Source organism: Hymenobacter sp. APR13, from assembly GCF_000737515.1.
Lineage (GTDB): Bacteria > Bacteroidota > Bacteroidia > Cytophagales > Hymenobacteraceae > Hymenobacter.
The window spans coordinates 2,450,809-2,566,151 of record NZ_CP006587.1; the positions used below are offsets into that span (position 1 = coordinate 2,450,809).

92 protein-coding genes, 3 tRNA genes and 1 pseudogene (1 of these 96 running past the window's edge) are annotated in these 115,343 nt (G+C 61.7%); 50 read left to right on the plus strand and 46 right to left on the minus strand.

The window, feature by feature from the left end; all coding sequences use genetic code 11:
- Positions 1-215: 215 nt before the first annotated feature.
- The 3 genes from N008_RS10225 to N008_RS22680 form a co-directional block, all read right to left on the minus strand.
- Positions 216-1,484: a M43 family zinc metalloprotease gene (locus N008_RS10225; RefSeq protein WP_071884515.1), complete on the minus strand. Its 1,269-nt coding sequence runs from the start codon at positions 1,482-1,484 to the stop codon at positions 216-218.
- A 217-nt stretch (positions 1,485-1,701) separates the two neighbouring features.
- Positions 1,702-3,030, minus strand: coding sequence for a GTPase HflX (gene hflX / locus N008_RS10230; protein WP_081910730.1), 1,329 nt, complete (start codon positions 3,028-3,030; stop codon positions 1,702-1,704).
- A 63-nt stretch (positions 3,031-3,093) separates the two neighbouring features.
- Entirely contained in the window at positions 3,094-3,906 is an 813-nt protein-coding gene (locus tag N008_RS22680) for a c-type cytochrome (RefSeq protein ID WP_052381417.1), read from the minus strand.
- A gap of 217 nt (positions 3,907-4,123) precedes the next feature.
- Between N008_RS22680 and N008_RS10240 the strand changes: the two genes are divergently transcribed.
- The gene (locus N008_RS10240; RefSeq protein ID WP_044015751.1) at positions 4,124-5,239 is read left to right on the plus strand and encodes a glycosyltransferase family 4 protein; all 1,116 of its coding nucleotides are present in this window, start codon (positions 4,124-4,126) and stop codon (positions 5,237-5,239) included.
- 81 nt (positions 5,240-5,320) lie between these two features.
- Positions 5,321-5,863 (plus strand): dTDP-4-dehydrorhamnose 3,5-epimerase, encoded by a 543-nt coding sequence (gene rfbC / locus N008_RS10245; RefSeq protein ID WP_044015752.1) that lies wholly within the window; start codon positions 5,321-5,323, stop codon positions 5,861-5,863.
- Between the two features lie 187 nt (positions 5,864-6,050).
- Here the strand turns inward: rfbC and N008_RS10250 are convergent, their stop codons facing one another.
- Complete coding sequence (locus N008_RS10250) at positions 6,051-7,355, minus strand: UDP-N-acetylmuramoyl-tripeptide--D-alanyl-D-alanine ligase (RefSeq protein WP_044015754.1); 1,305 nt, start codon at positions 7,353-7,355, stop codon at positions 6,051-6,053.
- Positions 7,356-7,413: 58 nt separating this feature from the next.
- On the opposite strand from N008_RS10250, the gene N008_RS10255 reads away from it, so the two are divergent.
- The gene (locus tag N008_RS10255; RefSeq protein WP_197062832.1) at positions 7,414-9,711 is read left to right on the plus strand and encodes a T9SS type A sorting domain-containing protein; all 2,298 of its coding nucleotides are present in this window, start codon (positions 7,414-7,416) and stop codon (positions 9,709-9,711) included.
- A gap of 132 nt (positions 9,712-9,843) precedes the next feature.
- Here the strand turns inward: N008_RS10255 and N008_RS10260 are convergent, their stop codons facing one another.
- From N008_RS10260 to msrA, 4 genes are all read right to left on the minus strand, one after another.
- On the minus strand, positions 9,844-10,653 hold the full coding sequence (locus N008_RS10260; RefSeq protein ID WP_044015758.1) for an amidohydrolase: 810 nt from the start codon (positions 10,651-10,653) through the stop codon (positions 9,844-9,846).
- 229 nt (positions 10,654-10,882) lie between these two features.
- Positions 10,883-12,043, minus strand: coding sequence for a methionine aminotransferase (locus N008_RS10265; protein ID WP_044015760.1), 1,161 nt, complete (start codon positions 12,041-12,043; stop codon positions 10,883-10,885).
- Positions 12,044-12,118: 75 nt separating this feature from the next.
- Complete coding sequence (locus N008_RS10270; protein ID WP_081910732.1) at positions 12,119-12,925, minus strand: PAS domain-containing protein; 807 nt, start codon at positions 12,923-12,925, stop codon at positions 12,119-12,121.
- A gap of 156 nt (positions 12,926-13,081) precedes the next feature.
- Positions 13,082-13,765, minus strand: a complete 684-nt coding sequence (gene msrA / locus N008_RS10275; RefSeq protein ID WP_044015764.1) for a peptide-methionine (S)-S-oxide reductase MsrA — start codon at positions 13,763-13,765, stop codon at positions 13,082-13,084.
- A gap of 370 nt (positions 13,766-14,135) precedes the next feature.
- Here msrA and N008_RS10280 point away from each other — a divergent pair, with 370 nt between their 5' ends.
- Positions 14,136-14,318, plus strand: coding sequence for a hypothetical protein (locus N008_RS10280; RefSeq protein WP_156109202.1), 183 nt, complete (start codon positions 14,136-14,138; stop codon positions 14,316-14,318).
- A gap of 5 nt (positions 14,319-14,323) precedes the next feature.
- Here the strand turns inward: N008_RS10280 and N008_RS10285 are convergent, their stop codons facing one another.
- The gene (locus N008_RS10285) at positions 14,324-15,037 is read right to left on the minus strand and encodes a hypothetical protein (RefSeq protein WP_044015768.1); all 714 of its coding nucleotides are present in this window, start codon (positions 15,035-15,037) and stop codon (positions 14,324-14,326) included.
- A gap of 121 nt (positions 15,038-15,158) precedes the next feature.
- Here N008_RS10285 and N008_RS23555 point away from each other — a divergent pair, with 121 nt between their 5' ends.
- From N008_RS23555 to N008_RS24140, 5 genes are all read left to right on the plus strand, one after another.
- A complete protein-coding gene (locus N008_RS23555; RefSeq protein WP_044015770.1) occupies positions 15,159-15,638 on the plus strand; it encodes a Clp protease N-terminal domain-containing protein in 480 nt (159 codons plus the stop codon).
- A 135-nt stretch (positions 15,639-15,773) separates the two neighbouring features.
- The gene (locus tag N008_RS21580; RefSeq protein WP_081910733.1) at positions 15,774-16,220 is read left to right on the plus strand and encodes a DUF2141 domain-containing protein; all 447 of its coding nucleotides are present in this window, start codon (positions 15,774-15,776) and stop codon (positions 16,218-16,220) included.
- A 128-nt stretch (positions 16,221-16,348) separates the two neighbouring features.
- The gene (locus tag N008_RS10300; protein WP_044015772.1) at positions 16,349-19,243 is read left to right on the plus strand and encodes a TolB family protein; all 2,895 of its coding nucleotides are present in this window, start codon (positions 16,349-16,351) and stop codon (positions 19,241-19,243) included.
- 179 nt (positions 19,244-19,422) lie between these two features.
- On the plus strand, positions 19,423-21,972 hold the full coding sequence (locus N008_RS10305; RefSeq protein WP_081910734.1) for a TonB-dependent receptor plug domain-containing protein: 2,550 nt from the start codon (positions 19,423-19,425) through the stop codon (positions 21,970-21,972).
- 272 nt (positions 21,973-22,244) lie between these two features.
- Positions 22,245-24,728, plus strand: a complete 2,484-nt coding sequence (locus tag N008_RS24140) for a TonB-dependent receptor plug domain-containing protein (RefSeq protein WP_197062833.1) — start codon at positions 22,245-22,247, stop codon at positions 24,726-24,728.
- 13 nt (positions 24,729-24,741) lie between these two features.
- Here the strand turns inward: N008_RS24140 and N008_RS21585 are convergent, their stop codons facing one another.
- On the minus strand, positions 24,742-25,224 hold the full coding sequence (locus N008_RS21585; RefSeq protein ID WP_052381419.1) for a YdeI/OmpD-associated family protein: 483 nt from the start codon (positions 25,222-25,224) through the stop codon (positions 24,742-24,744).
- A gap of 162 nt (positions 25,225-25,386) precedes the next feature.
- Between N008_RS21585 and N008_RS10320 the strand changes: the two genes are divergently transcribed.
- The 7 genes from N008_RS10320 (at position 25,387) to N008_RS10350 (ending at position 39,369) form a co-directional block, all read left to right on the plus strand.
- Entirely contained in the window at positions 25,387-25,986 is a 600-nt protein-coding gene (locus tag N008_RS10320; RefSeq protein ID WP_044015778.1) for a hypothetical protein, read from the plus strand.
- 174 nt (positions 25,987-26,160) lie between these two features.
- The gene (locus N008_RS10325; RefSeq protein WP_044015780.1) at positions 26,161-28,440 is read left to right on the plus strand and encodes an NADP-dependent malic enzyme; all 2,280 of its coding nucleotides are present in this window, start codon (positions 26,161-26,163) and stop codon (positions 28,438-28,440) included.
- 271 nt (positions 28,441-28,711) lie between these two features.
- On the plus strand, positions 28,712-29,317 hold the full coding sequence (gene ruvA / locus N008_RS10330) for a Holliday junction branch migration protein RuvA (protein ID WP_044015781.1): 606 nt from the start codon (positions 28,712-28,714) through the stop codon (positions 29,315-29,317).
- A gap of 167 nt (positions 29,318-29,484) precedes the next feature.
- Entirely contained in the window at positions 29,485-37,008 is a 7,524-nt protein-coding gene (gene sprA / locus N008_RS10335) for a cell surface protein SprA (RefSeq protein ID WP_231569673.1), read from the plus strand.
- Positions 37,009-37,169: 161 nt separating this feature from the next.
- Positions 37,170-37,550 (plus strand): glycine cleavage system protein GcvH, encoded by a 381-nt coding sequence (gcvH, locus tag N008_RS10340; RefSeq protein WP_044015783.1) that lies wholly within the window; start codon positions 37,170-37,172, stop codon positions 37,548-37,550.
- On the plus strand, positions 37,543-37,971 hold the full coding sequence (locus tag N008_RS21590; protein WP_156109204.1) for a VanZ family protein: 429 nt from the start codon (positions 37,543-37,545) through the stop codon (positions 37,969-37,971). The genes gcvH and N008_RS21590 overlap by 8 nt, the downstream gene beginning before the upstream one ends.
- A gap of 24 nt (positions 37,972-37,995) precedes the next feature.
- Positions 37,996-39,369 carry a M28 family metallopeptidase gene (locus N008_RS10350; protein WP_071884517.1) on the plus strand — a complete coding sequence of 458 codons (1,374 nt, stop codon included), beginning with the start codon at positions 37,996-37,998 and terminating at the stop codon, positions 39,367-39,369.
- Positions 39,370-39,499: 130 nt separating this feature from the next.
- Here N008_RS10350 and N008_RS10355 read toward each other — a convergent pair whose 3' ends face one another.
- Together N008_RS10355 and N008_RS10360 are read right to left on the minus strand one after the other, a co-directional pair.
- Positions 39,500-40,045 (minus strand): DcrB-related protein, encoded by a 546-nt coding sequence (locus N008_RS10355; RefSeq protein ID WP_156109206.1) that lies wholly within the window; start codon positions 40,043-40,045, stop codon positions 39,500-39,502.
- A gap of 325 nt (positions 40,046-40,370) precedes the next feature.
- Positions 40,371-41,270 (minus strand): YicC/YloC family endoribonuclease, encoded by a 900-nt coding sequence (locus N008_RS10360; RefSeq protein WP_044015787.1) that lies wholly within the window; start codon positions 41,268-41,270, stop codon positions 40,371-40,373.
- A gap of 147 nt (positions 41,271-41,417) precedes the next feature.
- On the opposite strand from N008_RS10360, the gene N008_RS10365 reads away from it, so the two are divergent.
- From N008_RS10365 to N008_RS10380, 4 genes are all read left to right on the plus strand, one after another.
- The gene (locus tag N008_RS10365) at positions 41,418-44,237 is read left to right on the plus strand and encodes a TonB-dependent receptor (protein WP_071884518.1); all 2,820 of its coding nucleotides are present in this window, start codon (positions 41,418-41,420) and stop codon (positions 44,235-44,237) included.
- A gap of 120 nt (positions 44,238-44,357) precedes the next feature.
- Positions 44,358-46,001 carry a T9SS type A sorting domain-containing protein gene (locus tag N008_RS10370; protein ID WP_044015789.1) on the plus strand — a complete coding sequence of 548 codons (1,644 nt, stop codon included), beginning with the start codon at positions 44,358-44,360 and terminating at the stop codon, positions 45,999-46,001.
- Between the two features lie 124 nt (positions 46,002-46,125).
- Positions 46,126-47,319 carry a glycosyltransferase gene (locus tag N008_RS10375; RefSeq protein WP_044015791.1) on the plus strand — a complete coding sequence of 398 codons (1,194 nt, stop codon included), beginning with the start codon at positions 46,126-46,128 and terminating at the stop codon, positions 47,317-47,319.
- A gap of 273 nt (positions 47,320-47,592) precedes the next feature.
- Positions 47,593-48,852: a lipopolysaccharide biosynthesis protein gene (locus N008_RS10380; RefSeq protein WP_156109208.1), complete on the plus strand. Its 1,260-nt coding sequence runs from the start codon at positions 47,593-47,595 to the stop codon at positions 48,850-48,852.
- Here N008_RS10380 and N008_RS10385 read toward each other — a convergent pair.
- Positions 48,849-49,673, minus strand: coding sequence for a class I SAM-dependent methyltransferase (locus tag N008_RS10385; RefSeq protein WP_044015796.1), 825 nt, complete (start codon positions 49,671-49,673; stop codon positions 48,849-48,851). The two genes, N008_RS10380 and N008_RS10385, sit on opposite strands and share 4 nt — an antisense overlap.
- Before the next feature lie 277 nt (positions 49,674-49,950).
- Here N008_RS10385 and N008_RS10390 point away from each other — a divergent pair, with 277 nt between their 5' ends.
- Both N008_RS10390 and N008_RS10395 read left to right on the plus strand, forming a co-directional pair.
- Positions 49,951-50,505, plus strand: a complete 555-nt coding sequence (locus tag N008_RS10390; protein WP_044015798.1) for an RNA polymerase sigma factor — start codon at positions 49,951-49,953, stop codon at positions 50,503-50,505.
- Positions 50,502-51,248, plus strand: a complete 747-nt coding sequence (locus N008_RS10395; protein WP_044015800.1) for a hypothetical protein — start codon at positions 50,502-50,504, stop codon at positions 51,246-51,248. Before N008_RS10390 ends, N008_RS10395 begins: the two co-directional genes overlap by 4 nt.
- A gap of 459 nt (positions 51,249-51,707) precedes the next feature.
- Here the strand turns inward: N008_RS10395 and N008_RS10400 are convergent, their stop codons facing one another.
- Positions 51,708-52,700, minus strand: coding sequence for an AAA family ATPase (locus N008_RS10400; RefSeq protein WP_231569675.1), 993 nt, complete (start codon positions 52,698-52,700; stop codon positions 51,708-51,710).
- Positions 52,701-52,954: 254 nt separating this feature from the next.
- Between N008_RS10400 and xrtX the strand changes: the two genes are divergently transcribed.
- Positions 52,955-53,512 carry an exosortase X gene (gene xrtX / locus N008_RS10405; protein ID WP_071884519.1) on the plus strand — a complete coding sequence of 186 codons (558 nt, stop codon included), beginning with the start codon at positions 52,955-52,957 and terminating at the stop codon, positions 53,510-53,512.
- 2 nt (positions 53,513-53,514) lie between these two features.
- The gene (locus tag N008_RS10410) at positions 53,515-54,051 is read left to right on the plus strand and encodes an XrtX-associated membrane protein (RefSeq protein WP_044015804.1); all 537 of its coding nucleotides are present in this window, start codon (positions 53,515-53,517) and stop codon (positions 54,049-54,051) included.
- Between the two features lie 50 nt (positions 54,052-54,101).
- Here N008_RS10410 and N008_RS10415 read toward each other — a convergent pair.
- From N008_RS10415 to mutS, 4 genes are all read right to left on the minus strand, one after another.
- Positions 54,102-54,185 (minus strand) — tRNA-Leu (locus N008_RS10415).
- Positions 54,186-54,192: 7 nt separating this feature from the next.
- On the minus strand, positions 54,193-54,666 hold the full coding sequence (locus tag N008_RS10420) for an HNH endonuclease signature motif containing protein (RefSeq protein WP_044015806.1): 474 nt from the start codon (positions 54,664-54,666) through the stop codon (positions 54,193-54,195).
- A gap of 106 nt (positions 54,667-54,772) precedes the next feature.
- A tRNA-Gly gene (locus tag N008_RS10425) sits at positions 54,773-54,845 on the minus strand.
- A 276-nt stretch (positions 54,846-55,121) separates the two neighbouring features.
- Complete coding sequence (gene mutS / locus N008_RS10430; protein WP_044018607.1) at positions 55,122-57,839, minus strand: DNA mismatch repair protein MutS; 2,718 nt, start codon at positions 57,837-57,839, stop codon at positions 55,122-55,124.
- Positions 57,840-58,170: 331 nt separating this feature from the next.
- Between mutS and N008_RS10435 the strand changes: the two genes are divergently transcribed.
- The 3 genes from N008_RS10435 to N008_RS10445 all read left to right on the plus strand — a co-directional run bounded on the left by N008_RS10435 (position 58,171) and on the right by N008_RS10445 (position 62,138).
- Positions 58,171-58,713: an RNA methyltransferase gene (locus N008_RS10435; protein ID WP_044015808.1), complete on the plus strand. Its 543-nt coding sequence runs from the start codon at positions 58,171-58,173 to the stop codon at positions 58,711-58,713.
- 180 nt (positions 58,714-58,893) lie between these two features.
- A complete protein-coding gene (locus N008_RS10440; protein WP_081910739.1) occupies positions 58,894-61,581 on the plus strand; it encodes a T9SS-dependent M36 family metallopeptidase in 2,688 nt (895 codons plus the stop codon).
- A gap of 125 nt (positions 61,582-61,706) precedes the next feature.
- Complete coding sequence (locus tag N008_RS10445) at positions 61,707-62,138, plus strand: hypothetical protein (protein WP_044015810.1); 432 nt, start codon at positions 61,707-61,709, stop codon at positions 62,136-62,138.
- Between the two features lie 89 nt (positions 62,139-62,227).
- On the opposite strand, the gene N008_RS10450 is transcribed toward N008_RS10445, so the two are convergent.
- Positions 62,228-62,998, minus strand: a complete 771-nt coding sequence (locus N008_RS10450; protein WP_044015811.1) for a TerC family protein — start codon at positions 62,996-62,998, stop codon at positions 62,228-62,230.
- A 137-nt stretch (positions 62,999-63,135) separates the two neighbouring features.
- Positions 63,136-63,633 (minus strand): YajQ family cyclic di-GMP-binding protein, encoded by a 498-nt coding sequence (locus N008_RS10455; RefSeq protein WP_044015813.1) that lies wholly within the window; start codon positions 63,631-63,633, stop codon positions 63,136-63,138.
- Positions 63,634-63,780: 147 nt separating this feature from the next.
- On the opposite strand from N008_RS10455, the gene N008_RS10460 reads away from it, so the two are divergent.
- Positions 63,781-64,233, plus strand: coding sequence for a GNAT family N-acetyltransferase (locus N008_RS10460; protein ID WP_044015815.1), 453 nt, complete (start codon positions 63,781-63,783; stop codon positions 64,231-64,233).
- 108 nt (positions 64,234-64,341) lie between these two features.
- Positions 64,342-64,824, plus strand: coding sequence for a PaaI family thioesterase (locus tag N008_RS10465; protein WP_044015817.1), 483 nt, complete (start codon positions 64,342-64,344; stop codon positions 64,822-64,824).
- Between the two features lie 303 nt (positions 64,825-65,127).
- Here the strand turns inward: N008_RS10465 and N008_RS10470 are convergent, their stop codons facing one another.
- Positions 65,128-66,138, minus strand: a complete 1,011-nt coding sequence (locus N008_RS10470) for an NYN domain-containing protein (protein ID WP_044015820.1) — start codon at positions 66,136-66,138, stop codon at positions 65,128-65,130.
- Between the two features lie 712 nt (positions 66,139-66,850).
- The gene (locus N008_RS10475; protein WP_052381425.1) at positions 66,851-67,591 is read right to left on the minus strand and encodes a metal-dependent hydrolase; all 741 of its coding nucleotides are present in this window, start codon (positions 67,589-67,591) and stop codon (positions 66,851-66,853) included.
- Between the two features lie 110 nt (positions 67,592-67,701).
- Here N008_RS10475 and N008_RS24275 point away from each other — a divergent pair.
- A pseudogene (locus tag N008_RS24275) lies at positions 67,702-67,875 on the plus strand (transposase); the annotation flags it as partial.
- Positions 67,875-68,477 carry a transposase gene (locus N008_RS10480; protein WP_231569681.1) on the plus strand — a complete coding sequence of 201 codons (603 nt, stop codon included), beginning with the start codon at positions 67,875-67,877 and terminating at the stop codon, positions 68,475-68,477. The pseudogene N008_RS24275 and the gene N008_RS10480, both read left to right, overlap by 1 nt.
- 159 nt (positions 68,478-68,636) lie before the next feature.
- On the opposite strand, the gene N008_RS10485 is transcribed toward N008_RS10480, so the two are convergent.
- Positions 68,637-68,849 (minus strand): hypothetical protein, encoded by a 213-nt coding sequence (locus tag N008_RS10485; RefSeq protein WP_044015822.1) that lies wholly within the window; start codon positions 68,847-68,849, stop codon positions 68,637-68,639.
- A gap of 203 nt (positions 68,850-69,052) precedes the next feature.
- Between N008_RS10485 and mfd the strand changes: the two genes are divergently transcribed.
- Positions 69,053-72,583 carry a transcription-repair coupling factor gene (gene mfd / locus N008_RS10490; protein WP_044015824.1) on the plus strand — a complete coding sequence of 1,177 codons (3,531 nt, stop codon included), beginning with the start codon at positions 69,053-69,055 and terminating at the stop codon, positions 72,581-72,583.
- A 165-nt stretch (positions 72,584-72,748) separates the two neighbouring features.
- On the opposite strand, the gene N008_RS23150 is transcribed toward mfd, so the two are convergent.
- From N008_RS23150 to N008_RS10500, 4 genes are all read right to left on the minus strand, one after another.
- On the minus strand, positions 72,749-73,192 hold the full coding sequence (locus tag N008_RS23150; RefSeq protein ID WP_156109213.1) for a hypothetical protein: 444 nt from the start codon (positions 73,190-73,192) through the stop codon (positions 72,749-72,751).
- A 4-nt stretch (positions 73,193-73,196) separates the two neighbouring features.
- Positions 73,197-73,694 carry an AAA family ATPase gene (locus N008_RS22365; RefSeq protein WP_071884520.1) on the minus strand — a complete coding sequence of 166 codons (498 nt, stop codon included), beginning with the start codon at positions 73,692-73,694 and terminating at the stop codon, positions 73,197-73,199.
- A gap of 4 nt (positions 73,695-73,698) precedes the next feature.
- Positions 73,699-74,688: an AAA family ATPase gene (locus N008_RS22370; RefSeq protein ID WP_071884521.1), complete on the minus strand. Its 990-nt coding sequence runs from the start codon at positions 74,686-74,688 to the stop codon at positions 73,699-73,701.
- A gap of 265 nt (positions 74,689-74,953) precedes the next feature.
- A complete protein-coding gene (locus N008_RS10500; RefSeq protein ID WP_044015827.1) occupies positions 74,954-75,175 on the minus strand; it encodes a DUF433 domain-containing protein in 222 nt (73 codons plus the stop codon).
- A gap of 450 nt (positions 75,176-75,625) precedes the next feature.
- On the opposite strand from N008_RS10500, the gene N008_RS24045 reads away from it, so the two are divergent.
- Positions 75,626-76,312: a hypothetical protein gene (locus N008_RS24045; protein ID WP_044015829.1), complete on the plus strand. Its 687-nt coding sequence runs from the start codon at positions 75,626-75,628 to the stop codon at positions 76,310-76,312.
- A gap of 402 nt (positions 76,313-76,714) precedes the next feature.
- On the opposite strand, the gene N008_RS10510 is transcribed toward N008_RS24045, so the two are convergent.
- From N008_RS10510 to N008_RS23560, 3 genes are all read right to left on the minus strand, one after another.
- Positions 76,715-77,692, minus strand: coding sequence for an ABC transporter ATP-binding protein (locus N008_RS10510; RefSeq protein WP_044015832.1), 978 nt, complete (start codon positions 77,690-77,692; stop codon positions 76,715-76,717).
- 342 nt (positions 77,693-78,034) lie between these two features.
- Positions 78,035-78,637: a DUF4136 domain-containing protein gene (locus N008_RS10515; RefSeq protein WP_044015834.1), complete on the minus strand. Its 603-nt coding sequence runs from the start codon at positions 78,635-78,637 to the stop codon at positions 78,035-78,037.
- 127 nt (positions 78,638-78,764) lie between these two features.
- Positions 78,765-79,265 carry a DUF1905 domain-containing protein gene (locus tag N008_RS23560; protein ID WP_044018610.1) on the minus strand — a complete coding sequence of 167 codons (501 nt, stop codon included), beginning with the start codon at positions 79,263-79,265 and terminating at the stop codon, positions 78,765-78,767.
- Positions 79,266-79,380: 115 nt separating this feature from the next.
- On the opposite strand from N008_RS23560, the gene N008_RS10525 reads away from it, so the two are divergent.
- On the plus strand, positions 79,381-80,079 hold the full coding sequence (locus N008_RS10525) for an SGNH/GDSL hydrolase family protein (protein ID WP_197062835.1): 699 nt from the start codon (positions 79,381-79,383) through the stop codon (positions 80,077-80,079).
- A gap of 6 nt (positions 80,080-80,085) precedes the next feature.
- Here N008_RS10525 and N008_RS10530 read toward each other — a convergent pair whose 3' ends face one another.
- The gene (locus N008_RS10530; protein WP_044015839.1) at positions 80,086-81,057 is read right to left on the minus strand and encodes a hypothetical protein; all 972 of its coding nucleotides are present in this window, start codon (positions 81,055-81,057) and stop codon (positions 80,086-80,088) included.
- Between the two features lie 163 nt (positions 81,058-81,220).
- Here N008_RS10530 and uvrA point away from each other — a divergent pair, with 163 nt between their 5' ends.
- The 5 genes from uvrA to N008_RS10555 all read left to right on the plus strand — a co-directional run bounded on the left by uvrA (position 81,221) and on the right by N008_RS10555 (position 87,047).
- A complete protein-coding gene (gene uvrA, locus N008_RS10535; protein WP_044015841.1) occupies positions 81,221-84,109 on the plus strand; it encodes an excinuclease ABC subunit UvrA in 2,889 nt (962 codons plus the stop codon).
- 247 nt (positions 84,110-84,356) lie between these two features.
- A complete protein-coding gene (locus tag N008_RS10540; RefSeq protein ID WP_044015843.1) occupies positions 84,357-84,830 on the plus strand; it encodes a hypothetical protein in 474 nt (157 codons plus the stop codon).
- Positions 84,831-84,911: 81 nt separating this feature from the next.
- Positions 84,912-85,697: a tryptophan-rich sensory protein gene (locus N008_RS10545; protein WP_052381428.1), complete on the plus strand. Its 786-nt coding sequence runs from the start codon at positions 84,912-84,914 to the stop codon at positions 85,695-85,697.
- 53 nt (positions 85,698-85,750) lie between these two features.
- Positions 85,751-86,515 (plus strand): triose-phosphate isomerase, encoded by a 765-nt coding sequence (tpiA, locus tag N008_RS10550; protein ID WP_044015844.1) that lies wholly within the window; start codon positions 85,751-85,753, stop codon positions 86,513-86,515.
- Between the two features lie 145 nt (positions 86,516-86,660).
- Positions 86,661-87,047, plus strand: a complete 387-nt coding sequence (locus tag N008_RS10555; RefSeq protein ID WP_044015846.1) for a DUF6150 family protein — start codon at positions 86,661-86,663, stop codon at positions 87,045-87,047.
- A 67-nt stretch (positions 87,048-87,114) separates the two neighbouring features.
- Here N008_RS10555 and N008_RS10560 read toward each other — a convergent pair whose 3' ends face one another.
- A complete protein-coding gene (locus N008_RS10560; RefSeq protein ID WP_052381429.1) occupies positions 87,115-87,378 on the minus strand; it encodes an OmpA family protein in 264 nt (87 codons plus the stop codon).
- Positions 87,379-87,409: 31 nt separating this feature from the next.
- Complete coding sequence (locus N008_RS10565) at positions 87,410-88,153, minus strand: hypothetical protein (RefSeq protein ID WP_044015848.1); 744 nt, start codon at positions 88,151-88,153, stop codon at positions 87,410-87,412.
- 174 nt (positions 88,154-88,327) lie between these two features.
- Here N008_RS10565 and prmA point away from each other — a divergent pair, with 174 nt between their 5' ends.
- A complete protein-coding gene (gene prmA / locus N008_RS10570; protein WP_044018614.1) occupies positions 88,328-89,161 on the plus strand; it encodes a 50S ribosomal protein L11 methyltransferase in 834 nt (277 codons plus the stop codon).
- 79 nt (positions 89,162-89,240) lie between these two features.
- Here the strand turns inward: prmA and N008_RS10575 are convergent, their stop codons facing one another.
- Positions 89,241-89,582: a hypothetical protein gene (locus N008_RS10575; protein ID WP_044015850.1), complete on the minus strand. Its 342-nt coding sequence runs from the start codon at positions 89,580-89,582 to the stop codon at positions 89,241-89,243.
- A 293-nt stretch (positions 89,583-89,875) separates the two neighbouring features.
- Between N008_RS10575 and N008_RS10580 the strand changes: the two genes are divergently transcribed.
- From N008_RS10580 to N008_RS10600, 5 genes are all read left to right on the plus strand, one after another.
- Positions 89,876-95,251 carry a hypothetical protein gene (locus N008_RS10580; protein WP_044015851.1) on the plus strand — a complete coding sequence of 1,792 codons (5,376 nt, stop codon included), beginning with the start codon at positions 89,876-89,878 and terminating at the stop codon, positions 95,249-95,251.
- A gap of 181 nt (positions 95,252-95,432) precedes the next feature.
- The gene (plsY, locus tag N008_RS10585) at positions 95,433-96,071 is read left to right on the plus strand and encodes a glycerol-3-phosphate 1-O-acyltransferase PlsY (RefSeq protein WP_044015853.1); all 639 of its coding nucleotides are present in this window, start codon (positions 95,433-95,435) and stop codon (positions 96,069-96,071) included.
- Between the two features lie 566 nt (positions 96,072-96,637).
- Positions 96,638-97,069, plus strand: a complete 432-nt coding sequence (locus N008_RS10590) for a hypothetical protein (RefSeq protein WP_044015854.1) — start codon at positions 96,638-96,640, stop codon at positions 97,067-97,069.
- Positions 97,070-97,141: 72 nt separating this feature from the next.
- Positions 97,142-97,558 carry a hypothetical protein gene (locus N008_RS10595; protein WP_044015856.1) on the plus strand — a complete coding sequence of 139 codons (417 nt, stop codon included), beginning with the start codon at positions 97,142-97,144 and terminating at the stop codon, positions 97,556-97,558.
- A gap of 67 nt (positions 97,559-97,625) precedes the next feature.
- Positions 97,626-98,990, plus strand: coding sequence for a dipeptidase (locus tag N008_RS10600; protein ID WP_044015858.1), 1,365 nt, complete (start codon positions 97,626-97,628; stop codon positions 98,988-98,990).
- Positions 98,991-99,104: 114 nt separating this feature from the next.
- Here N008_RS10600 and N008_RS10605 read toward each other — a convergent pair whose 3' ends face one another.
- Complete coding sequence (locus tag N008_RS10605; RefSeq protein ID WP_052381430.1) at positions 99,105-99,770, minus strand: porin family protein; 666 nt, start codon at positions 99,768-99,770, stop codon at positions 99,105-99,107.
- Between the two features lie 130 nt (positions 99,771-99,900).
- A complete protein-coding gene (locus N008_RS10610; protein ID WP_044015860.1) occupies positions 99,901-100,611 on the minus strand; it encodes a porin family protein in 711 nt (236 codons plus the stop codon).
- 331 nt (positions 100,612-100,942) lie between these two features.
- Here N008_RS10610 and N008_RS21595 point away from each other — a divergent pair, with 331 nt between their 5' ends.
- Entirely contained in the window at positions 100,943-101,920 is a 978-nt protein-coding gene (locus N008_RS21595; RefSeq protein WP_197062836.1) for an acyloxyacyl hydrolase, read from the plus strand.
- Positions 101,921-102,129: 209 nt separating this feature from the next.
- Here the strand turns inward: N008_RS21595 and N008_RS10620 are convergent, their stop codons facing one another.
- A complete protein-coding gene (locus N008_RS10620) occupies positions 102,130-103,161 on the minus strand; it encodes a quinone-dependent dihydroorotate dehydrogenase (RefSeq protein ID WP_044015862.1) in 1,032 nt (343 codons plus the stop codon).
- 238 nt (positions 103,162-103,399) lie between these two features.
- Between N008_RS10620 and N008_RS10625 the strand changes: the two genes are divergently transcribed.
- Positions 103,400-103,475 (plus strand) — tRNA-Lys (locus N008_RS10625).
- A 163-nt stretch (positions 103,476-103,638) separates the two neighbouring features.
- On the opposite strand, the gene N008_RS10630 is transcribed toward N008_RS10625, so the two are convergent.
- From N008_RS10630 to N008_RS10665, 8 genes are all read right to left on the minus strand, one after another.
- Positions 103,639-105,177 (minus strand): YifB family Mg chelatase-like AAA ATPase, encoded by a 1,539-nt coding sequence (locus tag N008_RS10630; RefSeq protein WP_044015864.1) that lies wholly within the window; start codon positions 105,175-105,177, stop codon positions 103,639-103,641.
- A 178-nt stretch (positions 105,178-105,355) separates the two neighbouring features.
- Positions 105,356-105,958 carry a D-sedoheptulose 7-phosphate isomerase gene (gene lpcA, locus N008_RS10635; RefSeq protein WP_044015866.1) on the minus strand — a complete coding sequence of 201 codons (603 nt, stop codon included), beginning with the start codon at positions 105,956-105,958 and terminating at the stop codon, positions 105,356-105,358.
- Positions 105,959-105,976: 18 nt separating this feature from the next.
- Positions 105,977-106,387 (minus strand): hypothetical protein, encoded by a 411-nt coding sequence (locus N008_RS10640; protein WP_044015868.1) that lies wholly within the window; start codon positions 106,385-106,387, stop codon positions 105,977-105,979.
- A gap of 79 nt (positions 106,388-106,466) precedes the next feature.
- Positions 106,467-106,856 carry a hypothetical protein gene (locus tag N008_RS10645; protein ID WP_156109219.1) on the minus strand — a complete coding sequence of 130 codons (390 nt, stop codon included), beginning with the start codon at positions 106,854-106,856 and terminating at the stop codon, positions 106,467-106,469.
- Positions 106,857-106,871: 15 nt separating this feature from the next.
- A complete protein-coding gene (locus N008_RS10650; protein WP_156109221.1) occupies positions 106,872-107,126 on the minus strand; it encodes a hypothetical protein in 255 nt (84 codons plus the stop codon).
- Positions 107,127-107,603: 477 nt separating this feature from the next.
- Positions 107,604-109,445 (minus strand): ABC transporter ATP-binding protein, encoded by a 1,842-nt coding sequence (locus N008_RS10655; protein WP_044015873.1) that lies wholly within the window; start codon positions 109,443-109,445, stop codon positions 107,604-107,606.
- 70 nt (positions 109,446-109,515) lie between these two features.
- Positions 109,516-109,875, minus strand: a complete 360-nt coding sequence (locus tag N008_RS10660) for a hypothetical protein (RefSeq protein WP_044015875.1) — start codon at positions 109,873-109,875, stop codon at positions 109,516-109,518.
- Between the two features lie 107 nt (positions 109,876-109,982).
- Entirely contained in the window at positions 109,983-111,836 is a 1,854-nt protein-coding gene (locus N008_RS10665) for a hypothetical protein (RefSeq protein WP_052381432.1), read from the minus strand.
- 142 nt (positions 111,837-111,978) lie between these two features.
- Between N008_RS10665 and N008_RS10670 the strand changes: the two genes are divergently transcribed.
- The 3 genes from N008_RS10670 to N008_RS10680 all read left to right on the plus strand — a co-directional run bounded on the left by N008_RS10670 (position 111,979) and on the right by N008_RS10680 (position 114,216).
- The gene (locus tag N008_RS10670) at positions 111,979-112,959 is read left to right on the plus strand and encodes a GNAT family N-acetyltransferase (protein ID WP_044015876.1); all 981 of its coding nucleotides are present in this window, start codon (positions 111,979-111,981) and stop codon (positions 112,957-112,959) included.
- A complete protein-coding gene (gene upp / locus N008_RS10675) occupies positions 112,947-113,639 on the plus strand; it encodes a uracil phosphoribosyltransferase (protein ID WP_081910743.1) in 693 nt (230 codons plus the stop codon). The genes N008_RS10670 and upp overlap by 13 nt, the downstream gene beginning before the upstream one ends.
- Positions 113,640-113,742: 103 nt before the next feature.
- Entirely contained in the window at positions 113,743-114,216 is a 474-nt protein-coding gene (locus N008_RS10680) for a hypothetical protein (RefSeq protein WP_156109223.1), read from the plus strand.
- 154 nt (positions 114,217-114,370) lie between these two features.
- Here the strand turns inward: N008_RS10680 and N008_RS10685 are convergent, their stop codons facing one another.
- Positions 114,371-115,343 carry the 3' portion of a DEAD/DEAH box helicase gene (locus tag N008_RS10685; protein WP_044015878.1) on the minus strand. 455 nt of this gene lie beyond the right edge of the window, so 973 of the gene's 1,428 nt are visible here — the last part of the coding sequence; the start codon falls outside the window, past its right edge; it ends in the stop codon at positions 114,371-114,373.

Consider the following 115,343-nt stretch of genomic DNA (forward strand, 5'->3'; position numbering starts at 1 on the left):
TGCTATTCAGGCTAAGAGAAATGCCGAAGCACAAACGCCGAACAAGCGTTTGTTTTTGCATTATGGGCATGTAGTTGCTACAGAGTCCGGTGCGCGAGCCATACAAAGGAAAAGCCCGCCATATGGCGGGCCTTTCGGGGTGGTGAGTAAATGAAAATCGGAAGGGCTATGCTGCCGGGGCGCTGCAACACCGGGCGGAAGCAGCGCTAATTACGCTATTCTTTCTCAAACCGCTGGCGGATCGTTTGCGTGCCGTCGGTCAGGACGGCCTGATACAAGCCCTGGGGCAGGCCTGCCACGCCTATGTGGCCCTGGTTGTCGTAGCTCACCTGCTGCATTTCGTGGCCGCGCAGGTCGTACACCTTCACGCTCCAGCCGGCAAACTGCTCGGCCGGCACCGATACGTTCAGCGTCTGGGTGGCGGGGTTCGGGAACAGGCGCACCTTGCTCTGGGCTTCAGCCGTAGCGGCTGACTGGCGCAGGGCCGTGCCGCCCAGCGAGGTAACCAGCGAGGCGCGGGCACCGCCGGCCGCAAACAGGGCGTTCATGCGGGTGCTCTGGCCAGTGGAGAACATGTACATGCAGGCGTCGTCGGTGTAGTCCATGTAGTTCATGCTCATGTCGCCTTGGTTGGAGCACGATACCTTCGGGAAGGTAGGGCAGCCGTAGTTGGCTGCCTGCTGGGTGGGCGTGTCGCTCACGAGGTCGTTGCCGCAGCTGGCATCACCCCAGATGTGGCGCAGGTTCAGCCAGTGGCCCACCTCGTGGGTGGCCGTGCGGCCTTTGTCGTAGGGTCGGGCCGTGCCGCCGGGCAGCGTCGAGTAGAGCACTACCACGCCGTCGGTGCTGGCCGTGCCGCCCGGAAACTGGGCGTAGCCGAGCAGGCCCTGGCCCAGGTTGCACACCCACAGGTTGAGGTACTGGCCGGCGGGCCAGGCGGCGGAGCCGCCACGCTTGCCGTTCTTCACGGCGTCGTTGCTGCTGAAGGAAGTGGTTTTGGTGAGCTTGCGGATGATGCCGTCGGTGGGGTTGCCGTTGGGGTCGCGCTTGGCCAGCACAAACTGGATGTTGGTGTTGGCGGCCAGGCCGGCGAAGGCGGCCGGCACCAGGCTGGCGTCGGCGTTCAGCTTGGCAAAGTCCTTATTGAGTACATCAATCTGCGCCTGAATCTGCGAGGTCGGCACGTTCTCGGCCGCCGTGCGGTACACCACGTGCACTACTACCGGAATGGTCACCACGCCTGCCGTAGCGCGGCTGAACACCGGCGACTTCTCATAGGCTTGGGTCTGGGCTTCCACAGCGGCCATGCGCTGGGCCAGGCTGGGGTCGGCCTGCATCTGAGCGGCCAGCACTTCCATGGCGCCACAGGTGCGGCCGGGCAGCGTAGGCGCCAGTTCGAAGTTGCCCTGGCGCAGCTCCTGCCCGAAGGCAGCGGAAGTCAGACCCAGGAAAGCAAGTGCGAGCGAGTATACAGTTTTCTTCATGTTGGTTGTTTTGATGGGTGTTCGTGCAATGAGGGCTCTAATTTATTGAAAAATACGCAATAATAAAGGTGTTGTATTGCGACGATGCTCGTTTTTTTATGCAAAGTGCGTGAGGCTCTTTGCATGGCAGTCCGGGCCGGACACGCAAACGCCCTTCCGGCCACGAGGGCGGAAGGGCGTTGGCAGCGCCGGCCAGCGGCCGCGTACAGGAAGGCGGCTATTCCTCCACGCTGAAGCCGGGAACAAAATTGGGGTAGCGCTCCATGTGGATCTTGCTCACGTGCCGCGTGATAAGGTCCCGCAGCTCGTCGATGTTTTCGCGCTCCTGCGCCGAGATGAAAATCACCGGGTCGTGGAGCTTGGCCATGTAGGTGTCCTGCAGCTGCGCCAGCGACGGGCGCACGGGCAGATCCTCGTCGAGGTTCATGCCCTCGAAGTCGGGCACGGCGTCGGCGGGAGCGTCGGCGCGGTACTGGTCAATCTTGTTGAAGACGAGCAGCATGGGCTTGTCGGCGGCCTCGATGTCCTTGAGCGTGGCATTCACCACCTCCATCTGCTCCTCGAAGGTGGGGTGCGAGATGTCCACGACGTGAATCAGCAGGTCGGCTTCCCGGATTTCGTCGAGCGTGCTCTTGAAGCTCTCAATCAGGCGGGTGGGCAGCTTGCGGATGAACCCCACGGTGTCGGAAAGCAGAAACGGCACGTTCTCGAACACGATTTTGCGCACCGTGGAATCGACGGTGGCAAACAGCTTGTTTTCGGCAAACACGTCGGAGCGGCTCAGCAGGTTCATGATAGTGCTTTTGCCCACGTTGGTGTAGCCCACCAGCGCCACCCGCACCACGCCGCCGCGGCTTTTGCGCTGGGTGTGGCTCTGCTTGTCGAGGTCCTTGAGCTTTTCTTTCAGGAAGTCGATCCGCTCGCGCACTACGCGGCGGTCCGTCTCAATTTCCGTTTCCCCCGGGCCGCGCTGGCTTACGCCACCGCCGCGCTGCTTGTCCAGGTGAGTCCAGAGGCCGGTGAGGCGGGGCAGCAGGTACTGGTACTGCGCCAGTTCCACCTGCGTGCGCGCCGTGGCCGACTTGGCCCGGCGGGCGAAGATGTCGATGATGAGCAGCGAGCGGTCCACGATTTTCACCTTCAGCTCGGCCTCCAGGTTGCGCAGCTGCGAGGGCGAGAGGTCGTCGTCGAAGATGACCACGTTGGTGTTGCTGTGCTGCACGTAGGCCTTGATTTCTTCGAGCTTGCCTTCGCCCACAAACGTGCGGATGTCGGGCTTGTCGAGGCGCTGCACAAAGCGGCGCGTAACCGTGACGCCGGCCGTTTCGGCCAGGAAGGCCAGCTCGTCGAGGTATTCTTGGGTGCGGGCGTCGGCCTGGCGTTTGTCGGGCACGGCCACCAGCACGGCGGTTTCCTGCTCGAGGGCGGTTTCGTAGGTGGCGTCTTTGTTGCCTTTGGCCAGAATGCGGCCGGCGCGGCCCTTGGCGCTGTCGACGGCGCCGGGGTGGCGGGTGCTATTCTGGCGGCGTTTAGCTTCTTTGGCCATATAGTCAGAGGAAGAGAGTGGGAGGGAGCGAGTGTATAAAAAGCAGGTGGCGCGGCCGAAGGTTTAGCGCAGCGTGAGCGAATAGGCTACTACCTGCTGAATCTGGGCGTCGGTGAGCTTGCCCTGGAAAGCCGGCATCTTGCCCAGGCCGTTCGTGACCAGGTACACGCGGCCGGCGGTGTTGAGGTTGCTTTTGGTGAGGTCGTGGGCGCCGTTGAGGCCGCGCTGGCCGTCGGGCCCGTGGCATACTACGCAGTTCTTGGCAAACAGGGCCTGTCCGGCGGCCAGTTCCGGACTGGGCGTGGCGGCCGGCTCATCGGAAGTGGCGTCGGCAATGGTGGCCGCGTCGGCATCGGACAGGCCAGCCGGGGCGTTTTCGATGGGCACGTCGGCGTCGGGCGTGGCAGTGGTTTCGGGCAGGCCGGCGGCGGTGGGTATAGTGCCCGACAAAACCGCCGCATTAGGCGCTTCTCCCAGCAGCGCCTGCCGCAGCACATTAGGCTGCTGCGGCCCCTGAATGACGAGCGCGCTGTACGTATGAAGGCCGTAGCTGACTACCAGGCCCAGCAGGAAGAGGCGGGCTGCCCCCCCACGCTCTTGCCGTAGCGCCCGGACAAAGCCCAGGGCAATAATCGTTAAGAATACCGCCCTGACCCAGGCCCACGGTATTTTGGGACCCGTGTAGGTGAGGTAGGCGGCCGCAAAAGTGAGCAGGCCGGCACCCAGCAGCAGGCTGTCGGCCCAGCGGGTGCGGGCGCGCAGGCGGCGTAGCTGCTCCTGGCGGCCCGTGAGCAGCAGCACCAGCTTGTAGAGGAAAAACAACAGCGTCAGCACCACCACAACGGCGTGCAGCCGCCACAAAACGATATTCAGCATCAGGAGGAACGGTCAGGAGGAGCGGCAAAGATACGGGTGCCGGCAACTGCTAGCGGCCGGCGGAGCGGGGCGAAGCAAGTGTCGGCAGCCGAAAAAAGTTTGGGCTCGTATAGGCCGGCCGGGCGTTTGGTACCTTTGTCGGCGTCGGACCGGGAGGTTCCGGTCTAGACTGGCTACGACCGGAAACCTGTCACCTCATCACCTCATCACCCCAAGAATGCGCGTTGCCCTGGTCATCAATACAAGCTGGAACATCTGGAACTTCCGCCGCAGCCTGGTAAAGGCCCTGCAGGACGCCGGGCACGAGGTGCTGGCCATTGCCCCGCCCGATGCCTACTCCGAGCGTCTCGAAACCGAGCTGGGCTGCCGCTACGTGCCCATCCTGATGGAAAACAAGGGCACCAACCCCGTGAAGGACGCCCTGCTTACGCGCAGCTTCTACACTATCTATAAGCGCGAAAAGCCCGATGTAGTGCTGCACTACACCATCAAGCCCAACATCTACGGCACGCTGGCCGCCAAGCTGGCCGGCATCCCGAGCGTGAACAACGTGAGCGGGCTGGGCACGGTGTTTATCGTGAAAAACCTGGTGAGCCAGGTGGCGCTGGGCCTCTACCGCTTCGCGTTCAAGTTTCCGCGTAAGGTGTTTTTCCAGAACGACGACGACCGGCAGCTGTTCCTGCAGCACCAGCTCGTGCGCCCCGCCATTACCGACCTGTTGCCCGGCTCCGGCGTGGCCACCGACAAGTTCCAGCCCGCCGCCACGTTCCGGCGCCAGGAGCCGTTTGTGTTCCTGATGATTGCGCGTGTGCTTTATGAAAAGGGCGTGGAAGAATACTTTGAGGCCGCCCGCCTGGTGCGCGAGGCCGTGCCCGGCACGCGGGTGCAGCTGCTGGGCGGCGTAGATGAAAGCGGCGGCGTGGGCGTGAAGCGCGCCGTGTTTGAGCAGTGGCTGCAGGCTGGCCACGTCGAGTACCTGGGCACCTCCGACAACGTGGCGGCCCAGATCCGGGAGGCCGACTGCGTGGTGCTGCCCAGCTACCGCGAGGGCACGCCCAAAACCCTGCTCGAAGCCGCCGCCATGGCCAAGCCCATCGTCACGACGGACGTACCCGGCTGCCGCGAAACCGTGGTGGACGGCCAGAACGGCCTGCTCTGCGAGGTGCGCAACGCCGCCGACCTGGCCGCCAAGATGCTGCAGATTCTGCGCCTGCCCGCCGCCGAACTGGAGCAGATGGGCCGCGCCGGCCGCCACCTCGCCGAAACCAAGTTCGACGAGCGGATTGTGCTGGACAAGTATCTGCGCGAAGTAGCCGCCGTAGGAAAACGGTAGCGGCCAGGCCGTCTGGCCACCGCAAAATCTGCCTAACTTGCGGCCCAAAATCCGGCGGAACCGGCCACTAGAAGCTGTTATATGGAGTTCAAGTATTTTGCTATTGCCGGACCGGTAGAGATTCTGCCGCGCGTATTCGGGGATGTCCGGGGCGCCTTTTTCGAGTCGTTCAGTGAGCGGCGGCTGGCCGAAGCCGGCATCAGCGGCGAGTGGGTGCAGGACAACCAGTCACGCTCCGACCGGGGTGTGGTGCGGGGCCTTCACTTCCAGAAGCCGCCCTTCGCCCAGGCCAAGCTGGTGCGCGTGGCCAGCGGCCGCGCCCTCGATGTGATAGTGGATATCCGCCGCGACTCGCCCACCTACGGCCAGCATCTGTCGGTGGAGCTGGACTCGGAGCGCTTCAACATGCTGTATGTGCCCGTAGGCTTCGCGCACGGCTTTACGGCCCTCGAAGACAACACGCTGTTCCTCTACAAGTGCACCAACTATTACGCCCCCGAGTCGGAAGGCGGCCTGCTCTGGAACGACCCCGCGCTGGGCATCAACTGGGGCGTACAAAACCCCACCATCTCCGCCAAAGATCAGGTACTGCCTACCCTGGCCGAGTTCAACAGTCCGTTTTAACTGTCATTGCGAGGAGGTACGACATTCCGCGCATCAAGCGAAGCAATCCTTCCTCTCAGCAAGCAAAGCAACCCTGAATGCAAAGCCCTCTGGCGTTAGTGTACTACACTACTGCCGGAGGGCTTTTTTATTAAGGAAAGTGTCTGCTGCGAGAGGAAGGATTGCTTCGCTTTGCTCGCAATGACAGCTACACCATGTCCAGCAGGCTTTCCAGGCCCATGCCGCGGGAGCCTTTGATGAGAATCTGGCGGCCCTGCAAGGGCTGCTGCTGCAGCCAGCTGGCCGCCTCGGGCTTGGTGGCGAAGTACCGGAACGACGGATCGACGGCGGCGGCGCGGGCCATGTCGGGGCCGATGAGCACCACGGTGCCTAGGGGTAGTTCGGCCAGCAGGTGGCCCAGGGCCTGGTGTTCGGCCGGACTCTCGTCGCCCAGCTCAAACATGTCCCCCAGAATCACCACTTTGGCCGCATTCGACACGCCGGGGCGGGTGGCAAAGCTGCGCAGGGCGGCGGCCATGCTGCTGGGGTTGGCGTTGTAGGCATCCAGCACCACCTCGTTGCGGCCTGTCTGCACCAGTTGCGAGCGGTTGTTGGTGGGGGCGTAGGCGGCCAGCGCGGCGGCCACTTCCTGGGTCGGTACCTCGAAATAAGCCCCCACAGCGGCGGCGGCGGCCAGGTTCGGGAAGTTGTAGTCGCCGGTGATGTGAGCTTCGGCGATGGTGCCATCGGCGAGGCGGAGCACCACCTGCGGGGCGGCGCTGAGCAGCGTGGCCGGGTAGGTGTCGGTGGGGCCGGGGTACGTGACGTGGCCGGGCACGAGGTCGGCGAGGCCGGCGAGGCGGTGGTCGAGGGTGTTGACGAAGGCGGTGCCGCCCACCGTGGCCAGAAACCGGAACAGCTCCGACTTGCCCTTCAGAATGCCCTCCTGCCCGCCAAAGCCTTCCAGGTGGGCCTTGCCGATGTTGGTGATGAGGCCATGCGTGGGCTCGGCCAGCTCGCAGAGCAGCGCAATTTCGCCCTGGTGGTTGGCGCCCATCTCCACAATGGCCAGCTCATGCTCGCCGCTGCGGATGCTGAGCAGCGTGAGCGGCACCCCGATGTGGTTGTTGAGGTTGCCGCGCGTGTACTGCACCTTGTAGCGGCAACTCAGCACGGCGTGCACCAACTCCTTGGTGGTGGTTTTGCCATTCGAGCCCGTTATGGCCAGCACCGGAATGATGAGCTGGCGGCGGTGGTGCCGGGCCAGCGCCTGCAAAGCCAGCAGCGGATCGGGGGCGTAGGTGTAGTGCTCGGGGTTTTGCGCGGCCAGCGTGGCGTCGTCCGTGACGGCGTGGCGGGCACCCTGCGCTATGGCCTGCGGGGCGAAGTCGGCCCCGCGGAAGCTGGGGCCGTTCAGGGCGAAAAACAGGGTTCCGTCCTGCGGCTGCCGCGAGTCGGTGCTGACGGCCGTGCAGGCGCGAAACCGGTCGTAGAGCGCCTCAATATCTTCCATGGGGTTTGTGGTAACTTGGAGCTTGCTTTTCGTGTCTTACAAGAAAAAAGGTATTTCTATGTTTCGACGGTTTATTCTCGCTACTGCGTTGCTGACGAGCTTTGGCTGGGCCGGTTCGGCTACCCGGGCAATTGCGCAAAATACGGCTTTTGGCTTTGAGTTTCGGGAGGTAGCAAAGGTAGTGCAGGGCGCCGACACGCTCCGCAGCGCCTGGGCCGGCGGCCTCGACTCGCCCCAGTTTTCGGGCATCGACCTCGACGCCGACGGCCGGCAGGATTTGTTCATCTTCGACCGCCGTACGCGCCGGGTGCTCACCTACCGCAACGCCGCCGCGCCCGGCGGCACCCGCCGCTGGCAGTACGCGCCCGAGCTGGCGACGCTGTTTCCGGCTGGCCTGTTGAACTGGGCTCTGCTACGCGACTACGACTGCGACGGCCGCCCCGACCTGTTCACCTCCGCCGAAAACGGCGCCGACATCCGGGTGTTCCGCAACGTGGCCGGTGCCGGCGGGCTGCCGTCGTTTCAGCTCGTAACGCCCCAGATCCGGGCCGTGCTGCCTGGTAGCACTATCACCGTCAACATCAACACCGGTACCAACATGCCCGCCATTGCCGACCTGGACGGCGACGGCCGCCTTGATATTCTGATAGTTGATTGGGACACCAACCGCTCTATCTACCACTACCAGAACACGGCCACCACGGCCTGTGGCGGGTTGGCGTTTCGGGAAGCCTCCGATGCCTGGGGCAACATCCGCAACTGCCTGGGCGAGTGCGGCTCGTACCTGTTCAGCGCCACACCGGTGCTGTGCCGCGAGGCCCGGCCCCAGCACTCCAGCAGCAGCAGCCTGACCGTGCTCGACCTCGACGGCGACGGCGACCAGGATGCCCTGATGGGCCGCGACTATTGTCCCGAGTTGGTTTCTACCCTGAATGAGGGCACGCCTCAGCTGGCCCGGATGACGGCCGCCAACGCCAACTTCCCCACTGCCGCCGCCCCCATCCGGATTCCGTTTTTTCCGGCCGGCTACGTGGTGGACCTGACCTTCGACGGCCGCCCCGACCTGCTGGCGGCGCCCAATCTGTTCGACAACCTCGACAGCGTGGACACGCGCCGCACGGTGCTGCTCTACGAGAATACCGGCACCGGCCCGGCCTACAACCTGCAGCCGCGCCAGACCGGCTTTCTGCAGCAGGATATGCTGGAAGCCAGCTCGCAGGCCGCGCCCGTTTTCCTGGACGTGGACGCCGACGGCCGGCTGGACCTGCTGGTGGCTGGGGTGAAGCGCCTCACGCCGGCCAGCCCGCTGGTGGCCTCGGTGGCGCACTACCGCAACACCGGCACCGCCGCCCGCCCCGTGTACCAGCTCATTACCGAGGATTTTCTGGGGCTGTCGGCGCGTAAGTTTGGGGCGCTACGGCCCGGTGTAGCCGACCTTAACCGCGACGGTGCGCCCGACCTAACTGTGGCCGGCTACACGGCCGTGGGGCGCCGGGCCTTTGTGGGCTACTACCCCAACCGTGCTTCGGCCGGGCAGCCCGCTAGCTTTGATACCAACGACCTGCGCCTGATCAGCAACTTGCCCAACGCCTTCGACGACAACGCCACCTTCTTCGACGTAGACAACGACGGTTTTCTGGACCTGCTCTACGCCACCAATTCCACCCGCTCCGATATGCCCGGCCAGGCCCTGCGCTACTACCGCAACAGCGGCAGCGCCACGCCCGAAACGGCTTTCGTGCTGGCCAACGCCGACTTCGGCCAACTGCGCACGGCCACGGGCGCGCGCCCTGCCAACCTCTCGCCAGTGGTGGCCGACTTTGACGGCGACGGAACGCCCGATCTGCTGACCGTAGATGCCAGCGGCCAGGTGCGGCTGTTTGCTAACCTGCGGGCCCAATCCGGCATTTTCATTGACCGGTCCAGCCTGTTCTACAACGCCGCCCAGGGCCGCTACGACGATGGCTACCTCGGCGCGCATACGCCCAACCACTTCGCCCTGGCCGCCGCCGACGTGAATGCCGACGGCAGCCCCGAGCTGTTTATTGGGACGGAAGCCGGCGGCGTGCTGGCGGCGGGCACCCGCAACCGGGTACTGAGCACCCGGCCCGCCGCGGCGCAGGCCCTGCCGCTGAGCGTGTACCCTAACCCGGCGGCAGCGGCTACGGCCGTAGAAACCACCCGCCCGTCCCGGCTCACGCTGCTCGACCTCACGGGCCGCACGGTGCGTAGCGTGTCCGTGCCCAGCCGCCGACACCAGCTGGATTTGCGTGGGCTGTCCGCCGGCGTGTATGTGGTGCGCTGCGAAACGCCGGATGGCCAGGTAGGCGTGCAGCGGCTGGTCGTAAGCGAATAGCTTGGCAGCGCGTTCCGGGAAGGACGCATGCCACTCATTACATTTATATGTAAAGCCCTCCGGCGCCAGAGTAAGCTCTGCTGCCGGAGGGCTTTATATGTGAATCATGTACAGTCCGAAGGAAATGCTGCGCTAACGCCGCTCTATCTCGGCTGATGGCTGGAGCAGCTCGAAAGGGTCGGCGTCTTGCAGGGCGGGGAAACGCTCCCGGAAAGCCTCGAGATCGGCGCGGCGCAGCGTGCGGGTGATGCCGGTTTCCTGGTTGCCGACTTCCACCAGATACTCGCCGCGCATGTCCAGCAGGGCCGAGTCGCCGGCGTAGGCCAGGCTGTTGCCATCAATGCCCACGCAGTTCACGCCCATGGTGTAGGCCAAGTTTTCCATGGCGCGGGCCCGCAGCAGCGTCATCCAGGCAGTGCGGCGCGAGGCGGGCCAGTTGGCTACGTACAGCAGCAGGTCATAGGGCTCGTGCATGGGGTTGCGGCTCCAAACCGGGAAGCGCAGGTCGTAGCACACCAGCGGGCAGATGCGCCAGCCGCGCCATTCCTCTATCAGGCGCTCGTTGCCGGCGGTATATACAGTATGTTCGCCAGCCATCGAGAACAGGTGGCGCTTGTTGTAATAGCTCAGGCTGCCGTCGGGACGCACCCACAGCAGGCGGTTGTAGTACTGGCCGGCCTCGTCGCGAATAATAATGCTGCCGGTAATTACGGCGTTGCGGGCTGCAGCCAGCTGGCGCATCCAGGCTACCGTAGGGCCGTCCATCGTTTCGGCCAGATGCTCAGCATCCATGCTGAAGCCGGTTGTAAACATTTCCGGTAGCACAATCAGGTCGGTTGGCACCGATATTTCATCGATGTGCCGCTGCAGCTCCTTCCAGTTAGCTGCCGGATCGTGCCATTGCAGCGAGGTTTGAATAAAGGAAACGGTTAAGTCAGGCATAGGGAGCGGTGCAATGGAGGTGTAGTAGAACGCAAGGAGGCGGGTCGGCCAGCAAGTGCGTACCAGAGGCTCAGGCTGAAATCAAATAATATGAAATATATAATAATGTTTTTGCTTTACCCAATATCCAGCCTGTGCGCAAGAAGATGGTACTCGGCTATATACGGAAGAGCCCCTGCGGCAGATTGCAGCAGGGGCAACAGATCAGAAACCATACAAACGCCCATGCCTACAATGCCCGCAACCGCTTGGCGGCGGCCCGCAAGGTAGCCTCCTGCTTAGCAAAGCAGAAGCGAATTAGGCCCTCATCGTGGCCGTTGTGGTAGAAGGCCGATACCGGGACCACAGCCACCCCAGCTTCCCGGGTGAGGTGCCGGGCAAACTCCACGTCGGGCAGCGCGGAAATGCGCGAGTAGCGTGCCAGCTGGAAGTAGCCGCCGGGCACGGGCAGCAGCTCGAAGCGCGAATTGGCCAGTAACTCCCGAAACAGGTCGCGCTTTTGCTGGTAGAAGGCGGGCAGCTGCTGGTCGTGGAGGTGGTCGGCCTCCAGGGCGTCGGCCAGGGCATGTTGGGTGGGCGTGCTCACGGCAAACGTGAGGAACTGGTGCACCCGGCGCACTTCGGCCGTGAGGGCTGGCGGCGCGATGCAGTAGCCCATTTTCCAGCCTGTGGCATGGTAGGTTTTGCCAAACGACGACAGCACAAAGGCCCGCTCCCGCAGCTCGGGGTGCTGCATGGCGCTCCGGTGCGGCTCCCCATCGAACACCATGTGCTCATACACCTCGTCGCTGAGCAGCATAGTAGGGGTGTCGCGCAGCAGGGCCGCCAGCGTGTCGAGGTCGGCGTCGGTCAGCACGGCCCCGCTGGGGTTGTGGGGCGAGTTGAGCATAATCAACCGGGTGCGGGGCGAGAGGGCCGCCTGCACCTGGTCCCAGTCGGGGCGGAAGTGAGGGGCCGGCAGCGGCACGTACACCGGCACGCCGCCCTGCAGCCGAATGGCCGGGCCGTAGAGGTCGTAGGCCGGTTCCAGCACCAGCACTTCGTCGCCGGGATGCACTACGGCCGCCAGCACCGCGTACAGCGCCTCCGTAGCGCCACAGGTGACGGTAATTTCCGTGGCCGGATCGGGAGCGTCAATACCGTAGACGCGGGCGGTTTTGCGGGCAATAGCCTCGCGCAGGCGCGGCAGCCCCGGCATGGGCGCGTACTGGTGGTGGCTGGCCGTGGTGGCGTGGTGGGCCAGCGCCTGCTGCAAAGCCAGCGGCGGGTCGTAGTCGGGGAAGCCCTGCGCCAGGTTGATGGCCCCGCACTCCTGGGCCAGCTGCGTCATGACAGAGAAGATGCTGGTCCCGATGTCGGGCAGCTTGGAAGCGGGGGCGGGAAACGGCATGTGCGGAGGTAATCTTCAGGATGAGCCCGAAAATACGGAGCGCCCGCCATTACGCGGCCGGCGGCCAGCTGCTGGCTACTGTTCGCGCAGGGCAGCTTCTTCGGTCACGTCGCGCATGGCGCCCACCATCCGGACTGGCAGACCGGACGCATCATGAATCACGCAGGCGCGGTCCTGAATGGTGAGGTAGTGGCCATCGGAGCGGCGCAGGCGAAACTCTGATTCGAGCAGCTTGGCGCTGGTGGTCAGGTCGTCCTGCACGCCGTTTTGCACCCGGTCCAGGTCGTCAGGATGTATCAGGCTGAGCCAGAAAGCTACCGTTTCGGTGTCAGGGCGGGGCGGGTAGCCTACCAGCTGCCAGAAGGCCTCACTGTACCACATGCGGCCCGAGGTCATGTCCCAGTCCCACATGAGGTCGTTGGTGGCGCGGGCCATCAACTCAAACAACTCCCGGCCGCGGCGCTCCTGAATTTCGGCCCGTTTCTGTTCGTCGATGTCGGTGGAAGTGCCCAGCCAGCCCAGCAGCTTGGCATCGTGCCCGTACAGCGGCACTACCCGGTCGAGGTACCAGCGGTAGCGGCCGTCGTGGCCCCGCCAGCGCAGGTGCAGCTCCATGGTTTTGCGGTTGGGCAGGTGGCGCAGCTGCGCATCGGCGGCTTCGGCCCGGTCGTCGGGGTGCAGATAGTCCACGAAGCCGCCATCGGCCAGAGCATCGGCCGGGGCGCCGGTGTAGCTGTGCCACCGCCGGTTGCAATGGATAACGGTGCCATCGGGGGTGGAGAGCCACGCCAAATGTGGCAGCGCATCTAGCATAGGTACTGGCTGCAAATCCCGCATCAGAGTTCGGGCGGCGGCAGTTTCGGTGGTGTCAGACCAAAGCATACGTGTGGGAGGGAGCAAGCGGAGCGAAGATGCAAGATACAGTCACTAATAGAATATAGCCATTTATATGTTACAATGCCGTTGTCCGGAAGCGAGCAGCGGCCGCATACACAGTATACGGCCGCTGCGGCAGGCCTACGCAGGCTGAAGGTCACCCTAGAGCGGATTCTTCAGCAGCTGCGGAAAGGCTTTGCGGAACTTCTGCACTTTAGGCACCGATACTGACTGTACGTACGGATTGTCGCCGTGCAGGCGGAAATAACCCTGGTGGTAGTCTTCGGCGGGCCAGAACTTCGTAAAGGACGTTACCTGCGTCACGATGGGGTTGGGGTAGTGCTTCGAGGCATTTACGCGCTTGATGGTAGCCTCAATCAGCTGCTTTTCCTGCGGGGTGCGGTAGAAGGCCACCGAGCGGTACTGCGCGCCGGCATCAGGCCCCTGGCGGTTGAGGGTAGTCGGGTCGTGGCCGGCCAGGAAAAACACGTCGAGCAGCTGCTGATAGCTGATCTGGCCAGGGTTGTAATACACCTGAAAGCTCTCGGCGTGGCCGGTGCGGCCGCTGCCCACCTGTTCGTAGGTGGGGTTGGCTTCTTTGCCGCCCGCGTAGCCCGACACCACGTACTGCACGCCTTTCAGCTCCTCAAATACTTCTTCGGTGCACCAGAAACAGCCGCCGGCAAAGGTGGCTACGGCCAGGCCTTTGGCTTGGGCAGCCGTAGGCAGGCCGCCGGCAGTGGAGCGGCTCAGGGCCTGGGCATCGGCAGGGCGCTGCTGGGAGCAAGCCATGGTGAGCAGCAGCAGACCCAGCAGATAAGGCTTTTTCTTCAGGAATGACAACATAGTGGAACAGAGGGAGAACAGGGAAACAGGCAAGAAAATGAATATACGCAGGAAGCGGATGGGCGGACTGACCGGGCATTGGCTGAACAGTGCTGACAGCCTCTGCCGTTCCCGCGGCGCACTGGTAACACGGCCGGCGCCAAGCCACCTTATAGCCTGATAAGGCCAGGAAAGTTTTGGCTAGCTTGGCAGCTTGGCTATGCGCTGCCACCTAACTGTTCGCTAGCAAGCGTGGGAACTCTTTAAACGAAACATCGTAACATTATTTTGTTCAAATAAATAGTGAATTATGCCAAATTCAAATGATGCGCGTTTCCCGGCCGGAAGTATGCCGGACAACCCCAGGGTTCGAGAGGAAATGGCCGCCCGAATGCGCGCATTCCACAAGGAAGTAGTTGAGAAGATTGGCCGGTCTGAAATGCTGAAAGTATACTGCCATGCCCTCAGTAACTGGGTGCTCAACCCCAATACCGACCCGTATCAGATAGAAATGCTTTTCGACGAAATCTGCCTGGGCGCCCAGCAGGAAGGCCTCGACGACTGGGACGTGTAGCGCGGTTATCGGCGGTAAGGTAAGCTGGGGCCCACGGCATGTACCAAGTCTTTGCTGAGCCGCTCGGGCTTGAGCGAGGAACTGCCGGCGCGGGCATAGTCGAAGCGCCAGAGCAGGCGGCCGTTGCGGCAGTCGTGCAGCATCAGGTTGGTGGTGGCCGAGTTGGAGGGTATGGCGATGGGTAGCTCGCTGGGTAGCAGCACACGGGCGGCTAGGTTCAGGCCGTTGGGCAAAGGCTGGTAGAGCAGCGTCTGGCCCGAAAGCAGGGCGTCAACTCCCAGCACTTGGCGCAACTCTTCCATACTGTGCTCGGGCAGATTCTCGTAGCTGATGCCTGCCGCCAGCAACCGCCGGTTGGTTTCCTGCACATCCTGAAACGCCACTGTATAACCGCGGGCCGGCTGCTGGGCCATCAGTTGTGCCAGCACCAGCCGCTGCAGCTGATAGCCCAACTGGCGGGCGTCGCGCTGCTGGGCGTTGGTCCACTCCTGCTGCACGCGGCGCAGGCCGGCTTCGCTCAGGTCGGGGGTGGGGCCAGCGTAGCGGATGTCGCGCAGGCGCAGGCGGTCCAGGGCCACTTCAAACGGCATGATGGCCACCGTGCGGTGCGCGGTGAGGGCAGGAGCTTCCAGCATAGTGGCCGTGTATGTGTGGCGCGCACAGCCGGAGGCCAGCAGCAGAGTGGCTGCCAACAGCAGCGGCTTGTAGAGACGGGGCATAGAATAGGAAGAGTAGATTGGTAAATCAAGACAGGCAGGCCGTGTGGCTAACTGCCGCGCGGTATCTTGGCCGAACTGGTCTGCAGAGGCCGACTATTCGTTCAAAAACCTTACCGAATCTATGTTTTCGTGGTGGAAGAGCCGGCGTGAGCTGCCGTTTTCGGATAGCCTGCAGCACGTTATCCGGCGCAGCCGCGAAGAAGCCCTGCGCCTGCAGAACGACTACGTCGGGCCCGAGCACTTGCTGCTGGCTATGCTGGCCGAGCCGGAAAGCCGCGCCGCACAGCTGCTGGACACGCTGCTGGTGAGTTCCGTGCTGTTTGGGCAGCGCCTCACCGATGCCGTAACCGGGCACCGCCTCGAGCCCGACCAGCCTCTGCCCACCGGCAGCATTGCCCTGACTGTGGAAGCGGAACAAGCCCTGCACAGCAGCCAGCGCGTAGCCCGGCAGCTGCGCGCTCCCGCGTTGGAGGCACTACACCTGCTGCTGCCGCTACTGGCCCAACCCACCGGCCGCGGCGCCCTGCTCAGCGCCGATTTCGGACTGACGTTTGAGGTGGTGCTGGCCCGCATGCCGGAACCTGATAAACCCGGCCGGTAGCACAAGGCAACCCCAAGGTTTCTGGCTATATTGATGGCCCCTTACACGCAGCCGGCCCAGTAGGCCGGCGAAGGCACTTTTTTGGAAGTGTTGCGTGTTGGGCCTGCATTGTTCCACTGATGTTTTGTCTGGTCTATGATAGTTTCGACGCGTGCTTTTCTGTTTGCTGCCGGCAGTTTGCTGGCTGCCGCTCCGGTTTCGGCCGGTAATCCGGCAGGAACGTCTTCCATTACGGTGGTAGTTTCGGCACTGGCCTCCACGCAGTCGGTAGTGAAGCTGTACTTCTATAATCTGCGCGACCAGTTTCTCAAGCCTCAGGGCTACGTGTTCAAAAAGGCGGTGCTGCCGGCCGGCCAAAACCAGATTACGCTGCCCGTAGACCTGCCTAACGGCGAGTGGGCCGTGGCCATCACCCAGGACATGAACAACAACGACAAGCTGGACAAGAACTTCGTGGGCATTCCCACCGAGCCCTTCGCCTTCTCCAACAACGTGCGCCCCACGCTGGCCCCGCCCGATTTCAACGAGTGCAAGTTCACCGTGAGCGGCCCACGCGTCGTCACCATCAAGCTCACCAAGTAGCGCGGCGTCTGTAGCGGCCCGCCCCGCCAACAGCGCCGGTCTGGCCGCTCTGCCTGAGCGGGCCGGGCCGGCGCTGTTGGCTTTTCGCTGTGGTTGAGGTTTCTTGCAGGCCGCCCACTCCCTATTCTATGCGTACTCTTCTGCTGGCTGCCGCCGGTCTGGCCTCGGTAGTTACGGCCGGCGCCCAAAGCCTGCCCATCCTCGACCAGAATCCGCCGGCCCTGCGCTGGCAGGAAGTCCGGACGCCGCATTTCCGGGTGCTGTACCCGCTGGGGTTTCAGGAGGCCGCCCAGCGCACGGCCCGGCAGCTGGAGCAGGTGCACGGGCCCGGCGCCGCTACGCTGGGTGTCAGCCCGCGGCCTATTTCGGTGGTGATGCAGACCCGCACCAGCGTGAGCAACGGCTTCGTGACGTTTCTGCCGCGGCACGCCGAATTTTTCAGCACCCCGCAGCAGGGCATGGGACTGGGCACCGTGGACTGGCTGGCCGGGCTGGTGGTGCATGAGTACCGGCACGTGGCGCAGTTCGAGAAGGGCCGCCAGGGCATAGGCCGCCTGCTGGGGCCGCTGCTCGGCGACGGGGCACTGGGCGTGGCGGCCGTGGGTGTGCCGCAGTGGTTTTTCGAGGGCGACGCCGTGGGCACCGAAACGGCCCTCACGCGTAGCGGCCGGGGCCGGATTCCGGAGTTCGGGGCCGGGCTGCGGGCCAACCTGCTGGCGGGCCGCACTTACAGCTACCAGAAAGCCGTGAACGGCTCTTTGCGCGACCAGGTGCCCAACTGGTACGTGCTGGGCTACTACCTCACCTCCTACGCCAAAACCCACTACGGCGCCGACGTCTGGGACCGGGCCCTGACCCGCTACTACCGGTTTCCGTTCTACCCGTTTTCCTTCTCCCAAGGCCTGAAGCGTACCACCGGCCTGCGCGTGGAGCAGCTCTATCAGCACACGATGCAGGAGCTGGACTCCGTGTGGCGCGCGCAGCAGCGGGAGCTGCAGCCCACCGCGGCGCAGGAGATGGCCGGCCAGTACCAGGGCCGGGTGTTCACCGAGTATCAGTACCCGCAGTATGTGAACGACAGCACGGTGCTGGCCCTGAAATCCGGCCTCGGCGACATTGCGCAGCTGGTGCTGCTGGGCCGGCGTGGGCAGGAGCGCAAGCTGTTCGTGCCCGGGTTGCTGAACCTGCCCGAGCAGCTGAGCGTGGGCGGCGGCAAAGCCGTGTGGCCCGAGCTGCAGCCCGACGCCCGCTGGGGCCAGCGCATCCATTCCGAGTTGAAGGTGCTGGACCTGGCTACCGGCCGACTCACGCGCCTCGGCCGCCATCACCGCTACACCGCTGCCTCGCTCTCGCCCGATGGCACGCGCCTGATAGCCGTGGAAACCGACAGCGCCTACCACCACGCCCTGCACCTGCTCGACGCCCGCACCGGCGCCGTGCTGCAGACCCTGCCCAACCCCCAGAACGACCTGTACCTGCAGCCCCGCTTCACGCCCGACGGCCGGCGGGTGGTGGCGGTGGTGCTGAAGCCGGCCGGCAAAACCCTGGAAGAAACCGACCTGACGACCGGCGCGGTGCGGGCCCTGCTGCCCGTGGCCAACATCAACCTGACCAACCCCCAGCCCTGGGCCGATTACGTGCTCTACAACTCGCCGCAGTCGGGTATTGATAATGTGTATGCCGTGCATACCACTACCGGGCAGGTGTGGCAGGTGACGAGCCGGCCGCTGGGCGCCTACCAGGCCGCCGTGTCGCCGGACGGGCAGCAGCTGGCGTTTCACGATTTCCGGGCCACCGGGGCGCGCATCACCGAGATGCCGCTGCAGCCGGCCACCTGGCGCGCCGTGCTGCCCGCGCCGCCCGAAGCCGCCGATGCCGGCCAGCCCTACGCCGCCGCGCTGGCCACCCGCGAGCCGGGCGCCGCCGCCGTGGCGGCGCAGCTGGGCAGCGCCGCCACGGTGGCGGCGGCGCGCTACCCGGTGCGGCCCTACTCGGTGCTGCGGCACGCCTTTAATGTGTTCAGCTGGGGCGTGGTGCAAAGTCCCACCGGCAACAGCGTCAGCCTTGGCCTTCGCTCGCAGGACCTGCTCAGCACCACCCAGGCCGTGGCCGGCGTTAGCTACGACCAGAACGAGCGCACCGGGGCCGTATTCGGCGGCCTCAGCTACCAGGGCAAGTACCCGGTGTTCGACGCCGAAATCAGCCACGGCGGCCGCAACGCCGCCCGCTACATCGACCGGGCCCGCAACCAGCCACTCGACAGCCTGCGCGCCGACCGGTGGCAGACCACGCGCCTCACGGCCGGCCTGCGGCTGCCGCTCACGCTCACCCGCTCCAAATACCTGTCGGCCCTGAGTTTGAGCAGCTACTACCTGCTGGAGCAGGTCAGCGGCTACGATTTGCCGGTGCGGTTCCGTTCCGAGCCCGGCCCCGGCCGGCCGGTGCACGCGCTGCAAACCACGCTCAGCTTTGTGCGCCAGCTGAAAATGAGTGCCCGCGACGTGGCCCCGCGCTGGGGCGCCACGGCCTTGCTCACCTCGCGCGCCACGCCGTTTGGGGTGGGGCTGGAGGCGCGGCAGTGGGGCGCGCAGGGCAGCTTGTACGTGCCCGGCCTGGGCAAGCACCACAGTTTGCGCCTGCGCGCCGGCTACCAGAGCCAGCAGCAGCAACAATACCAGTTTGCCTCGGCCATCAGCTTCCCCCGCGGCGAAAACTACGTGAGCTTCGACCGGATGCGCGCCGCCTCGCTGGACTACGCTATGCCGCTGGCGTTTCCGCACTGGTCGGTGGGGCGGCTGCTGTACGTGCAGCGGCTGCGGGCCACCGGGTTTCTGGATGTGGCCCAGGGCCGCAGCACCGGCGTGTCGGGCCGCGGCAACTACCGCAATGTGGGTTTCGACGTGGCGGCGCTGTTCAACGTGCTGCGCCTGCGTACGCCGCTGGAAGCCGGCGTGCGGCTGGTGGTAGATACCTACACCAACGATTTGGTATTCGAGCCGCTGGCGTTTAGTATTCGGTTGTAGAAGAGAGGCTTAGGGTAAATGCCGGAATCTTGGTGCCGGCTGCCAGACACTTAGGCGGAATTATTGCTGGGGTGTTTTAGAAGTTATCGACCGTTTTTTATCCCGTTTAACCCATTTGTGGAGGCCAGGCCAGCCGCGCTGCATCCTCCGCAACTTGGGTTGATTAACCCAACCCGTCTATGCCCTTATCCTTACCCCGCCTGCTTTCGGTCGCCTGCCTGTCACTGGGGGCGCTGGCTGCTTTCACTGCTTTCCAGGAAGCCGATCCGATGATGCAGCGCCTGGCCACCCGCCTGCAGGCCTACTACACCGAAGCGCACCCCGAAATCAGCTACCTGCACCTCAACCAGGCGGCATACGCGGCTGGTGAAACGCTGTGGTTCAAGGCGTATGTCGTGGACGGCAGCACGCACCAGCCCGACTCGCTGAGCCGAGTGCTCTATGTGGATATGATAAGTCCCTCGGGGAAGGAGGTGGCGTTGCGCCGCACGTTGGCGCTGCGCGGCGGGCAGGCCCACGGCGACATCCAGCTACCCGACTCGCTGCCCCAGGGCATCTACACGCTGCGGGCTTACACCAGCTGGATGCGCAACAGCGGCGAAGAGTTGTTTTTCTCGCGGCGGGTGCCGGTGTGGCAGGCTACGTCTTCCTCGCGGGTCAATAGCAGGCTGATAGCCAAGGAAATGAGTGCTGCCCGCCGGGAAACTGCCTCTGCCTCCCGCCCCGACGTGCAGTTCTTCCCGGAAGGCGGCGACTACGTGGCGGGCCTGCCCACGGTGGTAGGGGTGAAGGCCCTGGATGCCACCGGCACCGGGCTGGCCGTGCGCGGTACCATTCTCGACGACCAGAATCAGCCGCAGGCCACCTTCACTACCTCCGCCCTGGGCATGACGGCGCTTACGTTTACGCCTACCGCGGGGCGCCGCTACCTTGCCCGCGTAACGCTGCCCGGCGGCGTTACTGCCGACTATCCGCTACCCGCGGTGCGGCCCGACGGCTGGGTGCTGAATGTGCGCGACGCCGGCCCCAATTTGCAGGTGTTTATCCGGTACCAGCCGCCGCAAGGCCGGGCTGTGGCGCCGGTCAGGCTGCGGCTGCTGGGCCACGTGCGCGGTGCCGTAGTGTACACCGGTGCCGGCCAGATCCAGGGGCCGGAAACCTTTATGGCCACCGTATCCAAAGCGGGGCTGCCGGCCGGCATCGTGCACTTCACCCTCTTCGACGACCAGCAGATTGCCCGGGCCGAGCGTCTGGCGTTTGTGCCCGATCCGGCGCCGTTGCGCATCAGCCTACAACCCGAAAAAACCACCTACGGCCTGCGCGAAGTGGTATCGATGGCGGTAGACGTGCGTACGGCCGAAGGCCAGCCCGTTGCGGCCGAGCTGTCGGCGTCGGTGGTGGCGGTGGCGGAGGGCCTGCCAGCTACCGGCACCACCGACGCTGATGTGGAGTCACATTTGCTGCTGACCTCGGAGCTGAAAGGCTACGTGGAAAATCCCGGCTACTACTTCCGCCAGCCTACGCCCGAAACGCGACGGGCGCTTGACCACCTGCTGCTCACGCAGGGCTGGAGCCGCTTTGTGTGGGGGAAGCTGCTGGCCTCTGATGCGTCGCCGGCCGCTGCCTACCAGTTTCTGCCCGAGCAGACTCTGACGCTGAGTGGCCAGCTGATGCGCCTCAATGAAAAGCCGGTGTCCAATGGTGCCCTCACGCTGTTCCAGGGAGCCAGCAAAGGCGTAACCGTCGGGCAAACCGATGCCACCGGCCGGTTTACGTTCACCGGCTTTTCGGGCCAGGATTCCAGCCGGGTGCTGGTGCAGGCCCGCACCGAAAAGGGTGGGTCCAATGTAATGGTGAAGCTGGACAAGCTGTGGCCGCTGCCGGCGAAGGCAACGCCGCTGCCGCTGCTGGCCTCGGCCGCCGCCCTGCCGTCGGAGGTGGGCGTGTATGCCCAGCGCAGCCGCCGCCAGCAGGTGCTGGAGCAGCAGTATCGTCCCGATTCCAGCCGCAGCATTGTGCTGCGCAACGTGACCGTGAAAGGCAGCCGCCCCACCCCGCCCCGGCACGACCCCCGCTCGATCCATCTGAGCGCCGATGTCGTGCTGCGTACGCGCGACATTCCGGCTGCCGACAATGCCACCGACATTTTTCAGCTGCTGCAGGGGCGGGTATCAGGCGTAGATATATTCCGCACCGATAGCGCTAATCTCTTGCAAGTGCGGATCCGGGGCATTTCCAGCATTACCGGTGGAAGTGGACCATTGCTGCTGCTCGATGGTATTCCGCTACCCAATACGCAAAGCCTGCAGGGTATTCCGCCGTCGATGGTCGAACGGATCGAAGTACTGAAAGGTCCTTCAGCAGCCATCTACGGGATGCGTGGAATGGGTGGCGTGATTGCCGTATTCACCAAGCACGGCAACCCCGATTACGACTACAGCCATGAAAAAAGCAACGAAAGCGTGGTGGTGTATCAGCTGCCGGCCTACTACCGGCCCCGCGAGTTCTATGCGCCCGGCTACGAGAAAGCGTCGGCCGCCAACCGCCCCGACCCGCGGGCGACCACGCTGCACTGGCTGCCGCGCCTGCCAGTGCCGGCTACCGGCCCGGCCCGCTTTACGTTCTACACCGCCGACGAGCCCGGCACGTTCCGCGTGCGGGTGGAAGGCATCGGGGCCACTGGCCAGCCCGTGACGGGCAGTGCTGTGCTAGTGGTGGCCGACCGGTAGCTACTGGGGGCCTCCCCTCATGCATGCGCCCGGCCATCGGCGCCGGGCTGGGGGACTACCGCCGCTGGCGTTCAGCATTCGGTTGTAACACAGAGCGCTTTCATAAAATTGCCATACTTCTTGTGCTTGGCTGTATATACTTCAGCTAGCTTGTTGCAAAGCAGTTTATGGCTTCTTTACTTTTTAACAACATTCTCTATAGCCATACCAATATGCCATCTTTCTCTTTTCGTCTATTTCAGGCCGCTTGTTTGCCAGTGGGCGCTTTTGCAGTGTTTTCTGCCTTCCAGAATCCTGATCCGGCCATACAGCGTCTAGCTACCCGACTTCAATACTTCTATACTGAAGCACAACCCGAAATCAGCTACCTGCATCTCAACCAGGCGGCTTACGTGGCCGGCGAAACTGTGTGGTTCAAGGCCTATGTGGCCGATGCCAACTCGCATCAGCTTGACTCGTTGAGCCGGGTGCTGTACGTGGATGTGGTGAGCCCTTCAGGACGGCGGGTGCTGCTGCGCCGCACGTTGGCGTTGCGCGGCGGCCTTGCCCACGGCGACTTGGCTTTGCCTGATACCTTGGCGCAAGGCGTATACACGGTGCGCGCCTACACTCATTGGATGCGCAACGCTGGTGAGCAGTTATTTTTCTCGCGCCGCGTGCCCGTGTGGCAGACAGCACCCGCCGCACCTGACGCAGCGGCCAGTGCTTCAGTTGGCACAGCGGTACATGCCCGGCGTGAGGTGGCTCGCCCGGTGGCTTCGTCCCGGCCCGACGTGCAGTTTTTCCCAGAAGGTGGCGATTATGTGGCGGGCCTGTCCACAGTTGTTGGAGTGAAGGCAGTGGATGCCACCGGTGCCGGCTTAGCCGTGCGGGGCGAAATCCTCGACGACCAGAACCAAGTCCAGGGCAGCTTCAGCACGCCGGCATTAGGGATGAGTGCTTTCAGCTTCAGTCCTGCTGCCGGCCGCCGCTATCATGCCCGGGTGGTGCTGCCCAATGGCACTGCGGCCGACTATCCGCTGCCAGCCGTGCAGCCGGCTGGCTGGGTGATGAACGTACGTGAAATCGGCAATACCCTACGGGTGTTAATCCGGCATCGGGCGGCGGCTGGGGCCGCAGCCGGGCCCCAGGCGCTACGGCTGCTGGCCCACGTGCGTGGGGTGCTGGTATATGCCGGCCAGGGCCAGATCAATGGCGACGAAATATTTTCGGCCACCTTGTCTAAGGACAAGCTGCCGGCTGGCGTATTGCACCTCACGTTGTTTGATGAGCAGCAGATTGCCCGTGCTGAGCGACTGGCTTTTGTGCCTGATCCGAATCCCCTGCGCGTGGCTGTGCGCTCTGACCGGCCCAGCTATGGCGCCCGTGAGGCTGTGACGCTGGAGGTGGAAGTGCGTAATGCCGCCGGCCTGCCCACTGGCGCCGAACTATCGGTGGCCGTGGCGGATGAGGCCGGTCTGCCGGCCACTGGCACCACGGATGCTACCATTGAGTCGCACCTGTTGCTGACCTCAGAGCTGAAAGGCTATGTGGAAAATCCCGGCTATTACTTCCGCCAGCCCACGCCCGACACCCGGCTTGCCCTCGACTACCTGCTGCTTACGCAGGGCTGGAGCCGCTTTGTATGGCGTGAGCTGCTGGCCTCTGATACGTCGCCGGCCGCCGCCTACCGCTTTCTGCCCGAACAAACCCTGACGCTGGGCGGCCGGTTGGTACGCACCAACGGCAAACCCGTACCCAATGGCACCCTGACTCTGTATCAGCAAGCCAACAAAAGCGTTAATGTTAGTCAGGCCAATGATGCAGGCCGGTTTCTGTACCAGGGATTTTCCGGGCAGGACTCCGCCAAGGTGCTCCTGCAGGCCCGCACCGAGAAAGGCAGCAACAATATATTGATTCAACTTGATGAGCTGTGGCCGCTGCCTGCCACACCGTTGCCGCTGCCGTTGCAGGTGCTGCCTGCCGCCACGCCCGAACTGGCTGCCTACAGCCAGCGCAGCCGCCGCCAGCAGGTTCTGGAGCGGCAGTACCTGCCCGATTCCACCCGTAGCATTCTGTTGCGCAACGTCACGGTGAAGAGCCGCGCAACCCCGCCGGAACAGTCTGTCTTTTCACTTCACAGTAACGCTGACTACGTGCTGAATCTGAGTGATATTCCATCGACTGCAGCTTTTTCCGACATCTTCCAACTATTACAGGGGCGCGTGTCCGGCTTGCAGATAACCCGCTCCAACTCGTCCTACAATGTTATGATCCGGGGTGCCTCCAGTATCACTGGCAGCAGCCAGCCGCTCTATCTGCTTGACGGTATGCCGATTTCTGATGCGGAAGGACTGATGGGTGTCGCCCCCGTCACGGTGGAGCGCATTGAAGTACTGAAAGGAGCCTCGGCGGCCATCTACGGTAGCCGGGGAGCAGGAGGAGTTATTGCCGTATTCACCAAGCGCGGCAACTTCAACTACGACTACAGCAAGGAGCCTGCTGCCGGCGTGGCAGTGCGCCAGCTGCCAGCCTATCACCGTGCCCGCGAATTCTACGCACCCCGCTACGAGCAGGCTTCGGCAGCCAACCGTCCCGACCCGCGGGCCACTACGCTCTATTGGCTGCCACGCTTGTCCGTGCCGGCCTCGGGCACAGCGCGCTTCACCTTCTACACCGCCGACCAGGGGGGTACGTTCCGCGTCAGCGCCGAAGGAATCGGGGCCACCGGCCAGCCAGCGCTGGGCAGCACCTCGCTCACCGTCTCGGCCCGATAAAAAGGCAGAAGCGTTATTTCCGGAATGGGTGCCCGTTCAGGGCCAGCCGCTCAGTTAGCTCTACAGCGCGCCGGGCCCGGGTTTCAGCCTGCCTGGCGCTGGCTACGTGGCGGGCCATGGCGCGGCGCATGCTGCCCGAGTGCCTAGCGAAGCTGGCTTCCGCTTCGGGCCAGGCTTCCAGGGCTTCGGCCAGCTCGGCGGGCAGTTCCACGTAGTCGGGTTGCGGGTCGGGGGCGAGGGTGATGGTGAGGTGCTGGCCCAGCTGGATGCCGGCGGCGCTGCACAGGTCTTTGCTGAACATCAGATAGCGGCCGCCGCCGGGTAGCGGGAGCAGCCCCAGCCGTACGGCGTGACCATTCACGGTGCCCGTTACGCGCTTCGTGGCCTTGCCGCCCAGCACCTCCAGCACCAGTGGCGGTACTACCACTATCTGGGTGGGCATGAAGCTGGGGCCGCCGGGCTCCAGTTGCGCCTGAAAGGTGTGCGTCGGTTCCATGCAGGCAAAATAGCTAGCGGAACGGTGCGAGCAGCAATGTGCTTTTAACCCTGCTAAGTACAACGGGCCGCCTAAAAAAATATCCGTACTGCGGAACTATTACCGCATATTCTGGCACAACTCTTGGGATTTGGAACGACACCTCTCTTATATCCTGTCTTTATGCTGATAAAACGCATCTTGGTTACGCTCCTTGCTTCCGCTACGCTCTTTACCGTTGCCTGCCACAAAGACCAAGACGACCAGCCTCAACCCGCCGCAACGGTGCAGGCGGCTACGCTCAACATGACGTTTCACTACGCCAGCCCCGACGAAACGCGCGGCATCAACCACCTCGCCGACAAACCCCGCGGCCAGCAGTTCGCCGACCGGCTCGTGGTGACGTTCAGCAACAGCCAAACTAGCCCTACCGACCAGTTGGAATTCACGATTGCCAAAAGTCGCCAGAAGTCTGGCTTGGCCGGCACCTACGCGCTGGCCTCGCAGCCCGACCTCGGCGCGGGCGACGTGCAGGTCCGCTACCTGCGGCATACTCCCAGCAGTGCCGCCACCGAAAACCTGGCAACCGGCAACACGCACCGCCTCACGGGCTCCTTTATCATCAGCAGCTACGATGCAAACCGCCAGCTCATCAGCGGCAGCTACACCGTGGAAGCGGCCGACAGCAAAGACCCGTTCACGTTCCTGACCACTGGCGTCGATAACCGCCGCTCCGGCGATTTGCGCGTCTATGGCACCTTCACGGAGGTGCCGCTGCGGTAAGCTCTCATTCCGACTCAGGAGGAATCCGGGGAACAGGTGCGCAAACCGATTTACTTGGATTCCTGTCTGGCCGCAATAACAGACGAGTTGCCTAAACTTTGATTCCGGCGGATTTGGCCCCAACTTGCCTATGCTGCGGCCTCGGCGGCGGCGTTTCACCCTGGAATCCGACTCATGCTCAAAATCAACAAGCAGGACGCCCTCGACTACCATTCCCAAAGCCCCGCCGGCAAGATTGAGGTAGTGCCCACCAAGCCCGTCAGCACCCAGCTGGATTTGGCGCTGGCCTACTCGCCGGGCGTAGCCGAGCCCTGCCTGGCCATTGCCCAGAACCCCGACGACGTGTATAAATACACCGCCAAGGGCAACCTGGTGGCCGTTATCAGCAACGGCACGGCCGTGCTGGGCCTCGGCAACATCGGGCCGGCCGCCAGTAAGCCGGTGATGGAAGGCAAGGGCGTACTGTTCAAGAAATTTGCGGGCATCGACTGCTTCGACATCGAAATCGACGCCACCGACCCCGACGAGTTCATCCGCATCGTGAAGGCCCTGGAGCCTACGTTCGGCGGTATTAACCTGGAGGACATCAAGGCCCCGGAGTGCTTCCGCATCGAGACCGAGCTGCGCGACAAGATGAACATCCCGCTCATGCACGACGATCAGCATGGCACGGCTATCATTTCGTCGGCGGCGCTGCTCAACGGCTTGGAGGTGGTAGGCAAGCGCATCGAGGACATCAAGCTGGTGGTGAGCGGCGCGGGTGCGGCGGCCATCAGCTGCCTGCGCCTGTACCTGGCGCTGGGCCTCCAACTGGAAAACGTGGTGGTGTTCGACAAGGACGGCGTCATCAACGCCAGCCGCACCGACCTGGCGCCGCTGCAGATGCACTTCGCCACCAGCCGCCCCGTCAGCACGCTGGCCGAGGCCATGGAAGGCGCCGACGTGTTCCTGGGCCTTTCGGCGGCCAACGTGCTGCCCGCCGAGCTGCTGCTGAAGATGGCTGACAACCCCATCGTATTCGCGCTGGCCAACCCCACGCCCGAAATTGCCTACGAGCTGGCCCTGGCTACCCGCCCCGACCTGATTATGGCCACCGGCCGCTCTGACCATCCCAACCAGGTAAATAACGTACTCGGCTTCCCCTATATTTTCCGGGGGGCGCTGGACGTGCGGGCCACCGAAATCAACGAGGCCATGAAGCTGGCCGCCGTGCGCGCCCTTTCCGACCTGGCCAAGGAGCCCGTGCCGGACATGGTAAACCGCGCCTACGGCGACAACACGCTGGCCTTCGGCCGCACCTACCTCATTCCCAAGCCCCTCGACCCGCGCCTCATCACGACGGTGAGCCCGGCCGTGGCCCGCGCCGCCATGGAAAGCGGCTCGGCCCGCCGCAACATCGAGGACTGGACCGCCTATGAAGACGAGTTGCGCGGCCGCCTCGGCGTAAATCAGAAGCTGATGAACCGCATCACGTCGGCGGCCCGCGCCAACCCCAAGCGCGTGGTGTTTGCCGAAGCCGACAACTACAAGATCCTCAAAGCGGCCCAGATTCTGTTTGATGAGGGCATTGCGGTGCCCATCCTGCTCGGCAACCGCAAAAAGCTGGAAACCATTGCCCAAGCCAACAACTTGGACCTGCACGGCTGCCAGATCATTGATATTCTGGAGGAAGACGCCAAGCGTGAAGAGTACGCCAACCTGCTCTACCAGAAGCGGCAGCGCCGCGGCATCACGCTCTACGAAGGCCGCCGCCTGCTGCGCGAGCGGAACTACTACGGCTCGATGATGTTGGAAACCGGCGAGGCAGATGCCTTCATCACCGGCCTCACCAAAGACTACGGCAAGAGTATTGTGCCCTCGCTGCAGGTGATTGGGGTGGAAGAAGGCGTGAAGCGCGTGGCCTCCATGTACATCATCCAGCACAAGAAAGGCCCGTTCTTCTTCGCCGATACCACCGTCAACATCGACCCCACGGCCGAGGAAATGGTGGACATCATCGGCCTCACGGCCGAGGCCGTACGCTTCTTCGACGCCGAGCCGCGGGTGGCCGTTATCAGCTACTCCAACTTCGGTTCCAACCCCGGCGAGCTGCCCGACAAGGCCCGCCGCGCCACCGAGCTGGCCAAAAAGCGCTACCCCGAGCTGATTCTGGACGGTGAGATGCAGGCCAACACGGCCCTCAACCCCGACCTGCTGCGCGAGCAGTACCCGTTCTCGGAGCTGGCCGAAAAGGGCGGCGCCAACACGCTCATCTTCCCGAACGTGATTAGCGGCAACATTGCCTACAAAGTGCTCCAGGAAATCGGGGGTGCCGAGGTAATCGGGCCGGTGCTGATGGGCATGCGCAAGCCGGTGCACATTCTGCAGCTGGGTGCCTCCGTCCGCGAAATCGTGAACATGGCCTCCATTGCCGTCGTCGACGCCCAGCAAAGCCAGACCAACCGCGGCTTGTAGCCGGGTTGTTGGCGTGCTGAAGCCAGATAAGTAAAAGAATAGCAACAGATTGCTTAAGGTCTGTAGAACGTCATGCTGAACTTGCCAGAGCGAGCCCGCATGACGTTCTTTTGTCCTGCCGGGCTTCGCACTTGCCGCCAGTTTTCCGCCTTCCTGCAGGACGCCGCAACGCGTAATTTATTCCGCCAATAATGCCATCAGTTGCGGGATAGAAAACCCAGCTGCTGGTGTTGCCCTACCACCTAAGTTCCCCAGCTTCTACGCTCCACATATGATTGCCTACATCGAAGGAAAGCTCGCTTACAAAGACCACGCCCAAGCCATTCTCGACGTGAGCGGCATCGGCTACGAGGTGCGCATTTCGCTCAGCACGTTCAGCAAGCTGCCCGCCGAGGGCGACAAGGCCAAGCTCTACACCTTCCAGCACATCAAGGAAGACGCCCACACGCTCTACGGCTTCCTCGACCCCAGCGAGAAAGCGCTGTTCATGCAGCTGATTTCGGTGTCGGGCATCGGGCCGGGCACGGGCATCGTGATGGTGAGCAGCATGAGCGTGGGCGAAATCCGCCAGGCCATCGTGAACGAGGACGTGCGCGCCATCCAGAGCATCAAAGGCGTGGGCCCCAAAACGGCGCAGCGCGTGATTCTGGAGCTGCGCGACAAGCTGCGCAAAGACGAGCTGCTGGCCAAAGCCGGAGTAGATACCGTACCGCTGGCCCGGGCACACAATACCAGCCGCAGTGAGGCGTTGTCGGCTTTAGTGACGCTGGGCTTTGCCCGCGCCGCCGCCGAGAAGAATCTTGACCAGATTCAGAAGCGCTATGGCAACGACCTGAGCGTGGAGGAATTGATTAAGTTTGCTCTTAAGTCCAATTAAGTATTGAGTAGTTAGTATGGAGTATGAAGTAGTGAGTGTAGAGTAGGGAATACAGAGTACGGAGCCTGGCTGTTGCCTGCTCTGCTTTCGCCAGCTACCCTTGCTTCATACTCTCTACTTGATACTCAATTCTTAACGCCACCTGCATCCTTTTTTATTTGTAGCACTTGAACTCCGGTAAGAAGTCCCTCACTGCCTCCGTTGCTGTTGTTTTCGCGTCGTTGCTGGGTGCTTGGTGGTCGCAGGCCGAAACTGCCGGGTCGGCCGCTTTTTCGCTGCGCCAGCTATGGGCGTGGCTCCCCGAAACCAGCGAGGCCCGGCCCTGGCTGATGCCCGGGCCCGATACGCCGCGCACGGCCCTGCCCGACACCAGCCGCTACCGTTCCAGCCGCCGGCCCCGCGTGGCGCCTTCCGACAGGGTGGGCACGCCGTTTTCGCCGCAGCGCCGCCGCTCGCCGCTGGTGCTGCCCCTGCCCGGCAACGTGCAGCAGGTCATCACGCCCGACGACAGCCTGCAGTATTTTGATGTGGAGGAGCGGATTGGGGAGGACGTGGACTTCCGCGACCCCAGCCGCCTTACCTTCAAGGAGTACTCGCGCTGGCAGCAACAACAGGCTGTACGAGACTACTTCCGAAATCGTTCGGCCGGGGGCGTCGTTGGCGACTCCGGCTCGGCCGCCTCGCGCCGCCTGATCCCCAAGATTTACCTCGGCCCCATGGCCGACCGTATCTTCGGTGGCTCCTACGTCGACATCCGGCCGGCCGGCGCAGTCACTATCCGGATGGGGGCGCGCTTCAACCGCAACCAAAACCCCACGCTCACGCTCCGGCAGCAGCGCATCGGCGAGTTTCAGTTCGACCAGAACATGAACCTCAACCTGACGGGCCAGATCGGGGAGAAGGTGCGCCTGAACTTCAACTATGACACCAAGGCCGCCTTCGACTTCGAAAACAACATGAAGCTCGACTACACGGGCTTCGACACGGACATCATCCGGAAGGTAGACCTCGGCAACGTGAGTCTGCCGCTGAATAATTCGCTGATTGTGGGCGGGCAGAACCTGTTCGGGGTGAAAACCCAGCTGCAGTTCGGGCGCATGAGCGTGACGGCCGTGGCCAGCACTCTGCGCGGCCAGGCCGACGAGGTGCGCGTGCAGAACGGCGGCCAGAGCCGGCAGTTTGAGCTCAAGGCCAGCCAGTACGAGAAAGACCGGCACTTCTTCTTGAGCCAGTTCTTCCGCGACCGGTACAACCTGGCCCTGCGCAACCTGCCCACCGTGCAGAGCGGCATCGAAATCCGCTACTTGGAAGTGTGGGTCACCAACGACAACCGCCAGAGCGACAACCTGCGCAACGTGGTGCCGCTCATGGACCTGGGCGAAGCCAGCCGCGTGTACCGCAGCCCGCTGCTGCTACCCGGCACCTTGCCCACCGTCGCCGCCAACAACACCAACAACCAGCTCCAGCAGCTGCTGCTGCCCAACGCCCAGGCCCGCGGCGAGTTGACCGTGGACAACTACCTGAGCGGCGGCAACGTGGCCGGCCAGCCGCTGGTGAAAAACGTGGACTTCGAGCACGTGCGGGCCCGCAAGCTCGACCCGCGCGAGTACACCTTTAATGCTCAGCTGGGCTACCTGAGCCTCAACACCCAGCTGCTGCCCGAGCAGGTGCTGGGCGTCAGCTACGAGTACCTCTACAACGGCCGCACCTACAAAGTAGGGGAGGTGGTGAACGACTACGGCAACCGCAGCCAGGACGAAGTGGTGTTTCTGAAGATGTTGAAGGCCACTAACCCCGCCGTGGGCCTAGCCGACCCCAGCCAGAACCCGCAGAACCTGAACCTGCTCACCCGGAACCTGCCCACCTGGGACCTGATGATGAAGAACGTGTACCCGTTGAATGCCTCGCAGCTCAACCGGGACAACTTCCAGCTGCAGATTGTCTACAAGGACGACGTGACGGGTGTGGATTTGATTTCGCTGAAGGAAGGCGCCCGCATCCAGAATCGCCCGCTGATTGAGGTGCTCAACCTCGACAACGTAAACCCCAACAACGACCAGAACGCCGACGGCAACTTCGACTTCTTCCCCGGCATCACCATTGACCCGGAGCTGGGTAAGGTGATATTCCCGGTGGTGGAGCCCTTCGGTAGCTACCTGCGCAGCCAGTTTGATACGCTGGGCGTGACGCCTGGCTCGGACCCCGCCAACGAGCGGCTGCTGGCCCGCAAGTACGTCTACGACGCCCTCTACAACCAGGTGCAGAGCGACGCCCAGCAGGTGACCGAGAAAGACAAGTTTGTGCTGCGCGGCCGGTTCCAGGCCACCGCCACCGACGAGATTACGCTGCCCGGTTTGGGCATTGCGGTGGGCTCGGTGCGGGTGCGCGCCGGCTCGGTGCTGCTGGAAGAAGGCCGCGACTACCAGGTGTTCTACGACCAGGCCAAGGTGAAAATCCTGAACCCGGCCTACCTCAACTCGGCCAACGAGCTGCGGGTGGAGTTCGAGAAAAACGCACTGGTGCAGGTGCAGCCGCGCCGCCTGCTCGGGGCCCGCTTCGACTACCGCCTCAACCAGGACGTGAACTTCGGGGCCACGGTGCTGCACTTGCGCGAAAACCAGGCGCCGGGTATCAACCGCGTGAATATCGGCGACGAACCGGGCAACAACACCATCTACGGCTTCGACGTGAACATGCGCCGCGACTCGCGCGCCCTCACCAAGTACCTGGATATGCTGCCGTTCATCTCCACCAAGGAGCCGTCGTCGGTGGCCTTTAGTGGCGAGTTTGCGCAGTTGCTGCCGGGCAAGTCGCAGCTGGGCAACGGCGAAAACGGCGTGAGCTACCTCGACGACTTCGAGAATGCGCGCACGCCCTACACGCTGGGCGGCCTGAACTCGGCGGTGGCGTGGCGCCTGGGCTCCACGCCCCGCACCTTCCCCAACTTCGACGCCAACGACATCACCTCGGCTTACCGCCGCGCCAAGCTGGCCTGGTACTCCATCGACCAGAGCTACTACACCGACGGGCCCAACGTGCCGGACAACATCGGCACGGCCGAGCTGGAAAACCACTACACCCGCGGCATCCAGCGCAACGAAATCTTCCCGAACCGCGACCTGGGCACCACCGGCAACGGCTTCGAGTACTCGCTGGACATGGCCTACTACCCCTCGGAGCGCGGGCCCTACAACTACAACCCCGCCATCGGGGCCGACGGCAAAACGCTGCCGACTGCCCTAGCGCCGCAGACCTTCGGCGCCATTTCGCGCGAAATCACCTTCGATACCGACTTCGACAACGCCAACGTGGAGTACCTGGAGTTCTGGCTGATGGATCCGTTCATTGCCGGCCGCCGGGGCGAAATCAACGACAGCGAGAATCCGCCCGTCAACAACACCACCGGCGGCCGTCTGGTCATCAACCTGGGCAACGTGAGCGAGGACGTGCTGCGCGACAACAACCAGTACGAGTTTGAGAACGGCCTGCCCACCGACGATGCTGGCCTGGCTACCGACGTGCGCCCGACGCCCTGGGGCCGCGTGACGCGCCAGCAATTCCTGACCGACGCCTTCAGCAACGCCCCCGGCGGCCGCGCCCGCCAGGACGTGGGCCTCGACGGCCTGACCGACACCGAGGAAACGGCTTTCTTCAACAAAGCCTACGCCGACCCCTCCGGCGACAACTTCCGCCACCACCTCGACCCGTTCTACGACCAGAACGACGTGAAGCTGCTGGGCCGCTACAAGCAGTACAACGGCCTAGAAGGCAACTCGCAGGAAAACAGCCAGCTCTCGTCCACGGCTTTCCCCGATAAGGAAGACCTGAACCGCGACAACGTCATCTCGGAAACGGAGCGCTACTACGAGTACCAGCTGGAGCTGGGCGCCAGACCCGGCGACATTGCCGTGGGCAACAACTACGTGGTGGACCGCATCACCAAGTCCGTCAACGGCGACCAGGTGAACTGGTACCAGTTCCGCATTCCGATCCGCCAGTACAGCGCCGTGCGCAGTGCCGATGGGCAGCCGTTCGGCTTCAAAAGCATCCGGTTTCTGCGCATGTACCTCACGGGCTGGCAGCAGCCCGTGGTGCTGCGCATGGTGCAGCCCCAGTTCATTGCCAACCAGTGGCGCCGCTACCTGCAGCCGATTTCGGAAACCAGCCAGCCCTGCCTGAACTGCGGCGACGCGGCCCGCTCGTTTAACATCAGCACCGTGAGCCTGGAGGAAAACGGTCCGGCCATAGATGGCGCGAAAGGTGCTATTCCGTACGTGCTGCCGCCCAACATTCAGCGCGACAAAGAGTACGGCTCCGGCACCGTGAACCGCCAGCAGAACGAGCAAAGCCTGCGCCTGTGCGTAGATCAGCTCCGCGACGGTTTCGGGCAGGCCGCCTACAAGAACATCAACCTGAGTTTGCTGCGCTACAAGCAGCTGCGCCTGTTCCTGCACGCCGAAAGCGAGGACGACAACGTGCGCGACGGACAAGTCCAAGCTTTCGTGCGCCTCGGCACCGACTACAACCAAAACTATTACGAGTACCGCCTGCCGCTGCAAATTACGCCGCGCACCGCTACCACCCAGGCCGAAATCTGGCCCACGGCCAACGAAATCCAACTCTCACTGCAGACTTTCATTGATGTGAAGGCTGAGCGCAACCTTGCCGTAAACCAAGGCACGGCCAGCTACACCGGCCCCTACACCAAAACCTTCGCCAACGGCACCAGCATCACGGTGTATGGCAACCCCGACCTGAGCGCGGTGCAGGGCGCTATGATTGGCCTGTTTAACCCCACCAACGACGGCAACACCAAGTCGTTCTGCCTCTGGGCCGATGAGTTCCGGGTGTTCGACTTCGACAAGCAGAACGGCTGGGCCGCTACCGCCCGCTTCAACACCAAGCTCGCCGACCTAGCCAACATCACGGCCACCGGCAGCTACACCTCGGTGGGCTTCGGCGGCCTGCAGGACAAGCTGCAGCAACGCTCCCTGGAAAGCATCACCCGCGGCGACGTGAATGCCACGGTGGCTGCCGACAAGCTGTTCCCCGAGAAGCTGGGCCTGCGGATTCCGGTGCTGGTGCAGGCCGGCAATGAAACCCGCGCCCCCGAGTACGACCCGCTCGACCCCGATACTCGCCTGGAGCAGTCGTTGAACAAATTCAGGAATCCCGACAACTCCATTGATGCGGAGAAGCAGGCCGAGTACCGCAAGGAAGTCATCGACCAGACCACCAGCCGCAGCATCTCGGTGCTGAATGTGCGCAAGGAGCGCACCAACCCCGAGAAGAAGCCGATGCCTTACGACATCGAGAACTTCGCGGCCAGCTACTCCATCACGGAGCGCACCCACACCGACATCCGCACCGATCGGGACTACACCCGCACCTACACCGGCGCGCTGGCCTACCTCTACCAGCTCACGCCCAAAACCTACACCCCGCTGGCCAAGATCAAGGCCCTGGACAACCCCTACCTGAAGATTTTCCAGGACGTGAACTTCACGCCGCTGCCTACCCGCTTCTCGTTCCGGGCAGATATTGACCGGCGCTACAACGAGCGGTTCCTGCAGCGCGTGCTGGAGCCGGGCCAGCTGCCCACCACCAACGGCATTCCGGGCGTGTTCCAGAAGTCGTTCTACTTCAACCGCATCTACGACCTGCAGTGGGCTCTCACCAAGGCGCTGACCATCGACTACACCGCCAACAACCGGGCAGTGATTGACGAAGGCCAGGGCCGCACCATTGGCGACTCGCCGGAGGCCCAGGAGAACCGCCGGCAGCTGCGCGAAAACCTGTTCCGCCGCGGCGGCCGCACCACCAACTTCAACCAGACGGTGGCCCTGACCTACCGCCTGCCCCTCGACAAGTTCCCGCTCACCGACTGGCTGTCGGCGGATGCGCGCTACGCCGCCAACTACACCTGGCAGGCGGCCTCCACAGCGCTGCGGGCCCCGGCCCCGGTGCGGTTCCTGCCCAACGGCTCGCCCGACCCCACCGATACCACCACCGCCAAGCTCAACCTGGGCAACACCATCCAGAACAACGGCGAGCTGAGTGCCAACGGCAAGATTGATTTGGTGAAGCTCTACAATAAGGTGCGTTTCCTCAACATCATCAACAACGCCCCGGCCCCCGGCGCCAACGAAGCCAGCACCGGCAAGCGCCGCCCCGGCCTGCCCGCGGCCCTCGACCGTGCCGCTGCCATTGGCCAGACGGAGGCTCCGGCCGACACTGCTAAAGGCCCCGAACTGCGCTTCCTGAAGGCAGTGCTTCGGTCCTTGATGACGGCCCGCTCGCTGAACTTCACTTACACCCGCTCCAACGGCACGCTGCTGCCCGGCTACTTGCCCCGCACTCGCTTCTTCGGCATGAACTCCGACTTCGACGCGCCGGGCGTGCCCTTCCTGCTGGGCAAGCAGTACGACCTGGATGCGCTCTACAACCGCGCCGCCAGCCGCGGCTGGTACACCGACCAGAGCCAGTTCCTGAACACGCCCATCAGTTCGCTGCTCACCGAAAACCTGGTGCTGCGCACTTCGCTGGAGCCCTTCCGCGACTTCAACATTCAGCTGGAAGGCCGCCGCCAGCTGGCCCGCAACCGGGAAGTGTTCTACCGCAACGCTATTGATGAAGTGAGCCTACAGCCCACCGGCGGGCTGGCCCCGCGCCAAGACTTGGGCTCCGGTACGTTCAGCACCTCGTTCATCAGCGTCCGGACGTTGTTCGGTGACCGAAGCAAAAAGGGCGAGGATTCCAAGGCGTTCGACCAGTTTGTGCAGAACCGGGGTATCGTACAGGAACGCTTGGCGTTGGCCAATACCACCGGCACGGGCACCTACGGCTACAACTCGCAGGACGTGTTGATTCCGGCCTTCCTGGATGCTTACCGCGGCAAGTCGTCGGATGGCTACAAGGCCGAGAAGTTCAAGCCGTTCGAGCTGCTACCCATTCCTAACTGGCGCGTCGACTACAACGGCCTGGCCGAGCTGCCCTTCGTGAAGCGCTACTTCCGGTCTATCTCGCTTACCCACGCCTACTCGTCGGTGTACACGGTGGCGGGCTACACCACGGCCTCCGGTTACGATGCTGAGCCGCAGGGCCTGAGCACCATCACCAACGCCTCGGGCCAGTACATTCCGTACTACATCATCGGGCAGGTGAGCATTGCGGAGCGCCTCTCGCCGCTGATTGGCGTGAATTTCCAGACGCTGGAGAAGATTACGGGCCGCGTGGAGCTGCGCACCGAGCGGGCCATCGGCCTCAACACCACCAACGCCCAGGTAACGGAGCTGCACACCCAGGAACTGGTGATTGGCTTCGGCTACGCCACCAACCGCTTCAAGCTGCCCTTCCGCGTCGGCGGCGAGCAGCGCATCCTGCGCAACGAGCTGACCGCCCGCCTCGACCTGAGCATCCGCGACAACACCACCATCCAGCGCAGCATCGAAGATGTGGTGGACCCCAACGACCCCACCGGCAATGCGCCCTTCGTGGGCCGGTCCCGCGGCCTCACCACCAACGGCACCCGCCAGATGCAGCTGCGCCCCACCATCGACTACGTGCTCAACCAGCGCCTGAACCTGCAGTTCTTCTTCGCTCGCACCGTCACGGACCCGCGCGTGCAGAACTCGTTCAAGAACTCCACCACCGAAGGCGGTCTGCAGCTCCGCTACAGCCTGTCGCAGTAGGTTGATGGTTGAATTGTTTAATGGCTGAATGGCTGGTGGCTCAACAAACTCCTGCACGGTTAGCCATTCAGCCATTAAACAATTCAACCATTAAACTGCTACTTTTGAGCGGCCGCGGCGCTGCCCGGCTTCTTCCTCTTCTTCCCAACCCCCGCACTGTTATGAATCTGCCCGCTGACCTGAAGTACACGAAAGAGCACGAATGGATTCGTGTGGAAGGTGACGTTGCCTACATCGGCATCACCGACCACGCCCAGAAAGAGCTTGGCGACATCGTGTATGTTGACATCGACACGCTCGACAAGGAAGTTGCCCAGAACGAGGTCTTCGGCACCGTGGAAGCCGTGAAAACCGTTTCCGACCTGTTCAGCCCCATTACTGGCACCGTACTGGAAATCAACAGCCAGCTCGACGGCAGCCCCGAAACCGTCAACTCCGACCCCTACGGCGACGGCTGGATGGTGAAAATGTCGATTGCCAACCCTTCGGAGCTGGACTCGCTGCTGTCGGCCGAAGTATACGGCGAGCTGGTAGGTGCCTAGCCTTCCCGGTCTGACCCAACAATCCGCGCCGCCCAGGCCTCGCCGCCGGCCCCTTGTGGGCCTGCCGCTGGCCTGGGCGGCGCTGGTGTTGGTGCTCACCCTCACGCCCTCCGCCGATATGCCGGTGGTGCCGCCCTGGGAGCTGATATCCTTCGATACGGCGGCCCACGCGGGCGTATTCGTGGTGCTGGCCGCCTTGGTGGTGTTTTCGGCGCGGCGCCAGACCCGGTGGCCGGCGCTGCGGCGGCACGCCTACACGGTAGTGCTGCTGGGCTGCGTGGCCTTTGGCCTGCTGATTGAGCTGCTGCAGACAACCATGGCCCTGGGCCGCCACGGCGAGTGGTCCGACGCCATCAGCGACGCGCTGGGAGCGGCTATTGGCCTGGGGCTGGCCTACGCCACCCGCCGCTGGTGGCAGTAGCCCGCCCGTTCAACTGTTTGGCCGATGACTCACTCTCCGAAGAACCGTAGCAGTATAGTGCTGGCAGTTGTCGTGCTGGCGCTGTTTTCAGGAACGGCCGTGGCGCAGGATATGCCCCGCGTGCGGCGCACCATCGAAACCCTCACGGCCCCCGCCATGCACGGCCGCGGCTACGTGAGCCAGGGCGAGCAGAAGGCCGCCGCGTACCTGCGCCGGCGTTTTCAGGAGCTGGGTCTGCAGCCGCTGGCCCCCGACTACACGCAGTCCTTCACGCTCGATATTAACACGTTTCCGGGCCGGCTGAAGCTGGAGCTGAGTCTGGGCATGCTGCGCTTTCCGGTGTTCGGCCATTCGCGGCCGTTGCGCGCCGGTACGGAGTTTATTGCCGCCCCCAATTCCGGCAGCGGGCACGTGGGTGGCCCTTTCTCCGCCGTGCCCATCGTCCGCCTCGATACCTTGGTGTTCACCGATGCCGCCGCCCAGCAACAGCTGCTGCGCCGCCGCTGGTACGCCGGCGGCTACGTGCTGCGCGCCGCCGACGAGCGCCGCCTGCCCCAGCTGCCCCAGCCCCTCCGCCAGCACCTCGATTCCGCCGCCCTGCGCCTGACCCTGGTGCCGAAGCTCACGGCGTCACTGGCCTCAGAGCAGGTTCCGCAGATGCGGCTGCAGGTGCTGGACTCAGTGTGGCGCCAAGCGGAATATCGGGGGCCTGGCAACCTTGCCGCGACGGTGGAGGCGCGCGTAGACGCCGAGCTCAAGCCGCAGTATCCCACCCAGAACATCGTAGGCTTCGTGCCCGGCCGCCTGCAGCCCGACTCGTTTCTGGTGGTCACGGCGCACTACGACCACCTGGGCCGCATGGGTGCCCGCACTTACTTCCCCGGTGCCAACGACAACGCCAGCGGCACGGCCATGCTCCTGGAGCTGGCCGCCCACTACAGCCGCCCCGAAAACCGGCCGGCCTATTCGGTGGTGTTTCTGGCCTTCGGGGCCGAGGAAGCCGGGCTGCTGGGCTCGCGCTACTTCGTGGAGCACCCGCTGGTACCGCTGGCCCGCATCCGCTTCCTGCTGAACCTCGATTTGGTGGGCACCGGCTCGGAAGGCGCTACCGTAGTGAATGGCCGCACCCTGCCCGCGCAATTTGCCCGGCTGCAGGCCCTCAACGCCCGCCGCCAGGCCCTGCCCGGGCTGGCCGCCCGCGGCCCGGCCGCCAACTCCGACCATTTCCCCTTCTCCGAGCGCGGTGTGCCCGCCTTCTTCCTCTACACCCGCGGCGGCCCCACCGCCTACCACGACGTGCAGGACCAGGCCGCCCCGCTGCCGCTCACCGCTTTCCCCAATCTATTCGGACTGCTCCGCGAGTTTCTGGATGAATTGGGCGGCAGATCTGCGCAATAGCTATTGGCGGCTGCAGTCCGCCACTATAGGTTGTTGTCCACACTCAATAGGCTACAAAAGAGAACTCCTGCAACCACTGGCGCTGGGCCAGTGGTTGCAGGAGTTTCAACTGCTGGAAAGCAGTGAGGGCTTAGCCGTTCGTTTTGAACGAGCTCATGATCTGCTTGGCTACCGTTTCCCACTCCGGCTTCTGGCGGTCGGCGCAGGTGAAGGTGCACATGAGCAGCTTGCCTTCCACATCAGTGAAGAAGATCAGCTGGTATACCTCGTGGCCCAGCTCAGGCTTCATCAGCTCGAGGTAGCCCACTTTGCGGCCGCTTACTTCCTTCACGCCGTTGGCAAACCATTTGGCCTCCTTGAACTGCTTGGAGTAGGTCTTGTAGAAGTTGTCGGCATACATGTCAATCATGTCCTGATCGGCAGTATTGTCGGTGTAGGTGAAGGAGATGCTGGCCTCCTTGCTGTTGGTGTAGATAACGCTCGGGCGGCTCTGGGCTTTAGCGTAGTTAAAGTCCATCTGCTGCTCGCTCATCACCTCGAATCCTTTCGGAATCAGGATTTCAACCCGCTCGCTGAGCACACGCTTCTTGATCAGTTCAACCTCAGCGAAAGGACGAAAAGCCGTCAGCAGCAGCATCAGGCACAAAGAAACCGGCAAGAGTATTACTTTTTTCATATACATGGGGCTGAAAAAAGATGAAAATCAACTTAGGTTTTTACGACAGACTGATCATCAGGTAGTCTGTTCGGATAACACAATTTACGCAGGAAACCCTGAGTAGCAAATGATTTGTGAAAAAAATAATTATCCCGGATTAACACAGTTCGCCGGAAAGTGGCTCTGTTGTGTGCTTAGGATACTTATTCGGGCAAAAAACAGCGAAAAGAAAGAAAAACTTAATTTCAACTCGCCTGAAAATATCAGTTGTTTATAGCAATAATCCTATGCAGGATTTTATTGCCAAAGTTCAAAACTGCCGGGTGGTGTGAGCGGGACGCAGCTACAGGATGTTGTTGATTTGCTCCTTGATCTTTTCCAATTCCTCTTTCATGCCCACAACCAAATGTTGTACAATGGAGTCATTGGCCTTGGAACCGATGGTGTTGATTTCCCGTCCGATTTCCTGCGAAATAAACGCTAATTTCTTGCCGGTGGGCTCTGGCAGATAGACCGTTTCGGTGAAGTAGTGCAGATGGCTGACCAACCGCACTTTTTCCTCGGCGATATCCAGCTTCTCGATATAGTAAATCAGCTCCTGCTCGAAGCGTGAGGCATTGAACTGCTCACTGGAGGCCAGGTCAGCGAGGTGGGAGCGGAGCCGTTCGCGCACCTGCTCCACGCGGTGCGGGTCGTGGCGCTCTATCTCGGCCAGCTGAATGCGGATGCTGTCGAGGTAGCTCAGGATTTCAGTGGTAAGCGTCTGGCCTTCGGCGCGGCGGAATTCGTTGGCGCGTTCCAAAGCTTCCAGCACCAAAGGCTGCAGTTCATCCCATGTTACTTCGTCTTCTTCCTCTATAGGAGCTGCGGCTGCCTCCGTAGGGAGCCGTAGGGCGCCGGGCAGGGCCTTGGCAATGGCCGTGAGCTGCTCCAGCGAAGCACCGGTGCGGGCGCTTAGCTGCATCAGCTCTTCATAGGCCAGCTGCAGCACGGGTTGGTTTACTACAGTGCTTTGGCTGCCGGTGGCGCGCACCCGCAAAAAATCGAAGTTCAGGTTCACCTTTCCGCGCACCAGGCTCTTAGCTACCAGGTTCCGGATTTCCAGTTCCTTTTCCTGGAGGAAGCGTGGCAACCGAAGAGTTAAGTCCAGTGACTTGGAGTTCAGGGATTTAACTTCGACGGTGGCGGAATAACGGTCGGTGTCGCGGTGCGCGACACCGTAGCCGGTCATGGACTGGAGCATAGACGAACAGGGTAAAACGGCCGCAAAAGTAATGGTTTGTTTCAGAATGTGAGATACTTACCTGCGAGGTAACATAAGCATAACGCCCGCGCAATATTCGCATAACAGGCTCCCGGTAGCTTTGCAGTGCAAACAAAAACTACCTGTATGCCCCGTTTTTTAGTCTTGATTTTCAGCTTGTTGTTTAGCACACTGGCGCTGGCTCAGCAAGGCTCCCTGGTGGGCAAAGTGGTGGATAAAAAAACCGGTGAAGGTGTCATCGGAGCCACGGTGCTGGTGACGGGCACTACGCAGGCCGCCCCGGTAGATGTAGAAGGCCGCTACGAGCTGAAGCTGGATGCCGGCACCTACAACATCACCATGACCTACATCGGCTATAAGCCGCTGACGTTTCCGGGCATACAAGTAAAGGTCGGCCAGCCAACTACGCTCAATGGCTCGATGGAAGAAAACTCCACGGCCCTGGGCGAAGTAACCGTGACCGGCCAGAAGCAAACCGGCACCGAGGTAGCCATGATCCAGGACCTCAAGAAAAGCGAGGTGGTGGTGAGCGGCATGAGCAACGACCAGATTGTGAAAAGCCTGGACCGCGACGCGGCCGAAGTGGTGAAGCGCATTCCGGGTGTGACCATCCAGAGCAACAACTTCATCGTGATTCGGGGGCTGGCTGAGCGCTACAATACAGTGCTGCTGAACGATGCCCTCACGCCTTCGGCCGAGGTAGACACCCGCTCGTTTTCGTTTGACATCCTGCCCAGCTCGGTGATTGACCGGGTTCTGATTTTCAAGTCGGGCTCACCAGAGCTGCCGGGCGAGATGGGCGGCGGTGTGGTGAAGGTATACACCAAGAACAGCGTGCTGGAAAATTCCACCAGCCTGAGCCTCTCGGGCTGGGTGCGCAGTGGCACCACGTTCAGCAACAACTACATGACCAGCGCCCGTAGCAGCACCGACTGGCTGGGCTTCGACAACGGCAAGCGCGCCCAACCCGACGGCTTGCCCGACGGCTTGGTAAAGCGCAGCGGCCAGAACGCCACGCCCGCCGACCAGCTGACGGCCATCAGCCGCTCTTTCCGGAGCACTACCTGGCTGCCCCAAATCGGGCGCGCCATGCCCGACCTGCGGGCTTCGCTGGGGCTGAACCGCCGCTTCGAACTGGGCTCGGTGTATCTGAGCAACGTAACGTCGCTGTCGTACTCCAACACGCACGAGCAGTACCAGATCCAGCGCAACCGCTACATCAAGGAAATTGACGAAGCCACCGGGCAGAACACAGCTGCTTATCTCTATAATGACGAGCGGGCCCTGACCAGCATGCGGCTGGGCATCATCCACAACTGGCAGGCACGCATCAACAACCGTAACCGAATTGAATTCCGCAACTTCCTCAACCAGTACGCCACCGATGAGGTAGTGCACCGCACGGGCACCAACCGCGACGGGTTTGAGCGCGACGACTACGCTTTGCACTACCAGAGCCGCACCATCTACTCGGGCCAGCTGCAGGGCTCGCACGACTTGGGCACCAATGAGCATACCACGGTATCGTGGTCAGGCGGCTACAACTACGTGTTCCGCGACGAGCCTGACTACAGCCGCTACACCAACTCCCGTAACCTGGAGTTCAACCAGCCTTACTCCGTCAACATCCCCAACGAGGGCAATATCACGGAGGCCAGCCGCTTCTTCTCTACGCTCAAGGAAAACACCTATATGGGCAGCGGGCAGTGGGAACGCCGCTTCTCGGGCCGCGACACCACCCGCGCCAACCAGTTCAAGCTGCGGGCTGGCTTCTACGCCGAGTATAAGGAGCGCGACCTGCGCAACCGTTACTTCTCCTTCATCCGGGGGCAGCGCTTCAACCGCGCCGACCTGCTGGGCTTGCCCATCGACCAGATATTTGCGCCGCAGAACCTGGACGCCGTAACGGGCTTCACGATTGACGAAGGCACCCGCCCCGAAGACCGTTACACCGCCGACAATACGCTGGTGGCCGGCTACGTGGGCGTGGTAGCGCCCATCTCTGATAAGTTCAATCTCTCGGGTGGGGTGCGCGTGGAGTACAACCGCCGCCGCCTCGACGGGGCCGCCGACTATAAGGAGGTGCGCACCATTCCGATGCCTTCGCTGAACGCCACCTACAACTTCAACGACCGGTCGTTGCTGCGCCTGGCCGGCAGCGTGACGGTGAACCGCCCCGAGTTCCGCGAAATCGCGCCGTATCAGTACTACGACTTCACCACCAACTCCATCATCCTCGGCGACTCGACGCTGAAAACGGCCACGATCTACAACGGCGACCTGCGTTACGAGTTCTACCCGTCGCGCTCCGAGATGCTGTCGTTCGGGGTGTTCTACAAGTACTTCCGCGACGCCATCGAGCAGGTGACCTACAACCAGACCAGCACCCAGCTCTGGCGCACCTACCAGAATGCCGACCAGGCCTACGTGGCTGGTGCCGAAGTGGAAGTGCGTAAAGGACTAATTGATATTTCAGAAAATCCTTTTCTGCAGCGCCTGTCATTTGTGGCTAATGCTTCGCTGATCTACAGCCGCGTAACGCTGGCCGACAACGCTGCCAACAACGGCTTCGCGCTGTCGGGCCGGCCGCTGCAGGGCCAGTCGCCATACGTGGTGAACGTGGGCGCTTTCTACCAGGACACGGATGCCAAGTGGCAGGTGTCGGCCCAGTACAACGTTATCGGGCAGCGCTTCACCTTCATCGGCGACCAGACCCAGAACTTCTCGGTGATTGAGATGCCGCGCCACGTTATTGACCTGGCCGTGACCAAGGGCGTAGGCGAGCACCTGCAGATCAAGGCCGGTATTCAGGATTTGCTCAACCAGCCGTTCCGCCAGTTCTACGACTACGATTACAGCAGCAAGATCAGCTCGAACGAGCGGGGCTCGTTCGGCAACTACCGCCGCGGCACCTACTCCACGCTGGGTTTGATCTACAATTTCTAAACAATAAGGTAACACGCTCCTAACGAAACGATAACGCCCGCCGTGCTCCGGTGGGCGTTATCGTTTCAGACCTTCGCAGCACCAAGTCGCACCCTCCTCATCCATCCTTTTTGTATCGTCATGAAAAAGCTTGTACTCCCCATATTGTTGGCGCTTACCACCGTAGCAGCGGTAGCTCCGCTGGCTCAGGCCCAAACGACCTGCCCTGCGGCACCTACGGCCATCACGGTCCCGGCGACGATTTCGGCTAACACCACCTGGACCAGCAATAACGTGTACCTGCTTACGGACCGGGTATACGTAACCAACGGCGCCACACTGACTATTCAGCCCGGCACCATTATTAAAGGCTCGGGCCTGGGTACGCTGGTGATTGAGCAGGGTTCGCGCCTTATTGCCGACGGCACGGCTGCCCAGCCCATCGTGTTTACGTCCAACCAGCCCGCCGGCAGCCGCAACCGCGGCGACTGGGGCGGCATCGTGATTCTGGGCCGCGCGCCCATCAACCAGCCCGGCACGCCGGTAATTGAGGGCGTCCCCGGCCGTACTTTCGGTGGCACCGACCCCAACGACAACTCCGGTATCCTGCGCTACGTGCGCATCGAGTTTCCCGGCATCGCCCTCACCACCGGCAATGAAATCAACGGTCTGACGCTGGGCGGCGTGGGCGCGGGCACCATCATCGACTACGTGCAGGTATATGCCTCCGGCGACGACGCGTTTGAGTGGTTTGGCGGCACCGTGAATGCCAAGCACCTGGTGGCCGTAGCCGCCACCGACGACGACTTCGACACCGACTTCGGCTTCACGGGCAAAGTGCAGTATGCCGTGACCGTGCGCGACGCCGCGCAGTCGGACATTTCGGGCTCCACTGCCTTCGAATCGGACAATGACGGACAGGGCTCAGCCCTGACGCCCCTGACGGCGCCGGTGTTCTCCAACGTCAGCGCATTTCTGCAGAACGTGCCGGCCGTAACGCAGTTCACGCGCGCCATGCACTTGCGTCGCAACACCGCCATTTCCATCTTCAACTCGGTGTTCACCGGCTGGCCGCAGGGTTTGACGCTGGACGGCTCGGGGGCTCAGGCTAACGCCACAAGCGGCGCGCTGGTGCTGAAAAACAACGTGCTGGCCGGCATCACCACGCCCTACACGCAGCAGTCGGGCGGCACTTACAACGTGCAGGGCTTCTGGGAAGCAGCCGGCAGCGCCAACACCACGCTGGCTACTATTGCAGCCCTCAACCTGAATGCCGACAACTTCAACGCCCTCAACACCAACGGCACCCCGAACGGCGTGCCCAACTTCGTGCTGCCGGCTGCCTCGCCGTTGGTAAGCGGCGCGGCCTTCGCCGATGCCAAGCTGGGTGGCGGCTTCTTTGATAACGTGGCCTACCGCGGCGCTTTTGGCACCACCAACTGGGCAGCGGGCTGGACCAACTTCAACCCGAACTCCACCTGCTACAACCTCCCCGGCCAGACGCTGTCCAACAAAGCGGCTGCCGAGCAGATCCAGAGCCTGAGCGTGGCGCCTAACCCTACAGAAGGGGCCGCCAAGCTCTCATTTGAACTGAAGAGAGCCGGCGCCGTAACGGTGCGTGTGCTCGACGTGACGGGCCGCCAAGTGGCCTTGGTAGCCGACGCTAAGTTTGCAGCCGGTAGCCAAGTGGTGCAATTGCCCGCCTCGCTGAACGCCGGTCTGTACGTGGCCGCCGTCACTACCGAAGCCGGCACGCAGTCGGTGCGCTTCGTGGTGTCGAAGTAAGAACTTAACTACTCGCAAAAAAGCCTGCTCCAATGTGGAGCAGGCTTTTTTGGCGTTTACGGCCTGGGCCGAGTCCGCAAAGCCGCCGCCGGAATCCTGACCGAAACCTGTAGCTTGCGCCCCGATGAAGCTTCGCGTACTGATGCTGCCCAAGTGGTACCCTAACCGCTACGACGACCAGGATGGCGACTTCGTGGGCCGGCACGTGGCGGCCATTGCGCCCCACGCCCAGGTGGCCGTGCTGTTTGCCGCCGTAGCCCGCGGCCCGCTTGGCTCCCTCACCGAGTGCGACGCCGACCTGACCGGCCCCGTGCCCACGCTGCGCTACTACTACCGCGCCCGCCCCACCGGCCTGGCTGCGCTGGATAAGGTGCTGAAGCTGGGTTTGTACTTCTGGTGCTTGGGGCGCGGCTACCGGCAACTGGTGCGGCATTGGGGCGCGCCGCCGCAGCTGGTGCACGTGCACGTGCTGCTGCGCACCGGCCTGTTTGCGTGGTGGCTGCAGCTGACGCGCCGCATTCCGTACGTCATTACCGAGCACTGGACGCTTTATCTGCCCCAGAACGCGCACCGTATCGGGGCGCTGCGGCGGCACCTGACGCAGCGGGTGGTGCGGGCGGCGGCGGGGCTGAACACCGTGTCGAAGAACCTGCGCGGGGCGCTGGGTCAGCTGGGCATCCGTAATGCCCGCACGGTCGTGATTCCCAATGTGGTGGATACGGCGCTGTTCCGGCCAGCCGAGCCGCCCGTGGCGCGGCAGGGGCTGCTGCACGTGGCCGCCTTCAACGAGCAGGCCAAAAACCTGAGCGGCCTGCTGCGCGTGGTGGCCCGCCTGCGGCCTGCCCGCCCCGGCATCACGCTGCGCATTGCCGGCTACGGCCCCGCCGAAACCCAGCTCCGTCAGCTGGCCGCCGACCTGTGCTTGCTGCAGGATAACACGGTGACGTTTCTGGGCAAGCTCCCTACCCAAGCCGTGGCCGAAGAAATGCGCCGCGCCGCCTGCTTCGTGCTGTTCAGCAACTACGAAAACCTGCCCTGCGTGCTCATCGAGGCCCAGGCCAGCGGGCTGCCGGCCGTGGCCACCCAAGTCGGCGGCGTGCCCGAGCTGCTGCCCCCCGACGGCACCCGCGGCTTCCTGGTAGCCCCCACCGACGAAGACGCCCTCACCCAAGCCCTCACCAGCATCCTCGACCACCCCCAGCAGTTCGACGCCGCCGCCCTGCACCGCCATGCCGAGCAGCACTTCAGCCAGCAAGCCGTCGGCCAGCAGTTTGCAAGTTGGTACGATGTGGTTTTGGGTGATGAGGGGATGGAGTGATGAGGGGATGATGAGGACGTCATGCAGAGCGCAGCGAAGCATCTCGCGTGCTGATGTCTGCACCGAGTCGGGTGGCCGCAGTTGGCAAGCCGGGCCTTATGCGCTTACGACGACCGGCCCGACGGCTGAAATAGCCGCCGGACCGGAGCCTTCTCCACAACTGGGGTCAGCTACCTTTGTCACCTGTCACCTGTCACCTGTCACCTGTCACCTCATCACCTCATCACCTCATCACCTCATCACCTCATCACCTCATCACCTCATCACCACAACTTGATCCGCCGCATCTTCCACACGTTTGCTACCCGGTTGTCGTCGGCGCTGCTGAGCTTTGCGGTGGTGTGGCTGACGGCGCGCTACCTGGGCGCGGCCGGGCGGGGCAGCGTGAGCTTGTTCGTGACGGACTGCGCGGCGCTGCTGCTGTTCATTGGGCTGCTGGGCGGGTCGTCGCTGATATTTCTGGCGCCGCGCCGCAACGTGTGGCATCTGCTGGTGCCAGCTTATGGTTGGGCGGTGGTGGTGTGCACGGCGGGCACGGTGCTGGCTGGCGTGTTGCGGCCGGGGCCGCTGAGCTACCTGGGGCACCTGTGGGGGCTGGCGCTGCTGCAGGCGTTTCTGTCCATTAATATCTCGCTGCTGCTAGGGCGCAAGCAGGAAGCCGCCTACAACGCCCTCAACATAGCGCAGGTGCTGCTGCTGGCGGGGCTGTTGCTGCTGGCGTTTGCCGGCCTGGGCTGGCGTGCGGTGCCGGCTTACTACTATGCCGCGTACGCCGCCTACGCGCTGCCGCTGCTGGCCAGCTTCGGGCTGCTGCGCCGCCTGCCCGACCGGTGGGAGGGAGGCCGGAGCCTGCGCGAAACCACCCAAGAACTCAGCCACCACAGCCGTGGGGCGCACTTGTCCAACATCCTGGCTTTCGCCAACTACCGCCTCAGCTACTATTTCGTGGCGCACTTTGCTGATGCCCGGGCCGTGGGCGTGCTGAGCGTGGGCGTAGCCCTGGCCGAGGCCATCTGGCTGATTCCGCGCAGCGCCGCCCTCATCCAGTACGTCGACCTGGTGCACGCCGACGACAAGCAGGCCCAGCTGGCCCCAGCTCTGCGGGTGGCGCGGCTGGCGGTGCTGGCCACGGCCGCCGCCGTGGTGGTGCTGGCGCTGCTGCCGTCGGCGCTGCTGGCGGGCGTATTCGGGCCGGAGTTTGGGGCGGCGCGGCCGGTTATCGGGTGGCTGGTGCCGGGCGTGGTGGCCGTGGCCCTGAACGTGGCCTGCAGCAGCTACTTCGCCGGCCTGGGCCGATACCGTGTCAACAACTGGGCTACCGTGGTGGGGCTGGCCGTGACGGTGCCAGCCTGCTGGCTGCTGATTCCGCGGCTGGGCATTGCGGGTGCCGCCATGGCCACGTCTTTGTCGTACATGGCTTCCACGGCCTACCTGTTAGTGCAATTCCGTCAGGCTACCGGCACTGGCTGGGCGGAGTGGCTGCCCGGCCGTGCTGATGTGGCCTACCTGCGCGGGCTGCTGCGTACGCGCTAGCGGCCCGCTACGGGCTGCAGCGTTACCTCAAACCATTGTTCCGGGTCGCGTAGCGGTTCGGGGGTGTGGGTGGGCAGCGGGCGCGGCGAGTACAGCGCGCAGAGCGTGTTTTCCACCTGCACCAGCTGGCTGGCGGCGGAGGCGGGCAGGCCGTCGAGGATGCCGGCCAGCACTTCCCAGCGCGGCTCTCCCGGCTGGCGGCTGGCATCGTGCCACACCACCACGGTTTCCGGCCCCACCAGGTGCTCAAATACGCGGCGTGTGTCGGTGCGCACGGCCTCGTAGCGGTGGTCGCCGTCGATGAACACCACATCAAACTGCTGTCCCAGCGCCGCCAGATCGAAGGTGGCGGAGTTACCGTGCAGGTGCTGCACGTTGGGCAGCGGCCGCGAGAAGAAGCCGTGTAGGTCGATGTACCGCTCACTCAGCCCCAGCTCGCGCATCTCCGCCGCCGATAGATTCAGGGTGTGCACCGAGGCCGCTACCTCGGCCACGTTGGCGGCGCTTTCGCCGCGCCACGTCCCAATCTCGAAGTAGCGGCAGCCCGGCACCTGCCCGGCCAGGGCGCGCAGCAGCAGCAAGTCGGTAGGCAGGGAGCCGCCTTCGCGGAACGCAAACGGCCGCACGGTGTGCGTAGCGGTGGGGGAGAGGAAGTGCGTGAGCGGCACGGCTGGCAGCCCCTGGGCCGTGAGGCCGCGCTGCCCGTGGGCCCGGGCGCGCTGCTGCCAGCCGGCGGTATCGGCGGCCAGCACGTGGTTGAGCAGCCAGGGGTTGCGCACCAGGCTGGCCAGCCCGCGCAGGGTTTTGGTAAGACGGGACACAGGCAACGGATGAATGAGCTGCAAAGCTACTACGTCTGTTCGCACCCGTCTACTGAGGCGCAACAGCACTTCGTTGCTATGTGGCGCCGCTGCCTTGGGCTGGGCATATCGTAGAAAATATAGTAGTTATCGTGTATTTTATAAAACTGACAGACAGATAGTTAAATTGACAGGTGTTCTGCCTGTGCGCTAACCTAGTTTGTGCCGGCAGCCTTTTACTGGTCTTTCCTGTCTGCCCTGCTGTGCGACCCCACCGCCCGGGCACCTTCCGTTCTGCATGCCGGCTTCTCCTGACCTCGACGCCCTGCTGGCTTGTTGCCAACGCCGCGAACCGGCAGCGCAACGTGCCCTCTATGCTCGCTACGCCGCGCGCATGCTGGGGGTGGCGCGCCGGTATGCTACCTGCCTGGCCGAAGCCGAGGATATTCTGCAGGATGCCTTCGTGAAGGTCTTCGCGCACTTGGGCGACTTTCGGGCGGAAGGCTCGCTGGAAGGCTGGATCCGGCGCATCGTCGTCACGACGGCCATCAACCACTGGCAAAGCGGCAAGCTGCGCCGCCGCCACCAAGCCGCGCCAGAGCACCTGCCCGAGCCCGCCGTAGCTCCCGCTGCCCCCGACCGCCTGAACGTGGCCGAGGTATTGGCCTTGGTTGAGCAGCTGCCCGACGGCTGCCGGTTGGTTCTGCTGCTCTACGCCGTGGATGGGTACTCGCATAGTGAAATCAGCGAGCTGCTGGGCATTCAGGAAAGCACATCCAAAGCTCAGCTCAGTAAAGCCCGCAAACAACTACAACACCTCTATCAGCACCAGACCACCTTCCTGCGACTATGAGCTACGACGACCCCGAAGAAGAACTGCTGGATCAGCACCTGCGCGAAGTATTCAACGAGTTCGAACTGCCACCTGCTAACCGGGTGTGGCAAGGTATCGAAGGCCGGATTGGAGGTCTGCCCGGCACTGCTAAGTCGTTGATGCCACTGAAGCTGCTGCTGCCAGCCATTGCGCTGGCGGGCGTGGCCGTGGGATGGCTGCTGCCCCGGCCCACTTCCACAATGTCGGTTCTCAAGCCCGGTATGGTGCAAATGGCGCCAGTGCAGGCCGAGCGTCCAGCCCCTGTGCCGGAGGTGATGACCCCAGCAGCGCCAGCCTCAACCGGTTCCGTACCGGCTGCGGCTGCCCGCCCCAAGCCGCAGCTCCGGGCTGAGCCAAGCAACCTAAATGACCGGGCGGCACCCGTAGAACTGCTAACCTCCCAGCCCGCCACGCTGGCCATTGCCGCCGAAGCAACCTGTATTGTCTTGCCTGTATCCGAGGTTGACAGCAACATCTACCTGCCAACAGTGCCTCGTAGCAGCATGGCAGCAGCCACTCCTATAGCAGCAGATTCAGCACCAACCAGTGCCGCGCCCAAAGCAGAAGGCCAGCAGGGGTTTCACGCTGAATTTCGCCAGCCTACGCACCGCCGGGCCGAAAAGGGCCGTAGCATTCGGCGGCGCTTAGCGGCGGTAGGGCAATGGGCGCGGCATTTAATCAGTCCTCGCCGTGTCCGGACCACGGGCCAGCCCAACTTCTGAGCTACCCGAACGGTGCTTTAGTTGGGAGCTAAAAGTGTCCACAAGAAAAAAAGCCTGACTCTCAGCAGCCTTTCAGTGAGGAGTACTGTCTGGCAGAGTACGACCTACTGGAGGTGCCCATTGAGGGCGCCGGCCACTTGTTTGCTACGCGAAAGCTGAAGCTTCTTCAGCTGTTTCACTCTCATCCGGATTTATGGATATGCTGGTCCGCCCTGTTTCCGAGCCATCCACTGCCCGCGCACTACCTGTCATTGCCGCTCCCCAACCAGACGATTGGACCTGGGTGATGTGCGGAGCATTGTTTTGTCTGCTACTGATTGCCCGCCTGGCTGGCGGCTTGCCGGGGCCCGGCGCGGCCGGAACGCTACCGCCAGCCGCCGTGGCGGTGCCAGCTACTACACCGCCCGCTCCCGTGGCAGCTCACACTGTGGTGTCGCGCATCTAAGGCCCGCCTAGACTTTAGCTGATGGGTACTTTGCGCAGAATGGCCTCAATCAGGTCCTGCGTCCGGATGCCGTCGGCCTCGGCCTCATACGTGAGCAGGATACGGTGATTGAGCACGTCGCTGGCTACATCCTTAATGTCTTCGGGCAGCACGTAGTCGCGCTCATCGAAGTAGGCCACGGCCTTGGCGGCGCGGTGCAGCGCAATACTGGCGCGCGGGCTCACTCCAAACTGCACGTACTGCTGAAACTCGGGCAGGTCGTAGTCGGCCGGCCGGCGCGTGGCAAACACCAACTCGATGATGTACTTCTCCAGGGTTTCGGAAATCTGCACCTGGTTGATCTGCTGTCGGATGCCGAAGATGTCTTCTTTGGTCAGAATGGGGCTGACCTCGCCCACATAGCTCATGTTAGCCATGCGGCGCATCACCTCTAGCTCGTCGGTTTTCTTGAGGTAGTCCACAAACACCTTCATCATAAACCGGTCTACCTGCGCCTCGGGCAGCGGGTAGGTGCCTTCCTGCTCTACTGGGTTCTGAGTGGCCAGCACCAAAAACGGCAGGTCCAGCGGGTACGTGGTTTCGCCGATGGTGACCTGCTTCTCCTGCATGGCCTCCAGCAGGGCACTCTGCACCTTGGCCGGGGAGCGGTTCACCTCGTCGGCCAGCACCAGGTTGGCGAAAATGGGCCCCTTCTTCACCTCAAACACCGACTGGTTCTGGTTGTAAATCATGGTGCCCACTAGGTCGGAGGGCAGCAGGTCGGGTGTGAACTGCACGCGCTGGAAGTGCAGGTGCAGCACCTTTGACAGGGTGCTGATGGTGAGGGTTTTGGCCAGGCCCGGTACGCCTTCCAGCAGGATGTGCCCTCCGGTGAACAGCCCGATCAGCAGCCGCCCGATCATGTACTGCTGGCCCACTACTACCTTGCCCATCTCCGCGAATACCTGCTTTATTTTCTGCTGATAATCGGGCGGGGCAGTGCTGAGGTTGGGCGAGGACGGCATCATACGCAGAGGGTAGGAGTGAGGTTAAAGGTAAAGAAAGTGGGTAGCATCTGTATATACGAGCCGGATGCCGCCGTGCTTCCTGCTTCCCGGACTGAATGGCCCTAGGTGTAAAAAACTTCGGGTAAAGGTGCCGGCCCTAAAGCCAGCGCCCCCTGCATCTACGTATCCGTATGCAACGCTGCTGCTGCCCGCTACCGAACTGCTCCACTATACCCTACCCTGGCAGCTGAGGAATAAACTGCTATTTTCACTGCATGGACACCGTTTCTACCTCTTCCACCAACTCAGTATCCGTACACTCGCTACGGCGCTTTTTGCTGCTGGCCGTTGGCATGTACTTGGTCTGGTTTTTTGGCTACGAACAATGGCTCCGAGACGCTAATCAGCTAGATCCGGCCTTATCCAGAAACATCGCGCAGGCTTCTACTTGGTTGCTACAAGCGCTGGGGTTTCCGGCCAGCCTGAACGCCAGTAGCCCGCAACTGCTGCTTATCGAGCAAAAGCCGGCCGTGTTTGTGGGCAATCCCTGCAATGGTCTGGTTCTGTATGCGCTGTTTACCGGGTTTGTGCTGGCGTATCCGGGGCCGGTAGTGCGCAAGCTGTGGTTTATTCCAACGGGCATGCTGCTGATTTATCTGCTAAATGTGCTTCGGGTAGCCGCTTTGGCGCTGAATCATCTGTACGCCCATAAGTCCGTTGATTTCAACCACCACTACACGTTCACTTTCATCGTGTACGGCTGCATTTTTCTGCTTTGGATGTGGTGGGCACGTCGTTTGGCCCTTGTGGAGGCTCCTTCCCCCACGTACTAGGCATGGCCGAAACATTTGGTACTTCTACTTTGGTAACCACCCACTCTAAGTGGACAGGGCTCCGATTCCTGCGACTAACGGCAGTGGCTGTATTAATCATGCTGCTTTTTCTGTGCGGTATATATGATGAGACCGTGTTCACCATCCTGGGTCCTGCTTGGCAAAAAGTTGCTACAACTCTAGGCTTTTCCGAGCAGTTGGCGCGCCTGCAGCAGGGGATAAGCGGCGAAGTGGTGAAGCGCAGTCTGCCAGTAGTAGCTACCTACGCATTGCTTTACCTGAGCCTGTCGTTGCTGCTGCTGCGTTTGCTGTTGCCCGCCCGCCGCATGCCGCTGGTTCTGAAGCTGTATGGCTTCGTGATTTTGGCTTACATCATCCTTCTTCTTGTTGGCCGCCTCACCGGCAACGTCCCCTGGGTGTATCAGCTCGGGCGCCGCCTCATCGATTTTCTCGTTTCGCCGCTGCCCATCATCATCCTAGTGTGCCTGCTACGGTGGTTTAGGCCTGCCTCACTTCAACGCACCGGTCACAGCAGTTAGCCAAAACAACAATGGCCTTTCGGGATAACCGAAAGGCCATTGTTGTTTCGTACCAGAGACGGGACTTGAACCCGTACTTCCTTGCGGAAACGGCAGTTTAAGTGCCGCGTGTATACCAATTTCACCACTCTGGCGAGTGACTCACTGCCCACAAGCCTTGTTCTTTCCCCTGTAGGTGGTAGTCAAGGCGTGACAGTTGGGGCAAAGTAAGCGTAAATTCTCGATTCTGTTGTCATTATTGACCCCATTGATGTGGTCCAGTTCCAGCGGAATCGGCTGCTGGCACCATTCGGTAAGCTGGCACTCTGAGCATTTGCGGTCCAGTATTCCCGCCTCCAACAACCTGTTTTTGAGCTTGAAAGATTGATAAATAGAGCCCCTGACCAACAAGTCCTGTAAGGTAGCAGTAGGCCGCAAATTCCGGTACCGCTCGCCCTGGTTCCAGGCTTTCCCGGTGAAATGCCCGGTAGCCAGCCCCAGACGCCGGATGCGGGCGTGCACGGTTTTGTAGTTGCCGCCGGCCGGCACCAGTCCCAGCCGCCCCAGTACCTGCGCCACCGACAGGCACTCGGCCACAATTCCGGCAAATACCTCGTCTGTGACTCTGGGCTTCATATTCAGTTAGCAGTTGGCTGCTGAAGATACAAAGCCGAGTTTGCCGGGCGGCAACTGCACCGGCATAAAACAAAAAAAGGATGCTTCCGAAGAAACATCCTTTTTGAGCGGGAGACGAGGTTCGAACTCGCGACCTCGACCTTGGCAAGGTCGCGCTCTACCAACTGAGCTACTCTCGCTTTTGATCTTGGCGCCGTAGTGGCGTTTTGATGTGACAAAGGTAGAAGAAGAATCCCTGAAGTCAAGCGCACAGTCTAAAAAAAGTGGCTACTCACGCCAGAAAAAGGCTTTGTCACCTGATTTTCAGGGAGAAAAATTTCAATAAAAATTCCCCCGTTCTGCTGACACCTCCACGGCCAGACGTATTTCGCCCCGCCCGATGCCGGTGTATTTCCCTGCAGACAGAAAAAAACCGGAGCGGGCGGGGCGAAAAAACGAGCCAGCCGCCGCAAAACTTACTTCCCGTCGGCGGCCAGCTTCAGCTCATTCAGCTTCAGCAGGGCCTCGATGGGGGTGAGCGTATTCACGTCGAGGCGCTCCAGCAGTTCGCGCACTTTCTCCAGGGCCGGGTCGGCGGGCTCGAACATGCTGAGCTGGAGGCTGGGCCGCGGGGCGTTGTGCACGGCCGCGGCGGGCTGGGCTTTCGGGCCCCGGCGGGCCGGTTCGGGCGCGGCGGCAGCGGGGCGGCCGTTCAGGGGCACCACCTTACCGCCGGCCGGCTCGCTTTCCAGGCCGGCCAATACATCATCGAATTCTGTGGCGGTGTCGGCATCTACGCCGGTGGAGGTGCGCTCCTGCTCCAGGTGGTGCATGATTTCGTTGGCGCGCAGCACCACCGAGGCGGGCATGCCGGCCATGCGGGCCACGTGGATGCCGAAGCTGTGCTCGGAGCCGCCTTCGCGCAGCTTGCGCAGGAACAGGATGCGGCCATCGGCTTCCTTCACGGCCACGTTGTAGTTGCGCACGCGCGGGCAGTCGTCGGCGAGCTGGTTGAGCTCGTGGTAGTGGGTGGCGAAGAGTGTTTTGGCCGTGAAGCGCGGGTTGTTGTGCAGGTGCTCCACAATGGCCCAGGCAATGCTGATGCCGTCGTAGGTGCTGGTGCCGCGCCCGATTTCGTCCATTAGCACCAGGCTGCGGTCGGAGAGGTTGTTGAGGATGGAGGCGGTTTCGGTCATCTCCACCATGAAGGTGCTTTCGCCCTTGCTCAGGTTGTCGGAAGCGCCCACGCGGGTGAAGATTTTGTCGATGACGCCGACGTGGGCCGCATCGGCGGGCACGAAGGAACCGATCTGGGCCAGCAGCACAATCAGGGCCGTCTGGCGCAGCAGGGCCGATTTACCGGCCATGTTGGGGCCCGTAATCACCACAATCTGCTGGTCGTCCTGGTTGAGGCAGATGTCGTTGGGGATGTACTGCTCGCCGGGCGGCAGCTGGCGCTCAATCACGGGGTGGCGGCCGGCTTTGATGTCGAGCAACGTGCTGTCGTCCACCACCGGTTTCACGTAGCGGTGCTGGCGGGCGGTGGCGGCGAAGGAGGCCAGGCAGTCGGCCACGCCAATGGCGCGGGCGTTCTGCTGCACCTGGGCCACGTACTCGGCGGCCGTGAGCACCAGCTCGTTGTAGATGCGCTGCTCAATCACGAACAGCCGCTCCTCGGCGTGCAGAATCTTCTCCTCGTAGGTTTTCAGCTCCTCCGTGATGTAGCGCTCGGCATTCACCAGCGTCTGCTTCCGAATCCAGGTGGTCGGCACCTTGTCTTTGTGGGCGTTCGTGACTTCGAGGTAGTAGCCGAACACCTTATTATAGGCCACTTTCAGCGACGAAATGCCGGTTTCCTGGATAGCGCGCTGCTGCAGTTGAAACAGGTAGTCCTTACCCGAGAAGGCCATGGCCCGCAGCTCGTCCAGCTCGGCATCCACCTTGTCATTCAGCACGCCGCCCTGGTTGGTGAGGATGGGCGCATCTTCCTTGATCTTGGCCCGGATTTCCTCGCGCAGGGCGGTGCAGGGGTTGAGTTGGTCGGCCAGCTTCTGCAACGCCCGGATGCCGGAGGCGGCCAGCTGCTCCCGGATGGGGCTGATGGCTTCCAGGGCGCGGGCCAGCTGCAGCAGCTCACGCGGGTTGATGCGGCGCACGGCCACCTTGGAAATCAGCCGCTCCAGGTCGTTGATCTGGCGCAGGTGCAGCAGCAGGTTTTCCAGCAGCTCGGGCGTCTGGAGCAGGGCCTCCACCGTATCGAGGCGGCGCTGAATCTGGGCGGGCTCCTTGAGGGGCAGCACCACCCACTTGCGCAGCAGGCGCGCGCCCATAGGCGTCACGGTCTGGTCGAGGATGTCGATGAGGGGTACGCCGCCTGGGTGCTGGGCCTGCACCAGCTCCAGGTTGCGCACCGTAAACCGGTCGAGCCACACGTATTTATCCTCCTCCAAGCGACCGATGCTGCCAATGTGGCCCACATCGGTGTGCTTGGTTTCGGCCAGGTAGTGCAGAATGCAGCCGGCCGCCGTGATGCCCTCGCGCAGCCCGTCAATACCGAAGCCCTTGAGCGAGGTGGTGTTGAAGTGGCGGGTGAGCAGGTCGTGGCCGTAGTCGTGGCCGAACACCCATTCTTCCAGCGCGAAGTGGCAGTAGTCGGGGCCGAAGTGGTCCTCGAACTCGCGGCGGCTTTTCTTGCAGAACAGCACCTCGGCGGGCTGGAAATTCTGCAGCAGCTTGCCCAGGTAATCGATGGTGCCCTGGGCCACCAGGAACTCGCCGGTGCTGATGTCCAAGAAGCTCACGCCGGCCTCGTGCTTGCCGAAATGCACGGCGCAGAGGTAGTTGTTGGAGCGGCGCTCCAGCACGTTGTCGTGCAGGCTCACGCCGGGCGTGACGAGCTCCGTGATGCCGCGCTTGACGAGGCCCTTAGCCAGCTTGGGGTCTTCGAGCTGGTCGCAGATGGCCACGCGCTGACCGGCGCGCACCAGCTTGGGCAGGTAAGTATCGAGGGAATGGTGGGGGAAGCCGGCCAGTGGGGTTTCGGAGGCCGTACCCGCCCCGCGCTTGGTGAGCGTGATATCGAGAATGCGCGAAGCCGTGACGGCATCCTCGCCGAAGGTTTCGTAGAAGTCGCCCACCCGGAACAGGAGCACGGCCCCGGGGTGGGCCTGCTTGAGCTCATAGTACTGGCGCATCAGCGGCGTATCCACCACGGGGGCGGGCCCCAGCGTGCCGTGCGTGCGGATGGGCTTTTTGTTGGGGTCGGCGGCTTTGGTTCTCACAGAAAAACGGAAATTCGGGAATATGGGGGCGGGGCGGCGTAGCTGTTCGGTATACCAGCACGTCATGCTGAGCGAAGCCGGAGGCGCAGTCGAAGCATCTCGCGTGCTGACGTTGCAACGGTAATTCAACGTCAGCACGCGAGATGCTTCGGCAAGCTCAGCATGACGTTCCTTTTCGGCAACGAGACCACGCGACTCAGCCCTAACAGCCGCCACCCGGCCGGGCGTTCCTACCTTTGCGGGCATGCGCAAACTCTCGATGGAAGAGCTGAACCGGCTGACGGTGGCAGACTTCAAAAATACGCGAAAATTCCCCCTCACCCTAGTGCTCGACAACGTGCGCAGCCTTCACAACGTGGGCGCGGCCTTCCGCACGGCCGATGCCTTTGCGGTAGAAAAAATCTGGCTGTGCGGCATTACGGGCCGTCCGCCCCAGCGCGAAATCACCAAAACGGCCCTCGGCTCCACCGAGTCGGTGGCCTGGGAATACGCGCCTACTACCCTGGAGGCGCTGCAGCAGCTGAAGGCCGCCGGTTACCAGCTGATTGCCGTGGAGCAGACCACCGGCAGCGTGCCCCTGCCCGAGTTCCAGGTAGAGGCCGGCCAGCCCTACGCCCTGATTATGGGCAACGAGGTGTTCGGGGTGGAGGATGAGGTGCTGGCTTTGTGCGACGCGGCCGTGGAAATCCCGCAGTTCGGCACCAAGCACAGCCTGAATGTGAGCGTGGCGGCGGGCGTGGTGCTGTGGGAGTTTATTAGCCGGATGAGTGCAGGTAACGTTCAGTAAAACAGATGATTGTATATATAGCCTGTGGCTCAGAGAAAAACAGAATTAAGATAGCTGGAAAGGAAATATTGGCAGGATAAATCCGATTTACTGTGTAGATTTGAAACGAGTCATCGATTTTTTTGATGATTTTTTCATTTAACTGCCTTGCCCATCCTTCATTTCTACTTTCCTAACCGGATGAAACAATCTTTTACTCTGCCGGGTACCCGTGCCCTAGCGGTGGCTGCCATGCTGGCCATTCCAGGCTTGGCGGCCGCCCAACAAGCCCCTCTAAACCGCGCACTGGCTGCGCTGAGCACCACTGCTGTTCGTCAGGGGCTGAGTGAGCAGGACCTCGCCAGCCCAGCTGTCACGAGCAACTACACGGATGCCAGCACTGGCCTCACCCACGTGTATCTGCGCCAGCGCTATCAGGGCATTGAGGTAGTAGGGGCTGTGGCAAACGTCACGGTTGCCAACAATGGCAAGGTGGTAGCGTTGCACCAGAACTTCGTGGCGGGCACCGCTGCCAAGGCCCGCACTACCGCGCCTGGCCTCACGCCGGCACAGGCCGTGGCCGCCGCCGCCCGGGCTCTGAATATGCCCGCTCCCCGCTCGCTAAGCGTGGAGAAAGCCGGCCAGCCAGCTGAAGGCATGACGTTCAACAATGCCGGTATCTCGCTGGAAAAGATTCCGGTGAAGCTCATGTACCAGCCCACGGCCAACGGCGAGCTGACGCTGGCCTGGGACGTAACGCTTGCCCCGCTTGATGGTGAGCATTACTGGAACGTGCGCGTAGACGCCCAGACAGGTGCCCTGCTCGACCGCTACGACTATAGCATCTCAGAGCCGGTTTCGTTTGCCGAGATGACGCAGAATGCCTTGGCTTCGCGTAGCTGGTCGCAGGTATTAGCTCCTGCTCCTGCACCTGTAGGCAATAAGGTGACGGCCCCTAACTCTTACAACGTCATCCCGCTCACCATCGAAAGCCCCAGCCACGGCCCGCGCCAGTTGTTGGTAAACCCGGCTGATCCGGCGTTTTCGCCGTTTGGCTGGCACGATGTAAACGGCGTGGCCGGCGCTGACTCCACCAACGCCAAAGGCAACAACGTGTATGCCTACCTGGACCGCGACAACACCAACGTCTACAAGAAAGGCACCAGCCCGGAAGGCGGCGCCACCCAGATCTTCGACTTCCCTTTCGACCAGACCCTGCAGCCTGATGGCTACAAGGATGCTGCGGTAACCAACCTGTTCTACTGGAGCAATATCGTGCACGATATTACGGCCAGCAAAGGCTTCACGGAAGCTGCCGGCAACTTCCAGGTGAAAAACTACACCTCTACCGGCGGTGTAGACACCCCAGGCGGTAACGACCCAGTGCAGGCGCAGGCCCAAGACGGTGCGGGTCTGCCCACGCCAAACCGCAACAACGCCAACTTCTCGACGCCCAACGACGGCTTTGCTCCCCGGATGCAGATGTACGAATGGACGGGTAACGTACAGGTACGCGTGACGGCCCCAGCTACCCTGGCTGGCCCGCTGACAGCACAGGAAGGCGCTAATGGACGTCGGATCGAGCAGTTTGCGGCCCCCATCACCGGTAGTCTGGTAGCCGTGAACGACGGCTCGGCCCAGCCCATGCGTGGCTGCAACCCCACGTTTGTGAATGCTGCGGCTATCAATGGCAACATTGCCTTCATGCGGCGCGGCAAGTGCAGCTTCTCGCTGAAAATCAAGAACGCGCAGAATGCCGGCGCCAAAATGGTCATCGTAATGGACAGCATTGTCAACTCGACGGCATTGCTGACAATGGCTGGCACCGCTCCGGATTCCGTGGGTATCCGTATTCCTTCGGTTTTCGTGAGCACTGTAGAGGGTCTGCGCCTGAAAGCTGCTCTTGACGCCGGTCAGACCATTACCATCACGGCCGGCTCTACGGCTCGCCGCGACGGTGACTTCGACAACGGCATCATTGCCCACGAATATGGCCATGGTATCTCCAACCGCCTCACTGGCGGCCGCCTCAACTCCAGCTGCCTGCCCAATACCACGGGCTTCGAAACGATGGGCGAAGGCTGGAGCGACTTCTTCGGCTTGTGGCTGACCACTAAGCCCGGTGACGTAGGCACTACGGGCCGCGGTATCGGTACGTATGCCGGCTCGGAGCCAACCACTGGGGATGGCATCCGGACGCAGAAATACAGCACCGATATGTCCATCAACGATCTGACTTACGCTGATTTGGGCACGGCCAACTACAATGCTACCCACTCAGTAGGTGAAATCTGGTGCTCGGCCATCTGGGACATGAACTGGGCCCTGATCAACCGCTACGGCTACAATGCTGACCTGCGCGCCCTGACCGGCGGCAACAACGTTGCTTTGCGCCTGGTGCTGGAAGGCATGAAGCTGCAGCCCTGCCGCCCCGGCATGCTTGACGGCCGCAACGCCATCCTGAAGGCTGACTCCGTGCTGAACGGTGCCGCTAACTCGGCCCTGATCTGGCAGGTATTCGCCCGCCGCGGCATGGGCTTCAACGCTGTACAGGGTCTGTCGACTAGCACCACCGATAACACGGCTGGGTACGCTACTCCACCTGCTTTGAGCACCAGCAAGCGTTTGAGCGAGCAGATGCTGGAGGTGTACCCCAACCCCGCCCGCGACCAGGTACTGGTGCGCACGCAGGTAAGCAGCAAATCCGCCGTGTCGGTGCAGCTGCTGACCCTGATGGGCCAGGTGGTACGCACGCAGTCAGTTTCGGCCGCTACGTTGCAGCAGAACGGCGTGCAGGTGAACACGGCCGAGCTGGCCAATGGCGTCTATGTAGTGCGTCTTACCACTTCCGAAGGCACCATTACCAAGAAAGTATCGGTGCAGCACTAAGGGCACCCGCAAGCGCCGCCGTGGCGGTGGTTTGCGCGGCCTGCCGCACCATCTGAAGAACCCGCCCGACAGCCAGTCGGGCGGGTTTTTTGTTGCTCTCTTTTCCTCCTTGCTTTTAGCCTCCGATGCTTCCTGATTCTCCTGGCTTAACCCGGACCGATGCGGCCCTGCTAGCCCTGCGCCCCCAGCTGCCGCAGGTACTGCCCGCCTCTGGCGACGCCACCGCCGCCGACTTCCTACACCACACCCTGCGCCCGCTGCTGAAGCTGCAGAACGACGTGCTGCTGGTCACCGTGGCCGATTTTGTGCGCGACCACCACATTGCCTTGGCGGCTGCCTCCGGTGCCGAACAGGCCCGGCTGCTGGCCGAGCTGCTTACCCGCAACACCAAGCTGCGCTACACCGTCATTGGGCTGGTGTGCGGCCTGTTTACGGCGGCCGAGCTGAGCTACTACCGCCACAACCGATCCGAGCTGAACCGCCGGCTGCTGGAACTGGCTACCCGCCGGATACAGGACCAAGCCGCTGCTGTAGCTACGTTGATTACCGCCGAGTAACGCGCTGCTGGGCCTATTGGCTCGCTCACGCAATGCAAAAGGGCCCGCAACTACAGTTGCGGGCCCTTTTGCATTGCGTATTTCCGGAGTTAGTCGTACTGCGAGTCGCGCAGATGCACGGGCGTGGTTTTCTTGCGCAGGCGCATGTTGAGCACTTCTACTATCAGCGAGAAGAACATGGCGAAATAGATGTAGCCCTTCTCGATTTCCTTGTGGAAGGCTTCCATCACCAGCATCACCCCAATCATAATCAGGAAAGAGAGGGCCAGCATCTTGATGGTGGGGTTGCGGTTCACGAAATCGGCGACTACGCCCGAGAACACCAGCATTACGCCCATCGACAGGATAACGGCCAGAATCATGATCAGCACGTTATCTACGAGACCCACGGCCGTCAGGATAGAGTCGAAGCTGAACACTATGTCGATCAGGATGATCTGGAAAATCACGCTGCCGAACGACACGCCTGCCTTGCCGGCCTCGGTTTCCTCTTCCTCGCCCTGCAGCTTGGTGTGGATTTCGGTGGTGCTCTTGCCGATCAGGAACAAACCACCCGCCAGCAGAATCAGGTCGCGGCCGGTCACGCCGAACGGCTCGCTCATCCAGGGCAGGTTCAGGGTAAACAGCGACGCCTTCAGGCCCACAATCCAGCTAATGCTCAGCAGCAGCCCGATGCGGCACAACAGCGCCAGCAGCAGCCCAATGCTGCGGCCCCGCTTCTGCTGCGCCTGCGGCAGCCGATTTACGATGATAGAAATGAAGATGATGTTATCGATGCCCAGCACGATTTCCATGAACGTCAGCGTGAGCAGGCTGACCCAGGTTTGCGGGTTGGAAAAAACCGAAAAGTCGAAGTGCATAAAGGTTGAGAGGCTGATGACGGATGTAGTGGTGGCAGGCGCGGGACGGTGCTGCTGGCGTGATGGGCTTATGGTTTTGCCCTGACCGCAACAAAGTCACGGCCAATATATCGACGCCTTTAAAATCAGCGTATCCGCTAGCTTTTCATGTTCACGAATTGTAGCGGCTGGCCAATATCGGCAGAACGCTGGCGCAGCAGGGCAATGACACCCTGCAACTCGTCAATTTTCTTGGCCGTTACGCGCATCTGGTCGTCCTGCATCTGCACATCCACTTTCAGCTTGGCGTCCTTGATGGCTTTGCTGATTTTGCGGCCCACTTCTTTGTCGAGGCCAGCACGCACCTTGATGGTTTTCTTGATAAGCTGGCCGCTGGCCTGCTCCTCGGCCGAGAAGTCGAGGGCTGTGCCATCGATGCCCTGCTTCACCACGCGGCCTAGCAGAATGTCTTCCAGCGCCTTCACGCGCATAGAGTTTTCGGAGCTAAGCAGGATGGTGTTTTCTTTCTTGTTGAGCTCGATGCCGCCTTTCGTGTCGCGGAGGTCGTACCGGGTCTGCAGTTCTTTCTGCGCCGTATTCACGGCATTTTCCAGGGTTTGCGGATCTACTTTGCTGACGATATCGAAGGAGGCCATGGGAAGAAGAAAAGGAGGAAGTGAAAGGCAGTACGCCAAACCGGCGCGGCGGTTGGCGTGGGCCGCAAAGGTAGGAAGGCGGGGCTGATTGCCGGGCTCCTGTTTTCGAGTATCCTTGCGCCTGCTCCCTCGTATTCCACCGCCGATATGCCCCTACTGACGCCCCAAACTCCTGCCGAATGGGCGGCCTACTACCGCCTCCGCTACGAAGTGCTCCGCCAGCCCTGGCAGCAGCCCGAAGGCTCGGAACGAGTGCCGGAAGACAACCTGCCCACCACCGTACACGCTCTATCCCTAGACGAAAGCGGCCACGCGGCCGGGGTGGCTATGCTACAGGCCGCCGGCCCCGAAACCGGGCAGGTCCGGTTTATGGCCGTGGCACCCGCGTGGCAGGGCAAGGGTGTAGGTCGGCAGCTGCTGCTCCATCTGGAGGCTGCCGCCCGGCAGCGGGGTTACAGCCGGCTGATGCTGCACGCCCGCGAGGCGGCCGTGCCCTTCTACACCCGGCTCGGTTATATGATGCAGGCGCCCTCGCACACGCTGTTTGGCAGCGTTACACATTTTCTGATGCACAAAGACCTGGAGCCGCTAACCGCCTGATCGGGCAAGTGCGGGCACATTGAGCGGCTTCAACGAGGTGGCGTTGTATATTGCTCGGCATGCCGCCTTGTTGGTGTTGCTTAGCTCTCTCTCCGCCCGCCACTCTTCATGGAACCACTTCCCGACGTAGCCACACTCGTGGCCATCTACAACCAGATCAACACCTACGGCCGCACCAACGGCATGACCCTGACCGTGCACAGCCCCGGCGACGCCGAATACCGCATGACCATCCGCGACGAGCACCTGTCGTCGCCAGGGACCTGCCACGGCGGCGTGCTGGCCGGGCTGATGGATGCGGCGCTGGGCGCGGCGGCCCTGTCGCTGGCTTTCACTGCCGGTGAGCTGGTATCGACGGTGGAGTTCAAGATAAACTATCTGCACCCGGTGCGGCTGCACGATGCGCTGGTAGCCCGGGCCCGCGTGGAGCATGCCGGCAAAACGCTGCTGGTGAGCAGCGCCACCATTGAGTGCCCTGGCCGCGACGGTGGCCTAGTCGTAGCACGCGGCATGGGCACCTTCAACCGCTACCCCGCCGACAAGCGCGACTTCCACCGCCTCCTGTTCCCGGATGCCGAGCCGCAGGAGTAGTGATTAATAATTAGCCCAAGTTGCGGAGAACAGTATCTGGTGCTAAAAAGCTAGTTCCCTTCCTTGGAAAGGAGGGGCTAGGGGTAGTTGACAATCGTTGAACGGCTTTTAGAAATAGATTCTAGTAATCGTTCTGGCGTCTATCACACCACCCCTAGCCCCTCCTTTCCAAGGAGGGGAACTAGAGCTAGGATCATAGTCCATAGCTTGAGGCAACCAATCAACACAATAAAAAACCGCCAGCTGCTCGGGAGCGGCTGGCGGTTTTTTAGTAACCCATAAGGGCACCGGGAGGCGTAGAGCCTACAGGTGCTCCGATGAATCGGCTGACTCGTGCTGGGGGTGCTCCTCGTCATCGTACTCGTCGCCTTCTTCCATAGCGGGAGCGGCTACTTTGCGTACGTTGCGGGCGCAATCCTCGTCGCGGTGGTTGCGGCCCACCGTGAATTCCACCCAGTCGCCTTCACGCAGTTCGTTGAAGTCGCCTTCGGCCATGTCGGCGTAGCTGAAGAACAGGTTGTTTGGCGGCATCACCACGAAGCCGAACCCGTTTTTCAGGTTCTTGATGGTGCTGATTCCTACCGTGCCTACTGGGCCGGCAGCCGTGGGGCCGGTGGGGCGCACTGGCTTGGCAGCAGCCGGGTAAGGCGTAGGCTCCGGCGTGTTCACAAACATGGTTTCGATCAGCTCGTCGGCATCGGCCAGGCCCTGGTCGATGATTTCGTGCATCTGCACCGGATAGGTGGCCTGCTCCAGCAAGTGCTGCGAGGCGCGCGTCACGCGGGCTTCGCCTTTGAAGTCCACGTATTTGAAATCCCAGTTGAGCAGCATTACCCGCGTGCCAATGGTATTGAGTTTCTTGATGAGCGGCACGTAGTCGGAGTCGCCGGCAATCAGCACCACTACGTCGTAGCTTTTGTGCAGGGCCAGTTCCAGCGCCTCCAGGCTCAGCCACACGTCGATGCCTTTTTCCTGCAGACGGCCGTCGCGCGTTTTCAGGGGCATGTAGTGCGTAGCAATGCTCATGTTCATCAGAATATCGTCGAGCAGCCGGTCATGGAACAGGCGGTCCTTGTCGCGCGCCTCCGTGGCCGATAGCCGGCCGCGGAAGAAGTGGGCGTCAATGATGCGGCTCAGACGTACGTCCACGTCCTCTTCTTCTGCTACCTGATGGCGGATAAACTCATGCAGACCTTCCAGGCTAATCCGGGCCTTACGCTCATGCTGGAAGTAGTAGTAATCACTGATCTTCAAAAAATAATTGCCGTCATAAAAGACGCCGACCCTAATCAGAGGGCTATTAATCTGGTTCATACAAAAAGGGTTGAAGGGTAAGTAAAAAAGGTGTGTGGGGGTAGGGGGGCAGTTAATTTCTTTTCAGCTTCAGCCATTGCTGGCATAGTCTGATGCCAAAGATACGATACCTATTGTTTTAGCTGCCTGCATGATAGACTATATTCGGTGCCTGCCCAGGATTGCAAGCCAAACCAGACAAAATACCAGTTAAAGCTACCTGAACACTATCCGTTGCTATCTGCACTATCAGCTGCTACACTGCCCCGTCGCTATTTCCACAGAGACCCACAGAAGGCCACCGGCGCTGACTACGAAAGCCACGCCCCGGAAAAGTGACTGTAATATTAAATAAAATATATTTTACATAGGCCTATTCCTGAACGAATGATCATATATGCAAAGTGCATTTCGGCGCTAATCTAGTAAAACCGAGCATTACCCGCCGAAATTATACCAGACGACTTTAGGTGACTCCAGCCAGCCGGGTAATCAGTACAGCAAAAGGTGCTGCCGGCCGCATATTACATGGCGTTGTATGAAGACCGTATGAACCAGCTGCAGGCTGTAATCTGGATTTGCGGGTGTATATTGTTGATAATGAGTTGGCTGAATGTATACACGCGAAGTGAATAAGGCAGAGGGCAGCACCCGGTAGCCACTGCCCTCCGTCTGACCAACAAAAAGCAGGCAGTGAAAATGCCTTTACGCCTGTATGGCTACGATGTTATACCTAAAATTCAATTCTGCCTGCTACCAGCCCCAATACCAGCATGGCATATCCGACGCAGATGGTCACCTCCAGCATGTTGCCGCTGGGCGAGCCGGTGCGGATCAGCGGAATCTTGAACGACGTGTCCTGTAGCGGCATTAGCCACTTCACGCCGGCTTTGGTGAGGGTGTCGGCCAGCAGGTGCGACACGTAGCCACCACCGGCAAACAGCGCCACGCCGTGCCAGCCCAGGCTCTGGTTGGCCAAGTGGCCGATATAGGTCCAGAGGGCGGCGGCCCAGAGCGTGTGCGTCCAGGAGCGGTGGCTGGTGAAGGGCGCAATAGCCACGAAGCAGCCCAGCATGCTCAGCCACAGAAAACCAGTGTACAGCCCCGCCACCACCGTGCACAGGCCCGTGAACAGCAGCGCCAGCCGGCGCGTAGAGTCGCCCTGCATGGCCGCGCCGATGAGGCCGAACGCCAGCGCCGCCGTGAAGCCCATGCGCCGGTCGGGGCCGATGGGGAGCATGAAGTGGGTGTAGGCGGCCAGCAGCAGCGCCACCACTACAAAGGCCCAGCGCACATAGGCCTGCGCGAAGCCCAGGCGCTTGCTGAGGCGGGAGCTGGGGTGGTCGAGGTCGGGAGCCAGGGCCGAGAAGCCGGCCAGCGCAATGCCGGCCGGGGAGAAGGGGATGCCGGGCACCAGGCCCGCGACGGCAACGCCGGTAATCAGGCCAATGGCCAGGTGAGAAGAACCGCGCAAAGAAGATAAAGTATAAAGGGCGAAAACTGCCTGCAAAGGTGCAACAATAGCCGCGGCTACCCGCCTTCCACGTTCTTAGAAGCTGTTTAAGTTAGCGCGTAGCTTTGAAAATGCAACAGAAGCGGTACAGCTCGGATATAACGGAACGGCAATGGGCGAAACTGGCCCCGCTTTTTGTGGTGCAGCGCACCAGTAAGTGGCCGCTGCGGGCGGTAGTCAATGGCATCTTCTACGTGCTCAAGAACGGGTGTGTATGGCGCGACGTACCGGCGGACTTTCCCCCTTGGCCTACGGTGTACTACTATTTTACCAAGTGGAGTGCGGATGGTACGTGGCAACGCATCAGCACCTGCCTGACGGTGGAGGTGCGCGAACGGGCAAAAAAAACGCCCAGCCCACGGCCGCTATCCTCGACAGCCAAAGCGTGAAGAACACGGCTACCAGCACGCGCCATGTGGGCTACGACGCGGGCAAACGAACGAAGGGGCGCAAGCGCTTTTTCCTCGTGGACACGTTAGGCAACCTGCTGGCTTGCTGCGTGGTCGGGGCGAACTGCCACGACGGGGCCACCGCCGCCCGGCTGTGGGACGCGCTGGCGGTGGGCAACGAGCTACTCGACCGGCTGCAGACCGTGTTCGTGGACGGCGGCTTTGGTCGCCGCTTTCGCCAGCACTTGGCCCAACGCGGCCTGCAAGCTCAGGTGCCCAGGGGCGTAGTCGTGGATAAAGGCCGGTTTTTCATCCATGCTAGGCGCTGGGTGGTCGAACGTAGCATTGCCTGGGCCGGCACCAACCGCCGCTTAGCCAAAGACTACGAACGAAAAACCCAACACGCCACAGCTTGGCTCTGCCTGGCAAACATCCGACGACTTACCAAGCTAACTTAAACAGCTTCTTAGAAAGCAGCGGGACGCATAACAGGCTGCAGCCTTAGGCTACAGTGCCGGAAGGAGTACCGGGTAGCTTCCGGCTATAAAGTAGATGCCTTGCTCTCAGAAGCACAGATACCAGTTCATGGCCCTACGCTATAAGAGGTATGGCCTAGCCTACCACTTGCCGGAACTACCTTTCAAGTGGCCGCGGATGTCCTGGACCTGCGTTTCCAGCAAGGCCAGGCCGCGCCGGAAGGCGTCGGTGGCTTCGGCCTGCGCCTGCTCGGGCAGGGGGCCCTGCTCCTGCACCTGCTGGCGTACCTGCCGGAGATGGTGCAGCAGGTTGTCCCACTCGTCGCTGCCTGGTTGGTTGTGCGTATCTGCCATTGCCCTATGCCCCCCCCGGGCGGTGTTAGACTGCATGAACCCGGAAGATACGGCAACCGGGCGCAAGTCGGACGGAAACTTTCGGGGCCGCCCGGTGGTATTGAGTACCGCGCCCCGCCGGCGCCTGTCAGCCTGCCTCGCCCGACCGGATTTTCATTCGGCCGGGCTTCTACCTTTGCCTCCCCCTCTAGCCGATACTCGTTTTGAAGGTCACCGATTTACTGAAGCTCTACGCCCTCGACCCCACCGGCATGACGCTGGGCGCGCGCCTGAACCCGGCCACCCGGCACTCCTTGCGGCCCGCGGCCACGCCCGAAGCGCCCGTGCGCCTGCACCTGCGCGGCCTCGTGGGTTCCCAGGATGCCGTGCTGGCCGCCGCCGTGCACCAGGAGTACCCCGACCAGCACCACCTGTTCATCCTCCACGACCGGGACGAGGCCGCCTACTTCTTGGCCGACCTGCAGCACCTGCTGCCCGACGAGGAGCCGCTCCTGTTCCCGACCTCCTACAAGCGCCCCTACAGCTTCGATGAGACGGAAAACGCCAACGTGCTGATGCGGGCCGAGGTGCTGAACAAGCTCAACTCGCACCGCGGCCCGAAAACCACCGCCGAGCAGGAAGCCGACGACGCAGCCGACTCTGCCGAAACCGACGGCCAGCCCAAAGGCAAGAAGCGTGGCAAGGCCAGCGCTAAGGAAACCGCCGGCGTGCTCATCGTGACGTACCCCGAGGCCCTGTTCGAGAAGGTTATCAACAAGAAAAGCCTCGTCGCCAACACCTTTCTGGTGAAGGTGGGCGACAAGCTGGACGTGAACTTCGTGAGCGACATGCTGGCGGAGTACGACTTTGAGCGGAGCGACTTTGTGTATGAGGCCGGCCAGTTTGCCGTGCGCGGCGGTATCGTGGATATTTTCTCGTATGCCAATGAGCTGCCCTACCGCATCGAGCTGTTCGGGGATGAGGTGGAGACAATTCGGACGTTTGACCCTGAAAGCCAGCTGTCGGTGGAGAAGCGGCAGCAGGTGAGCATCATCCCGAATGTGCAGACCAAGCTGTTGCAGGAGACGCGGGAGGCGTTTCTGGAGTTTATCCCGAAGAACACCGCCGTGTGGGCCAAGGACGTGCGCCAGACGCTGGACGTGGTGGACGAGTACTTCGACAAGGCCGAGGCGGGCTTCCAGGAGTTGCTGGCCGTGGCGGGCGGCACCCAGGTGGTGAGCAAGCCGGCCGAGTTATTTGAGTCGGCCAAGACGCTGCGCAAGCTGCTGGAAGGGTTTGCGGTGGTGGAGTTCGGCAAACGGTTCCACTTCAAGACCGGCGCGGAGGAGCTGCAGTTCAGCGCCAAGCCCCAGCCCAGCTTCGGCAAGGACTTCAACCGCATCGTGAAGAACCTGCACGACAACCAGGCCAAGGGCTACACCAACATCATTGCCGCCGAGCAGGTGCGCCAGGCCGACCGCCTGCGCACCATTTTCGACGAGCTGGACAACAACGTGCAGTTTCAGCACCTGCTGCTGGGCCTGCGCGAGGGGTTCATCGACGAAACGCTGCGCCTGGTCGTCTACACCGACCACCAGCTGTTCGAGCGGTTCTACCGGGCCCAGGAAACCCGCAAGTTCTCCAAGAAAAAGGCCCTCACCCTCAAGGAGCTGCGCACCCTGGTGCCCGGCGACTACGTGGTGCACCAGGACTACGGCATTGCCCGCTTTGCCGGCCTCACCCAGGTGGAAATCAACGACCGACTGCAGGAGGCCATCCGGCTGGTGTACCGCGACGACGACGTGCTGACCGTCAGCATCCACGCCCTGCACAAGATTGCCAAGTACAGCGGGGCCGAGGGCACGCCGCCTACCATGAGCAAGCTGGGCTCGCCGGAGTGGGAAAACAAGAAGAAGAGCGTCAAGAAGAAGGTGAAGGACATTGCGGCCGAGCTGATCCGGCTGTACGCCAAGCGCAAAACCGCGCCCGGCCACGCCTTCGCCCACGACTCCTTCATGCAGGCCGAGCTGGAATCGAGCTTTATCTACGAGGACACGCCCGACCAGGCCAAGGCCACCGAGGACGTGAAGCGCGACATGGAGGTGCCCCACCCCATGGACCGCCTCGTGTGCGGCGACGTGGGCTTCGGCAAGACGGAAGTGGCCATCCGGGCCGCCTTCAAGGCCGTGGCCGATGGCAAGCAGGTGGCCGTGCTGGTGCCCACCACCATTTTGGCCATGCAGCACTACAAAACCTTCCGGGAGCGGCTCGGCAACCTGCCCGTGACGGTGGAGTACGTCAACCGCTTCAAAACCACCAAGCAAATCAAGGAAACCCTGGGCCGGGTGGCCGACGGCAAAACCGACATCCTCATCGGCACCCACCGCCTCACCAACAAGGACGTGCAGTTCAAGGACCTGGGCCTGCTGGTGATTGACGAGGAGCAGAAGTTCGGGGTGAAAACCAAGGACAAGCTCAAGGAAATCAAGGTGAACGTGGACACGCTCACGCTCTCGGCCACGCCCATTCCGCGCACCCTGCACTTCTCGCTGATGGGCGCCCGCGACCTATCGGTGATTGCCACGCCCCCGCCCAACCGCCAGCCGGTGCAAACGGAGCTGCACGTGTTTGATGAGCTGCTGATTCGCGACACCATTTCGCGGGAGCTGAAGCGGGGCGGGCAGGTGTTTTTCGTGCACAACCGCGTGAAGGACATCGAGGAGCAGGCCAGCATGATTCTGCGCCTCGTGCCCGATGCCCGCGTGACCTACGTGCACGGCCAGATGGACGGCGACTTGCTGGAAAAGCGCATGATGAAGTTCGTGGACGGCGACTACGACGTGCTGGTAGCCACCACCCTCATCGAGTCGGGCCTCGACATTGCCAACGCCAACACCATCCTCATCAACCGCGCCCACATGCACGGCCTCAGTGACCTGCACCAGATGCGGGGCCGGGTGGGCCGCTCCAACAAAAAGGCCTACTGCTACCTGCTCACGCCCCCGGTGGCCGGTTTGCCCTCCGATGCCCGCAAGCGCCTAAGCACCCTCGAAGAATTCTCGGACCTGGGCGCGGGCTTCAACGTGGCCATGCGCGACCTGGACATCCGGGGCGCGGGCAACCTGCTGGGCGGCGAGCAGTCGGGCTTCATCAACGACCTGGGCTTTGAAACCTACCACCAGATTCTCGACGAAGCCGTGCAGGAGCTCAAGGAAACCGAGTTCCGCGACCTGTTCCTCGGCGACCCTAACCAGCGCCTGCAGGAAGCCGCCGGCACCGGCCGCCCCAAGGAGTGCAACATCGAAACCGACCTGCAGGTGCTCATTCCGGACCGTTACGTGAGCAGCGTCTCGGAGCGCCTGCAGCTCTACAGCAAGCTCGATCGGGCCAAAAACGCCGAGGAGCTGCGCAAGCTGCTCACCGGCATCGTGGACCGCTTCGGGCCGCTGCCCGCCGAGGTGGAGCAGCTCGCCGACATCGTGCGCCTGCGCTGGCTGGCCTGCCAGACCGGCTTCGAGAAGCTCACGCTCAAGAAGAACCTGCTCAAAGGCTTCATCCCGGCCACCAACAACGAGCCCTACTTCCAGGGCGCCACCTTCGGCAACATCCTCAGCTACGTGCAGACCCACCCGCGCTCCGCCTCCATGAAGGAGCGCAAAGAACAGCTCATCATCTCCTTCGAAGACGTGAAAAGCGTACAGGCCGCCAAACGGATTCTGAGCGAGCTGGTGAGTGAGGAAACGGTGGGGGTATGATAGGGGCTACCTATGCAAATACCTGTTGAAACAAAAGGTCACTGAAGTAATTCAGTGACCTTTTGTTTCAACATGCAGATATCATAGGATCCTCATAACGATGCTCAATTCCTAACCTCCATTCACCGAAGCGTAGTGGTTTCGTATTGGCAGCAAGCAAGGCATCTAGCTTTGTTGTCCTATTAAATCTATCTCTAGAGCCTCCTTTGGCTTCATTATATGGATCTGTAACAAAAATAGCCTAGGTTTTTTAAGAACATGAGTAGTGTTTAAAAAGAATTGAGATAGAACTCCCATCATAAAGTCGTTTAAACATGTTAAAAATTTTTCTCTTATCTTTTCTATTTCAAATCCTTCTGAACTTGCTATGTCCCTCAGCTCAACTATATATATGTTAAAATCTCCTTGACTGCATCTAATAATTATCAAACAGTCTGGAGAAGGGGGGCGCTTAATTGAAAGACTATTATAATATTCATCCACCTTTATTATGATAAAATCATCTTTGTTTATTGCAGGGTCTACACACGCAGCAAAACCATTCTCACAGCACTCATCTTTTATATGCGGGAGTATTAGAGCAAAACTTCTTAGATTATTAATTAACATATGTTTATCCTTTTAGTGCATCCAACTTGTCATATATGCGTAATCTTTCTGAGTACAACTTCTCAGCAGTGTCAGAGAAATTATTATCTTCCATTCCTTCTTCTTCTGCTTTCATAGCTTCTTCATCCATTACACTGCCTAATGGGGTCATTCTCATTAAATAAGACCCAACTCTTTCATGATTTATGTTATCCTCTAGTAGAATATTGCTTAATTTATTAAACATATAATTACTATGTGTTGTCATGACTATTTTTATTTTTTCGCCTATAATTTTAGTGAAAAAGTCCATAATCATCACTTGAACTTCTGGATGTAAATGAGCCTCAGGTTCTTCTATGAAGAGCAAGCTATAAGCTCCAGGATTTTCTCTTTCGTACAAATTAAGTACCCTTGAAGGTCTTGATGTTTTTTTCTTTATTATATATTTTAAATATGCTACTATGGGAGCTATTTCCGAAATCATAGATGACGTTACGGATAGCTCAAGTTCAGTATTCATATTTTTAGGGGCAAAAAAATATTCTTCTTGAATCTTGATTGAACTTAACTTGCCCCCTAAGTATGTCTTGCTCAATTTGAGTAGCTATTTTAGAAACTTGCTTCATCTGTTTTTTAGCAGAAGTGATATTAGATAAATTTAAAAAATAATCAGACACAGGCTCAGATATATTAGGAAGCTCTATTGAGTTAGTTAAAAAATTTCTACTCTTCGATAACTCAGCAATTACAGCACTAAATGTGCTTAATGCTTGATACAATCCGGATCTTGACGCAGGAAGAAAGTAAACGTTATCTATAACCGCCGAAACTTCATTTCTAAAGCTCATAAACAAATTCATTATAACATATCTAAGAATCATTTCAATATAATTATTTCTATTTTCTTTATTAAACGACTTTACATAAAGTGTGGTTTTCTGATCATTTCTCAAAGGCGCTCTATTTGTTTTTGCCTTTTTAATAAATATTTTATTATTAAGTTTTAATTCAGTAATAACTAAATGTTTGTCTTTTACACCTATTAGTATATCAAAATCTTTGTAGAACATAGTAATCGATAGCCCTTTATTTGAATATTTGTTACTTAGATCATCGATAGAAGAGAATGAATTATTAAAAGATCTTTCTAGATTTTGTGTTATTGAATCAGATACCATATGCCTAAATGCAGTTTCAATAACATTGGTAATTTCAACCTCTGAATTTTGACTATCTCTCAATTTAAACATAGAATCTACAAGTATCTTATCAATATCTTTATCGATAATAATGTCTGAATTGTTAGGTTTTTCCCTGTAGAATCTTCTAAAATAAAGTATGTCAAAAGAAGATCTTGTAAATGAGTCGCCTATCATATGTTTTAACATTATATAAACACAAGTTATGGCATATGATTTACCGATGTTGTTTTTGCCAAACACAACAGTTAAATCTTTTGCCAAATCAAATTTAAAATTTTTAATAGGACCAAAGTTTTCGAGTTCTATTTTCATTATGCTTTTACTTTTTTGTGAATTATGCTGGCAATATCATCAATATATCTGTACCACGAACGTTTGCGGTAAGATATGTATTGACTTGAAGCTAAAGTTGTAAGTTTTTCTGAATAACGCGCGACATAAGCTTGTCATTTGTGCTGATCGCAACAAAACCCTGATTGCCTGTCTCAGGAATCAATCTGTGCATCTCGAATTAATCGGTAGGTTTTGCCTCGCAACGCCACTATCCGGTAGGAAATGTTTTCGTCCAGCAGCAGCTTCATCCGGCAATGCGCAAGTGCCGCTCCCGGTCGGCGGCGTAGAGCAGGCAGGCCTGAATCTGCGCCTGGGTCAGTTTCGGAAAGTCCTCCAGAATCTCCGGTATCGTCTGGCCGCTGCCCAGCCAGCCCAACACATCCGCCACGCTGATGCGCGTGCCCGCAATGCACGGCCGCCCGAAGCGTACTTCGGGGTTGATAGAAATCTGTGCGTAGTAGTCCATAAGTCCGGGGCTTTCTCAAATGTGCGGAATATTGAGAAAATAGTTCTCAATACTTGCTTCAAGTACGCTGCCCCGCCACACCCACTCCCACCGCTGCTCCAGCCTCTGCGGCGGCGGGCTGAGGGCGTTGCGCCCCCGTTACCAACGCATGCCACCCGGTTAGCACGGCTTGTCAGCCCGCCACTGGGCGGTGCCGCGGGGGCGGCGGCCCTTGTCACGGGGGCAGCGGGCGGCGCCACCGGGTCAGGGGGCGTTGTCACGGGGGCCGAGGGCCTTGCCACCCGGTCAGGGCCCGTTGTCACGCGGGCAGCGGGCGTTGCCACCGGGGCAACGGGCGTTGTCAGGGCGGCAGCGGGCGTTGCCACTCCGGCAGAAAAAAGTTGCCGCCCGGCGTTGCGGATGCTCCCGGCCACCGCGTATCTTCCGCAGGTACTTAACCCTTATGCTCTTATGACCGATAAGCAACGCGCCCGCCTCACCATGATGCAGGCCACCCTCGCCGTCCTCGACCAGTATGCCGAGGTCTATGCCGCCAACAAAGCCTTGGGCACGGCCCGCGCCGAGCTGGCCGCCCTGGTCCAGGACCTGGACCCCACCGCCGACACCCAGCAAAGCGCCGCCGCCCCCCGCAGCGCCGGAGCCGTGAAGAAGGCCACCAAGGAGCACCTGGCCCAGCGCGCCGCCGAAGTAGCCGCCGCCCTGCTCGCCCACGCCGACGAGCAGCAGGACATCCGCCTCCACACCGACGCCGACTACACCGAGCGCCAGCTCCGCCGCGCCCCCGACAACGACCTGGCCCGCATCAGTAAAAACATCCACGACCAAGCCACCGCCCACTTCGCCGCCCTCCAGAACCAGGGCGTCACGCAGCAGGAGCTCACCGAGCTGGCCGCCGCCCTCACCTTCTTCCAGGCCGGCCAGTCGGCCCCCCGCCTCGCCTCCGCCGACGGCAAAGCCCACACCCAGGCCCTCGCCGCCGACCTGCGCGCCGCCGTGGCCCTGCTCCGCAACCGCCTCGATAAGTACCTCGTGCGCTACCAGCGCCCCGAGCCCCGCTTCTACACCGCCTACCAGTCGGCCCGCCAAACCATCAATACCGCCCAACGCACCGAGCAGCCAGCCAAAGCTATCAGCTAGCGCGACAAGCTAAAAAGCTAGTTCCCCTCCTTGGAAAGGAGGGGCTAGGGGTGTTGATGGCTGTATGAACGATTACTAGAATCTAGTTCTAAACACCGTTCAATGATTGTCAACCACCCCTAGCCCCCTCCTTTCCAAGGAGGGGAACTAGCTTCTAACCCCAATCTGACGTGCGCCCTTCTCCAGGCAAACCCGCAACGTCCGCTCCTGCCCAGGGGCGGCCGTTGCGGGTTTATTGCCGGTGTAGAGACGCGTATTCGCGTCTCGTCGTCCGCGCCGCTTGGGCAGCACGGCCCCACACCGGTCGTTCAACGACAAGACGCGAATACGCGTCTCTACAGTAGTGCCGCCCGGGCAAGTACGGCCCCGGGCCGTTCAACGACGAGACGCGAATACGCGTCTCTACCCCAGGTACCACGCCGCCGAGGCGGCCACCGTCACGGCCTCGCCGGGCGTTAGGGTGGGGGCGGCGGTTTTTACCGTCAGGTGGCCGCCTTTGAGGGTTACGTCCACTTCGGAGTAGCTGCCCATGAAGCGCACGGCCCGCACGGTACCGGCCAGGCCCGGGCCCTCCGGATGGAGCTGCAGGGCCTCGGGCCGCACCAGCAGCGGCTTGCGGCGGGGTTTCAGGCCGGCCTGCTGCGCCAACGCCGTGGCCAGCGCCCCGGTCAGCAGGTTGTAGTCGCCGAACAGGCCGGCGGTGTACTCGTTGGCGGGCTGCTGGTATACCTGCCGGGGCGCGCCCTGCTGCACCAGCCGGCCCGCCTGCAGCACCAGCAGCTCCTCGGCCCAGGCCAGCGTGTCGGTGGGGTCGTGCGAGACGAGGATGCAGGTTAGGTCCAGCTCGGCCCCGATGTCCTCCAGCACAGCCTTGAGCTGCTGCTTGTGGGCGCGGTCGAGGTTGGAGAAGGGCTCGTCGAGCAGCAGCAGGCGCGGGGCGCCCAGCAGCAGCCGGGCCAGCGCCACGCGCTGCCGCTCGCCACCCGACAGTTGGTCGGTGCGGCGCGCCAGCAGGTGCCCGATGCGGCAGAGCTCGTACAGGGCCTCGGCTTCGGCGGCCGGCCGCTGGCTGGCGTAGCGCAGCACCTGCTCCACCCGCAGCGAGTGCGGCAGCTCGGAGTGCTGCGACAGATATGCCACGCCCGGGTGCCCCGGAATCAGCACGTCGTGGGGCCCATGCACGCGGCGCCCATCGAACGTAACGGTACCGGCCGTGGGCTGCACCAGTCCGGCAATCACCTGCAGCAAAGTGCTTTTGCCGGCCCCGGTTTCGCCCGCAATGGCCAGCCGCCGCCCCTCCGGCAGTTCAAAGCTGATGTCCTGCAGCGCCGTGTGGCTGCTTTCCTGCACCGAAATCCCCGCAACCTGCAATAAGCTCATAAGTACCCGCCCGCTTGTAAGCAGGCAACCTCCGCCCGCCCTGCAAAGCTACGCCGTTCAGCCTCGGCGCAGGGTGAGTGGCAGCTAAAGCTAAAAGCTAGTTCCCCTCCTTGGAAAGGAGGGGTTAGGGGTGGTTGACAATCGTTGAACGGTGTTTAGAACTAGATTCTAGTAATCGTTCTATCGGCCATCAACCACCCCTAACCCACACTCGCTCGATGCGCGACATTTTCCAAGGAGGGGAACTAGCTTTTAGCTTTAGTATCCGCAAACCGGCCCGGCCCAAACGCAACAGAGCCGCGACAGGTCGCGGCTCTGGCTTAAGATTCGGAAGCAAGCTGTTTACAGCTTCTCCACCGGAAACTTGTCGAGGATGTCCTTGGCCGATTTAGAGAATTCCTCGCCGATGCGGCCGGGGTTGCCCACGGCGTCGGCCACTGAGCCGCGCCACACCAGGTTGTTGCTGCGCGCATCCACGAAGTCCAGAATCATGGTGCCTTCGGTGAAGGTTTCGGTGCGGGTGCCGGCGTTGTAGTACGGCGACGAGTAGAAGTAGCCGTAGTTGATGGGCAGGAAGCGGCCCCGGTACGCAAAGGAGTAGGGGTAGGCGAAGCCGGCCGGCTGCGGGTTGGTTACGGTGCGCTCGGCCTCCTCAATGTAGAGGTGGTAGGTCAGGTAGAAATCGGGTTTGGTGCGGCCCGTGGCCTGCCGGATGCCGCGCTTGGCCAGCTCCGAATTGATGGCGCTCTGAATCTGCTGGTCGTTGAGGCTGCTCTTGTAAATCGGGTTGGCCGAGCTGGCCGATTTCACCTCCGTAGTGGCCCAGTCGTAGGTTTTGTACTGCGAGAAGTCGGTGCCGGGGCGCTGCTGCACGGCCACAGAGGGCGAGCAAGCGCCTACCAGCACGGTAAGCAGAAAGAGGAAGATATTGGCAGTGATTTTCATGACGAAGAGAGGCTAGTGAACGATAAAAGACACGTTGGCTATACCCGCTCTGCTGCCCGGATGTTGCGCTTGAGCTTGGCCCCCTAGCTCGGCCACACGCTGACTTGGGCTGATTACCACCGCAGGTTCAGGCGGACGGCAAGCAGGGTGCCGGGCCGGAGTGAGCGGCTAGGCGCTGGCAGGCAGTTTCCATGCGAGCTACTTTCTGCTCGTCGGTGGGGGCGGCGGCCACCCACGCCACCCAGGCCTGCCGAGCGGTGGCGGGCAGCTGTGCGTAGCAGGCCAGCGCCCCCGGCACTTCCGCTAGGCATTCCGTGAAATCCTCTTCTGATACCATGAGCGGCGCCTCTTCGTCGGCGCACAGCAGCTGCAGGCGCACCACGTCGCCGGCTTCCTTGCCGATTTGCTTGCGGATGGCGGCGCGTACCGGCAGAAACAGTTGGCCCCCACCCAGCGGCATCAGCGTGGCGTTTTCGAGTGCGAAGTCGTCAATCTGCCCGCTTACCCGCAGCTGGTTGAACCACGACCTGGGAGCCGCCACCGTGGCCGGCAGCGGCGCATACGTCCAGCCGCCCTTGCCGGGAAACCGTTCCAGCGTCACGTCGCCGATGAAAAGTTCGATAGGCATTGGGTAGGCGGCCCGTTCGCCGGGCCGGCGCAAAAAGTACAGGATAGAAGCAGCCTTTGGTACGTGCCGCCCGACTACTGGATACATAGTTACCACGCGGCTTCCTCTTTCTTGTATGTCTATGCTGAATTCGATGCGCTGGCTGGCCGTGGCCGCCGGCCTGCTGCTGGCCGCTCCCGGCCACAGTGTGGCCCAGTCGGCAACCGTGCCGCCCCTCAACCCCGCCCAGTGGACGCAAGAGCTGCGCGCCTTCGCCCGCCAGGACAGCCTCACGCCGCCACCGCGCAAGCCCATTCTGTTTTACGGAAGCTCGTCCATCCGCAAGTGGGAAACGCTGCGCCAGGATTTCCCGGGCCGCCCGGTGCTCAACCGCGGCTTCGGCGGCTCCCGCTTCCCCGATGCCCTCTACTTCTTCGAGAAGCTGGTGGTAGCCTACCAGCCCCGGCAGGTGGTGCTCTACGAAGGCGACAACGATATTGGGGCCGGCGCGTCGGCGCAGGAGGTGTTTCAGTCGTTTCTGGCGTTTGAGCAGCTGATGCAGCAGAAGCTGCCCAAGGTGCCGCTGGTGTTTCTGGCCATCAAACCCAGCCCCTCGCGCTGGGCGCTCTATCCCAAAGTGCAGGAAGCCAACCGCCTCATCCGCGAGTACGTGGCCGCCCACCCGAAATACCTGCGCTACGTGGATACCGCCACGCCGCTGCTGGGCCCCAACGGCAAGCCGCAGCCGCAGTTTTACGTGTCGGACAGCCTGCACATGACACCTGCCGGTTACCGGGAGTGGACGCGGGTAGTAGGGAAGGGGCTGAAGAAGTAGGGCTTGCTAAAAAGCAACAGCAACTGCTTCAGTCTCTTTGCCGGACAGCAGTTTCAGCGCATGCAGAGTATTTGCCACGCAGTCGGGCGCGCTGTAGTTAGTATAGATGAATAGGGGGCGCCCGTACAGGGTGGTTTCCTTATAACCAATGCCGGCGGCGGGTTTCTCCCAACCGAACAGAAACTTCTTCTTACCGGCTTTGTCGGGATAGGGTATAGTAACAGCTGGCTGGTGTTGAAGAACGTAAAGGCTGGTTTTTATCAGAATATCCTTCCAAGTCTTAATGGCCAACACTGAGCCATCAGGCAGCCGGAGCTGTCTGGGTTTCTGCTCAGGTAAGGCAGGAAGCGTGGTAAGGTGAGTCAGGCCTATAAAGGCTGTTTGGTCAGTTGCTTCTTTCTGAGGCTTTGGCTGCTCCGGGATGTGGGCAATACTTGGAGAAGCAAAAGCGGCTTTCGGTGCGGAAGAAATAGGTATGTTGATGCCATGTCCGCTATGGGCGGCATCCAGCCATGTCAGCAATAGCAGCGCACAGGTGGCTAAAGTGTCTTTTTTGATGTCGAAGCCAGCTGTAAGAGGGGTATCACCGGGTTTGAAATCATCATAGAAGTGCCACTTCATTCCATCTGTCAAAACTATTTTCGTGATGCCAAATCCGAAGGCATAGCCTAGTACCTGTTGTACTACTGACTTATGTTGCAAATCGGAGTTCAAGCATTTTGCCTCGATAAGACAGGAAATCTTGCCCTCGCTGTTATGTAAAGCATAATCCGCACGCCAAGATGAGTTGATAGTTTTCTCAGGCTCTACCATGAGCACATTTGCTGTATCCCAGCCAAGCACCCGCAGTATAGGGTCAATCAGAACGGTGCGAGTAGCTGCCTCATTCTTGCGGAGTAGTGGCGCGTTGAGTTCCGCACTGGTGCGAACGGCTTGTAAAACGGTATAGAGAGACGCTAACGGACTGGTGATGGACATCGGAAGGAAATAACAGGACGTAGCACAATGTTAAGAAATTGTGGGTGCCTGCGGGCGGTTGTTGCACCGCTAGTTCGGCCCGGCCGTATTCCCCCGTACCTTCGCCTGACCTAAACCGCGCCCAGGGAAACCAAACCCCGGGCCCCGGCTGTTTACCCGTTCTATGGCTGACAATTCCGCTCTGCAAGTAGCCGCCCCCGCGGCCGACCCCATTGACCAGCTCGACCCGCGCGAGTTTATCCTCATCAAAAACGCTCGCGTCCACAACCTCAAGAACCTGAGCGTGGCGCTGCCGCGCAACAAGTTCATTGTGGTAACGGGCCTGTCGGGCTCGGGCAAGTCCTCGCTGGCGTTTGATACGCTGTACGCCGAGGGCCAGCGCATGTACGTGGAGAGCCTCAGCAGCTACGCCCGCCAGTTTCTGGGCCGCATGGACAAGCCCGACGTGGACTACATCCGGGGCATCTCGCCGGCCATTGCCATCGAGCAGAAGGTCAGCATCAAGAACAACCGCTCCACCGTGGGCACCAGCACCGAAATCTACGACTACCTTAAGCTGCTGTTTGCGCGGGTGGGCCGCACGTTCTCGCCCGTGAGCGGCGAGCAGGTGAAGAAGGACAACGTGGCCGACGTGGTGGACTACCTCATGCACCTGCCCGCCGATACCCGCGTGATGCTGCTGGCCCCCCTGCAGCCCGCCCAGGACGGCCGCCCGATGAGCAAGGAGCTGGATTTGCTGCTCCAGAAAGGCTACAGCCGGGTAGTAGTGAACGGCGAAACCGCCTTCATCGAAGAACTCATTGCCGAAGGCCAGCCCGAAGTAACGGGCGAAGTCTTCATCATGATTGACCGCGCCGTCATCATCCCCGGCGACGAAGATCTGACCTTCCGCCTCGCCGACTCGGTGCAAACCGCCTTCTTCGAGGGCCACGGCAGCATCGTTGTTCGTAGTTCGTTTCTCGTTTCTCGTGAGGACGAAGCCAGCGGAGACGAACAACAAACAACGAAAAACGAACAACGAACCTTCTCCGACCGGTTTGAACTGGACGGGGTGGTGTTTGAGGAACCGAGCGTCAACTTCTTCTCATTCAACAACCCCTACGGCGCCTGCCAGACCTGCGAAGGGTTCGGCTCGGTGCTGGGCATTGATGAGGACCTGGTAATTCCGGACAAGAGCCTGACGGTGTACGAGGGCGCCATTGCCCCTTGGCGCACCGACAAGCAGAGCGAGTGGCTGAAGCCCCTGCTGAAAAACGGCATCCGCTTCGATTTCCCCATTCACCGGCCCTACAACGAGCTGAGCGAAGCCGAGCGCACGTTGCTCTGGAAAGGCAACAAGTACTTCGACGGCCTCGATACCTACTTCAAGTGGGTGAGTGAGCAGACCCACAAAATCCAGTACCGGGTGCTGCAGAGCCGTTACCGGGGCCGCACCACCTGCCCCGACTGCCGGGGCACCCGCCTGCGCAAAGACGCCCAGTACGTGAAAATTCAGGGCCAGAGCATCACCGACCTGGTGCTGCTGCCGGTGAGCCGGGCGCTGGAGTTTTTCCAGACCCTCGACCTGCCCGAGCACGAAGCCAAAGTAGCCGAGCGCCTCGTGACGGAAGTAACCAACCGCCTGGAGTACCTGAACCGCGTGGGTTTGGGCTACCTGACGCTCAACCGCCTCAGCAGCACGCTCTCGGGCGGGGAGAGCCAGCGGATTTCGTTGGCTACCTCGCTGGGTTCGGCGCTGGTGGGCTCGATGTATATTCTCGATGAGCCCAGCATCGGCTTGCACCCCAAGGACGCCGAGCAGCTGATTGGCGTGCTGCGCTCCTTGCAGCAGCTCGGCAACACCGTGATTGTGGTGGAGCACGAGGACAAGATGATGGAGCAGGCCGACCAGATTATCGACATCGGGCCGGAGGCTGGCTCGGGTGGCGGTATCCTGCAGTTCCAGGGAACGTATGCCGAGGTGCTGACCTCGGACACCTATACCGGCCAGTACCTGAGCGGCCGCATGGCGGTGGAAGTGCCCAAAACTCGCCGCCCCTGGCGCAACGCGCTGGAGCTAACCGGCGCCCGCGAAAACAACCTCAAAAACGTGTCGGTGAAGTTTCCGCTGAACGTGATGACGGTGGTAACGGGCGTATCGGGCTCCGGCAAATCCACCCTGATTCGGCGGATTCTGGCCCCGGCCCTGCTCAAGCAGCTGGGTGGCGGCGCGGGCGAAGCTACCGGCAAGTTCGACCGCCTCACCGGCGTGAACGGCCAGGTAACCCACGTGGAGTTTGTGGACCAGAACCCCATCGGCAAGAGCAGCCGCTCGAACCCCGTCACCTACGTGAAGGCCTACGACGCCATCCGCACCCTGTTTGCCGACCAGCCGCTGGCCAAAGCCCGCGGCTTCAAACCCTCGCACTTCTCGTTCAACATCGACGGGGGCCGTTGCGAGGTGTGCCAGGGCGAAGGCCAGGTGAAGATTGAAATGCAGTTCATGGCCGACATCTACCTGACCTGCGAAGCCTGCGAGGGCCGCAAGTTCAAGCAGGACGTGCTGGACGTGAAGTTCCAGGACAAGGCCATCAACGACGTGCTCGACATGACCATCGAGGACAGCATCACCTTCTTTAAGGACCAGCCCAAAATCGTGGAGCGTCTCAAGCCGCTCGATGACGTGGGCCTAGGCTACATCCGCCTGGGGCAGTCGGCCAACACGCTGTCGGGCGGGGAGGCCCAGCGCGTGAAGCTGGCTTCGTTCCTGACTAAGGGCAACACCCTGCAGAACGATAAAATCCTGTTCATTTTCGACGAGCCCAGCACCGGCCTGCACTTCCACGACATCAACAAGCTGATGACGGCCCTGAACGCGCTGGTGGAGCAGGGCAACTCGGTGCTCATCATCGAGCACAACATGGACATCATCAAGTGCGCCGACTGGGTAATTGACCTGGGCCCCGAGGGCGGTATCAACGGCGGCCACCTGCTCTTCGAAGGCACGCCCGAGGAAATGGTGAAGCAAAAAGACACCAACCACACCGCCCGCTTCCTGGCCGAGAAGCTATAAAAAGCCGGCTGAACGGTGTAGAGACGCAATATTTTGCGTCTCGTCGTTGCTGATGTTGTTACGTTAATCGTTTGACGGTACCGTTCAACGACGAGACGCAAAATATTGCGTCTCTACACCGTTCAGCTTCAACTGCCCCCAACCAGCTTTGCGCCGGTTGGGGGCGGTGCTTTTTCCAGCCATAGCTGCTTGATAAATGCGCCAAATCAGGTAACTTATATAGGGATAAACGGATGCGTAGCGGGCTATGATGATTATGGAAAATCCGATGCTGCGGGTGCAGCATGATGCCGCTACCGGGTTGCTGCGCGTGGCGTGGCGGGCCGGCCAGCAGGTGCAGGGCTTCCGGCCAGCGCTGGAGTGGCTGATGGCGTTCAGCCGCCGCAAGCACGTCACCAACTGGCTGGTGGACATGCTGGGCGTACCGCCGCTGGGCTACCCCGAGCAGAACTGGATTGCGCAGGAGTGGTTTGCGGCCATGGCCACCACGCCCGTGCAGCACTTGGCCCTGGTGCTCCCGACGGATATGCACAACTACCTGGTGGCTACTGCCCCGGTGCACGAGCCGGCCCTGAAGCCGCCGTTTGCGCTGCATTTTTTCCTGGATGCCGAGTCGGCGTTCAATTGGCTGCTGGGCGAGGCGCCGCACCGGCAGCAGCTGTGGCAGGAGTGGCAGCAGCCCCCGGCCCGCTTTTCGGCCAGCGTGCTGCGCGTGCTCTAACCGGCTCTGAGCGTGGCGCGCAAGCCGGCGTCAACATTGCGGTAGCGTGGCCGTAGACGGAAGCCTGCTTTCTTTGCTCGTATGTCTGCTCCCTCACACTCCGCCGCTGCCGGCCGCCATTGGCGCTGGCTGGCCGCCGCCGCCATCTTCGGCAACATCTTCCTCAACTATTACTCCAACGCCTTCCCGTTCAACGGGCAGAACATGGGCGAGGTGTCGGCCAAGTACCCGACGCTGCTCACGCCGGCCGGCTACGCGTTCAGCATCTGGGGCCTGATTTTCCTGGCCCTGACGGTGTACGCCGTGTGGCAGCTGCTGCCGGCCCAGCGCCAGCTCACCCTGCCCGACGCCGTGGCCAAGCCGCTCACGCTGGCCAGTGTGGCCACGGCCGGCTGGGTGGTGCTGTTTGCTTTCGAGCACATTCTGCCCAGCGTAGCCACCATGCTCGTGATTCTGGCTGCGCTGATTGTGATGTATGGCCGGGCCCGGCGGCGGGTGCTGGGGCACAGCGCGCCGCGCTGGGCCAGCGTGCCGTTTGCCCTGTATCTGGGCTGGATTTCGGTGGCCGCCACCATCAACATCACCATCGGGCTGCGGCAGCTGGGCTGGCAGACCGCCGAGAATCTCACGGTGCTCCTGACGCTGCTGCTGCTGGCCGTGGTGGTGGGCCTGGGGCTGCTATTGAGCCGCGAGTTCCGCGACGAGGCCCCGGCGCTGGTGGGGGCGTGGGCGTTGCTGGCCATCTGGGTGGCGCGCCGCCCCGAGTACCCCGAGCTGGCCTGGGCCGCGCTGGCGGGTGCCGTGGTGGTGGCAGCGGGCAGCTTCGTGCTGGCCTCGCGCCGCCGGCGCCGGGCGCTGGGCGTCTGAATTGTCCGTAATTTGGCCCTTCAACAACTTCCCTTTCTACTCGTCTTCTTCTTATGCGCAAGAACCTCGTTGCCGGCAACTGGAAAATGAACATGACCCTCCAGGATGGCCTGGCGCTGGTGTCTGAAATCACCAACATGGTGCAGGATGAAGTGACCGGCTCAGCGGTGGAGGTGGTTATCTGCCCGCCGTTTCCGTTCCTGGCTTCCATCGGCAAGCAGCTGCCTGCGGGCAGCCAGTTCCATCTGGGTGCTCAAAACTGCCACCAGAAGGAAAGCGGCGCGTTCACCGGTGAGGTATCGGCCAAGATGCTGCAGTCGGTGGGCGCGGAGTACGTGATTCTGGGCCACTCGGAGCGCCGCCAGTATTTCCGTGAGGACGACGAGCTGCTGAGCCAGAAGCTGAAAGCTGCCTTGGCCGCCGGCCTGAAGCCCATCTTCTGCGTGGGCGAAAGCCTGGAAACCCGCGAAGCCGACGAAACTTTCGACTACATCAGCAAGCAGCTGAAAGACGGCCTGTTCCACCTCAGCAATGAAGAGTTCGACCAGGTAGTTATTGCCTACGAGCCCATCTGGGCCATCGGGACCGGCAAAACGGCCACCAGCGCCCAGGCCCAGGAGGTGCACGCCTTCATCCGCGAGCAGATTGCCCGCGCCTACGACGCCGAAGCGGCCCTGAACACCACCATCCTCTACGGCGGCTCGGCCAACGCCCAGAACGCCCGCGAGCTGTTCAGCCAGCCCGACGTAGACGGCGGCCTCATCGGCGGCGCCGCCCTCAAGTCGCGCGACTTCACCGAAATCATCAAGTCGTTCTAGGTTACCACACGTAGCGTATGTCATCCTGAGGCGGTAGCCGAAGGACCTTGCCACACTGGAACGAAAATTGCCGTTTCCGCGTGATAAGGTCCTTCGGCTACCACCTCAGGATGACAGCTTTTTTAGGCCGCCCTAGCTTCTTTGTATGCTTTCCACTCTAATACTCTCCGGCCTGCTGGCGCTGAACCCTTTTGCCGCGCCGCAGCCGCGGGCGCCGTTTGTGGCGGCGTCGGCCGTAGCGGCTTCACTGGAGCCGTGCCGCCTCTACGGCTCGGTGTACTTGGAGCGCGACCCCAGCCGCCGCGGCTTCTGCTTCGGGGCGGTGTATGAGGAGCCGGAAGAGGCCTTCGCCGACGTGCTGGTGTTTCCGGAAAGCAACAAGCTCTTCGCCGACAAGCCCGGCCTGTGGTACTTCACCGAAACCCGCGACTTCGCCGACTACGTGCTGTTCGTGAGCCCGAACCGCGGCCTGGCCGACTTCAGCATCAGCTACACCAAAGTGCGCTCCTTTGCCGGCTGCCGCAAGCAGTAGCCGGTTTGTATCCATAAAAAAGAAGCCCTTGCTCAACTGAGCAAGGGCTCTTTTTTGGGCGTATGACCTACAGCTTCACCAGCTCTACGCGCCGGTTTTTGGCGCGGCCGGCTTCCGTGGCGTTGTCGGCCAGCGGCTTGGTCTGGCCGAGGCCGGTGGCTTGCAGGCGGCTGGCGGCCGTACCGGCTGTGGTTAGCGCCGCCACCACGGTGCGGGCCCGGGCTTCGGAAAGCTGCTGGTTGTGGGCCGAAGTGCCGGCATTGTCGGTGTGGCCCTGCACGGACAGGCGCAGCTGCGGATTCTGGCGTAGCAGCGCCAGCACTTCCGCCACGCCGGCCGCGGCCTCGGGCCGCAGGGTGGCCTTATCCGTGTCGAAGTTCAGGTAGAGGGCTATGTGGCCGTCCGCGTCTAGTTTTTTTTATGTCGGCGGCATTCACCACGCCGGCCTGCTGCTGCATGCCGGCTTTTTCGATAACGTTGAGCACGTAGTCGGAGCCGGTGGGCTGCATCTGCACCCACACTTCCTTGTCTTTCTGGCGGATGACGTACGTGTCGGCAGGGCCGGAAATGTTGGTGTCGTGCTTTTCGTACTCGTCTTCTCTAATAGCCTTGATGGCGTCCTGCGACACCTCACCCGACGACACTTTCACGCCGCCCAAGCTCTTGATCAGGTTTTCGTAGTTGCGCTGCTGCATCAGCTCCGAAGCCGGCTTCTCGGAATCCACGGGGCGGAAGTGGCGGCTCACGATGCGGCCTTCCACGGCCACCAGGTTTTTGCCGTCGTACACGTAGGCGCGGTCGAAGTCGAAGCCGGTACTGTCGCTGTCGTAGGGGGTGTGGTAGCCTTTCAGGCCGCTCAGATAGGGCCAGGCGCCCAGGCTGGCGCTGCTTACGGGCACGGTGCTGAGGTCGAAGGTGGCACCCGGGGCGGTGGTGGCGGCCGCCGTTTCGGTAGCGGCTTCGGTGGTGGCTGGCGCCTCAGTAGTGGTGGCGGCCGTGGTGTTTTCGGTGGTAGTGGCGGTGTCTTCGGCGGCGTCTTTCTTGCCGCAGGAGGCCAGCAGGCCCAGCAGCGCGCAGGAGGCTACGAGTCGAATCGTTGTTTTCATAAAAAGGTGGTTGGAAAGAGGAAGGTTGGAGCTTCAAAGGAAGTAATATTTATATACATCAATAGATAGCTGAAGCCGGCGGCGGTTTAACCGGCCGCGTTGGCCCGGCCCGATTTTCCTGCGACCTTTGCGGCCCGGCCCGGCCGGCTAACCCTGATTTTTTCCTTCCTGACTATGGATTTTGTTGAAGTGCGCGTGCTGGCCCCCCGGGAGCTGGCCGACATTCTGGTGGCCGAGCTGGCCGAAGTAGGCTACACCACTTTCGAAGACAACGACGAGGGCTTCTGCGCCTACATCGACGAAGACCAGTTTGCGGCCGACGCCGTAACCGAAATCATGAGCCGCTACGAGGGCCAGGGCGAGCTGGGCTACGAGCACCGCGTGATTACGCGCCAGAACTGGAATGCCGAGTGGGAAAAGAACTTCGAGGCGCTGGTCATTGCCGATAAGGTGTCGGTGCGGGCGCCGTTCCACGAGGCCCGGCCCGACCTGGAGTACGAAATCGTGATTATGCCCCGCATGTCGTTCGGCACCGGCCACCACGACACCACGGCCCTGATGATTGCCAACCAGCTCGACGTAGACCACCAGGGCAAGCGCGTGCTGGACATGGGCTGCGGCACCGGCATCCTGGCCATTATGGCCGTGCACCTGGGCGCGAGCTACGTGCTGGCCGTGGACGTGGAGCCCTGGACCGCCGAAAACGCCGCCGACAATGCCCTCGAAAACAACGTGCAGGACAAGGTGGAAGCCCGCCTCGGCGACATCACCGCGCTGGAAGGGGAGGCCCCGTTCGACATCATCCTGGCCAACATCAACCGCAACGTGCTCCTCGACGACATGGGCGCTTACGGCCAGTACCTGAAGCCCGGCTGCCCCATTCTGTTCTCGGGTTTTTACGAGGAAGACCTGGCCCTGATCCGGGCGGCGGCCGAGCAACACGGCCTGCGCTACGGCAGCCACCGCACCCAGAACCACTGGGTATCGGCCATTTTCTATCAGGCGTAGTAGATTTCGCCAACAGCAAAAAAAGAAGGCCCGCACTACCGAGTAGTGCGGGCCTTTCTTGTTGAAGGTCAGGGAAAGATTAGAGGCAGAGCGCCAGCCATTCCTCGTCGGAAAGGCCGTAGTCTACGGGGTTTTCGTGGACCAGTGCTTTGCAGTTGAGTGCGGGCAGCACGTCCTGCGGCGACACCAGGAAGTGGCGGGCCAGCCGGTCGAGGGCGGCTTTGCCCCGGCGCACGATGATGGTGCCGCACTCGGGCCGCACCTGCACTTCAGGATCGACGAGTAGCAGCATTTCCTTCCACTCCGATACGGTAGCGGAAGACTTGCCTAGGCGTTGCGTGATGTCGTCGCGCAGCGTCTGAACGGCGCGCAGCAGCGCGTTCGGGGCGAGGGCAGAAAGCCGGGAAGCAGCGTTTAGCATAAGACAAGGCAAAGGAGAAAGTTCTGCTTATAAGATACGCAGATACATTCCGAAAGATACCGTTTTAGCTGAGCTGGGCGGTAAACTTTGCAAGAAATTTGTGTGTCTGTTGCATTATTTATTGCTGTCGGGTGGGCCCGAAATCAGTTTGGCACTGACGCTGATTGTAGGACGGTAGGCGAGGTAAATAGTCCGAAACCAGCAAAATACCGGAGCGGGTGCCGCCATGCCTCCGAGTATGCCGACTATTAACGAAATTGTAGGCGACTTATCAGGTTCCGACGAATTTTCCTATGAAGCAATTCGCTTTCGGGTGGCTGAGCGCCCTGCTGCTGGCACTGAGTATGCCCGCCCTGGCCCAGCAACCCAAGCCGCAAACGCCTGCCCGCCAGCAGCCTGCCGCCACCCCGGCCGCCGTGCCGCGCTTTAATGGCAAGCTATCCGCCGACCCCGCGCAGTTTATCCAGGATGTGCAGCTGATGATGGCGGCCACCAACAACGCGGCCGCCAAAAATACGGCCGCCAAGCTGCAGCAGCTCTGGGGCAGCAGCAAGCTCACGGCCACTCAGCAGGGCACCATTGTGGCCCTAACCCAACAGATGCAGACCCTGGGCTACAAGCCCCGCCCGCACCTGGAGGCCCTGTTCGGGGCCATTGTGGCCGGGGCTACCGTGCAGAACTTCACCGACCGCCAGACCGACGAGCTGCTGGACGTGCTGACCAAAACCGTGCGTCGCGACCCGGGGCCGGAAGCGGCCAAGTTCATCAGCAGCACGGCCCAGTTTCTGGATACCAAGGTGCTGTATAGCTCGCGCTACAGCTCGTTGCGGGTGGTAGGGGGCAGCTTCTCCTTTGCCTACAACGACCAGGACATGCCCAGCATGGCGCCCGCGCCAGCTCCAGCGCCCGCCCCCGTTTCGGCGCCGGTAGTCACGCAGCCGCTCAACACCAAAGCCGCCGCCAAGCCGGCCGCCAAGAAGCCCGCCAAAAAGCGCAGCTCCGACGGCTGGGACACCGCCGACCTGTGGAGCAGCAGCGGCAGCGGCTGGGGCGACAGTAACGACGGCTGGGGCACGCCCAAGAAAACCACCAAAGCCGCCCCCGCCAAAGCCGGCGCCACTCCCGCCGCCACTCCCGCGCCGGAGCCGGTGTATGAGCCCGCGCCCTACTTCGACAGCTACGTGGCCCCACCCACGCGCGGCCCGGTGCTGCTGCTCAAGGACGCCGACCTGTTCATTTCCAGCAGCGCCGACTCCGTCACCATCACCAAAACCAGCGGGGCCGTGCTGCCTCTCACCGGCAAGTTTGTGGGCTACGGCGGCCAGTACGCCTGGCAGGTGAACGGCAACCCTGTCACGGCCGACCTCAGCACCTACGACTTCGACCTCAACCGCCCCGAGTTCACGGCTGAGCCCGTGACGCTGACGTATCCGGCAGTGCTGGAAGCGCCGGTGAAAGGCGCGCTATCCTACAAGAGTGTGAAGAAGAAAGCGGGCACCGCCGACTCCGGCTACCCGCGCTTTATCTCGCTCACCAACGACGCCCGCGTCAAGAACATCGGCGACAATATCCGCTACTACGGGGGCTTCTCGCTGGCGGGCAGCCGCACGCTGTCGGCCTCGCTGGATGGCTCGTTGTCGCGCATTTTCGTGGACGTGGACGGCAAGCCCAAGTTCCGGGCCGACAGCCGGGCCTACGTGCTCGGCGACTCGGTTATCACGGCGGAGCGGGCTTCGGTGTCGATTTTCGAGGACAAGATTGACTCGCTCACCCACCCCGGCGTGAAGCTGAAGTTCAACAAGAAGGCGCAGATTCTGCAGTTGGCCCGCGAGGCCGGCCTCTACAAAACCACGCCCTACTACGACTCCTACCACCAGATGGAAATCACGGCCGAGATGCTGACCTGGCCCATCCGGACGCCCGATATCCAGTTCTCCATCCTGACGGCCAAAAACCAGGTGACGGCCAACTTCGAGAGCAAGGAGTTCTACACCAACACCCGCTACCAGCAGATCAAGGCCATCAACAAGCTGCACCCGCTGCAGATGGTGGTGGGCTTCAGCGCCGAAAACGGCAACCGCAAGCGCTTCACGGTGCAGGAAGTGGCCGATTTCCGCAAGCTCAAGCCCGAAAACGTGCGCTCCGCCGCCGCCGGCCTCGCCCGCGACGGCTACGTGGACTGGAACCCCCAGACCCAGCAGATTACGCTGCGGCCCAAGGCCCTGCACTACGTGAATTCCTCGCGCGGCAAGAAAGACTACGACCACATTGCCATCAAGAGTCTGTCGCCGTCGGGCAAGAACGCCACCCTCAACCTCACCAGCAACGACCTGATTGTGCGGGGCGTGGACCGCTTCAACTTCTCCGACGACTCCGTGACGGTGTTCGTGAAGCCCGACTCCAGCATCATCCGCATCCAGAAAAACCGCGGCGTGCTGTTCAATGGCACAGTGGTGGCCTCGGCCTTCGTGTTCAAGGGCAAGGAGTTCCGGTTCGACTACGACGGCTTCTTCATCGACCTGGCCCAGATTGACTCCATCATCGTGAAGGGCAAGAACTCGAAAGGCTCGGTGATGAAGGCCCGCAAAGACACCGACTTCACGCTCACCAATAAGAAGAAAACCTCCACCGGTAAGCTCTACATCAACCACCCCAACAACAAGTCGGGGCGCAAGAAGCTGGGCGCTTATCCGTCGTTTGACGCCACCACCGGCGCCTACGTGTACTTCGACAAGCCCGAGGTGCTGGGCGGCGCCTACGACACCACGGTGTACTTCGACATTCCGCCCTTCAAGCTCGACTCGCTCAACAATAAAAACCGCTCGGCGGTGGGCTTTAAGGGCACGTTCGTGAGCGGCGGCATCGTGCCCGACATCAAAACCAAGCTCAGTCTGCAGGAAGACGGCTCGCTGGGCTTCACCTACGACCTGCCCAAGGAAGGCGTGCCGGTGTATGGCGGCAAGGGCCGCCTGTTCAATAAGGTGAAGATGAGCAACCGCGGTATCCAGGGCATCGGCGACGTGAAGTACCTGACCAGCACGCTCAGCTCCGACCAGTTTATCTTCTACAAAGACTCCGTAGTGACGGTGGGCAAGGCCGGCACCATTCTGCCGGGGCCGCTGAACGGCACCGAGTTTACCAAAGTGAACCTGCCGCCTGGCTACCAGATGAAGTGGGCCGTGAAGCAGGACTCGATGTACCTGAGCACCCAGGCCGGCACCGCGGGCAAGCCCATGCTGCTCTACGGCGACCAGTACGGCTTCAAGGGCGTGGCCACCCTCTCGCCGGGCGGCCTCTACGGCGACGGCCGCATTGAAGGGCCGCAGTCCTTTATCCGCGCCACTCAGATTGCCTTCAAGCCCACCAGCTACAGTGGCAAGCGCTCCACGCTCAGCATCAAGTCGGCGGAGCCCAACAAGCCCGCCCTCACGGCCAACAACGTGGCCTTCGGCTACGACGTGAAGAACGGCAACACCATCTTTGCCCGCGAAGCCGACGACAATAAGTCCAGCATCGACCTGCCGTATTCCGAGTACAAAACCACGCTGTCGGGCGGGGTCTGGGACTTCAAGAAGAAGCTGGTGCAGCTGAAGGTGGCGCCCGGCGCCGACTCTACGCGCTCCTACTTCTACTCGACCCGCAAAGACCAGAACGGCCTGAAGTTCCGGGCGGCTACCGGTCAGTACGACCTGGCCCGCTACCGCCTGGTGGCCGGCGGCGTGCCCTACATTGCCTCCGCCGACGCCTGGATTTCGCCGGACTCCAGCAAAGTGTACATCCTGGCCAATGCCCAAATGCGCACCTTCCAGAACGCGGGCATCGTGATGGACACGCTGGCCAAGTTCCACAAGCTGTATCAGGGCGAAATCAAGGTTCTCTCGCGCACGGCCTTCACCGGCAACGCCCTCTATAGCTACAAAAACGCTGCGGCCGACTCCTTCGCCATCAAGTTCGCCAACTTCCAGGTCGACTCGGCGGCAGTGGGCATGGGCTCGGCGAAAGGCACGAAGCCGGTGGCGGCCAAGAAAGGCGGCCTGCTCAAGCGCAACGACGACAGCGGCAACGCCCCGCTCTCGCCGCCCACCACGGCCGTGGCTACTATTGATGCCAAAGACAAGTTCCACCTCGCGCCGCGCATTGCCTACCGGGGCGGCGTAAACATGAGCTCCAAGCGCAAAGGCTTCATCTTCGATGGGCAGGCGCGGCTGGAGTTCAGTAAGGTGCCCACCGCCGCTGAGTGGTTTGCGGTGCAGGACTCCATCGACCCCAAGGCCATCCGACTGCGGATTCCGGAGCCCGGCGTGAAGGCTGCCGACGACAACCTGTTCACGGGCCTGTTCCTGTCCGACGGCACGGGCAAGGTGTACCCGCTCTTCGCCGGCCCCAAGCCCGACATCATCGACCGGAACTTCTTCCAGGCGGGCGGCACGCTGGCCTTCGACCAGAAGAAGGGCGTGTACACCATTGCCAAGCACGACCTGGCCGACCCCAACCAGTACGAAGGCTCGGTGCTGAGCTTCGTGGATTCCACTTCGTCGCTGCGCTTCCGCGGCAAGCTCAACTTCATCAACTCCAGCAAAGACTACGGCATCACGGCCTCCGGCGTGGGCACCGCCCGCCCCGACAGCAACCGCTACTCCATCAACAGCTTCCTGATCTTCGACATCAACCTGCCGGAGAAAGCCGTGGAAGCCATGGCCGCCGATATGGCCACCAACACCAAAGGCGCGCCCGAAGCCCTCGACGGCTCGCAGGACGAGCTCTACAAGCTGGCCGAGTTCATCGGCAACAAGGCCGTGCAGACCTACGCCGAGCGCCGCGGCAAGTACGAGCCGCTGCAGAAGCTCTCGGCCAAGATGCTGCACACGGTGGTGCTCAACAAGGTGAATCTGCGCTGGAACGAGAAGTTTAAGGCCTGGTACTCGGTGGGCAAGATTGGCCTGGTGAGTGTCGGCAAGAAGGATCTGAACGCGCTGATTGACGGCTACATTGAAATCCGGAAAGGCGAAAACAACACCGACGAGGTGAACCTCTACCTGGAAGCCGAGCCTCAGACCTGGTACTTCCTCAAGTACTCGGGCACGGCGCTGCTGGCTAAGGCCCAGCACGGTTCCTTCGACGAGATTGTGGGCCGCGCCGCCAAAGGCGACTACAACACGGCCACCCAGTACGGCTTCTTCCTCGGCGACGACCAGGAGGTGCAGCAGTACCTGACGCACTTCCGCAAAGACTACCTGCGCGAAGACCCCAAGAAGATCAAGGCGCCGGTATCGTCGGGCGCACAGAGCACCGGCAACTTCGACTTCGACCAGGATACCAGCAAGAAGAAAAAGAAGAAAGGCAACGAGCCCGCCTTCGATGCCGACGGCATGCCGATTGAGGAAGCCCCGGTCGAGAAGAAGAAGAAAAACAAGAAGGAGGAAGCCGCCTTCGGGGCCGACGAAACGCCAGTGGAAGACACCAGCAAGAAGCCAGCAGAAGACACCGGCAAGAAGGCCAAGAAAGCCGCCGAGCCCGTAGCCGCCGACCCCGCCGACGAAGAGCCTGCCGTAGACCCCAAGCAGGCCAAGAAGGAAGCCGAGCGACTGAAGAAGGAAGAAGAGAAGAAAGCCAAAGAGGACGCCAAGAAGAAGAAAAACAACGAAGACGACCCCTTCGGCGACTCCTAAGCTACCAGCGCCCCGGCCCCCGGCCGGGGCGTTTTGCGTTGTAGCACAGGCTTCAGCCTGTGCAGTGCAGCGTATGTCTTGCCGGGCCTCCTTGCTGCGGCCCTACACGCCGTTGGCCAACTGGCGCGCGGAAGCGTATGCAGCACTTTCTATCTTTGGCCCTGTTCCTCTCTCTGTGCCCATGAATCTTGCTATCATCCTCGGCCTGCTGCTGGCCGCCTACCTGCTTGGCTCCATCCCCACGGCCCTGTGGGTGGGCCAGCGCTTCTTCGGCCTCGATATCCGGGAGCATGGCTCCGGCAACGCCGGCGCCACCAACACCTTCCGGGTGCTGGGCAAGAAGCCGGGCTCCTTTGTCATGGCCATTGATGTACTGAAAGGCTGGGCCGCCACCTCGCTGGCTCAGGTGATGCTCAATCAGGGCGCCATCACGCCCGGGCAGCTGCTGTATTTCCAGCTGGCCTGCGGTATTCTGGCCATTGTGGGGCACATCTACCCGGTGTTTGCGGGGTTCCGGGGCGGCAAGGGCGTGGCCACGGTGCTGGGCATGATGCTGGCCATTGCGCCCGCCACGGTGGGCGTGTGTGTGCTGGTGTTTCTGGCGGTGCTGGCCACCACGCAGTACGTTTCGTTGAGCAGCATGTCGGCCGGGGTGGCGTTTGCGCTGCTGCAGCTGCTGCCGGCGTTTCGGCCGCAGAATCCGCTGCTGGTGTGGTTCGGCTTTATCCTGGCGGCGCTGCTCGTCTACACCCACCGCGCCAACATTGGGCGGCTGCGGGCCGGCACCGAGAGCCGCGTGCCGCTGCCGTGGAAGAAGTGAAGTAGAAAGCTGGACTAAGATGAAAAGACGCTGCTTATTGCTGCTTGTGAGTGGCCTGACGTCTTGTGCAGATTGCCAGGAGTACTACCGTGAGCAAATTCTACCGATGGAAATTAAAGCGGTAGTAGTTAAAAAATACAACGACAGTCTTAATCATACTTATCCGAGGATAGGTATCCAGCAGCCAAAGGGTGATAGTGAGTTTACCTTGTATTTCTACGACAGGAGCCACTTATGGGACTCGCTGCTGGTAGGCGACAGCCTGAGAAAAGAAGCTGGCACGATGGAGTTCTACCGCATACGAAATGGTCGACGGAGTCTATTTGAAGTAAGCTGCGAATAGTAGCAACTAGGGAGACAGTATCTATCTGCTTTATAGTATCTGTTCCTGTCTGCCTGAATTTTCTTCATAGCAGACAATACCAAGTTGTTGGCTGCTATCTGATAGCACTGGGCGCGACCCACAAACGGTTACTGTAACGCTAGGGCTTACCGCGGGGGCGTGGTATGTTTGTACATCGGTTGGGCGCGGCTTCAATCACTATTTACTACCTCACTTCTTCCTAATGGCTGATATCGTCCTGATTGAGGAATCGTATGGCTCTATGCTGCTGGCGCGGGAAGTTCCCTGCCTGATTGTACAGTGGCATGGCTTTGCCAACCGCCAGCAGTTTCAGTCGCTCATGGAGCGGGGCCTGGACCTGTACATCGAGGAAGCCACCCGCACCCAGCCGCTGGGCTGGCTGGCCGATACGCGCCTGATCAGCGCCATCACTCCCGCCGACCAGACCTGGCTCGATACCGTCTGGAACCCCCGGGCCTACGCCGCCGGCATCCGGCACGTGAGCTTCGTGCTGGCCGAAAACGTGTTCGGGCAGATTGCCGTGCAGAACTACACGGCCAACACAGAGGCAGCCGCCGCCTACGTCATCGAGCCTTCCCACCACCGCACCCTGCCCGAGGCCAAGCGCTGGCTACGCAACGCGCTGCACGGCTAGCCTGTTTTTTCGCTCTTCCCCATCGGCCAATAGCGCCGGAAGGTGGTTGCTGTCTTTTGCCCTCTACTACCCATGAAACAGACCCTACAGAATGCGCTGGGCCGCACCTATATCAGCGTGGAGCAGGATACCGCAAACCGCTGGATTGCGGTGGACTGGATGGGCTACCTCACCACCGACAGCATCAAGGCCGGCGCCCGGGCCTACACGGAGGCGCTGGCTAGCTCCGGCTACCAGGCCGTGCTCAACGATACCCGCAACGTGCTCGGCCCCTGGGACCATTCCATGGACTGGGTGATCAACGAGTGGGCGCCCAACGCCGCCGCCGCTGGCCTGCGCTATCTGGCCATGATCAGCACACCCGATTCCATGGCCGACTCTTCGGCGGCCACCTTCTACGCCCAGCTCAAGGCCTTCCAAACCCGCATCTTCGACAACGAAACCGACGCCAAAGCCTGGCTGCGGCAAAGCTTGGCGGCGCTGCGGTAGCGCGCTGCCCGCTACGCCTGCGTTGGCTACTTTTACCCCCGGATTCCCCACTAACCCCGCTTCCCGCATGGCTTCTCTCCTCGAACAGCACCAGGACCGTTTTCTGAGCGAATTGCTCGACTGGCTGCGTATCCCTTCGGTTTCGGCCGACCCCAAGTTTCACGGCGACGTGCTGAAAGCCGCCGAGTACCTCAAGGCCCGCTTCGAGGAAGTAGGGCTGGAGAAGGTAGAGCTGTGCCCCACGGCCGGCAACCCCATCGTCTACGGCGAGAAAATCGTTGACCCCAGCCTGCCCACGGTACTCGTGTACGGCCACTACGACGTGCAGCCCGCCGACCCGTATGAGCTCTGGGACTCGCCGCCGTTCGAGCCCGTCATCAAAGACGAGAAGATCTACGCCCGCGGCGCCTGCGACGACAAAGGCCAGGTGTATATGCACGTGAAGGCCCTGGAAATGATGAACCTGGACGGTGGCCTGCCCTGCAACATCAAGGTGATGATTGAGGGCGAGGAGGAAATCGGGTCCAACAACCTCGGCATCTTCGTGCGCGCCAACAAGGAAAAGCTGAAGGCCGACGTCATCCTTATTTCCGACACCGGCATGCTCGCCAACGACGCGCCCAGCATTGAGGTGGGGTTGCGCGGCCTGAGCTACCACGAAGTGGAAGTGACCGGCCCCAACCGCGACCTGCACTCCGGCATCTACGGCGGGGCCGTGCCCAACCCCATCAACGTGCTCTGCAAGATGATTGCCTCGCTGCACGACGAAAACAACCACATCACCATCCCCGAGTTCTACAACAACGTGGCGGTGCTGACGGACGAAGAGCGCGCCGAGCTGAACCGCGTGCCGCACTTCGACGACGAGTTCAAGCAAAGCATCGGCCTCAATGATGTGTACGGCGAGAAAGGCTACACCACCGTGGAGCGCATCGGCATCCGGCCCACTTTGGACGTGAACGGCATCTGGGGCGGCTACACTGGCGAGGGCGCCAAAACCGTCATTGCCTCCAAGGCCTACGCCAAGATTTCGATGCGCCTGGTGCCCTACCAGACTTCCGACGAAATCACGGCCCTGTTCCAGAAGCACTTCGAAAGCATTGCTCCCAGCGGCGTAACGGTGGTCGTGAAGCCCCACCACGGCGGTGAGCCCGTCGTGACGCCGACCGACTCGGTAGCCTACAAAGCCGCGGCCGACGCCATGGAAACCACTTTCGGCAAGCGCCCCATCCCCACGCGCGGCGGCGGCTCCATCCCGATTGTGGCCATGTTCAAAACCGAGTTGGGCCTCGACACGGTGCTGCTGGGCTTCGGCCTCGACTCCGACGCCATCCACTCGCCCAATGAGCACTACGGCGTGTTCAACTTCCTGAAAGGCATCGAAACCATACCGCACTTCTACCGCAACTACGCCGCGGCCATGAAGGCGTAAGGAGTGGTTGTATAAAAGCAAAAAGCCCGGTTCCTACGTAGGAACCGGGCTTTTTGCTTTTGAAGGCCGACGGTCAGTAGCGCAAACTTTTTAGTTCGCGCTACTACCTACCGATTATTTGCCGGGCAGCAGGAAGCCTACCGAGGCCTGGAACAGCGAGTTGCGGGCATTGCGCACGTCGGCGTCGCCGGTGTAGCCGTCTTTGCCGAAATCCGTAAACGAGCCGTTGTAGCGAATGCCTAGCATCAGGCCGTTATCAGCCTGGTAGCCCAGCCCGGCGGCATACCCGATTTCGTTGCGGTTCACGTTGTCGAGGTCGGCCACACCTTGGCGCTGGAAGGCCGTGTTGCCGTTGACCGACACCTTGGATTCGTCTTTCACTTTCAGTAGGTAGCTGTACTGCGGGCCGGCTTCAAAATACACGCCCCCGGCGCGCACTTTCAGTAGCACCGGCACGTCGATGTAATTGTAGGTCCTGTCGCCGTCGTATTTAACGCGGGTGCCGGCAATGGTAAATTCATCGTCGGCGTAGGTGAAGCCCTTTTGCGAAAACAGTACTTCCGGCTGCACCGACAGGAAACCGTCGTCGAGCAGGCCAATGTTGAGCATGGCGCCGCCGTGGAAGCCAACTTTGTTTTTGTAACGGTCTTCTTCGGTCAGGTCGCCGGAGATGTTGGACAGGTTAGCGCCGCCTTTCAGGCCGAACCGGATGCCCTGCGCGTGGGCGGAGGCGCCACCCAGCAGCAGCAGGGCAAACAAGGCAACAGAAGTCTTTTTCATGAGAAAACACGGTTGAGTGAATACCAATGGCCTATACGAGCCACTCTGGCAAGTGGACTAAGGCCACAAAAAAACGGCCATTTCTTCGTGCGAAAAAACGGCCGTTTTTAGAAAGTATTGCGCCAGACGATTACTTGCCCAGCGGCAGCAGGTAGCCTACTTGCAGCATGAAGGCATCGTTGAATGCTTTAGGCTCACCATCAATATTTTTGGTATCGATAAGCGAGTTGAAGCCACGGTTGTAACGCAGCCCAACGCTCAGGCCGCCTTCGGTCTGGTAGCCTAGGCCGGCAATAGCACCGATATCGAAGCTAGCCAAGTCAGATTTGCCATCCGATTCCCCGGATACTGCTTCATCTTTACGGCCGTCGCTGAACTTGGTAGTGGTTTCCGTGTCCTGGCTGGAGCGGGCCAGATAACCTACCTGTGGGCCTAACTCGAAGAACAAGCCACCAGCATTGATTTTCGCCAGCAACGGCACATCGATATAAGTCAGCTTGCGCTTGGTTTCAATTTCGAGGCTGCTAATTGCGCCGGTAGGGTTTTTGAATTTCTGCTCGATCTGGTAGCCTTTGCGGTTCACCAGCACCTCAGGAGCAAATGAGAAGAAGCCGTCGCTGGAAAGCGGGATGGTGAAGGCAAGGCCTGCGTTGAACCCGAGCAAACGATCAGACAGATCGGTGTCGTAGGTAGGGCCTGTGATCTGCTGAACATCTTTACCGGCGAGGTTGGCATACGTAGCGCCACCTTTGATGCCGATGCGGAAACCACCTGCGTCCTGGGCGTGAGCAACAGCAGTAGCAGACACTAGGGCCAGCGTGAGGGCAAGAGACTTTTTCATGAGAATAGGTGAGGGGGTGGAGGTGGCAAACACACAACGGCAACACAAACCCGGGCCAGAGGCCACTATGCGGGCCGTTTCAGGGCCTCTTAGCGAAGGAAGTACTCGAAATGTTGCGTTGAGTTGAAAAATTAATCTGGGCAATACGTGCGGGTAGCAGCGCTTCAGATGCCTATTTTCGGGCTCGTTTTGCTGTCGTATGCCTTTTTATATTCGATTGATACTGAAGCTTACAAGGGCGTTTTTGCTGCTGCTGGCCGCACCTGTACAGGCGCAGTCACCCGCGCCCGGCCCCTTGGTGATTGGGGCCTACGCGCAGGGAAGTTTTATTATGGCCCATACCCCGGCCATCAACCATCTGGCCGTATCGCACCCCACGGGGCTGGAGCTGAACCTGCAGCGCCAGACCAACGGCTCGGAGCCTTGGCACGCCTGGTACCGCTACCCTAAAATCGGGCTGGCGCTGGTATATTACGACTACCACAATCCCGTGCTGGGCCAGTCTTACGCCTCCACTATCTACCTCAACAAACGGTTTTTGTACTCGCCCCGGCATGAGCTGAACTTCCGGCTGGGCACTGGCCTGGCTTACTTCACTAATCCGTTCAGCCTCGAAACCAACCACAAAAACACCATCGTCAGCTCGCGCCTGAACGCTACGCTACAGATGCGCCTGGAGTACGACGTGGCCGTGGCCGAGCACCTGGGGCTGCTGGTGGGACTGGGGCTGAATCATTACTCCAACGGCGCCACCACCAAGCCCAACTTCGGCATCAACCTGCCCACCGTGTTTCTGGGGCTCAACTACCACCAGCAGCGCCCCTTCGTGCCGCTGGCCCCGCCCGCCGACGACACCCCCGCCGACCTGGGCCGGAACTTCCTCAACCTGAGTACCAGCCTGGGCTTCAAGCAGCGCAGCGCCATCGACCGCCACAAATACCTCGTGCACTCGGTGTCGGTGCTGGGCGGACGCCGCATGGGACGCAAAAGCAACCTGCTGGTGGGCCTCGAAGGCTTCTACGACCGCAGCCTGCTGTCCCAGCTGCGCGACACCGCCCGCACCACCGAGAATCTGCCCGACGTGAAAAAAGCCGGTGCCATTATCGGCCACGAGCTGCTGTTTGGCCGCCTGGCCGTCGTCACGCACCTGGGCATCTACTTCTACAATCCCTACAAGTCCAATGCGTTCTACTACGAGCGGATCGGCCTGAAATACCACGTCACCGACCGCCTTTTCGGCGCCGTCGACCTCAAAGTACACCGCGGCTCCGCCGACGTAATCGAGTGGAAAGTGGGCGTGAAGCTGTAAATGGTGGATATGTGGGCTGGTGGGTTGGTGGGTCGAACGTCATGCTCAGCTTGCCGAAGCATCTCTACCGCTTCGCTGAAACGTCATTCCGAGCAGCGCGAGGAATCTCGCGTGCTTTCGCTGGGCATGGTTACCCAACGAAGCGGTAGAGATGCTTCGGCAAGCTCAGCATGACGTTCAACCCACCACGCCACCAACCCAGCAACCCGCTACTTCACCAGCGCTTGGTTGATGCGTTTGATCAGGCTGGGGCCTTCGTACACGAAGCCGCTGTACAGCTGCACCAGCGAGGCGCCGGCCGCCAGCTTTTCCTGCGCGTCCTCGGGTGAGTGAATGCCGCCCACCCCGATAATGGGCAGTGCGCCCTTGCTGTGCTGATGCAGGTAGCGCACCACCTCCGTGGCGCGCTGGCGCAGCGGGCGGCCGCTCAGGCCGCCGGCGCCCAGGCTCTGCACGTGGCTGGCGGGCGTTTGCAGCCCGTTGCGGCTGATGGTGGTGTTAGTAGCCACGAGGCCGCTGAGCTGGGTTTCGCGGGCTATCAGCAGGATGTCGTCGAGCTGGGCGTCGGTGAGGTCGGGGGCTATTTTGAGCAGCAGCGGGCGGGGCGAGGGCAGCGTGGCGTTGCGCTCCTGCACCTGCTGTAGCAGCCGGATCAGCGGCTCGCGCTCCTGCAGCTGCCGCAGCCCCGGCGTATTCGGCGACGACACGTTCACCACGAAGTAGTCGACCACGGCGTGTAGCGCCTCCACGCAGGCCACGTAGTCGTGGGCCGCCTGCTCGTTGGGCGTGTCCTTGTTCTTGCCGATGTTGCCACCCACAATCAGGCCGGCCGGACGCGGGCCGCGCAGGCGCTCGGCGGCGGCGGCGGCGCCCTGGTTGTTGAAGCCCATACGGTTGAGCAGCGCCCCGTCCTGCGGCAGCCGGAACAGGCGCGGCGTGGGGTTGCCAGGCTGCGGCCGCGGCGTCACCGTCCCGATTTCCACGAACCCGAAGCCCAGCTCGCCCAGCTCCGGCAGCAGCTCGGCGTTTTTGTCGAGGCCGGCGGCCAGCCCCACCGGGTTGCGAAACCGCAGCCCGAACACCTCCCGCTCCAGATCCGGATGCTGAAAGTCGTAGAGCCCGCGCAGCAGCGCGGCCCCGCCCGGCACCCGGTGGGTGCGCCGTAGGTTATCGAACACCAGATGATGCGCTTTTTCTGCGTCGAGCTGAAAGAGCAGGGGCTTGAGTAGGGCTTTGTACATGGCTGACCAGCGCGTTTCCGGAAGACAAAGCTCCCACTTATTCCGTTAGCGGACACGCGGTCTGGCAACAGCTCCTGAAAAATTTATTTTGAAAGATATATACCTGAAAACTAGCTGAATCGGGTGGGCAACACGGGCTGCCTGACCGCAAAGGCAGAAAAAAGCTTGCAGGAAGTGAAATGACCTAGTACTTTTGCCATCCCTTCAGCAGGAAGCCAAGGCCACTGCAACGGGAACTGATTCTGTAGCTCAGCTGGTAGAGCAATACACTTTTAATGTATGGGTCCTGGGTTCGAATCCCAGCGGGATCACCAAAACCCTCACTGCGAAATGCAGTGAGGGTTTTTTATTGTTGCTTACCGGAAGCCAAAGTCCCTGCAAGCCCAGGTCGTACAGCCATCCGCAACTTGCCCGGCATCCAGTCCCGCGCCAACTACAAAATCCGCGAAATCCGAAAAATCCGGTTAAATCCGTGATTCAGCCGGCCCAGCCTTCGCGGTCGAGGCTGCGGTATTGGATAGCTTCGGCCAGGTGCGGCAGCTGAATTTCGTCGGCTTTGGCCAAGTCGGCGATGGTGCGGGCCACTTTCAGAATCCGGTCGTATGCGCGGGCCGAGAGGCCGAGGCGCTCCATGGCGGTTTTGAGCAGCGTGCGGCCGGCGTCGTTGATGGCGCAGATGTCCTTCACCATTTGGGGCGGCATCATAGCGTTGGAGTGGATGTCGGGGAAATCCTGGAAGCGGCGCGCCTGCACCTGCCGGGCGGCATCCACGCGGCGCTGAATGGCCTGGCTGCTCTCGGCCTTGCGCGTTTCCGTCATCTGGTCGAACGTAACGGGCGTGACTTCCACGTGCAGGTCAATCCGGTCGAGGAGCGGGCCGCTGACTTTGTTGAGGTAGCGCTGCACCACGCCGGGGCCGCACACGCACTCTTTCTCGGGGTGGTTGTAGTAGCCGCAGGGGCAGGGGTTCATGCTCGCAATCAGCATGAAGTTGGCCGGGAAGTCGATGCTGACCTTGGCCCGCGAGATGGTCACGCGGCGCTCCTCCAGCGGCTGGCGCATCACCTCCAGCACCGTGCGCTTGAACTCCGGCAGCTCATCCAGAAACAGCACGCCGTTGTGGGCCAGCGAGATTTCGCCCGGCTGCGGGTTGCCGCCGCCGCCCACCAGCGCCACGTCGGAAATGGTGTGGTGCGGGGCCCGGAAGGGACGGGTGCCCAGCAGTGAGGCGTTGGCGCCCAGCTTGCCGGCCACCGAGTGAATCTTGGTGGTTTCGAGGGCTTCCTGAATGGTCAGCGGCGGCAGAATGGTGGGCAGGCGCTTGGCCAGCATGGTTTTGCCCGCGCCGGGCGGCCCGATCATGATGACGTTGTGGCCACCGGCCGCCGCTATTTCCAGAGCCCGCTTGATGTTTTCCTGGCCCTGCACGTCGGCGAAGTCGGCGGCATACTGGTTGGCGTCGAGCTGAAAAGCGTCACGCGTGTCCATCACCAGCGGCTCAATGGCCAGCCGGCCCTCAAAGAAGTCGATGGCCTCCTGCATGGTGTCCACCGGAATGATGTCGAGGTTGTTGACGATGGCGGCCTCGCGGGCATTCTCACGGGGCAGGATGAAGCCCTTGAAGCCTTCTTTGCGGGCCTGAATGGCAATCGGTAGCACGCCTCTGATAGGCCGCAGGGCGCCATCCAGCGCCATTTCGCCCATGATGATGTACTCGCCCAGTTGCTCGGTGCTGAGCTGCTGCGAGGCGTGCAGGATGCCCAGCGCAATGGGCAGGTCGTAGGCCGAGCCTTCCTTGCGGATATCGGCCGGGGCCATGTTCACGACTACTTTGGTGCGCGGCATTCGCAGCCCCCGAAACTTGAGGGCCGCCTCAATGCGCTGCTGGCTTTCCTTGATGGCGTTATCGGGCAAACCCACCACGTAGAAATTGGTGCCCTGCGATACAACTACTTCAATGGTAATGGTATAAGCGTTTACTCCCTGCACGGCCGAGCCGAAGGTTTTGGTAAGCATAGGATCCGTCGGTAAACAATAAAGTGGAGTAGCAATATAGCCGAAATCCTACATCCCGGCGCATACAAATTCGCCCGTAGCTTCTATCGGCTCAGCGGGTTAGGCCGGGCCGGGAAGAAGCTACGGGCGAAAGAATACAGCAGCGGCAGAACCGCCGGAAGCAGGCAGGTAGAACGGGCTAGCTGCCCTGTTCGTCCACCAGCTGCTCGATGAGCATAATCATGATGTGAATGGCCTTGATGTGGATTTCCTGCACCCGGTCGGCGTAGCCGTGGTGCGGGGCCCGGATTTCCACGTCGCAGACAGCGGCCAGCTGGCCGCCGTCCTTGCCGGTGAGGCCCACTACCTGCATGCCGGCCGCTTTGGCAGCTTCGGCGGCGCGCAGCACGTTGGGCGAGTTGCCGCTGGTACTGATGGCCAGCAGCACGTCGCCGGGGCGGCCCAGGGCCTCCACGTAGCGGCTGAAGACGTGGTCGTAGCCGAAGTCGTTGGCCACGCAGCTCATGTGCGAGGCCTCCGTCAGGGCAATGGCGCCCAGCGCGGGGCGGTTCTGGCGGTAGCGGCCAGTAAGCTCCTCGGCAAAGTGCTGGGCGTCGCAGAGGCTGCCGCCGTTGCCGCAGCTCAGGATTTTGCCTTTCTGGCGCAGGCTGCCAGCCATGAGGCGGGCAGCCTGCTCGATGGCCGTGAGGTTGGCGGGGTCCGCCAGAAAACGGTCCAGCACGGTGCGGGCTTCGGTCAGCTCCGCCCGGATGAGGTCGGGGAGGGAAACGGGGGTGTTCACGGCGCGAAGATAAGCCGGCTACGCCAGCGGCGCCTCGTCGCGGGTGGTGGGGCGGGGGGCGTCGGGCGGCACGGGGGCCGGCACTACGTAGCCCTCGGGGTGCACGGTGGTGCCGGTGCGGGGCGCGCCCAGGCCGGGGCTGCGCTGCTCCAGCTGCTGGTCGTAGAGGCGGGCCTTCAGTTCGTTGATTTTGCCTTCGTGGGCGGCCACGTTGCGGCGCAGCAAGGTGCTGTCGAGGTTTTCGGTGATGAGTTGCAGGGTGAGCAGCACGGCGCCCGTCACGAACAGGGCGTAGTAAAAGCCGGCGGCGTTGCTACCCGCCGTCACGGCCATCAGGCCGTCGCGCGAGCCGGGGCTGAGAATGAGCAACAGAGCCAGCAGGACATAAAGCATCACCAGAATGGTGACCAGACGTTTCAGCGCAAGCATGAGGTAGCAGAGCTAGGTGAGTGAACAATGGGCCCGTGTACGCGAAAACGCCGCAGGCGGGTTAAATATAGTGGTTCACTTATTCTAACAGGCTGTCAGCCTCGGGCTGAAGTGGTGCCGCCTGTCCCGATGAAGGTCGGGCGCCGGCCAGCCGTGCCTGCAGCTGCCGTAACTTCTGGCGCTCAATCGGGAAGAGGCTGTCGGTGGGCTGGCGGCGCAGCGAGTCCAGCAGGCGGGTGGCGGCCAGCGTGTCGGCGGCGGTCAGCAGCGAGTCGGCGCGGAGCAGGGCGGTGTCGTAGGCCATGCTGGCGGCTATTTTGCGCTGCAGGGCGGCCTCGGTGGCCTGCCGGGCGGGCTGCTGCTGCGCCTGCCGGAACTTGCGCCACAGCCACGTGCCGCCCTGGGCCAGCAGCAGCAGCACAATCAGGGTGGCAACCCAGCGGCGCGTAGTATCAGAGGAAGTCGCCATACCGCCGGCCGGACCTTAGCGCGCCATGGCGGCCGTATCGGCCAAAACGGTGGAATCGGCTACCACTACGGGGGCGGTGCTGGCGGCCTGGCTGGCCCGGATTCGGTCTTCCAGCGCCGCGCTCCGCTCGGTGAGCTGCTCCATGCGGGTGGCCGAATCTGTCTGCTGCTCTTGGCGCCAGTATTTATAGGCGAAGCGCAGGCCAATCATCACCAAGGCCAGCGTCCAGAACCATTGCGACTTATACCACGGAACCTGAGGGGTAGACATAATTTTAGGGATTAAGGAGTAGGGATTAGGGCCTAGGAATTAGGCAGCGCAATATGCTGGATTTGGTGCAATCAATGGCACGTAAGGAAATTAATCTAACCCAAGTTGAGGCGTAGCCTCTGCGGGGCGGTATGTAGGTAGCGTCATAGTCAATGAAACGAACAAAGCCCCGGCGGGGCGACACTTGGACGGTGCAGTCAAGGTGTCGCCCCGCCGGGGCTTACGGAAATGTTCCGTTGCTGCTTCTACCAATATACCGCCCCGCTGGGGCTGCGTGGCTACTCCGCAACTACTCCGCAGCGTGAGTTACTTGTTCGGTAAGATTCAAGTACCGAGCCTTAAGTGCTTCTGCCAAAACCTCAACGCACCGCCGCATCAAGTGGCTGAAGCATCTTTTTGGAAGCTGGAATCTGGTTTTGTTAGAAACTCTACTCTCCAGCCCCTATTCCATAATCCCCAGTCCATAATCCCCAATCCCTACACCAGCGCTGCGTTGGTGGCCTGCATCTGGCTGAGGCGCTGGTAGAGGCCGCCGGGCTGGCGCAGCAGCTCGTCGTGGGTGCCGCGCTCGGCAATGCGGCCCTGGTGCAGCACAATGATTTCGTCGGCGTGCTGCACGGTGCTCAGGCGGTGGGCAATGACCAGCGAAGTGCGGCTCTGCATGAGGCGCGTTAGGGCTTCCTGCACCAGCTTTTCGCTTTCAGTATCGAGGGCCGAGGTGGCTTCGTCGAGGATGAGGATGGGCGGATTGCGCAGGATGGCGCGGGCAATGCTGAGCCGCTGCCGCTGCCCGCCCGACAGCCGCCCGCCCCGGTCGCCGATGAGGGTGTGGTAGCCCTCGGGCGTGGCCATGATGAAGTCGTGGGCATTGGCAATGCGGGCCGCTTCCATCACCTCGGCCTCGGTGGCTTCGGTGTTGAAGCGGATGTTGTTGAGGATGGTGTCGTTGAACAGGATACTTTCCTGCGTGACGATGCCCATCTGCTCGCGCACCGAGTGGATGGTGCAGTCGCGTACGTCGTGGCCGTCGATGAGGATCTGGCCACCGGTGGGGTCGTAGAAGCGGGGCAGCAGGTCGGCGAGGGTGCTTTTGCCGGAGCCGCTGGGGCCTACCAAGGCCACGGTTTTGCCTTTCTCAATGGTCAGGTTGATGTCCTGCAGCACCGGGGCGTCGGCGTAGGCAAACTGCAGGTTGCGCAGCTCAATCTGCTGCCGGAACTCGGGCAGCACTTGGGCGTCGGGCTTGTCGCGCAGCACGGGGTCGGTGTCGATGATGCTCAGCACCCGCTCGCCGGCCACGAGCCCGCGCTGGATGTTGCCGAACGACGACGACAGGGCCTTGGCTGGCGTGAGCACCTGTGAGAAGATGACGATGTAGCCGATGAACGTGGCCGCCGACAGGTTGGACTCGCCGCCCAGAATCAGGGTGCCACCAAAGTACAGCAGCCCCGCCACCACCGTGACGCCGGCAAACTCCGAAAACGGCGAGGCCAGGTCGCGGGTGTTGTCGATGCGGCGCGAGGTGCGGGCGTACTGGTCGTTCTGGTCTTCAAACTTGCCGGTGATGTAGGCCTGGGCGTTGAACGCCTTCACGACCCGGATGCCGCCCAGCGTTTCGTCAATCACGGACAGCATGGAGCCGAGTGTACTTTGGCTGCGCTTGGCCTGCGTGCGCAGGCGCTTCGACAAGCTCGCAATCAGCCCCCCGGAAATGGGTAGCAGCACCAGGGTAAACAGCGTAAGCTTCACCGAAATGCTGAACAGCACGATGAAGTAGAAGATGATGGTGAGCGGCTCCCGGATTACGCCGGTCAGGGTGTTCACCACCGACGTTTCCACTTCCTGCACGTCGGACGTGAAGCGCGACATCAGGTCGCCCTTCCGCTCGCCGTTGAAGTAGCCCAGCGGGAGCTGAATGATGCGGTGGTAGAGGTCGAGGCGCAGGGCGCGGATGACGCGGGCCCGCACCCGGGCAATCAGCCGGAAGCTGAGGTAGCGGAATACGTTGCTGAAAAACACCGAGGCCACTACGAATACGCATACAAACGACAGCGCCCCCAGCTTGCCGCGCTCGGCTATCACCTGCCCGAAATGGTAGTAAAAAGTGTCTTTGAAATACTCCGCCGACAGCGAGAAACCAGGCAGCGCAGCAGGCACCGGCGACTTGTCGGTGGTATCAAACAGCACGTCCAGCAGCGGAATGATGAGCGTGAAGTTGAAGATGCTGAACACAATGGTCAGCACCGTGAGCAGCAGGTAGAGCGGCAGAAAGTCGGCGTAGGGCCGGGCGTATTGCAGAATGCGGAGGTAGGTCTTCATCGGTAGCCACAAAGGTAGCATTGTAGCATAGGCTTTAGCCTGTACCCCGCCACCCCCGGCCCGCCCGGATCTACTTCGCTCCGAAAACGGCTACTACCTCAATCTGGCCGATAATGTGGCGGTTGAACTCGGCCAGCTCCTCGGCGGGCACCCACAGCTCGTTGTGCTCCCGCAGTCCCACGTTCTGCACCGGGAAGGTGGCGGCGTACTCGGCCTCCACGGCGAAGCGCAGCACGTAGCCCACGCCGTAGTAGGGCACGTTCCAGTCGCGGGCAATGCGGGTGGCGTACTCTTCATTTAGCACCGGATAGAAAATCGGCTGCTCCGGCAGGCGCGGCGGAAACTCCAGCCACCCCGAAGCCGCAATCAAATCCAGCTCCTGCTGATTGACGGGACGGTACAGCAGCAGGGCTTCGGGTTCGTGACGCATGGAGTGTGGTGATGAGTTGATGGTGTAAAAGAACGTCATTCCGAGCGAAGGCGGAGCCGGAGCCGAGGAATCTCGTTAGTGGATGATGCTCTGTTGCTCTCTATCGATTAAAACTCGTGCAGGCGCTGGGCGATGTTCCAGCGCAAGCCCAGCGAAGCCAGGGCGGTGGTGCCGGCGGTGGCGTAGGGCACGGCCTGGTCGAGGGTGCGGTTGCGCACTATGAGCTTGCCGTCGAGCCAGAGGTTGTGGGCCGCCTGCCAGGTGCCGGTCAGGTCGCCGTGGAACAGGTATGACGTGGCGCCGTCGCCGACGCGGAAGCCGAACTCCCGGATGTTGCCGTTGGCTTCCAGCGGGCGGTTGGTGTAGGGCAGGTTGGGGTTGCCGCCGAAGTTCTGGCCCAGCGGGTCGAGGCCCTGCTTCACGTAGAAGCCTTTGGCCACCACGTTCAGGCGCGGTAGCGGCTGGTAGCTCACAATCCCAATCAGCTCCCAGAAGTTGGCGCCCATGGGGTGCGCCAGCGGCTGCTGGTAGTGCTGGTAGTTGCGGTATTTGTCTTCGTGCTGGTAGAGGTAGGGGCGGATGTAGTTGAACTCGCCCTGCACGTCCAGGGTGCGGATGCCGGCCACGTTCACGTATTTGGCGCCCAGCTGAATGCCCTGCTTGTTGGCCCACCAGCCGTTGCCGCTCCGGATCTGGCTCAGCACAAACTCATCGAGCACCACCTGGCCGTAGAGCTGCAGCTGCTGCTTCACGTTCCACTTGAAATCCAGGCCCAGCAACGCGTTGTCCTCGGAGCCCACGCCCTGCTCCACGGCGCGGTAGAAGATGATGGGGTTCAGGTACTGCAGCTCGAAGCCACGGCGGCGCTGGCGGGTCTGGTATACAGGAGGGTTGGCTCCAGGTGGGGATATTATGTCCTGTACTTCCTCGTAGCCGCTAAACACCACGCTTTCAAACACGCCGATGTTCAGGTTGGGCCGCACATCGAGGCTGAGGTGATGCATGGCCAGATACTTGCGCTCGTAGGAGTCGTCTACATTAGGCGCGTCGGATACCATCTGCGCAAACAGGTTCTGGTAGTTGAACTTCCAGATGCGCGTGTTCAGCTTCAGGAACAGATACGGCGCCGAGTAGTCCGACATAATCAGGCTGCGGTAGCCGTTGCCAATCTGGTTCCGGTCGTGGCCCAGCTGGATATTGACGTGGCGGCCGGCGGCATACGTGAGGTAGCCCCGCGCCGAGAGGTAGTCGTACTGGCTAGGCGTGTTCTTGAACGGCTTCCAGAAGCCCTCGTGCGGCACGGCCAGGTCGCGCTCCACGCGCTGCTGCACGTATTCGGGCACGGCCATCTGGTTGTCGGCCAGGAAGGTGTAGAAGCCCAGGCGCTTATCAATGGTGCCTTCCAGCTGAATGCCGCGGGTGTTCTGAAACGCGTAGCTCTTGGAGCCGTCGGAGTTGCCGAGGCTCAGGCCCGCCACCGGGTTCACGCGCAGCGTGAAATCGGGCGTGGCGACGCTGTAGAGGTCGGAGTGGCGCTCGTAGAAATACTTCAGCCGCGGCTGGGCGCGCCGGTTTACGGCGGTGGCGCGGGAGGTGTAGTTCCAGTTGTCGCGCAGCAGGTACTCGGCATTGAACCGGTCCTGGGCCGAGAGGTTGGCGCTGTCGGCCAGCATCCGCTCGGCCAGGCGCGCCACGGCCGCCCGCGGGTAGGGCCGCACGGACGTATGCAGCTGGTAGATAGAGTCGGTGCCGTAGAGAATGGCGTACCGGTCAATCATGCGGTACACGTCGGCATCGAGCGGCACGGTAGTAGAGCCCTGCGTATAGTTGGGCGATAGTGCGAGGTTGTCGGGCGCGGGCGGCGGCGGAACCGGGCCATCGAACTGCAGCGACATACTTTGGCTGAAGGCTGCCTGCTGCAGCAAGGCGCTCAGGGCCAGAAGGAGGATAGGTTTTTTCATAAGAGGTAGGCCGCATACGCAAATCCGGCAGCCAAGTCGCAAACCTACGCAGTTGGCGCAACAGTCGGACGCCGACGGCACTGGCTGCGAGGGAAGTGTGCCCCTCTAAACGTGCCGCCGTGGCCGGCATTGCCCGGGTGGATTGCCACCCAAGGCCCGGCGCGTGTACCTTTGGCGCGTGCCCCTGCTGCTGCTCCGCCATCCTCAACTCGACCTTCCTGCCTGGGATGCCTGCGTGGCCCGGGCCAGCCAGCCGATGCCCTACGCGCAAAGCGGCTGGCTAACGGCCACCGCCGGCCGCTGGGATGCCGTAGTGGAAACCGGCCCCGCCGGCGACTACCTGAGCGTGCTGCCGCTGCCCGTGCAGCGCCGTCCCTGGGGCCGCGCCCTCTACCAGCCGGCCTTCACTCAGCAGCTCGGCTTGCTCACCACCGCCGCCAGCCGCCACCGCGAGCTGCTCGACTACCTGCCGCTGCTGCCCGGGCACTACGCCCAGGGCTACCTGCAGCTGCACACCGGCCAGCAGCTGGCCGCCGCGCCATCCGGGTTCCAGCTCACTGAGCGGCTCACCTACCATCTGCCGCTGGCTCCCAGCTACGCCACGCTGCTGGCCGGCTACGCCGCCGACTACCGCCGCCGCCTGCGCCTCAACGGCCAGCTAGCCGCGCCGCTGATGGTGGCGCCGCTGCCCGATATCCGCGAAATGCTGACTCTGTTCCGGCAGCACAGCGGCGAGGCGGCCGGCCTCAAGCCCAAACACTACCGGCAGCTACAAGCTCTGTATGCCTTTCTGCAGCCGTTGGGCCAGGCCCTGCCGCTGCAGGTGCGCCACCCCGAAACCGGCGAGTTGCTGGCGGCGGCCCTGTTTGTGCGCTACCGCACGCAGCTGGTGTACCTGTTTGCGGCAGCCTCGCCGGCTGGCCGCAAAGCCGGCGCCCCGCTGCTGCTGCTCGACTACGTGATTCAGCAGCACGCCGTCACGCCTGGGCTGGTGCTCGACTTCGAGGGCGGCATGATACCGTCTATTGCCCGTTTTTTCGCCAATTTCGGGGCCACGCCCGTTCCCTACGTGGCCCTTTCCTTCACCTCCCAACGCCCCTGGTACCTGCAATGGATGCGCTGACCTCTCTCCCGGCCGATGCCGCCGCCGCCGACAAACCTCGGGTGCACGTAGTGTGCGCCGAGCCGTCCATCGCCAACCACTTTCTGGCCGAGCTGCGCGACGTGGACGTGCAGCGCGACTCGCTGCGCTTCCGCCGCAACCTGCAGCGCCTCGGCGAAATCATTGCCTACCGCATCAGCTCCCAGCTCAGCTACGTGGAGAAAACCGTGAAAACGCCACTGGCCGAAGCCAAAAGCCTGCAGCTGCACGACTTCCCGGTGCTGGCCACGGTGCTGCGCGCCGGCCTGCCGTTTCACCAGGGCTTCCTTAATTATTTCGACCAGTCGCCGAGCGCCTTTGCGGCCGCCTACCGAATCGAGGGCACCTCGCAGGTGCAGGTGCAGGTCGATTACCTGTCGGCGCCCAGCCTCGATGAGCGGGTGCTGATTCTGGTGGACCCCATGCTGGCCTCGGGCAAGAGCCTGGTACAAACCTACCGGGCCATGCTGCGCTTCGGCACGCCGCGCCAGGTGCACATTGCCGCCGTCATTGCCTCGCCCGATGGTGTAGCCTACGTGACGCGCGAAATCCCGGAAGCCACCCTCTGGGTAGCCGCCATCGACGAAAAGCTCAACGAGCAGGCCTACATCGTGCCCGGCCTCGGCGACGCCGGCGACCTGTCGTACGGCAGCAAGCTGTAACTTCTTGCCCCAGCCATACGGAACGCATTCCAGCGTTTCTTCCTTAAATGATAACGCACCTCTTCCCGAAGTTCGTCGTATTTTTAGGATTCGCTTCCTGCTTGTGTTCCTTGCTGCCGTGCTGCCTCAATTGCTTAAATACGCTTCCGTTTTCCTGCTGGGCATGGTTAAGTTCGTGGCAGCCCCGGTGGCCGGCGTGGCGGCCGGCGTGCCAGTTCCGCTGATCTGGCTGCTGTCGGTGGCGGGCATGATGACGACGGTGCTGCTGATTTCCAGCGTGGGCAAAATGTGGGCCCTGCACCAACGGCGGCGGCGCGAGGCCAAGGGCAAGCCGCTGTTCAGCCGCAAAAGCCGCCGCATCGTGGGGATTTTCCGGCGGTTTGGCATGGCGGGCATTGCCTTTCTCACGCCTATTCTGTTCAGCCCTATCGGGGGCACCGTCATTGCCACGCAGCTCCACGTGCCGCGCCTGCGCATCATGCTGCACATGTTCTGGAGCGCCGTGCTGTGGGGCGCGGCCTTCACGCTGCTGGCTGTCAAGTTCAGCCACCTGCCCATCTTCGACCATTACCGCTAGGCTAGCCTTGCTGGCATTCCGCGCATCAAGCGCGCCGCGACTTTAAGCAGAAAGCCCTCCGGCACTAGGTTGTACCTAATGCCGGAGGGCTTTCTGATGGGGAAGTGAGTCCTAAGCGAGAAAGAAGCGTTGCTCCGTTCTCGCAACGGCAGGACTACTTGCGCTTGGTACGGGCTTTGGCGCGGGCGGCTTTCACGGCCTTTTTGCCGGGGCGCGAGTCGCTGCCTTTCGTGGAGTTGAACTTGCTGCCTTTGGTGCTGCGGTTGGGGCCGGCCACGAAGGGGCGGCCGGTGCGCTTATCAATCGTCACGCCGGGCTTGATCCACTCTTTACGCTCGTGGAAGGCTCCTTTGAACTCGGGGTCTTCGCGCTTGCGGCGCTCGTCCTTTTCGCGGTCCATGTCCTGCTGCTCCTCAAACATGGTGGGCATCACCTCCACTTCGGGCGGCAGTGGCACCAACGGAATTTCCTGCCGGATCAGCTCGGCAATCTTCTGCATGTGGTGCATTTCGGCCTCGTTAGCGAAGGTGATGGCCGCGCCCGTGTGCTGCGCCCGGCCCGTGCGCCCGATGCGGTGCACGTAGTCGTCGTAAATCAGCGGCACGTCGAAGTTGATGACGTGGCTTACCAACGGCACGTCGATGCCGCGGGCCGCTACGTCGGTGGCCACCAGAAAGCGGATGTCGCCGGCCTTGAAGGCCTCCATGGCGTTGATGCGCATGTTCTGGCCCTTGTTGCCGTGGATGGCGCGCACCTCGCCGTGGGCCTTGCGCGCCAGGAAGCTGGCCACGTTGTCGGCGTGCTCCTTGGTGCGCGTGAAAATCATCACGCGGTGAAAGGTGTCCCAGTCCAGAAACAGGTACTCCAGCAGGTTGATTTTGGTGAGCAGGTTGGGCACTTCGTAGAGCTCCTGCGTCACGGTCTGGGCCGAGGTGGCGGCGGGCGTCACCTCCACGCGCACCGGAAACTCCAGAAACTCCTCACTCAGCACCGACACCTTCTCGGGCATGGTGGCCGAAAACAGCACGTTCTGCCGCTTGGTGGGAATAACTTCCAGAATGCGCCGGATCTGGGGCATGAAGCCCATGTCCATCATCTTGTCGGCCTCATCCAGCACCAGCGTTTTC

What these genes read in the sequence shown, in the direction of transcription:
- N008_RS10225 (WP_071884515.1), bottom strand. Translation starts at nt 1,484, where the DNA reads ATGAAGAAAACTGTATACTCGCTCGCACTTGCTTTCCTGGGTCTGACT.
- hflX (WP_081910730.1), bottom strand. Translation starts at nt 3,030, where the DNA reads ATGGCCAAAGAAGCTAAACGCCGCCAGAATAGCACCCGCCACCCCGGC.
- N008_RS22680 (WP_052381417.1), bottom strand. Translation starts at nt 3,906, where the DNA reads ATGCTGAATATCGTTTTGTGGCGGCTGCACGCCGTTGTGGTGGTGCTG.
- N008_RS10240 (WP_044015751.1), top strand. Translation starts at nt 4,124, where the DNA reads ATGCGCGTTGCCCTGGTCATCAATACAAGCTGGAACATCTGGAACTTC.
- rfbC (WP_044015752.1), top strand. Translation starts at nt 5,321, where the DNA reads ATGGAGTTCAAGTATTTTGCTATTGCCGGACCGGTAGAGATTCTGCCG.
- N008_RS10250 (WP_044015754.1), bottom strand. Translation starts at nt 7,355, where the DNA reads ATGGAAGATATTGAGGCGCTCTACGACCGGTTTCGCGCCTGCACGGCC.
- N008_RS10255 (WP_197062832.1), top strand. Translation starts at nt 7,414, where the DNA reads ATGTTTCGACGGTTTATTCTCGCTACTGCGTTGCTGACGAGCTTTGGC.
- N008_RS10260 (WP_044015758.1), bottom strand. Translation starts at nt 10,653, where the DNA reads ATGCCTGACTTAACCGTTTCCTTTATTCAAACCTCGCTGCAATGGCAC.
- N008_RS10265 (WP_044015760.1), bottom strand. Translation starts at nt 12,043, where the DNA reads ATGCCGTTTCCCGCCCCCGCTTCCAAGCTGCCCGACATCGGGACCAGC.
- N008_RS10270 (WP_081910732.1), bottom strand. Translation starts at nt 12,925, where the DNA reads ATGCTTTGGTCTGACACCACCGAAACTGCCGCCGCCCGAACTCTGATG.
- msrA (WP_044015764.1), bottom strand. Translation starts at nt 13,765, where the DNA reads ATGTTGTCATTCCTGAAGAAAAAGCCTTATCTGCTGGGTCTGCTGCTG.
- N008_RS10280 (WP_156109202.1), top strand. Translation starts at nt 14,136, where the DNA reads ATGCGCGCATTCCACAAGGAAGTAGTTGAGAAGATTGGCCGGTCTGAA.
- N008_RS10285 (WP_044015768.1), bottom strand. Translation starts at nt 15,037, where the DNA reads ATGCCCCGTCTCTACAAGCCGCTGCTGTTGGCAGCCACTCTGCTGCTG.
- N008_RS23555 (WP_044015770.1), top strand. Translation starts at nt 15,159, where the DNA reads ATGTTTTCGTGGTGGAAGAGCCGGCGTGAGCTGCCGTTTTCGGATAGC.
- N008_RS21580 (WP_081910733.1), top strand. Translation starts at nt 15,774, where the DNA reads ATGATAGTTTCGACGCGTGCTTTTCTGTTTGCTGCCGGCAGTTTGCTG.
- N008_RS10300 (WP_044015772.1), top strand. Translation starts at nt 16,349, where the DNA reads ATGCGTACTCTTCTGCTGGCTGCCGCCGGTCTGGCCTCGGTAGTTACG.
- N008_RS10305 (WP_081910734.1), top strand. Translation starts at nt 19,423, where the DNA reads ATGCCCTTATCCTTACCCCGCCTGCTTTCGGTCGCCTGCCTGTCACTG.
- N008_RS21585 (WP_052381419.1), bottom strand. Translation starts at nt 25,224, where the DNA reads ATGGAACCGACGCACACCTTTCAGGCGCAACTGGAGCCCGGCGGCCCC.
- N008_RS10320 (WP_044015778.1), top strand. Translation starts at nt 25,387, where the DNA reads ATGCTGATAAAACGCATCTTGGTTACGCTCCTTGCTTCCGCTACGCTC.
- N008_RS10325 (WP_044015780.1), top strand. Translation starts at nt 26,161, where the DNA reads ATGCTCAAAATCAACAAGCAGGACGCCCTCGACTACCATTCCCAAAGC.
- ruvA (WP_044015781.1), top strand. Translation starts at nt 28,712, where the DNA reads ATGATTGCCTACATCGAAGGAAAGCTCGCTTACAAAGACCACGCCCAA.
- gcvH (WP_044015783.1), top strand. Translation starts at nt 37,170, where the DNA reads ATGAATCTGCCCGCTGACCTGAAGTACACGAAAGAGCACGAATGGATT.
- N008_RS10350 (WP_071884517.1), top strand. Translation starts at nt 37,996, where the DNA reads ATGACTCACTCTCCGAAGAACCGTAGCAGTATAGTGCTGGCAGTTGTC.
- N008_RS10355 (WP_156109206.1), bottom strand. Translation starts at nt 40,045, where the DNA reads ATGAAAAAAGTAATACTCTTGCCGGTTTCTTTGTGCCTGATGCTGCTG.
- N008_RS10360 (WP_044015787.1), bottom strand. Translation starts at nt 41,270, where the DNA reads ATGCTCCAGTCCATGACCGGCTACGGTGTCGCGCACCGCGACACCGAC.
- N008_RS10365 (WP_071884518.1), top strand. Translation starts at nt 41,418, where the DNA reads ATGCCCCGTTTTTTAGTCTTGATTTTCAGCTTGTTGTTTAGCACACTG.
- N008_RS10370 (WP_044015789.1), top strand. Translation starts at nt 44,358, where the DNA reads ATGAAAAAGCTTGTACTCCCCATATTGTTGGCGCTTACCACCGTAGCA.
- N008_RS10375 (WP_044015791.1), top strand. Translation starts at nt 46,126, where the DNA reads ATGAAGCTTCGCGTACTGATGCTGCCCAAGTGGTACCCTAACCGCTAC.
- N008_RS10390 (WP_044015798.1), top strand. Translation starts at nt 49,951, where the DNA reads ATGCCGGCTTCTCCTGACCTCGACGCCCTGCTGGCTTGTTGCCAACGC.
- N008_RS10395 (WP_044015800.1), top strand. Translation starts at nt 50,502, where the DNA reads ATGAGCTACGACGACCCCGAAGAAGAACTGCTGGATCAGCACCTGCGC.
- N008_RS10400 (WP_231569675.1), bottom strand. Translation starts at nt 52,700, where the DNA reads ATGATGCCGTCCTCGCCCAACCTCAGCACTGCCCCGCCCGATTATCAG.
- xrtX (WP_071884519.1), top strand. Translation starts at nt 52,955, where the DNA reads ATGGACACCGTTTCTACCTCTTCCACCAACTCAGTATCCGTACACTCG.
- N008_RS10410 (WP_044015804.1), top strand. Translation starts at nt 53,515, where the DNA reads ATGGCCGAAACATTTGGTACTTCTACTTTGGTAACCACCCACTCTAAG.
- N008_RS10420 (WP_044015806.1), bottom strand. Translation starts at nt 54,666, where the DNA reads ATGAAGCCCAGAGTCACAGACGAGGTATTTGCCGGAATTGTGGCCGAG.
- mutS (WP_044018607.1), bottom strand. Translation starts at nt 57,839, where the DNA reads ATGCGCCAGTACTATGAGCTCAAGCAGGCCCACCCCGGGGCCGTGCTC.
- N008_RS10435 (WP_044015808.1), top strand. Translation starts at nt 58,171, where the DNA reads ATGCGCAAACTCTCGATGGAAGAGCTGAACCGGCTGACGGTGGCAGAC.
- N008_RS10440 (WP_081910739.1), top strand. Translation starts at nt 58,894, where the DNA reads ATGAAACAATCTTTTACTCTGCCGGGTACCCGTGCCCTAGCGGTGGCT.
- N008_RS10445 (WP_044015810.1), top strand. Translation starts at nt 61,707, where the DNA reads ATGCTTCCTGATTCTCCTGGCTTAACCCGGACCGATGCGGCCCTGCTA.
- N008_RS10450 (WP_044015811.1), bottom strand. Translation starts at nt 62,998, where the DNA reads ATGCACTTCGACTTTTCGGTTTTTTCCAACCCGCAAACCTGGGTCAGC.
- N008_RS10455 (WP_044015813.1), bottom strand. Translation starts at nt 63,633, where the DNA reads ATGGCCTCCTTCGATATCGTCAGCAAAGTAGATCCGCAAACCCTGGAA.
- N008_RS10460 (WP_044015815.1), top strand. Translation starts at nt 63,781, where the DNA reads ATGCCCCTACTGACGCCCCAAACTCCTGCCGAATGGGCGGCCTACTAC.
- N008_RS10465 (WP_044015817.1), top strand. Translation starts at nt 64,342, where the DNA reads ATGGAACCACTTCCCGACGTAGCCACACTCGTGGCCATCTACAACCAG.
- N008_RS10470 (WP_044015820.1), bottom strand. Translation starts at nt 66,138, where the DNA reads ATGAACCAGATTAATAGCCCTCTGATTAGGGTCGGCGTCTTTTATGAC.
- N008_RS10485 (WP_044015822.1), bottom strand. Translation starts at nt 68,849, where the DNA reads ATGGCAGATACGCACAACCAACCAGGCAGCGACGAGTGGGACAACCTG.
- N008_RS23150 (WP_156109213.1), bottom strand. Translation starts at nt 73,192, where the DNA reads ATGTTAATTAATAATCTAAGAAGTTTTGCTCTAATACTCCCGCATATA.
- N008_RS22365 (WP_071884520.1), bottom strand. Translation starts at nt 73,694, where the DNA reads ATGAATACTGAACTTGAGCTATCCGTAACGTCATCTATGATTTCGGAA.
- N008_RS22370 (WP_071884521.1), bottom strand. Translation starts at nt 74,688, where the DNA reads ATGAAAATAGAACTCGAAAACTTTGGTCCTATTAAAAATTTTAAATTT.
- N008_RS10500 (WP_044015827.1), bottom strand. Translation starts at nt 75,175, where the DNA reads ATGGACTACTACGCACAGATTTCTATCAACCCCGAAGTACGCTTCGGG.
- N008_RS24045 (WP_044015829.1), top strand. Translation starts at nt 75,626, where the DNA reads ATGACCGATAAGCAACGCGCCCGCCTCACCATGATGCAGGCCACCCTC.
- N008_RS10510 (WP_044015832.1), bottom strand. Translation starts at nt 77,692, where the DNA reads ATGAGCTTATTGCAGGTTGCGGGGATTTCGGTGCAGGAAAGCAGCCAC.
- N008_RS10515 (WP_044015834.1), bottom strand. Translation starts at nt 78,637, where the DNA reads ATGAAAATCACTGCCAATATCTTCCTCTTTCTGCTTACCGTGCTGGTA.
- N008_RS23560 (WP_044018610.1), bottom strand. Translation starts at nt 79,265, where the DNA reads ATGCCTATCGAACTTTTCATCGGCGACGTGACGCTGGAACGGTTTCCC.
- N008_RS10525 (WP_197062835.1), top strand. Translation starts at nt 79,381, where the DNA reads ATGTCTATGCTGAATTCGATGCGCTGGCTGGCCGTGGCCGCCGGCCTG.
- N008_RS10530 (WP_044015839.1), bottom strand. Translation starts at nt 81,057, where the DNA reads ATGTCCATCACCAGTCCGTTAGCGTCTCTCTATACCGTTTTACAAGCC.
- uvrA (WP_044015841.1), top strand. Translation starts at nt 81,221, where the DNA reads ATGGCTGACAATTCCGCTCTGCAAGTAGCCGCCCCCGCGGCCGACCCC.
- N008_RS10540 (WP_044015843.1), top strand. Translation starts at nt 84,357, where the DNA reads ATGATGATTATGGAAAATCCGATGCTGCGGGTGCAGCATGATGCCGCT.
- N008_RS10545 (WP_052381428.1), top strand. Translation starts at nt 84,912, where the DNA reads ATGTCTGCTCCCTCACACTCCGCCGCTGCCGGCCGCCATTGGCGCTGG.
- tpiA (WP_044015844.1), top strand. Translation starts at nt 85,751, where the DNA reads ATGCGCAAGAACCTCGTTGCCGGCAACTGGAAAATGAACATGACCCTC.
- N008_RS10555 (WP_044015846.1), top strand. Translation starts at nt 86,661, where the DNA reads ATGCTTTCCACTCTAATACTCTCCGGCCTGCTGGCGCTGAACCCTTTT.
- N008_RS10565 (WP_044015848.1), bottom strand. Translation starts at nt 88,153, where the DNA reads ATGAAAACAACGATTCGACTCGTAGCCTCCTGCGCGCTGCTGGGCCTG.
- prmA (WP_044018614.1), top strand. Translation starts at nt 88,328, where the DNA reads ATGGATTTTGTTGAAGTGCGCGTGCTGGCCCCCCGGGAGCTGGCCGAC.
- N008_RS10575 (WP_044015850.1), bottom strand. Translation starts at nt 89,582, where the DNA reads ATGCTAAACGCTGCTTCCCGGCTTTCTGCCCTCGCCCCGAACGCGCTG.
- N008_RS10580 (WP_044015851.1), top strand. Translation starts at nt 89,876, where the DNA reads ATGAAGCAATTCGCTTTCGGGTGGCTGAGCGCCCTGCTGCTGGCACTG.
- plsY (WP_044015853.1), top strand. Translation starts at nt 95,433, where the DNA reads ATGAATCTTGCTATCATCCTCGGCCTGCTGCTGGCCGCCTACCTGCTT.
- N008_RS10590 (WP_044015854.1), top strand. Translation starts at nt 96,638, where the DNA reads ATGGCTGATATCGTCCTGATTGAGGAATCGTATGGCTCTATGCTGCTG.
- N008_RS10595 (WP_044015856.1), top strand. Translation starts at nt 97,142, where the DNA reads ATGAAACAGACCCTACAGAATGCGCTGGGCCGCACCTATATCAGCGTG.
- N008_RS10600 (WP_044015858.1), top strand. Translation starts at nt 97,626, where the DNA reads ATGGCTTCTCTCCTCGAACAGCACCAGGACCGTTTTCTGAGCGAATTG.
- N008_RS10605 (WP_052381430.1), bottom strand. Translation starts at nt 99,770, where the DNA reads ATGAAAAAGACTTCTGTTGCCTTGTTTGCCCTGCTGCTGCTGGGTGGC.
- N008_RS10610 (WP_044015860.1), bottom strand. Translation starts at nt 100,611, where the DNA reads ATGAAAAAGTCTCTTGCCCTCACGCTGGCCCTAGTGTCTGCTACTGCT.
- N008_RS21595 (WP_197062836.1), top strand. Translation starts at nt 100,943, where the DNA reads ATGGCCCATACCCCGGCCATCAACCATCTGGCCGTATCGCACCCCACG.
- N008_RS10620 (WP_044015862.1), bottom strand. Translation starts at nt 103,161, where the DNA reads ATGTACAAAGCCCTACTCAAGCCCCTGCTCTTTCAGCTCGACGCAGAA.
- N008_RS10630 (WP_044015864.1), bottom strand. Translation starts at nt 105,177, where the DNA reads ATGCTTACCAAAACCTTCGGCTCGGCCGTGCAGGGAGTAAACGCTTAT.
- N008_RS10640 (WP_044015868.1), bottom strand. Translation starts at nt 106,387, where the DNA reads ATGCTTGCGCTGAAACGTCTGGTCACCATTCTGGTGATGCTTTATGTC.
- N008_RS10645 (WP_156109219.1), bottom strand. Translation starts at nt 106,856, where the DNA reads ATGGCGACTTCCTCTGATACTACGCGCCGCTGGGTTGCCACCCTGATT.
- N008_RS10650 (WP_156109221.1), bottom strand. Translation starts at nt 107,126, where the DNA reads ATGTCTACCCCTCAGGTTCCGTGGTATAAGTCGCAATGGTTCTGGACG.
- N008_RS10655 (WP_044015873.1), bottom strand. Translation starts at nt 109,445, where the DNA reads ATGAAGACCTACCTCCGCATTCTGCAATACGCCCGGCCCTACGCCGAC.
- N008_RS10660 (WP_044015875.1), bottom strand. Translation starts at nt 109,875, where the DNA reads ATGCGTCACGAACCCGAAGCCCTGCTGCTGTACCGTCCCGTCAATCAG.
- N008_RS10665 (WP_052381432.1), bottom strand. Translation starts at nt 111,836, where the DNA reads ATGAAAAAACCTATCCTCCTTCTGGCCCTGAGCGCCTTGCTGCAGCAG.
- upp (WP_081910743.1), top strand. Translation starts at nt 112,947, where the DNA reads ATGGATGCGCTGACCTCTCTCCCGGCCGATGCCGCCGCCGCCGACAAA.